Here is a 115343-nt window from a genome sequence, read left to right as displayed (position 1 = left end):
GGGGCCGGCAAGGCTCAAGGGTCAGTCGACGACCTCGCTCTCGCCCTGTCATACGTTGGCCCGCTCGCGGGGTCTGTCGGCTTCTCCCTCAACGAGACGGCGGGCACGATCGCGTACTTCGCGACGCAGGGCATCATCGGCGAGAAGGCGGGTACGTCCCTTCGGGGCGTTCTTGCTTCTTTGCAGGCTCCCTCCGCTGCGGCGGACAAGGAGATGAAAAAGTACAACATCAGCATGTTCGACGGCAACGGCAACATGCTTTCAATGGCTGGCATCGCCGAGCAGCTGCGCACTCGCCTCGGCAACCTCAGCGAACAGGAACGGCTCGCGGCCCTTGGTCGGATCTTCGGCAACGAGTCGCTCAACGCGGCCACCCTGTTGTACGAAGGTGGCGCTGAGCAAGTCAATAAGTGGACTGAGGCAGTCGACGACACAGGTTACGCCGCTCAGCAGGCCGCGATCCGTCAGGACAACCTGGCCGGTGATGTCGAGAAGCTCGGTGGTGCGTTCGATACCGCGTTCATCAAGACCGGGTCCGGCGCGAACGAAGTGCTCCGCACAATGGTGCAGGCAGCGACCGCGCTCGTCGACATATACGGGGAACTCCCCGAGCCGGTGCAGACGACCGCGCTCGTCATCGGGGTCGCGACGACCGCCGTACTCCTCTTCGGTGGTGCCGCCGTCGGTCTTCGCGCGAAGTATCTCGAGTTGAAGACTGCACTCGACACGACAAATGGCAGCTTCAACCGAACCGCGATCCTCGGGGGCGCAGCGGGTCTCGCACTGACCGGTGTCATCACCGTCATCGCATTGCTCGCACAGCAGCAAGCCGAAGCGCGCGCGAAGGCCCAGGCGTACGCTGACACGCTCGAAGACGGCAACAACAAGATCACCGAGTCAACCCGAGACCTCGCCAAGGCTAACCTCGCAACCGACCGGACGCTCCTCTGGGCGAACTTCGGTTCCGCCTTCGACAACGCGCAGAAGCTCGGCATCAGCCTCGACCTGGTCACGGACGCCGCGACCGGCAACGTCTCCGCGATGAAGGAGCTCAGGTCTGTGCTCGACGTCGCCACGGGCGGCGGGCAGGACGCGCAACGGATGGCCGATGAGCTCGGCATCAGCCTCATCGATCTGTCCCAGTCAGCCGGCACACTCGACGAGGCAGTCCGCGGCGAAGCATCGTCGCTCGACGCCGCGATCGAGATCCAGGAGCAGCTGTCGGAGGTCACCGACGAGGGCACAGAGGTCACGAAGACCGCCACCGAGGCTTACGTCGCCGCGGCCTCAAGCGCCGATGATCTCACTTCCTCCCTGGAAGAGCTGATCGAGATAGTGAACGAAGCGAACGGGGTGGGGCAGGACGCGATCACCGCGAACATCGACTACAAAGACGCGCTCTCCGACGTGAATGAGGTGATCCGGAAAGCCAAGGAAGGTCTCGACGAGAACACCGACGGCGTCGCCGACTACACGCTCACCCTCGATGAAAACACGCAGGCCGGTCGAGACAACATGGACATGCTGGTTGAACAGGCGTCCAAGGCCCAGGATGCCGCTGATGCCCAACTGGCGGTCGATCACAACACGGACGCTTACTTTGAGCGGCTGCGGACCGGTCGTCAGACTCTGATCGACAACGCCCAGGCGTTCGGTTACAGCACTGAGCAAGCCGAAGCGCTCGCGGATCAAATCTTCCGGATCCCTTCCGACGTTGAGGTGAAGGCGATCGTCGAAACGTCTGAAGCCGCATCGCGGATCGACCGGTTGCGGTCGGCCATCGATTCCCTCAAAGACAAGACGGTCAAGATCAACCTCACGACCCCGAACGGTGTGGCGCTGTCGGATCGACAAGTCGCCCAACAGTTCGGGTTCGGTTCCGCGAACGGCAACCTCATCGCGGCGTATGCGAACGGCGGGATCGAGCATTACGCGGGCGGCGGCATTCGGGAGAACCATGTCGCACAGATGGCTCGTGGTGGTGCGGTGCGGGTGTGGAACGAACCGGAGACGGGTGGGGAGGCGTACATCCCCCTCGCCCCGTCGAAGCGGGCCCGGTCGGTGCCGATCCTCGCCGAGACAGCCGCAGCGATGGGATACACGATCGTTCCCGCCACCGCCTCACGGTTCGCAGACGGCCGTGTGCGCGGTTCACGCGCAGCAGTAACCACGGCCGGCCGTTCCGGCCCGCTGTTTCAGATCATCGTCAACCCGACGCCGGGCATGAACGAGGACCAGCTCGCACGCAAGGCCGCGAAGGCCGCTGTCGAAGAAATCGAACGCCGAACCGCATAGCGCCCCGACCAACCCAAGGAGAACAGCATGACCGACTACACCGACCGGGCCGATGCCCTCAAAACAGCACTGCAAGACGTCGTCCGAGATCTTGAAGCAGACCTCGGCAAGCTCGCACGACACCGCGGGCGCACAAACGCCACGACGTCCGGACCCAGCTTCCGCGACCCAGGCCCCAACCGGCACACGTACAACCAACAGCGGTCCGAACACCCGGGACGAGTCCAGGCAACCGTCGACTCGTACCGGCCCGCGTTCAGCACCGCACGTGACCTCATCGGCAACGCCCTGCAGGAGGCATCCACTGGCCCCGAACGCACCATCCGCACACAACTGATCGACACGACCACGGCAGCCGCCGCGATCACCACCCACGACGACGCACGCACGCTCGTCGCGACCTTCGAGGAGTAACCATGCCCATCGACCCGTACCTCGTGAACCGTGCCGCGCAGACCTTCCCCCTGCACGTCCCCGACACGCTCACACAGTCCCGCCCCGGCTTGCGAGCCAAGTCCGTCGCTCACGCGGCGTTCAAGGCCGCACAGCAACACCTCACCAACATCAGCACCGCCGCCCGCTACGAACACCCCGAGGTCGCACCCGATGTGACCCCGGAGCTCCGTGCGGGTGTCACGGCGAACCTCCGCTCCCGGGTGGTGGATGCGTTCGAGAGCCCGCTCGGACTCATCCGCCAGGCGGAACGCGCACTCGAGGAAGCCAACAAGGCCGCGGAACCCCACCGCCTCAAGCTGAACCCCGAATCGACGTCGCAGTTGATCCGCACCGACCAGGCGTGGAACAACCACATCAAGCCGATGCTCGACGCCGGCAAGGGTTGGGACGAGATCATTCCCACCCTCGACGCGGATGGGGTCCTCGCCGCACAGCGCTTCGCACCAGCCCACGAATCGAACGCTCGCGACCGGTTCCACCAGCACGAAGTCCCCGCGGTCGTCGATGGGATTCGGGCGATGGCGGAACGACGAGCGGTGGACATCGCCCCGCCCGAGGCGCGCGAGATCCTCCGTGAAGCTCAGGACGTCGCCGCCGTAGTCGAATACACCCGCAACATGGCCCGGTGGACCGCCGAAGCTGACTACCGCAACGCCACGTCGTACACCATCGGCATCACACGCTCCGCGTTCCAGGTCGGCGCGCAGAACCCCGTCGACACGTCCCTCGACGCTCAGGAAGCGTACGCAACGTCTCTCGCCAGCTGACGAGAACGGGACCGGAGCCCCTGCCCACCCTCACCCGGTGGTGCTCCGATCCGGGGCCGTCCCCGACCAACGGTGGGACGGCCCCACCTCAACAGCACCACCAAACAGGAAAGCTGGAAATCATGGGCTCACGAGTCCCAGGAACACAGTCATTCGGCCGGCAGAACGAAGAACGCGACCAGCTTCGGCGCGGCGTCCAAGACGCCCTCCGCGTCGACGGGGCGCAGTACGCGCAGCTGTACGCACGGTTTCAAGAACTCGTCGCCCAATCTGTGCTGCCCGCCGAGGTCTTCGAGGTCGACCACGCGCCCGCGATCACGGCAACGATCGGGGCAGAGTTCGCGACGGTGACCACGCCGGTCCCAGACGGATACACCCGGGCGCTCGTGTCGATCACTGCGACCGTCCGGGTTCGCAACAGCGGGTCCGCGGGCTCATGGGCAGATCTGAACTTGTCCCCACGGATCCAGGGCGTGGTGCAGATCACGAACTGGGGTTCCATCGACGGAACGAGAACTGGCACCGTTTCCGCTTCTTGCACCGAGGTTCTCGAGGGCCTTGCTCCCGGGGACGATGTCTCGGTCAGCGCGTCAGCGTCGTTCCCCGTGGCCTACACGCTCGGACAGGTCAGTGTGGCCGGATCGATCCTCTTCTTGCGCTGATCACCCGCGCTCAGCGCACCCTGCCGGAATGGGGTGAGGAAGTCTGAGCTGACCTTGAGGGTCGCCTGAGCCAGCCCTGAGGCACGCTCCGTAGTGTCATCTGTGTCGCAACGAACGGGGCCGAGAACACAGGCACAACGCAGCGCGACAGGCACGGGAACGAGGCGTGGGGACGCCAAGGACTCGAGTAGCAAGACCACGAACGGGGCGAGAAACCTGGGGTATCTCACCGTTCGCGAATCGGTGCAGACGCCAGCCGTCCGACCGCGTGGATCGCGATAACGCCTGGGGAGGCGGCGACCACGGGCAACGGACGGCGGCGGGCCCGGTCAAAGCTCGGCGATTCGCGTGCGCGACCTGTGGACAGACCTTGCCAACCGGTCGGGTCCACGGCGTACTGTTCACGCATGGATGAGTTGAGGACTCAACCGCACTGCCCAGACGGCTCGACCGTGATGGTTGACGACGGGCCCACGGTGCGATGCCGTGGATGCGGGTGGATAGGTGTCGAGCGCGCGGTCTAGTTGGGGCCGGGGATTTGAGCTTCGAGCACTTCGAACTTGACTTCGTCTATCTGCGTAGCGCCTGCTGTGAGCACGAACTTGTACCGCCCGGACGGCAAGGGCATCCCCTCGAACCGGACCGCGAAGGTGAAATCGAGTTCAGTTCCAGGGGCCAGCCCAGGCGGTCTTCCCACCTCAAAATCACCGCGCATCTCGACAGGATCGGACGACTCGCCAAGCCGAACGTTCTGACCGTCCTCATTGAACAGTTCGACGAGGAGTCGACGCCGTCGGTTGGCGTCGTCCCAGGGCACGAGAATTTGGCCAGCGACATGAATACTCACCGGCGCACCGGGGGGTACTCCAATTCGGCTCCACCCTCCGCCTTGCACATAGAGCTTCCCGTTGATGGCCTCCGCGAAGTCGCAGAGGATGAGAAATCCGTGCACTAGACCGAGACGGTTCCGGCGCGCCACCCGGTCGTCACGCCCGACGAAGACCAACCAGACAACCACTGAAGGCTCTGTTCTCGCCATGTCGTCACGTCCACAGACACGTCGATCAGATCGTCTTCGACAGACACTACTGTGCCTTCGGCCTGGTGTCCCTCGAGATCATCCAGCTGCACTCGGCCGCCGAGCATGACTGCCCCGGCGGGAGCGTCCAGCAGGTCGGCGAACGTCACGGTGAGCGCGTCCTGCTCGTCCATTGATTGAAAATCTGCAGCAAATCGCATTTTTTTCTCCTTGAGCGTCAGCCTAGAGCGGCCGGAACCTCTGCGATAGATCCTCCCACGTCTCGTCCGTGAGGTCGCCGGGAAGGATTAATGAATAATGCGGGTGCGGTCCAGTTGCTGTCAATGAGTACTTTGCGTCTGTCAGATCACTTACGTGGCACCACAAGAACTCACTGAATAAGCGTCGGAGAACGGAGGACGCGGCGATGATCTCCCTACACGACATGCCAGCGCCGGCAGCCACAGAGAGCGCCGGAACACCGTGAGTTGTCACGCACCGCGCAAAGTTCTGATTCGTCGCGTGACGGTCCAATGGGCCGCCACGCACGACGAAGTCGTGCTCGCCCAGTGGCGGAGCGTCTCGGTACTTGAATGGGCGCACCACCTGCATATGGTAGCTCCGCCGACGCGTGGTGATGTGTCCCCGTCTGCGGTTAGCATCGTCATCTGGCGGGCCGGCGCCTGACACGGAGAAGGGGTTCCGGCAGGTGGGCACGAACAAGCGGTACGCCGCGCAGATCGACAAACGCATGGACGACCGCATTGTGCAGACGGTCACCACCGAGCAGCCGCTGCAGTCGCTGACAGAGAAGGAACTGCGCCTCGACGTCTACCCACTGACGACGTCGCCGCATCCGCTCGAGGTGCTTGTGTGGGTGCGGTTCGGGCCTCACGCTGTCCAGGTACGAGCTCGCGCGGTGCGGTGGACGCAGAAGGCCGTCGGCATCGAGTTCACCATCGGCGACCAGCAGCATCGGACATGGGTGTGGGCGAACGCCGTCGACCGGGCAGAATGAGCGGCATGCTCCAGACCGTCGCAGAATTGACCACCGCTGTCGCGACGATCGTTGCAGTCGGCGTGTCGCTATGGGTCGCGGTTCGCGCGGAGCGCCGAGCAGACCGCGCCGACAAGAAGATCCTCGCGGCGGAAAATGTGCGGCGTCGAGCGCAACGGGTAGAGCTGACCGCCGAACGCAACAGCCTCGACGGGCGAATCCCCACCCTCGAGCACTGGCTACAGGTCGAAGGCAGCTACAAGGCGGGCAGCCCCCGCGAGGCACAGCTGCAGGCCGAGTTCCGAAATGCCCGCGATCGCATCACTCTGATAGATGCGATCCTCTCGGAACTCGACGCGGAGGAGGTCGGCTAACGTTCGGCTTGTCCCCGCACTAGCCGAAAGGGTTTCCAGATGCCGCGATCTACCGCAGTGCACCGGGGCGACATTTGGGCGTACGCGACGACACTGACGGGACCGCTCGTTCCCGCGCGAATAGTCGTGCCGCCGTCCTACTACGGGGACGCCATCCGGATACGGCGTCTCGATGACCCGAACCTCGACGAGATGTGGGTGGATCGAAAACGTCTCCCCTGCGAGTGGGAGGACGTCGAGACTTTCCTCGCAACACACCCTCAGATCCGACGGGCTGAACAGCCGACAGACCTGGACGAATCCGAACAACGGTTCCGCGATGCCGCGGACGAGTTGTTCGGAGCTGGCCGCCTTGCCCTCCAGGTGATCATCCGGGACGCCGTCGCGCGCGCGCTGCAGCAGCCTCCGAAGCTCGCGTACACCTACGCAGAAGCAGCCGTCGCGGTCGGCGTGAGCCCGGCCACGCTACGAAACGAAGTCGCGGCCTCCCGCTTGATCCCGTCCTTCGTTGGAAGCAAACCGATCTTCACCGCCGAGGAGCTGACGAGATGGCTCCGCTCTCTTCCCGCCGAACCGCGCTAGTCCGCAGAAAGTCCGCAGAATCTTCCACGCGGCGCAACAATTGCCAACACCGGCCACCACCGAAAGGCGCATGAAATCAACGAATTCAGTCCCCGCCAGCACCCCGCAACGCGCAGGGTGCGATTCGTCAACTACCGCTGAGCGAACCCGGCCACACGGGTGGGGTTCTCACGCGCCGAACTCGAGTCGTTCCGTGATCGCGAGATCCCGGAATTCGTTCCGCCGCATCCACGCCTGCTGTTCGTCGGCATCAATCCGGGCCTGTGGACCGCAGCCACGGGGACTCCCTTCGCACGCCCCGGAAACCGGTTCTATCCGGCACTCGTCGCCGCGGGCATCATCCCGAGACTGCCGCGCATCCCCGACGAAGGGATGCCGGCAGAGGATCGTGCCATGTTCTTCGACGCGGGCATCGGCATCACGAGCATCGTCCACCGCGCCACCGCCCGCGGCGACGAACTGACCGCGCAGGAGCTGCGGGATGGCGCGCTTCGCCTGGAGACGGATGTCGCACGCTGGCGTCCTGTCGCGGTGGCGATCCTCGGTCTCACGGCATACCGGCAAGGGTTCGCTAGACCGCGAGCGCGAGCGGGACGGCAGGACGAGTCGCTCGCGGGCTCGGAGTTGTGGGTCTTGCCGAACCCCAGCGGTCTCAACGCGCACGAGACGCTCGCCTCGCTCGCCGCCGCCTACGCGGCTCCCGCTCGCGCCGCCGGCGTGCTCGCCTGAGAGACGAAGACCCGCCCCTATAGCAAGGCGGCCGCGTGCGCACAACGGGCTACGTCTGTGCTCGGCCGTCGGCGAGACTCATTCCCTCCCAGCCCCCCGGATTGCGAGGACCGAGATGACAGAGCGTGACAACCGCGGCCAGCCGCATGGTCCTGAGCGACTGCCCGACGAACAGCCGCCACCCGACCCGACCGATCTGACGAATCAGACGGCACTCCAGCACGGCGCGCCCAGCCGATGGCTCGTCCCCTCGGCGGTACTCGCGGGTGTAGTGGTCGTGCTCTCGCTCGTGGCGCTTCAGCTCCAGCTGGTGATCCCGATCGTCTCGATCGTCTTCGTCACCGTGATGTGGGTGTTGATGTTCGTCGCGTCGCGACGCACCCCGGACATCCGTCGAAAGAACCGTCTGCTCGCGTGGCTGATGGGGGGAATGGCGGTCGGTGCCGCCATATTGTTCGCGACCCTCTACGCGGTCGAGGCGTCGGGCATAGCGGGCTGATTCACGGGCGACCGCCCGGCAGCGACCTCACCTGCCGACGAACCCGCGCACCCAGCGACCCAGGCGGGCGTAAGCCTCTTCCCGGGCTTCGTGGCGCGAGAGGAAGACGTCGTGGATGGCGCCGTCGATGCGTTCGACGGTGACGGATGATCCGAGGCCCAGGGCCGCTCGAGCGATCTCGTCGACGTTCAGCACACTGTCGACCCGCGTGAGCTCGTCCGACCAGTGGGTCGGCACGGCCGACCGTGCGGACAGCAGAACGCACACCGGCACGTCGATCGCCAGGCCCGCGGCGATGCGCGCGTGCCCCCTGAGCACCGCGTTGAACCATCCGGCGTAGACCGCCATCGTCTGATCCGGTCGCCACTCCGGATTGATGACGACGGGATCGTCGGGGTCCGCGACCGCGCGCTGGGCCCGCGTGTAGAAGCCCAGGTCGACCTGGGGCGCGACATCGAGAGGATGCAGCCGCGCGCGCAGACTCACGACCGGCGCGAGTGCTGCGCGCGTGAGGCCGCTCAGCTGGAACTCCAGCCACGGGCTGTTCAGGATGACAGCGGATGCGACACCCGGATGCCGCGACGCCCACAGGCTCAGCGTCAGGCCGCCCGTCGAGTGACCGAGCAGCACGAGCCGTCGCTCGCCCCGATCCATGACGGTGAGCGCGGCGGCGATGTCTTCGTCGTAGTCGTCGAAATCCGTGATGTAGCCGGGCGTTTGACCCTTCCGCAGACTGCGGCCGTACTTGCGCAGGTCGAGCGCGAAGAAGCGCGCCCCGCGGTCCGCGAAGAAGCGAGCGAGGCGGGTTTGGAAGAAGTAGTCCGACCAGCCGTGCACGTACAGCACGTCGACGTCCGCCAGGGACCGATGATCCCCGAACAGACGCTCACCGAGCGACTCGACCGGCAGGTGGCGGACGAGCGTCGCGACGACGTCGCCCTCGTCGTCGGAACCGAGCGGCAGCGTGCGCTGCTCGAAGCCCGGCCCGAGCACGTCGGGCCGCCAGCCCGCGTCCGCCGCCGTCACGCGATCAGGTTAGCGCGCCGGAGTCGGGACGCCCCGCGCGCGCAGCCGCGAACACACCGATCCCGACGCAGGCCGTGATGATCAGCGCCATCGGCAACGCCGTATGCTCACCCCAGAGACCGACGAGCGGCGATACGGCGGCGCCCGCGACGAACTGGGACGCCCCGATCAGAGCGGACGCTCCGCCGCGCGCGCTCTCGGTGCGCGCGAGTGCGAGCGCGGTCCCGTTCGACATCGTCAGTCCCGTACCCGCGCAGAGCACGAAAGCGCCCGCCACGAACGACCAGACGGCGAGCGAACCGGTGAGGGTGAGCACGACGAGCGCGATGCCGGCCGTGAGCGCCAGCCCTTGGCCGATCGCGAGCATGCGCCTCGGGTGCACGCGCGGCGCCAACCAGGCGTTGACCAGGTTGGCGAGGATGAGGGCCGCGCCCGCGATCGCGAACATCAGCGAGTACCCCACGGGGTCCATGCCGAGCGCGACCTGCGCGACGAAAGGAGACGCCGAGACGTAGGCCAGCATCGCGGCGAACCCGAGCGCGAAGGCCACGAGGTAGCCCCGATAGGCACGGTCGCGCAGGAGCCTTCCGAACGTGCGGACGACGGATGCCGCGCCCCCCGTCGCTCGCCGCTCCGGCGGGAGGGACTCCGGCACGAACACCGCGGCCAGCACGAACATCACGACGGCGAGCACGGCGACGGCCCCCAGCGCCCCGCGCCACCCCCACGCGGCCGCCAGCAGCCCGCCGATCGGCGGCGCGATGATGGGGCCGAGCCCGACGACCGTCATCATCAGGCTCAGGGGCCGGACGGCCTGCCCGCGCTCGCTCAGGTCGACCACGATGGCGCGGGAGATGACCATGCCGGCCGATCCCGCGAAGCCCTGCACGATCCGCAATCCGATGAACACCGCGATGTGCGGCGCGAGCGCGATGCCGACGGATGCCACGGCGAAGACCGCGAGCGCGGCGAGCATCACTCGACGCCGGCCGAACCGGTCCGACGCCGGGCCCAGGACGAGCTGCCCCGCCGCGATGCCGATCAGGAATCCGGTCAGCGTCAGCTGGACCGTCGCGGCGGGCGCATTCAGGTCGCTCGAGATGTCGGTGAACGACGGCAGGTACAGATCGACCGCGAACGGCCCGACCGCGGCGAGATAACCGAGGACGGCGAGCAGACCGGGCGTCAGCCGCCTGGGCAGGCTCACTCCCCGCGCGAGATCGCGACCATCTCGTCGCGCGGCACGACCTTGATGCGCGCACGCTCGTGGGGAGCGCCCAGCGCCACCTCGTGCTCGTCCAGTCGGTGCCAGCCCTCGAGATCCGTCCAGCGCACACCGCGCTCCGCGAGAAGCGCGGGAATCGCGCCTTCCGAGGGATCCTCGGGCTGCCACCACGACGCCTGGTCGTTGATGAGGTGCCGGACGGTCTCCATCGCGTCGGACTTGGTGTGCCCGATCAGTCCGACGGGCCCGCGCTTGATCCACCCCGTGGCGTAAACACCCGAGACGCGCTCGTTCGAGTCCTGGTGGATCGCCTGGCCCTCGTGGTTGGGGATCACGCCGTGCCGGGCGTCGAAGGGCACCCCGGGCAACGGCGATCCGAAGTATCCGACGGCGCGGTAGATCGCCTGGATCGGGACCTCGCGGAACTCCCCGGTACCCACGATGCCGCCCTCGGCGTCGGGACGGGTGCGCTCGTACACGAACGCTGTCGCCCGGCCCGAGGCATCCTTCTTGACCTCCACCGGTCGCGCCCAGAAGTGCAGGTGCAGGCGACGGGATGCCTCACCACCGGCATTGTTCACCGACGGGCGCTTGCGCCACGACTGCAGCACGCGGTCGATGACCATGACCTGCTTGTTGCTCGCGATCGCGGTCTTCGAGGCCTCGTCGTAGTCGAAGTCCTCGTCGTAGACGACCATGTCGACGTCGCGCAGCTCGCCCAGCTCGCGCAGCTCCAGCGGGGTGAACTTCACCTGCGCAGGCCCCCTGCGACCGAAGATGTGCACGTCCGTGACGGGGGATGCCTTCAGCCCCCGGTAGACGTTGTCGGGGACCTCGGTGGGCAGCAGATCTTCGGCGTGCTTCGCGAGCATTCGTGCGATGTCGAGCGCGACGTTGCCGTTGCCGATCACCGCGACCGACTCGGCCTCGAGGGGCCAGGTGCGCGGCACGTCGGGGTGACCGTCGAACCAGCTGACGAAATCGGCTGCGCCGTAGGAGCCCTCTGCGTCGATGCCCGGGATGTCGAGATCGGTGTCGCGGATCGCGCCGGTCGCGAAGATCACGGCGTGATAGTGGTGCTTGAGGTCGTCGAGCGTGATGTCCTCGCCGTAGCGGACGTTGCCGAACAGGCGGATGTCGCCCCGGTCGAGCACCTCGCGGAGCGCCGTGATGATGCCCTTGATGCGCGGGTGATCGGGCGCGACTCCGTATCGCACGAGCCCGTAGGGCGCGGGAAGCTGCTCGAAGAGATCGATCGAGACATCGAACTTGCGCTCGGTCTTGAGCAGGATGTCCGCGGCATAGATGCCCGCGGGCCCCGCTCCGACGATGGCCAGCCTGAGCTTGGTCATGGGGTCCTTCCGGTGGTGCGTTGCGAAGTGGGGGGAGCGCTGCGCGCGCTCAGCTGCTGCGGTCGACGACGGCTTCCGAGAAGCGCGTGAGCGCGTCGCGGACAGGACCGGCGGGGAGCGGATCGAGCGCCTCGACCGCTTCGCGTGCCCAGACGTGGGCCAGGCGCAGCGTGCGAGCGGTGGCGTCGTGGTCGCGCAGATCGGCGAGGGCGGCGTCGAGGATGGCGGGATCGGCGCCGTCGGCGATCCGGGCCACACCGCCGTCGATGCGGACCTTCAGGGCGACCGAGTCCGCATCCGTCTCCTGACCGAGCAGGAGGAACGGCATCGTCGGCACACCCGCGCGCAGGTCGGTGCCGGGAACCTTGCCGGTCTCGTCGGGGTCCGCACTCAGATCGAGCACGTCGTCGAGCAGCTGGAATGCGACGCCGGTCTTCTCGCCGAACGTGCGCAGCGGCATCCCGTACTCTTCGGGCGCACCGGCGAAGACGACGCCCGTCTCGGCGGCGGCGGCGATCAGCGAGCCGGTCTTGTCGGCGAGCACCTGCAGATAGAACGCAACGGGATCGTCGCCCTCTTGCGGTCCGACCGTCTCGTGCATCTGACCGAGCACGAGACGTTCGAACGTGTCGGCCTGCAGCCGGATGGCCCGCTCGCCCTGTCGCGCCATGATCTGGCTCGCGCGCGAGAACAGCAGGTCACCCGTCAGGATCGCGACGTTGTTGCCCCACACGGTCTGCGCGCTCGGCACCCCGCGGCGCACGTCCGCACCATCCATCACGTCGTCGTGGTACAGCGAACCGAGGTGCGTCATCTCGAGGGCGGTGGCACCTTCGATCACGGCCGGGGTGATGCCCTCACCCAGGTGGGCGGAGAGCAGCGCGAGCATCGGACGGATCCGTTTGCCACCGGCCTCGTACAGGTACCGGCTCGTCGCATCGGCGAGCGCGTCGGTCATCTTCAGTTCTTCGGCGAGGCTCGCCTCGACCCGATCGAGACCCGCCTCGACCTGCGCGAGAAGTTTGCGCGAGCGCGGGCCTGCGAAAACGCGCTCGGTCATGCCGAGTCGGCTCGTCAGTCGCGAGCCGCGCGCAGAGGAGCCCGGAGTCACCCCTTCAGCCTACCGGCGGGTTTTCCGCCCGCGGTGCAGAGCGACGATCCCGAACGAGAGGTTCCGGTAGGCGACATCCTGCCATCCCGCCGCGCGGATCCACCCGGCGAGGGTCTGCTGGTCCGGCCAATCGCGGATGGACTCGTTCAGATAGTCGTACGCGTCGGCGTTCGACGACAGCGCCCGTGCGACGAGCGGGAGCACCCGCGAGTTGTAGAACCCGTACAGTCCGGCGAAGGCGCGGGAGGGCGGATGCGAGAACTCGCAGATCACCACGCGGCCGCCCGGCTTCGTGACCCGCAGCAGTTCGGCGAGCGCCTTGCGGGGCTCGACGACGTTGCGCAGGCCGAACGACATCGTGACGGCGTCGAACTCGTCATCGGCGAAGGGCAGGTCGGTCGCGTTCGCCTCCACGAACGAGAGCCCCGCCACCGTGCCGTGTCGGCGGCGACCCTCGGCGATCATGCCGGGTGAGAAGTCCGCGGCGACGACCTCTGCGCCGCTGCGCGCGAGGGCGACCGACGAGGCCCCGGTTCCGGCGGCGAGGTCGAGGATCCGCTCGCCCGGGCGAGGCGCGATGGCTCGGCGCGTCGCGATGCGCCAGAGCTGGTCGTTGCCGAGGCTCAGCGCGGTGTTGGTGCGGTCGTAACGACCCGCGACCTGGTCGAACATGCTGCTGACGCGGGCCGGATCCTTGCCGAGATCGGCACGGTTGTGAGCGGCGGAGGTGGGCTCGCTGCGGTCGTCAGTCGGCGGGTGCGGGGTCACCCGTCGAGTCTACGAGGCGCGCCAGCCACCGGGCCGCCGTCACGGGATCGTACGGGGGCCGGTGCGCGGTGACCGCGGCGAAGAGTTCGGCCGTGACAGCTTCGAGCTTCTCGACCAGATCGAGCGGGTAGCCGTAGCGAACCCGATGCTCTTCCCACTCGTCCTCGTCGTCGATGTAGACGCCGCGCTCTTCCTGGTCGACGACGTCGAGGTCCATGTCGATCCCGGTCGGCACACCGTCGGACCAGCGTGCGTCCCAGGCGATATCGATATACACGCGCGTCGGATGCGGGCGCGCGTTCATCGTCAGAACGTGGTCGCCCGACGGGGGCAGCAGCATCACGTTGTCCTCGACCACGACGACCGAGCGACCCGGTCGGTCGCTGCGCCACCCGCCGCGCTGACCGAACCAGTCGCCCCACTCGTCCGCACCGAGATAGACGCACTCGTGCACCCAGTGGGTCGATCCGTCCCACTTGCGCCAGCGGAACTCGAGCTTCGTCCCTATCGGGGGAGTCCCGACGGCGGGACGATCGGATGCCGCGGCCGGCACATTCGGATCTGGGCTCACGCAGCGAGTCTAGGCTGGAGAGGTGACCGAGTCCGCCCCATCCCGCGTGCGCCGACTCGTCGTCACCACCCGCGAGATCGATCCGATCGAGGACCTTCTCGCGTATGCCGACCCGGCGCATCCGCTCGCGTGGCTGCGGCGCGGCGAGGGCATGGTGGGTTTCGGCTCCGCGGCGATCATCGAGGTGGGTGGGCATCGAGCCAGCCCCTCGCAGGGTTCGCAGGCCGCCGCGCTGGCCGATGGGTGGCGGGCGACCGCCGCCGCGGCGATGATCACCGACGAGGTCGGCCTGCCCGGAACGGGGCTCATCGCGTTCGGCGCGCTGAGCTTCGACCCCGCCTCGGCGACGGCCAGCACCCTGGTCGTGCCGCAGTTCGTCTTCGGCCGGAGGGCCGGGCGGTCGTGGATCACAACGGTCGTTTCGGACGACGCCGAAGCGCCGAATGCTCCCGATCCGAGTGAGTGGGGACCGGCCTGGTCCGCAACCGTCGGGCCCGGCGAACTCGATGCGCCCGGCTACCAGGCCGCGGTCCGCGCCGGCCTCGAGGCTATCGCCGCGGGCGAGGTCAGCAAGGTCGTCCTTGCACGAGATCTCATCGGCTCGGTACCCGCGGGTGCGGATCTGCGGCGACTCGTGCGTGCGCTCGCGACGGGGTATCCGGATGTCTGGACGTATGCCGTCGACGGCATCATCGGCGCGAGCCCCGAGACCCTCGTCACGGTCTCGGGCGGAACCATCACGGCGCGGGTACTCGCCGGTACGGCACCACGCGGTGCCGACGCGGACGGCGACACCGAGGCATCCGTCGCCCTGTCCGCCAGTGGCAAGGATCAGGACGAGCACCGCTTCGCCGTCGAGAGCGTGCTGCGGACTCTTCGCCCCCACACGAGCGTGCTCACCGCGAGCGAGCAGCCCTTCGCGCTCAAGCTGCCGAACGTCTGGCATCTGGCAACGGACGTCGAGGGCATCGTCGCGGACGGCGTCTCGGCCCTCGACCTCGTCGGGGTGCTGCACCCGACGGCCGCCGTCGCGGGCACACCGACCGCCGCGGCGCTCGAGGTCATCCGGCGCATCGAGCCCTTCGACCGTGGCCGGTACGCGGGACCCGTCGGCTGGATCGACGCATCCGGCGACGGCGAGTGGGCGATCGCGCTGCGCAGCGCTCAGTTCGGCGAGGGTGGTCGTATCTCGGCCCACGCGGGTGCGGGCATCGTGCTCGGCAGCGACCCCGAGGCCGAACTGCTCGAGACGCGCATGAAGTTCCGCCCGATCGTCGACGCCCTGGCCTGATCAGCGGTCGAGCGGCACCTCGATCAGCTGACGACCGCCGACGGGCGAGACGAGCAACTGGTCGAGCGCCGACCGCGCCGTCGGGCGGTGGTACTCCCAGCCGTAAGCGAGAGCCAGGTGCTCGAGGCGCACGTTCTGCGGGGTGAAGAGCACCCGGTCCATGTCGTCGGGCGACGCCACCTGCGCGACCTCGAGCCCGTCGAAGATCGTGCCGCCGCCGTCGTTGCCGACGACGACCTGCAGGCGCGGCTCGTGCTCGTTCGGGGGCAGCAGGAGCGCACCGACATCGTGGAGGAATGCCAGGTCACCGAGCAGCACCCGGGTCACGCCCGAGTGGCCACCCGCCTGGCTGGCGAGGGCGATGCCCGTCGCGGTCGCGATCGTCCCGTCGATTCCCGCGACACCGCGATTGGAGTGCACGGGCACCTTCTTGCCCCCCAGCACACCGTCGGCGACGCGCACGAGTCGGGATGACCCGAACACCAGGCGATCGTGGGGCCAGGTCGCGCGCCACAGGGCGTCGACCAGGGCCGTGCGGTCGAGCGGAGCCCGTACGGCGGCGAGCTCTGCATCGACAGCCTTACGCCGCGTCGCGGGATCCGCGGCCGAGAGGCCCTCGAGATCGGGCGCTGGCGTACCGAGGTCGGTCTCGTGCGCCTGCGAAGCACGCAACCAGGCACCCAGCCATTCGCGGTCGGTCTCGCCCGGGTCCACGCGCACGGACTCGACCGCCTCGGTGCGGCCGTTGAGATTCAACCGTTCACCCGGTCCACGGATCGCGATCACCTCGAGGGCGGGATCCGAGAGCAACGCGGCGACCTCACGGCTGAGCGTCGGCCGCCCGAACACGACGACACGCTGGACGGCCCCGCCCAGGGACTCGTCACGAAGCAGCGCCCGATAGCCGTGCACCAGGTTGCGCCCGAAACGCGCACCGCTGACGATCTCGGCGATCAGGGGCCAGCCGCCCTCGTGTGCGATCCGCTCGGCCTCGGGGCCCGCGTCGGCACCGGCGACGATGACCGTTCGGGGGCCGCGGGCCAGGGCGAACGGCACCGTCTGGTCGGCTTCGTGGACGTCGGCCAGCCCGATGCCGCCACCACCCTGATACAGGGCGCCGGACGCGGGCTCGGTGGCGTTCTCGACAGGCCCCGCGGGCGCCGCTTCCGGGGGAAGACGTTCGGTCGCGAACCAGGCCGGAACGGGGCCGGCGAGCGGTTCTCGAACCGGCAGGTTGAGGTGCGCGGGCCCGGCGGGCATGAACGCCGCCCCGGATGCAGCGGCGAAGGCATCCGCGGCGATCGCCCGGAATGTTGCGGTCTGGGCCGACTCGCCCGCGTCGTCGACCTCTTCCGGCACCGGCGCATCCAGCGCGAAGCGAGTCGATGGGCCGAACAAGCCCGGCTGGCGCGTCGTCTGATTCGCGCCGACACCGCGAAGCTCCGGCGGACGATCCGCCGTGAGCAGGAGCAGCGGAACCCCCGCATGATGCGCCTCGAGCGCCGCGGGCAGCAAATTCGCGACGGCGGTACCCGACGTGCAGATCACGGGCACGGGTCGTCGCGATTCCCGAGCGAGCCCCAGCGCCGTGAAGCCGGCGACGCGCTCATCGATCCGCACGTGCAGCGATACCCGGCCCGACCGTTCCAGGGCGGTCGCGGCGAGAGCGAGGGCCTGCGACCGCGATCCCGGGCTGAGCACGATGTCGCGCACGCCGAGATGCACGAGCTCGTCGAGCAGCGCGGCGGCCGCATCCATCGCGGGGCTCGGTGACAGCCGCGGCGTCGCGCCGCCGACGGTAGACACCTCAGCCGATCGAGCCGCGACGTGGGCCGTCGGAGTCCGGGTCTGCGGTGTCCTGGTCTGCGGCGCCCTGGTCTGGATTCTTCGGTTCGACGGGTTTCGGCCCGTCCGCCTCGGAATCCAGCATCGCGAGCTCTTCTTCGAGACGGCGAATGCGTTCGTCCTGATCCGAGAACGAGCCCGACCCGATCCTTCCCAGGAACTCCACGTCATCGTCGGGCGCCGACGCCAGCTTCAGGCGCGAGGGACGCGACCGGCCGACGACGAACCACAGTGCGCCCCCCAGAACGGGAAGCAGGACGACGATCGCGATCCAGGTGGTCTTCGACACCCCGCGGTGGCGGCTCGGAGGCTGCACGGCGACGTCAACGATGCTCACGACGTAGAACGCCAATGCCAGCACCGCCACGATCAGGAGCACGCGGGGCATAAGGACCATCCTAGGCGCGACCTAGGATGAGGGGGTGAAGGTTCCACCAGTCCTCGTCTACAGCGTCCTGCGCCTGTTGGCGTTCCTGGTCCCCCTCGGCCTCATGCTCCTGCTGCCGATCTTCCGTCAGAACTGGCTCCTCGCCGTGGTCTTCGCGGCTCTGATCGGGCTCAGCTTGTCGCTGCTGTTCCTGCGTCAGCCCCGCGCCGCCGTCGCCCAGGGTCTCGCCACGCGTCGCACCAACGCGCGCACGCAGATACGCGACGAGGACGCCGAAGACGACCTGTCAGCCGACGAACGCCCACGCGAGGAGCGCGGCGTAGCCGAGTGACGTCACCGACGTCAGTGCCAGCGCCGTCACGAGTTCACGGGGCGCGCGGTAGGTCCAGACGATCAGGATCGCGGGAAGGCCCGCCAGCAGCGCCAGCAGTGTGAGCCAGGCGATCGGGTAGACGAGCGCCAGGAAGCCCGCGATGCCGAACGGCACGAGCAGGAACAGGGTGAACAGCACCTGGGTCGCGCGCTTGCCGATCAGAACCGTGAGCGTGCGCTTGCCCGCGCTGCGGTCCTGGTCGATGTCGCGCAGGTTGTTCGCCAGCAGCACGGCGCAGGCGAGCAGTCCGATCGCCACGGCCCCGAACCAGGCCTCCTGCGGCACCGCGAGTGCCTGCACCCAGGTCGTGCCGACGGTGGCGACGAGCCCGAAGAAGACGAACACGAAGATCTCGCCCAGGCCGAAGTAGCCGTAGGGTCGGCGACCTCCCGTGTAGAACCACGCCGCGACGATGCACGCGGCGCCCACCGCGATGAGCCACCACTGCTCGGTCCGGATGACGATGGCGAGTCCCGCGATGGCGGCGAGCGCGAAGAAGGTCAGGGCGACGGTGAGAACGGTGCGGGGCTTCGCGCGGCGGGCACCCGTCAGCCGCCCGGGGCCGACGCGGTGGTTGTCGGTGCCGCGGATGCCGTCGCTGTAATCGTTGGCGTAGTTGACCCCGACCTGCAGGCAGACGGACACGGCCAGGCAGGCGAGTGCGATGACCCAGTGGAAGACGCCGGTCGCGAGCACCGCGGCACCCGTGCCCACCACGACGGGCGCGACCGCAAGCGGTAGAGTCCGCGGGCGCGCGGCGCCGATCCAGTCACGGGCCGTCGCGGGCTCCACCCTCACGGCATTCGGCCGACCGCTGCGGCGGGGATCGCCACCGCCGCGGTTCTTCGGGGAGCTGCGCTTACGAGGAGTACGGGCCACGAGGGAACATCCTAGGTCCGCGCTCAGAGCTTCCGCAGGAGGACGCGGTCCACCGTGTGATCGGCGGCCTTCTGCAGGATCAGCTTCGCGCGATGCTTCGTGGGCAGCACATTCTCGAGCAGGTTGGGCAGATTGATGTCGTTCCAGAACCCGCGCGCGACGCGCGCCGCCTCTTCGTCGTCGAGGTCCGCGTAGGTGTTGAAGTACGAGGCGGGCGTGCTGAACGCCCCGCGCTTGAGCGCCATGAATCGCCCGAGATACCACTCGGCGATGTCGTCGACCTCGGCGTCGACATAGATCGAGAAGTCGAACAACTCGCTGATCGAGACGTCTTCGGGGCGCGGGGCGGGCTGGAGCACGTTGAGCCCCTCGACGATCAGGACATCGGGCCTGTCGACCGTGACATGGGCGTCGGGGATCACGTCATAGCGCAGGTGAGAGTAGATCGGCGCAGACACCCGCGCCGCGCCGCTCTTGACGCTCGTCAAGAAGTCGACCAGCGTGCGGCGGTCGTACGACTCGGGAAACCCCTTGCGGCGCATGAGTCCGCGACGCTGCAGTTCCGCGTTCGGGTAGAGGAACCCGTCCGTCGTCACGAGTTCGACGCGGGGGGTGGCGGGCCAATGCGTGAGCAGTTCCCGCAGCAGGCGCGCGATCGTGGACTTTCCGACGGCCACCGATCCTGCTATCCCGATCACGAACGGGGTCGTGGTGTCGGATTCACCCATGAACGCGCTGGTCGATGCCCCGAGGTCTTTCGCCGACTCGACATACAGGCTGAGCAGCCGACTGAGCGGAACGTACACCTCGCGGATCTCGTCCATGTCGAGGTGGTCGCCGAGCCCCCGGATCTGCGCGATCTCGGTCTGCGTGAGCGGCTGCTCCTCGCCCGACGCGAGCCGGGCCCAATCTGCTCGGCCGAACTCGCGGTACATCGTCGAGGGCAGCGCGGCGTGCTCGACGAGGTCGGTCACGGCGTCCCGTCCCCGCGCAGCAGCCGGACGACGCGGTCCAGGACGGCGTCAGCCACGGCGCGTTTGGTGCCCGAGACGTCGGCGACGATGTCGCCCGATGACGCGAGCACGACGGCAACGTTGTCGTCGGCTCCGAAGCCCCGGCCTGCGCCGACGGCGTTCGCGACGAGCAGGTCGGCGGGTTTGCGGGCCACCTTCTCGCGGGCGAGCTCCACGAGTTGTTCGCGGTCGTCCACCGTCTCGGCGGCGAACCCCACGAGGATCCGCCCCGGGACGGGTCGCGACACGAGGGCGGCGAGCACGTCGACGGTGCGCACGAGATGCAGGTCCATCCGCTCGCCGTTGACGGCCTTCTTGATCTTGCGCTCGGCGAACTCCGCGGGGGTGAAGTCGGCGACGGCCGCGGCCATCACGACGACGGCGGCGCTCACGGCCTCACGCGCCACGGCGTCGGCGAGCTCGGCCGCCGTGCCCGCCTCGATCGTGTGGATCTGCGCCTCGGCGAGCGCGGCGGCCGGCTGCGGGTCGAGGTGCGCGGCGATCACGGTGACGACCGCGCCGCGGGCGGCGGCCGCGAGTGCGAACGCGACGCCCTGCTTGCCGCTCGAACGATTCCCGAGGTATCTGACCGGGTCGATGGGCTCTCGGGTGCCACCGGCGGTGACCAGGACGCGGAGTCCGGCCAGGTCCTGCGCCGGGGCATCCTCTCGCGCACGCGCGTCCGCCGCGGCCAGGGTCGCCGCGACGATGTCGGCGGGTTCGCTCATCCGCCCGGGTCCGACATCCGCGCCCGTGAGGCGGCCCGAGTCCGGCCCCACGATGGTCACCCCGCGCGCCCGCAGAGTCTGGACGTTGCGGACCGTCGCGGGATGCTGCCACATCTCGGTGTGCATCGCGGGGGCCACGACGAGCGGCGCACGACTCGCGAGCACGGTCGTGCCGAGCAGATCGTCGGCCAGCCCGGTCGCGAGCTTGGCCAGGCTGTTGGCGGTGGCGGGGGCGACGACGATGACATCGGCCTGCTGCCCCAGGGCGACGTGTCGCACAGCCGAGACATCGTCGAAGACGGAGGTGCTGACGGGGTGGCGGCTGATCGCCTCCCACGTCGGCGCACCGACGAAGCGCAGTGCCGCATCCGTCGGGATCACGTGCACGCTGTGGCCCGCCAGCACGAGATCGCGAACCACCTGAACCGCCTTGTAGGCCGCGATTCCTCCCGTGACGCCGACCACCACCTCGAGCACGCGGGTCATGCGTACATCGCACGGTACGTGGGCACATGGCCCAGCGGCGTCGTGACCGGCTCGGCGGCCAGCACGGCGTGCGCGATCGCGCGGGCCATGACGTCGGCACCCGCCGCCAGCACCTGGTTCACCCGATCGCTGGCGTGCAACGACTCGAGGGGACCCTCGGGCGGCGGCCAGGGGCCCCTGCCGGTGGAGAGCGCGAAGGCGACGTCGCCGTCGGAGAGCGTGTGGATGGGACGGATCGCCCGAGCCATCCCGTCATGGGCGCACCCCGCCAGACGCAGGAGCTGCCCGCGGGAGAGCGGAATGTCGGTCGCCACGACGGCGAGCGTCGTATTGAGCGGCCTCATCGGAAGGCGGCCTCCGGCGAGCGCCGACAGCGCCTCGAACGACCGACGGCGCGCGGAGTCGTCCGGCGGGACGAGCCCGAATTCCGGGACTCCCGCGTCGTCGGAGAGCTCGAACTGCTCACCCCAGGGCAGTCCCGTCCGCTGGTTGACGGTGCTGCCGGCGGAGTTGACGACGACCAGCGCGCCCACGACCCCGCCGCCGGGCAGGACGACGCTCGCCGTGCCGACGCCGCCGCGGATCTCGCCGGCGACGGCCCCGGTCCCCGCCCCGACGGAGCCCTGTGCGACCGGCGCACCGTCATCGCTCGCGAAGGCGGACTCGAACGCCTCGCGGCCGAGAGCGGCGTCCGGCCTGGCGAGGAAGTCTCCCCCGCGCCCGAGGTCGAAGAGCGAGGCGGCCGGCACCACCGGGACGACGTGGGTCGGCTCATTTCCGACGACGAACCCGAGTCCGCGCTCGGCGAGCCCCGCCATGACGCCGCCCGCCGCGTCCAGTCCGTAGGCGCTGCCGCCCCCGAGGTAGACGGCGTGGATGCGCTCCACGACGCCGGTGGGATCGAGCGCGGCGATCTCGCGCGTCGCGGTCCCGCCGCCACGCGCATCGACCGCCGCCGTCACACCCGCGGCGCCGCCGAAGACGACGGTGGAACCCGTGAGCCACCCGTCGCCGACACGGCTCGCATGCCCCACCCGGATGCCGTCCACGTCGGTGATGGCGTTTCGGGGGCCGATGCGCAAGCGTCCGGTGCCGCCCAGGCGCCAGTCGAGGTCCGCGAGATCCACGCCTCCACCCTAGCCCCGGGCGGCGACGCACCCACCGATCAGTGCTTCGAGCCGGTCAGCGCGAGCACCCCGCCGAGCCCGATCATCATCCCGCCACCCGCCGCCGAAAGACGCTCCACGCGGCGCGGGCTGCGGGCGAACCAATCGCGGGCGGAGCCCGCGGCGAGCGCCCACACCGAGTCGCTCGCCCACGCGAGGATCGCGAAGACGATCCCGAGCTCGAGCATCTGCAACGGGATCGTGCCGGCGCCGTAGTCGACGAACTGCGGCAGGACGGCGACGAAGAACGCGATCGTCTTGGGGTTCGTGGCGCCGACGACGAACCCCTCGGCCACGAGGCGCCGGGTCGACGAGGCAGCGGCCCCCGCCGCGACCGCGGCCGCGGCGTCCTTGCGGTGACGGATCGCCTGGATGCCCAGCCAGACCAGGTATGCGGCGCCCGCGAACTTCACGATCGTGAACAGCACCACGGACTGGGCGACGATCACGCCGAGGCCGAGCGCCACCAGCACCACGAGGACGAGCATGCCGAGGGTCGTGCCGACGACCGAGAGGACGCCGCCCCGGCGACCGAGCGCGAGGGACCGACCGATGATGAAGAGCACCGAGGGCCCGGGCATGACGATCAGCACGAGCGACGCGATGAAGAACGCCACGAGCTGGGGCCACGGAACCATGCCGCGATCCTATTCCCGCAGGGCGAGCCGGAGCGCCCCGCGGTCGGGCTTGCCCGACGGCAGCTGCGGCACCGGCCGCCGCACGAGGCGCGCCGGGCGGGCGGCGGGGCCGATCGCGCCGGCGACGGCAGCGCGAGCGGCGTCGAGCAGGCGCGCGTCGTCCGTCGTTGCGGGCGGCTCGACGACGATGACGGATGCCTCGCCCCATCGCTCGTCCGCCACACCGATCACGACGGAGAGCTCGAGCCCGGGCACACCGCGCACGACGGTTTCGACGCGGTCGAGCGAGACGTTCACGCCACCCGAGACGATGACGTTGTCTCGACGCCCGGTGACCCGCACGACGCCGTCCTCGACCGTCCCGGCATCGCCCGTGCGATACCGGCGGATGCCGTCGGTACCGACCGGGAAGACCGAGGCCGTGAGCGCGTCGTCGCCGAGGTATCCGTCGGCCAGGGTCGGGCCCGCGATCAGCAGCTCACCGTCGACGGAGCGCGCCTCGACGCCATCGAGCGGCACGCCGTCGTACACGCAGCCGCCGCTCGTCTCGGTCGAGCCGTACGTGCGGACGACGCGGGCCCCGAGCGCCTCGGCCCGCTCGCGCAGGGGCACGGGGAGCGCCTGCCCCCCGATCAGGATCGCCTCGAACGAGCGCAGGGCATCCCTGGGGCCGTGCTCGCTCTCGGCAGCCGCGACGAGCGTTGCGAGCTGTGCGGGGACGAGCGAGGTGTACCGCGCGGCCGAAACGGGCATCTCGCGCGCGGCTGCGACGAAGGCATCCGGGGTGAAGGGTCCGGCCAGGTATACCGGGCGTGCCCCCGCGAGGTGGGCGCGGATGAGTACCTGCAACCCGGCGACGTAGGTCGCGGGCAGCGCGAGCAGCCAGGCGCCCTCGCCGATGCGCGCGGCCGTTGCCGTGGCCGAAGCCCGCAGCGCGCCCGCGCTCAGCACGACGGTCTTGGGCACACCCGTGGATCCCGACGTCGTGATCAGGATCGGGTCGCCGGAGCTCAGCGCCGCGGGCAGCGCTTCGGCGACGGCGCGCGGATCGCTTCCGTCACACGATGAACCCGGTAACTGCACGCTCACGGGGCCTAGAACTGCCAGGGGTACGGAGCCCAGTCGGGCTCGCGACGCTCGAGGAACGCATCGCGCCCCTCGACGGCCTCGTCCGTTCCGTAGGCGAGCCGCGTCGCCTCGCCCGCGAAGAGCTGCTGCCCGACCAGGCCGTCATCGACAGCGTTCATCGCGAACTTCAGCATGCGGATCGACGTCGGCGACTTGCCGAGGATCGTCCGGGCCATCGCGAGAGCCTCGCGCTCCAGGTCGGCATGCGGCACGACCCTGTTGACCGTGCCCATCTCGCGCCCCCGCTCGGCGGAGTACTCCTCGGCGAGGAAGAAGACCTCGCGGGCGACCTTCTGCCCGACCTGCTTGGCGAAGTAGGCGCTGCCGTAGCCCGCGTCGAACGATCCGACATCCGCGTCGGTCTGCTTGAACTTTCCGTGCTCGGCGCTCGCGATCGTCAGGTCGCAGATGACGTGCAGACTGTGTCCGCCGCCGGCCGCCCACCCGGGCACGACCGCGATGACGACCTTCGGCATGAACCGGATGAGTCGCTGCACCTCGAGGATGTGCAGGCGTCCCACGCGGGCCGGATCGGTGACGGATGTCTCGTCTTCCGAGTACTTGTACCCATCGCGGCCACGGATGCGCTGGTCGCCACCCGAACAGAACGCCCAGCCGCCGTCCTTCGGGCTCGGTCCGTTGCCCGTCAGCAGCACGACGCCGATCTTCGGGTCCTGGCGTGCCGCGTCGAGCGCACGGTAGAGCTCATCGACCGTGCGCGGTCGGAACGCGTTGCGCACCTCGGGCCGGTTGAACGCGACCCGCGCGATGCGTCCGTCGACCGAGACGTGCGCCGTGATGTCCGTGTAGGCGTCCGCGCCGGGCGCGAGGCGCCACTCAGCCGGATCGAAGATCTCCGAGACCATGAGACTCAGCCTAGGCACCCACAGGAGCAAGATGGGGTCATGACGGATGCATCGCCCCTCCCCTCGTTCGACGACCTCCGCGAACGCGCCGTCGTCGTCGCACTCCCCCTGCGCGTCCGCTTCCGTGGCCTGGACGTGCGCGAGGCGATGCTGATCGAGGGAACCGCCGGCTGGGCGGAGTTCTCGCCCTTCGCCGAGTACGACGACGACGAGGCCGCGACCTGGCTCGAGGCGGCGCTCGACTACGGCTGGAACGAGCCGCCCGCCCCGCGTCGGGCCGAGATCTTGGTCAACGCGACGATCCCGGCCGTGCCCGCGGCATCCGTTCCCGAAGTCCTCGCCCGCTTTCCGGGAATCCGCACCGCCAAGATCAAGGTCTCGGAACCCGGGCAGCGGCTCGCCGACGACGTCGAGCGGGTGCGCGCCGTGCGGCACGAGCTCGGTGCCGAGGGGCGCATCCGCGTGGACGCGAACGGCGGCTGGAACGTCGACGAGGCCGAACACGCCGTGCACTCCCTCGCCGAGTTCGATCTCGAATACATCGAGCAACCGTGCGCCTCGATCGACGAGCTCGTGCAACTGCGCGAGCGCATCCGCTATCTCGACATCCCGATCGCGGCGGACGAGAGTGTGCGCAAGGCCGAGGATCCGGTCGCGGTCGCGCGCGCCGGAGCTGCCGACCTCCTGGTCATCAAGGCCCAGCCGCTCGGCGGCATCCGTCGCGCCCTCGACATCGTCGAGCGAGCGGGGCTACCGGTCGTCGTGTCGAGCGCGCTCGACACCGCGATCGGACTGTCCATGGGCGTCGCCCTCGCTGCGGCCCTCCCCGACCTCGATTACGACTGTGGACTGGGCACGTCCGCACTCTTCGAGACGGATGTCGCGACCCTCCCGATGCGCGATGGCGCGATCGCCGTGGGGCGCATCCGTCCCGACGCCGACGCGCTCGAGCGGCTGGCGGCGGCACCCGAGCGGCGCGACTGGTGGCTCGAGCGTCTCGAACGGTGCCTCGCGACGCTCAGGACTCGTCGGGAGCGATGATGAGTTGCGCCACCTTGGCCAGCTCGGCACTCGTGTGTCGGCACAACCGCTCGTAGTCGAGACCGGTCATGACGGAACGCACCGAGGCACTCTCCCACGCCATGAGCATGAGCCGTGCCGCCTCGTCCGCCGGTACCCGCAGCACGAGTCGACGCGCACGCACGATGTCGGCCACGATCTGCGCGACGCTCGCGACCATCTCGGCCTCCTGGGCCAGGTAGGCGTCGGCGAGCGCGCGATTGCGGAGCGCGTGGATGCGGATCTCACTCATGAGCAGCACACCGAGCCGATCGTCGTTCGAGACGTCGAGCACACCCTGGATGATCGAGAAGGCGTCCGTGGAGACCGCAGACGGGGCGTGCGCGCTCTCGAGCTCGCCCACCCGCGCACGTACCGCGGCGACGCGCTCGCGCGCGACGCGTCCCGCGAGCTCGAGGAAGAGCTCCTCCTTGGACTCGAAGTTGGAGTAGAAGGCGCCACGGGTGTAGCCCGCGCGTTCGCAGACGGCCTCGACGGATGCCGCGTCCAGGCCCACTTCGGCGAACACCTGCGCCGCCGCGTCGAGCAGCCGCTGCCGGGTCGCTTCTCTTCGGCGCGTGGTCGCCACCGCATCACCCATGCGCGCTCCCTTCGAGAATCCTCACACCCGCCCCACAGCCTTGCATCCGCGAGAGCAATTACGATACACCTATGTATCGGATACATCGGCGTATCGATATGACCGTTCGAACGCCCTGGAGGCCGTGTGTCCACTCTGCTCTATTCGCTGGGACGCTGGTCGTACCGTCACGGCTGGCGGGTGCTGATCACGTGGCTTCTGCTGCTCGGCATCGGCGGCGCCGGGGCCATCCTGCTCGGCCAGGGCACCGATAACACCTTCTCGATCCCCGGGACCGAGGCGCAAGAGGGCCTCGCGCAACTGAGCCGCACGTTCCCCCAGGCGAGCGGCACGAGCGCGCAGTTCATCGTCGTGGCGGCGGACGGCGACCGCGTCGACCAGGCCCCGTATCTCGACGACATCAAGGCCTCCATCACCCAGCTCGAAGACGTCGACGGCGTGCTCGCCGTCACCGATCCTTTCAACGAGGCCGTTTCGGGACTCGTCACCGAGAACGCGTCGGCGGCGATCGTGCGGCTGCAGTTCAACGGTCAGGCGACGGATGTCTCGGCCCAAACGCGCGAAGAACTCACCAACGTCGTCGCCGATCTGCGCGACGAACTTCCCGCGGGCTCCGAGGCCGAACTGGGCGGGGACCTGTTCTCGACCTCCGTGCCGGGGGTGACGATCACCGAGGCCGTCGGCATCCTGATCGCCCTGCTCGTGCTGATCGTGACGTTCCGGTCATTCCTGGTCGCCGGACTTCCCCTCGTCACCGCCCTGATCGGCGTGGCCCTGTCGATGGCGTTGATCCTGTTCGCCACGGTCTTCACGACCATCTCGTCGACGACCCCTCTCCTCGCCCTGATGCTCGGGCTCGCCGTGGGTATCGACTACGCGCTCTTCATCGTCGCGCGACATCAAGACCAGGTGCGGTCGGGGATCGATCCCGAAGAATCGGTGGCGCGCGCGACGGGCACGGCCGGTTCTGCCGTCGTCTTCGCCGGCATCACGGTGCTCATCGCCCTGATCGGCCTGTCGTTCGCGAACATTCCGTTCCTCACGACGATGGGGATCGCGGCCGCCGTCGCCGTGGCCATCGCGGTGCTCGTCGCCCTGACGCTGACCCCCGCCCTGCTGGGCTTCGTCCGGGGTCGTGTGCGCGGACGGATGCCCCGGGTCCGCGCACCGCGCGCACGCCGGTCGGGCCCGGCCCGCGTGCCCCGTGGATTCGCGCAGCGTTGGGTCGGCGGCGTGACGCGGCATCCGATCATCACGACCGTAGCGCTGATCGTGGGCCTCGGCATCACCGCGATCCCCGCGACGCAGCTCGCGCTCGCGCTCCCGAACGCCGGGATGCTGCCGGAGTCGTCCGAGGCACGCAAGAGCTACGACCTGATCGCCGAGGAGTTCGGGCCGGGGTTCAACGGCCCGCTGATCATGACGGGCACGATCGTCACCTCGACCGACCCCGTCGCCCTGATGAAGGACCTCGCCGCCGAGATCGAGAAGATCCCCGGGGTCGACACGATCGCGCTCGCGACCCCCAACCAAACGGCCGATACGGGCATCATCCAGATCATCCCGACCACGGCACCGGATGACCCGGCAACCGCACAGCTCGTACGCGACCTGCGCGCACAGCACGACCACCTGCTGGAGACGTACGGTGTCGACCTCAAGGTCACCGGGTTCACCGCCGTCGCGATCGACATCTCGGATCGACTCGGTTCGGCGCTGCTCCCCTTCGCGCTCTTCGTCGTCGGGCTCTCGTTCATCCTGCTGATGCTCGTGTTCCGCTCGATCGCCGTGCCGCTCACGGCGGCGCTCGGGTACCTGCTCTCGGTCGCCGCCGCCTTCGGCATCGTCGCGGCCGTGTTCGAGTGGGGCTGGTTCGCCGATCTGCTGCACATCACCCGCACGGGACCCGTGATCAGCTTCATGCCCATCGTGCTGATGGGCGTGCTGTTCGGGCTCGCGATGGACTACCAGGTGTTCCTCGTGACCCGCATGCGCGAAGACTTCGTGCACGCCTCGCGCGAGCGGCGTGGACGCGCCGACCGGGCGACCGCGATCGCCGCCGTCCGCTCGGGATTCACCGCGTCCGCACGAGTCGTGACCGCGGCCGGCCTGATCATGTTCGCCGTCTTCGCCGCGTTCGTGCCCGAGGGTGACACCTCGATCAAGCCGATCGCGCTCGGGCTCGCCGCGGGTATCGCGATCGACGCGTTCCTCGTGCGCATGACGCTGATCCCCGCCGTCATGACACTGCTGGGCGACAAGGCCTGGTGGATTCCGCGCTGGCTCGACCGTGCTCTGCCGCACATCGACATCGAGGGCGACGCCGTGCGTCGCGAGATCGCCTACGCGGACTGGCCCGAGCCCGAGACGACCGCCGTCGCCGTCGCCGAGGACCTCTCGCTCGTCGAGGAGGACCGCGTCCTGTTCGCGGGTGTCGACCTGCGCCTCGAGCCCGGCCAGACCCTCGTGGTGTCGTCGACCGAGCCGATCGCCGCGCGCAGCGTGCTGCTCACGATCGCCGGACGCCTCGCGCCGAGCGACGGGCTCCTCAAGGTGTGCGGGCACCTCCTGCCCGGACGGAGTGCCTGGGTGCGCTCGCACGTGGGCGTCGCGCTCCTCACCGACAGGGATGACCCGCTGGCCGAACTGCGGCGAGCCCTGGCCGGATCGCCGCGCCTCGTCGTGATCGACGGACTCGATGCCGTGATCGGCGATGCCGAACGAGACCAGGCATCCGCCCTCCTGCGTGACGCCGCCGACCGCTCCCCCGACGGACGTCTGACGCTGGTGGTTTCCGCACGGCGCGAACCGGCCGCGCTCGCACTCCTCGCCGAGGCGCGACGCCCCGACGTGACCGGACTGACCCTGACGACGAACGAGGCTCGCACGAGCTCGAACGAGGTGAACGCATGACCCTGCCCATCGAGCGCGCGCGCTCGCGACGCCCCGTGACCTGGCTGACCGTGCTGGGGGTGCTGCTGCTGCCGGCCGTGCTGGGAGGCATCCTCGTCACCGCGCTCTACAACCCGACCGAGCGGCTGAACGAGATGAGCGCCGCCATCGTGAACGACGACGAACCCGTCACCGTCAACGGCCAGTACACGCCCCTCGGACGCCAGCTGTCGGCCGGACTCGTCGAGGGTTCCGATGACCTCGACTCGAACCTCAGCTGGGTGCTCTCGAACGACGAGGATGCGGCGAAGGGCCTCGCCGACGGGACGTACGACGCGGTCGTGACGATCCCGTCCGGGTTCTCGGCCGCGGCGACCTCGTCCGGTCAGGCGCTCGCCGACCCCGCGGCCACCACGCCAGAGAAGGCCGTGATCGAGGTGGCGACGTCATCCGAGTCGCTGCTGGTCGACGACGCGATCACCGCGCAGGTCACGCAGACGGCCGCGACCGTCATGGGCGAGCAGATCTCGACGCTGACGCTCGAGAACGTCTTCCTGAGCTTCACCACGCTGTCCGACCAGATCGGACAGGCGGCGAGCGGCGCCCGGCAGCTCGCCGACGGCGCCACCCAGGCGGCCCAGGGCGGCGCGGCTCTGCCCGGCGGCGCGACCGAGCTCGCCTCGGGCGCCAGCTCGGCATCCACGGGTGCTGCGCAACTCGCGGGTGGCCTCGACACGATCACCGGCGGCATCCGCAGCTCGTCGGGCGGGGCCGCCGGCATCGGCTCGGGGGTGACGCAGATCGCCGACAACCTCGCGGGGACGCAGCTGTCGCAGGCCGCGAACGGGGCCTCGCAGCTCGCCACCGCGGTCGATGGACAGAGCGCCGCGACGACGGCCGCCCTCAGCCAGCTCGTCGCGGACTGCGGGACGTCTGGCGCCTCGGGGGCGTTCTGCACATCGCTGCAGCAGGCTCTCGTGAGCTCGGGCACGACCGACGCGTATGTCGACCAACTCGTGCCCGCAGCCGCCGGCACCGCGGCAGGGGTCGGTCAGATCACCGGCCCGACGTCGCCCGTCGTCCAGGGACTGCGCCAGTCCGCCGCGGGTGCGACGAGCCTGTCGTCCGGACTCAACCAGCTCGCCGACGGCACGACTTCGAGCGCGAACGGTGCGCGCGGGCTCCAGAACGGAACCGCCCAGCTCGCGACCGGGGCCGAACAGCTCGGCGTGGGGGCCCAGTCCCTCGTCGACGGCGTCGGCTCCCTCGCGACCGGAGCGTCATCGCTCGCGGACGGTCTCGACCAGGCGACCGCGGCCCTGCCGACCTACACCGACAGCGAGGCGAAGAGCCTCGCGACCGTCCTGAGCAACCCCGTCGGCACAGAAGGCCTGGGGACGTCGCTGTTCGGCGCATCCGCGATCCCGCTGCTGTCGATGGCGGTGCTGTGGTTCGGCGGTCTCGCGACGTTCGTCGCCCTGCGCGCCGCGACCGGCCGCGCCCTCGCCGCACGCGAGTCCTCGCTGCGTCTGACGCTGCGGGCGTTCCTGCCCGCGGCCCTGCTCGGCGCCGCCCAGGGCCTGCTCGTCGCGATCGTGGTGCAGTTCGCCGCCTCGTACGACGGGGGTCAGTGGTGGACGTTCGCCGCGGTCTCCGTCATCGCGGGCATCGCCTTCGCCGCCGTCAACCAGGCGCTCGTCGCGGTTCTCGGGGGCGCGGGCCGCTGGGTCGCGGCGCTCGTCGGCGTGCTGGCGCTCGCGACCGGCATCGTCTCGACCGTGCCCGGCCCGCTGGCCTCCATCGCAGGGCTGCTCCCGACCGCCCCGGCGTACCACGCGATGGTCGGTGCCCTCACGAGCGCAGGAGGTGTGGCCGCCGGATGCGTCGGCCTCGCCGCGTGGGCCGTGCTGTCGCTGATCGCGAGCATGGTCGTCGTGGCACGCCGTCGATCCACGTCGGCACGAGCCCTGCTGGCGGCGCAGCCGGCCTGACGAGTGCGCGCGCGGCGACCTACGACAGACCGCTGTACGCGTGCAGTCCCTTGAAGAACATGTTCACGATCGTGAAGTTGAACATGACGGCCGCGAAGCCGATGATCGCGAGCCACGCCGAGCGCGTGCCGCGCCAGCCGCGCGTCGCGCGGGCGTGGATGTATCCGGCGTACAGGACCCAGATCACGAAGGTCCAGACTTCCTTCGTGTCGAAGCCCCAGTACCGGCCCCAGGCATCCTGCGCCCAGATCGACCCGGCGATGAGGGTGAACGTCCAGAAGATGAAGCCGACGATCGCGAAGCGGTAGGCGAGGCTCTCGAGGGCATCGGCGGTCGGCAGGGTCCGCAAGAAGCGCGGCGAACGAGCGGATGTCTCGACGGTGCCGTCCGCGACGACCTGGGCCGCCTCGACCGCTCGCCGCTCGCGACGAGCCTGCATGAGCTGCACGACCGACAGCGCGAACGCGAGCGCGAAGAAGGCGGTCCCGAGAGACGCGACGAAGACGTGGATGACGAGCCACACGCTCTTCAGCGGGTCCATCAACGGCACGACCTCGGTGTACAGGCCACCGAGCAGCACACCCGCGAGCAGGATGACGATCAGGCCCGTGATGAAGGTGCCGAGGAATCGCAGGTCGTAGCGGATCAGCACGAGCAGGTACACGGCCACGATCAGCAGGGTTCCCGTCATCGAGAACTCGTACATGTTCGACCACGGCACCCGCTCGGCCGCGATGCCGCGCGTGATGGTGGCACCCAGGTGGAAGAGGAACGCCAGCACGGTCAGGGCCGTGCCGACCCGGGCCCACATCTGGCGGGGCTTCCGCGGGGGCGCCGTCACCGATCCGGTCGGGGCCGAGCCCGCCGGCCGGGCCGGCGCACCGGAACCGAGGCGCGTGCCCGCACCGACCAGCTCGGGCTTCGTCGCGTATTCCGCCACCCCCTGTGCATCGACCGCTGCCGCCGAGCGGCGGGCCAGGTCGAGGGCATAGGCGATGAACGCGAGAGCGTAGATCGCGATGGCCGTCCAGATCAGGAGCACCGAGACGGCGTCCAGTGAGAGCGTTTCGTCGGCGGGCATGGCCTCAGTTTACGTCGGGGGCTGAACACCGAATGCCGCGATGTGCCGATCCGCGACCTGCGTGACGGCACCCCGCAGCGCGGGATCTTCGCCGCGGGCGAGGCCCGCGTACTCGAGGTCGATGAGCGGACCGTCGGCGCTCTCGCGTACGGCCGCTTTCACCCATACGCGTCGACGCGGCACGAACAGCGCCGTGAGCAGACCGAGCAGCGCCAGCACGGCGAACACCAGGACCCACACCGCCGACGGATCGCGGTGCACCTGCAGCGACGCGAAGCGCTTGACCGGGGCATCCGACGCGCTCGTCGCGGACTCGTCCTCGAACGTGACCGTGCCGAGTCCGTTCGGCAGATCGGCCGTCTCGCCCGGACGCAGTTCGATCGAGTCGGTGCCCGTCGATCCGCCCGTGAGTTGGGTCATGTCGCCGACATCGAGCGTGTAGACCGAGCGCGGTGTGCCGTCGTTGATGCCGAGGTCGCCCTGGAAGACGTTGAGGGTGAGCACCGGGTTGATCAGGTCGGGGAAAGTCGACGTGTAGGCCCCCGAGGTGAGCTCGTCCTGCGTCGGGTAGAAGAATCCGATCATGCCGAGCTGCTCGGGGAAGCCATCCGCGACCTTCACCACGCCGAGCGACGTCATGTTCGTGTCCTGGGGCAGGAACGGCTGCGAGTCGCGGTAACGCACGACACCCTCGGCGTCTCGCACGGTGATCGTCGGGGCGTAGCCGTTGCCCAGCAGGTACAGCTTGTCGCCCGCCAGATCGACCGGGTGGTTGACGCGGATGGCGTCCTCGCTCGTCTGGCCGCCGGGCTCGCGCGTCGTGATGACCGCGGCGAAATTGCCAGCCTGACCGACGGCGTTGGTGCCGAAGCCCTGATACGACACCTGGAACTCGTCGAGCGTGACCGCGTAGGGGGCGAGTCCGGTGCCGTCGACGAACCGGCCGGGGTTGAACGACGAGTAGTCGGTCAACGTGTTCACGAACGTCGTCCCCTCGACGACCACGCGCTGCGCCGTGTAGGCGAAGCCGCCGCCGAAACCGACCGCGATCAGCACCCCGACGAGGGCGATGTGGAAGACCAGGTTTCCGGTCTCGCGCAGATATCCACGCTCCGCCGAGACCGACCAGGTGCCCCGGGAATCGTCTCGCTCGACGCGATAGCCGCCGCGCCGCAGCTGGCTGGCGGCGAGCGCGATCGCGTCGGATGCCTGGGCCGAGGCATCCGCTCCGTCCGCGACCTCGACCGTGCGGGTCTCGTAGTCCGCGAGGCGCGAGAGTCGCGCGGGTGTGCGCGGCGGGCGCGACATGAGGGCCTTCGCGTGATGCTTGGCGCGCGGAATGACGCAGCCGATCAGCGACAGGAAGAGCAGCAGGTAGATGGCCGAGAACCAGGGCGACGTGTAGACGTCGAAGAGGCTGAGCCCATCGAGGATGGGCGCGAGATCGGGCTGGTCGGTGTAGTACTGCGTCACACCGTTCGGGTCTGCGCTGCGCTGCGGCACGAGCGACCCGGGGATCGCCGCGACGGCGAGCAGCAGCAGCAGCACCAGCGCCGTGCGCATGCTCGTGACCTGGCGCCACGCCCACCGCAACCATTCGATCGGACCGAGGCGCGGGGCCGAGACATCCGCCGCTCCGTCAGCGTGATCGCTCGGGCGGAGGGGGTCGGATGCCGTCGCTTCCGTTTCAGAGAGGGAGTTCGACACCGCTGATCACCGCCCCGAGTCTCGACATGATCTGACCCCACAGGCCGGTCACCATGAGTACGCCGAGCGCGATGAGCATGATGCCCCCGATGATGTTGACGGCCCGGATGTGCCGGCGCAGGAAGTCGACCGACCGCGTCGCCCATCCCAGGCCGAGCGCGATCAGGATGAACGGGATGCCGAGCCCGGCCGAGTACGCCAGGCCGAGCAGGGCGGCGCGGCCCGGGTCGCCGAGGTTCCACGAGACCGACACGATGGCCGTGAGTGTCGGGCCGATGCACGGGGTCCAGCCGATGCCCATCGCGAGGCCGAGCAGCGGCGCTCCGATCAGCCCGGCGTTTCCGCGCAGCTGCGGACGGAGCGTGCGCTGTGCGACGCCGAACATGCCGATGAACACGAGGCCGAGCAGGATGATGACGACACCCATGATGCGGGTGATGAGGTCGCCGTACTGGATGAAGAATCGGCCGGCCGCGCCGCCGAGGATGGTGACGGTCATGAAGACGACCGTGAACCCCGCGATGAAGAGCAGCACACCGCCGATCAAGCGGCCTCTGCCCGCCCGTGCGCCGCTCGAACCCGCACCGCGCGGTGCGACGGACCCCCCGATGAAGCCCAGGTATCCGGGCACGAGGGGCAGGACGCAGGGCGAGAGGAACGAGACCAGCCCGGCCACCAGGGCGACGGGGATCGCGAGCCACAGGGCGCCATCGACGATCGTGGCCCCGGGATTCACGGGGTCTCCGCATTCATGACGACTCCGCGAGCAGATCCCGCACGAGCGTCGACAGGATCGATTCGCTCTCCAGCTGACCGATGATGCGGGCCGCGACGCGACCCTCCCGGTCGAGAACGAGCGTCGTCGGGGTCGCCTGGATCGGCGTCGCATCGGCGAACGCGAGGCCGACGTTCTTGTCGTTGATGTCGATCACGCTCGGATACGTGACGCCATAGCTGTCGGCGAACGCCAGGGCCGTATCGGCCTGGTCATAGGTGTTGACGCCGAGGAACGAGACATCCTGGCCCTGGTACTCCTGCCAGACGTTCTCGAGCAGCGGCGCCTCGACACGGCACGGGCCGCACGCGGCGTACCAGAAGTTGACGACCAGCACCTCGCCCGCGGAGTCCTTGTTCGAGACCGGATCGCCCAGCTCGGTCACGCCCGCGAACTCGACCGGCTCGCCCCGCTCGGCGGCGGGGATCTCGACGACGTCGTAGTCTCCGGCGATGTAGCCCTTGCCGCTGCCCTCGCGGTACTCGTCGGCGAGGGTGTCACCGCCGCCCGTGCACGCCGCCAGCGTCACCGCGAGCGCGAGCGCCGCAGCCCCGCCCAGTATCCGTCGCACGTTCATACCGCTCCCACATCCACGGCGCCGGCGGTGTTGGCCGGTTCGGCGTAGTACACCTCGCGCCAGACATCGCCGACTCGTTCGAAGCTCGTCACGCTCGACAGCGCGCAGCGCCGACGTCGGGGGTCGTGCCGCAGGGGCAGCCCCGCGACCGAGAGGTGCGTGACCCAGATCGGCAGTTGGTGCGACACGATCACGACGTCGCCCCCCTCCACGGCATCCCACGCCTCGTCCATGGTCGAACGCATCCGCTCGACGACCTCGACATAGGGCTCGCCCCAGCTGGGAATCTCGGGCCGGCGCAGGTACCGCCAGTTGGCGGGGTTGGCGAGCGCCTGCTTCATGCGGCGCCCCTCGAAGACGTTGGTGGGCTCGATCACCCGCTCATCGACGAGCGGGTCGAAGCCGAACAGCTCGGTGAACGGAATCGACGACTCCCGCGCACGCTGCAGCGGCGAGCAGATGAGGGATGCCAGTGGTCGGTCGAGATCCTTGACGTAGCGCGCCGCATCAGCGGCCATCCGGCGACCCTCGGCGCTCAGCCCGAACCCCGGAAGGCGGCCATAGAGCACGCGCGTCGGGTTGTGCACCTCGCCGTGACGCACGAGGTGGAGGCGGTCGGCGGGCACCCGTTCAGTCTACGTGGGGCTGTTCTGTACGGTCTCTGTGCGGATCTTATGAGCGGTACGGAGGGACCGGATCCGGACGTACAGGAACCAGGCGACGCCGATGCCGACCGCCGCGATCACTACGTACTGCAGGATGCCGGTGTACTCCTCGACGATCGGCCACGCCTCGCCGAGATAGAAGCCGGCGAGAACGAAGATCGTGTTCCAGATCAGGCTGCCCGCAGCGGTGAGCAGGCCGAACTTCCAGAGCGGCATGCGCGTGACCCCCGCGGGGATCGAGATCAGGCTCCGGAAGATCGGGATCATCCGTCCGAAGAACACCGCCTTGCCGCCGTGTCGACGGAACCATTCGACGGTGCGGTCGATGTCTTCCGGGTGCAGCAAGGGCACCTTCGCGGCGATCCATCGCAGGCGCGGCAGGCCCAGCACGGCTCCGATGCCGTAGAGCAGGAATGCACCGACGATCGATCCGAGGGTCGTCCAGATCAGCGCCTCGGCGAGGGTGAACGTGCCGCGGCTGGCGGTCAGCCCCGCCATGGGCAGGATGACCTCGCTTGGCAGCGGCGGAAAGACGTTCTCGAGGGCGATGGCGATGCCTGCGCCAACGGGCCCGATGACCTCCATGAGCGACACCGACCAGTCGACGAGGGCGGTGAGCCACGAGCCGTCCGAGACGTGGGCTGCGGGGGTCGTTGCTGCGGCGGTGATTGCGGTCATCGGGTGCCTTCGCGCTCGGTGATCGTGCTCGGTCGGGGGTGGGTCATATTCAGGTTATGGGCCGCGGATGTCTGGATTCTGTGAGCGAGACTCCGCTCGTCGAGCGAGTCGAAGGCGAGTCGAAACGACGACCCCAAATCACTCCTCGAACATGAGAACTATTTCATTTCTGATCAGCCTAAAACACCCTCTCAATGTCGGTGGCCCTCGGCAGGATTGAGGTATGAAAAGCCTCGTCGACACGCTGCGCGAACTGGTCGCGCAGGTCGGCGAGGTCGTTGATGCGGTGCACCGCGAGGGGCTCGTGGCCGCGGCATCCGATGCCGATCAGGCCGTCGCGCTCGAGCTGCTCGGGCGACTCGGACGCCGTGTCGATGCCGTGGCGATCGAAGTCGTATCTGAGGTCACGACGCGCTCCGAATCGGTGGTGCGCGAAGAGCGGTTGACTGCGCGACTCGGGTGCCGGAGCGTGAGCGAGCTCGTGCAACGCACGACGCGGCTGGGCCCGCAGACCGTTGGTCGCCTGGAGCGCGCGGCGCGGGCCACGCGTCGGGGGCGCTCGGTGTTCTCGGGTGAGTTCGAACCCGCCGCTCTTCCCGCGATGCGCGAAGCGCTGCTCGATGGCGAGGTCGGGCTCGATGGAGTCTTGGCCGTGGCCGAACCGCTCTCGTCGCTGGTGTCAGGGGTGTCGCGCGAGGCGCTGCTGGTGGCCGATCAGGTGCTCGCCACCGAGGCGCGCGGCCAGGGGCCCGACGGCGCCCCTCCTCCGTGCGCCGACCTGCTCAAGGTGCAGGCGCGAGTCTGGGCGGTCGTGCTCGACCAGGACGGTGCCGAGCCGCGCGAACGTCAGGCGTTGCTGAAGCGTGCGCTGACACTGGGGCCGGCACGCGACGGGCTCGTCCCGATCCAGGGTCGACTGCTGCCCGAGGTTGCCGCGCAGTTGCAGCGCATCTTCGACGCCTCGCTGTCGCCGAAGGTCGCGGGCGATGGCGTGCGGTTCGTCGAAGCGGATGCCTCGGATGCTCCCGCGCCTCACGATGATCGGCGGCGACCCCAGCAGCAACACGACGCGTTCGCCGGTGCGCTCGCGGCCGCGGCCGTGAGCGGCGAGCTGCCGACGATCGGCGGCGCGGCCCCCACCCTCGTGGTTTCGGTTCGGTCGGAAGACCTCGAGTCCGGCCGCGGCTGGGCGCACACCGAGGGCACCGACGAGCCCCTCTCGCTCACCGCGGCCCGGCACATCGGCTGCGCGGGGGTTGTGCAGCGCGTAACCCTCGGTGACAACGGACGCATCCTGCGACTCGGCACCGAAGAGCGTGTGTTCAACCGCTACCAGCGCCGCGCGATCGCGCTGCGGGACGGCGGATGCATCATCCCCGGCTGCGGCGAACCCGCCGGATGGTGCGAAATCCATCACGTGACGGGTCATGCGCTCGGCGGTCCCGGGCCCTGACCCCAGTTCTTGGACACGCTGAATCCAGCATTTTGCTGGGGAAGCGAGATGATCAGAATCATGGTTAGGAAGAACTACTCCGACGGGTTCCGGCGGCAGGCCGTGGACTTGTACGAGTCCACTCCCGGGGCGACGGTGCGTGGCATCGCCGCTGATCTCGGGATCGAGCGCGGCACGTTGCGGCTGTGGCTGGAGCGGCACGGGACGGGCCGGAAGACGGCTGCGGACGGCACCGCCGCGCGCAGCCCGTTCAAGGCGTCGGCGACCTCGCCGACGGCGGATGCGGGGGCGGATGAGACGCCCGCGCAGCGCATCGCACGCCTGGAGGGGCGGGTCGCGCAGCTGGAGGTCGAGCAGGTCAAGCTCGTCACCGAGCGTGAGATCCTGCGGCAGGCGGCCAAGTATTTCGCGGGGGAGACGAACTGGTGAACCGCTTCCAGTTCGTTGAGGACCTCTCAGCCACCTACCCGGTGAAGCGGTTGTGTCAGCTCGTCGAGATCACGAGGTCCTCGTTCTACGCATGGCGGGCCGGCGCCGCCGCCCGGCGGGCGCGCGCCGCGGAGGACGACGTTCTGGCGGGGCGGATCCGCGCCGTCCACGAAGGCGACAACACGATGGGCGCGCCACGGATCACCGCCGAGCTCAATGACGGCGCCGCGCCGTCCGAGCGGGTCAACCGCAAGCGGGTCGCCCGCGTGATGCGAGACAACGAGATCCACGGGTACCAGCGCAAGCGGCGGGTGCGCACCACCGTCCCCGAGCCGTCGGGACAGGTCGTCCCCGACCTGCTGAAACGGGACTTCACCGCCGAGGCGCCGAACCAGCGGTATGTCGGCGACATCACCTATCTGCCGCTGGCTGACGGGCAGAACCTGTATCTGGCGACCGTGATCGACTGCTGCTCGAGACGGCTGGCCGGGTGGGCGGTCGCGGACCACATGCGCAACGAGCTCGTCGAAGATGCGCTGCGTTCGGCGAGGCTGACCCGCGGCAGGCTGACCGGGTCCGTGTTCCACTCGGACCACGGATCGGTCTACACCTCCAAGGCCTACGCGGGACTGTGCAAGCGGCTCGGCGTGACACAGTCCATGGGCGCGGTGGGCACGAGCGCTGACAATGCCCTCGCGGAGGCGTTCAACGCGACGCTCAAGCGCGAGGTCCTGCAAGACCGGGCCGTGTTCGCCGACGAGGCCTCCTGCCGTCGCGAGGTGTTCCGGTGGCTCGTGCGCTACAACAACACCCGCCGCCACTCCTACCTCGGCTACATCGCGCCCGTCGCATTCGAAGCCGAACTCACCGCCGCTACGCTACCGATAGCGGCATAATCCCACCCCGTGTCCAAGAACCGGGGGCAAGGCCCCCCACTCATACAGATAACGGTGTGCTGCTCTGTTGGTATCACCACAGATTCATCGACCGAAACGGCTGGTCGATCCGCATGAACCGGGGCGTACCCGAAGTCCGCGCACCTTCCTGGATCGATGCCCGGATGCTGTGGCGCCCGGTCACCCGCTCCCCCACAAGGTTGCGCGATCGGATCGTCCGGCAGACATGATGATGCAGTGACCGAGCCCATCGACCTGACGTTCCCCTTTGCGGGTCGTTGGATCGTGCAGAACAGTCCTGCCACGAGGGTGTCCAGTCACGGCACGCCCTTGTTCGCCAGTTCTTACGCGACCGACTTCGTGCCGGTCGACGACACCGGACCGAGCCGGACCACGCGGCCCATCGCGGCCTGCCCTCTCTCGGCTATGCCCTGACGCAGCGGCGTCGGGTCAACGCGGGATGGATCGGACTCGCCGGTAAGACGTCCGCCGCGCCCGCGCCGTGCCGCTGACCTTTCATGGCGCCCTCCCACGTAACGGCCAGGTCGTGACCGCGGGCCACCATGTCACACCCCCGTAGACTGGACCCTCGTGAGTCAACGCGTACTGGTCAACCAGCTTCAGGGTCTGCCCGACGGCACCGTTTCGGTCTCGGGATGGGTCGAGACCGTCCGCGACCAGAAGAAGGTGCAGTTCGTCATCCTGCGTGACGAAACCGGCGCCGTGCAGCTCGTCAACCCGGCGACGCGCGAGCTCGCCGAAGACGCCGCACCCGAGGCATCCGCTGCCCTCGCCCTCACCGAGACGATCTCGGGACTCGCGACGGGCACCTTCCTGACCGTCACCGGCGAACTCAAGCACGACGAGCGCGTCAAGCTCGGCGGCGTCGAGATCAAGGTCGCGACCCTCGACATCGCCGCGGCCGCCAACCCCGAGACCCCGATTGCGGCCGACTCGAGCGTCGACAAGCGCATGGACTGGCGCTTCCTCGACCTGCGCCAGCGGCGCAACAACCTCATCTTCCGCGTGCAGACCACGCTCGAGCACGCGATGCGCACCTACTGGATCGAACGCGACTACATCGAGATCCACTCCCCCAAGCTCATGGCGAGCCCGTCCGAGTCGAACGCCGAGCTGTTCTCGCTCGACTACTTCGAAGACAAGACCGCCTACCTCGCGCAGAGCCCCCAGTTCTTCAAGCAGATGGCGCAGTCCGCCGGCTTCGGCAAGATCTTCGAGATCGCCCCGGCCTTCCGCGCCGACCCGTCGTTCACGAGCCGCCACGCGACCGAGTTCACGTCGATCGACGCCGAGATCAGCTGGATCGACTCGCACGAAGACGTCGCACGGATGCAGGAAGAGCTCCTGCAGTTCGCCTTCCAGGCCGTGAAAGACAAGCACGGCGCCGAGATCGAAGAGCTCTTCGGCGTCGAGGTGCAGGTTCCGGCCATCCCGTTCCCGCGCGTCCCGCTCGCCGAGGCGCTCGAGATCGTCAAGGCGCGTGGCTACGAGGTTCCGCGCACCGACGGCGACCTCGACCCCGAGGGCGAGCGCCAGATCGCCGCCTGGGCCCAGGACACGTTCGGACACCAGTTCGTGTTCGTCACCGACTACCACCCGCAGATCCGCGCTTTCTACCACATGCGCGACGAAGAGACCGGGCTGACCAAGTCGTACGACCTGCTGTTCAACGGGGTTGAGATCACGACGGGTGCACAGCGCGAGCACCGCGTCGACATCCTGATCGAACAGGCGAAGGAGAAGGGTCTCCACCCCGACCACCTCGACTTCTACCTCGACTTCTTCCGCTACGGCGCCCCGCCGCACGGCGGCTTCGGCATGGGCCTCGCCCGCGTCCTGATGCTGCTGCTCGGCGAATCGTCGATCCGCGAGGTCACGTACCTCTTCCGGGGCCCGACGCGCCTCGCGCCGTAGGAGCGCGGGAGGGTTCGTGACCCGACCACCGAGCCGCGTCCGGATCCGGGCGGCCGATCTGACGACGCAAGACGCGTTCACCGTCGGTCGACTCGTGCGCGCCTACCTGGTGCAGACGGAGCAGGAGAAGGCCGAGCGCGGACTCGCCGAGGTGCCCGGCACCCTCGGCCTCCCCGATACCTATCTCCCCGAGGTGGCCGAGACGGCTCGGGCCTATGACGGATACCTTGCGCTGCTGGCGGAGATGGACGGGACCGCCGTCGGAGTGGCCGTTGTGAGGCCCAACGCCCCGACTGCCGAGATCAAGCGCCTGTGGGCCGACCCCGAGATGCGCGGCCTCGGCATCGGCGCTGCGCTCCTGGATGCGGCGATCGCCGCGTGCCCGGAGTCCGTTCGCCTGTCGGTCTGGACTGGCGCCGACCGGCGATCGGGCTGTATGAATCACGTGGATTCGAGCGGGTGGAACCGTGGGACCCGCGCCCACGACTGATCTGCCTGCAGCGCGCGCGCTAGCCACCTTCCCCCGCCATCCAATCCTCACCTGCCGTTCACCTGGAACCGCTCCCTATGTAACCGGCGGTTCCTAGCGTTCCTCCCGTCCCCCCGATTCGGCGCCCTACCCGAGCGCCCGGGAACACCGAGAGGAATACACACGCATGTCATCAATCTCCCCGCGGCGTATGCGCCGCGTGCTCGTCGCAGGAACCGCGGCTCTCAGCGCCGCCCTGCTGCTGTCGTCCTGCGCCGGCGGATCCGGCTCCGGCACCGACTCGTCCGCCGGTGGCGTCGACGCGGCCACGGCGACGAGCCTGGCCGACTTCGGCACGATGGAGGAGCTCGAGGCGGCCGCCATCGCCGAGGGCCAGCTCAACGTCATCGCACTTCCCCGCGACTGGGCGAACTACGGCGAGATCCTCGACCTGTTCGCCGAGAAGTACCCCGAGATCACGATCAACGAGCAGTCGCCGGATGTCTCGAGTGCCGAAGAGATCCAGGCTGCCGAGACCAACAAGGGCCTCGACACCGCGCCCGACGTGTTCGACATCGGCCTGACCGTCGCGCTGCAGAACACGGATGCCTTCGCCCCGTACAAGGTCGAGACGTGGGACGACATCCCCGACGCCCTCAAGGAGTCGACGGGCCTGTTCGTCGGCGACTACGGCGGATACATGTCGGTCGGCTACGACTCGTCCAAGTTCGACGCGCCCGAGCAGATCAGTGACCTGCTGGGCTCGGACTACAAGGGCTCGGTCGCCATCAACGGTGACCCGACGCAGGCGGGCGCGGCATTCGCCGCCGTGGGCCTCGCGACGGTGCAGAACGACGGCACGCTGGACGACTTCCAGCCGGGCATCGACTTCTTCTCCGAGCTGAACGCCGCGGGCAACATGCTCAAGCTCGACGTCACCACCGCCACGATCGCGAGCGGCGAGACCCCGGTCGTCTTCGACTGGGACTACCTCAACGCCTCGCACAAGGCCGACAACCCCGCCTGGGAGGTCGTCATCTTCCCCGGAACGGGCTACGCGGGCTACTACAACCAGGCCATCAACGTCGACGCCCCCAACCCGGCCGCGGCTCGCCTGTGGCAGGAGTTCCTCTACAGCGACGAGGTGCAGAACCTGTGGCTGAAGGGCGGCGCTCGCCCGGTGCGCATGGAGGCCATGATCGAGGCCGGCACGATCGACCAGAAGCTGGCCGACGCGCTGCCCGAGGCACCCGCCGACACGGTCGTCCCGACCGAAGAGCAGAGCACGAAGGCGGGAACCCTGCTCGGCGAGAAGTGGGCCGCGGCGGTCCAGTGACCTCTCTCGAAGCGACCATCGCCCCCGCAACGGGGTTGGCGGACACCGCCGCCGGGTCGGAGCCTCTCGCTCCGGCCCGGCGGCGGGCCGCCCGCGGCAGCTGGGCCTGGCTCGGCCTCACGCCGTTCGCCATCTACGTCCTGATCTTCCTGGCCCTGCCGACCGTGCTCGCGATCGGATCGGGGCTCTTCGACTCAGACGGCGCCTTCACGTTCGACAACCTCGCAGCCCTCGGCGACCCGGTCATCCTGCAGACGTTCTGGAACTCGACCTGGCTGTCGCTCCTCACGGCTGTCATCGGCGCGGTGCTCGGCGCCCTCGTCTGCTACGCGATGCTCGGTCTGAACGAGACCAGCGGCGTGCGTACGACGGTGGATGCGGCATCCGGCGTGCTCGCCCAGTTCGGCGGTGTCATGCTCGCCTTCGCCTTCATCGCGACGATCGGCACGCAGGGCGTCATCACCCAATTCGTGCTGAGCGCGACGGGCGTCAACCTGGCCGAGGGCGGATGGCTGTATGCCCTGCCCGGGCTGATCCTCCCCTACGTCTACTTTCAGGTGCCGCTCATGGTCATCACGTTCATGCCCGCCCTGTCGGCCCTCAAGCCGCAGTGGGCCGAGGCCAACCTCACGCTCGGCGGTACCCGCCTGAGCTTCTGGACCACGATCGGAATCCCCGTGCTCGCCCCCTCGTTCCTCGCGAGCCTGCTGCTGCTGTTCGCCAACGCGTTCTCGTCGTACGCGACGGCCGCGGCCCTCGCCAGCCAGGGGTCGCAGATCGTGCCCCTCGGCATCCGTACCGCGCTCACGAGCGAGACCGTGCTCGGCCGCGAGAACCTCGCCGGGGCGCTCGCCCTCGGCATGATCGTGATCGTCGGGATCGTGATGTGGGCCTACTCCGTCGTCCAGAGTCGCGCCGCGCGGTGGCAAGCATGAGCGGCACGATGAACGGCCTCGCGCCCTCGCGCCTGACGCGCTGGATCATCGGCATCGTCGTCGGCGTTGCCTTCGTGATCCCGCTCGTGTCGACGTTCCTCTACACGCTGCGCGACAACGCAACCGGAGGACTGTCTCTCACCAACTGGGCGGCACTCTTCGACCCCGAGAACGCACGACTCTACGCACCGATCTGGACGGGCCTCGGCAATTCGCTCGTGCTCGCCGTCGTCACGGTCCTCATCGTGCTGCTGTTGCTCGCCCCGACGATGATCCTCGTGTCGCTCCGCTTCCCGCGACTGCGGCCCGCCTTCGAGTTCGGCGTGCTCCTGCCGATCTCGATCCCCGCGATCGTGCTCGTCGTCGGCCTGACCCCGATCTACCTGCAGATCGGACGCACGCTCGGCACGGGCGCCTGGACTCTCGCCTTCGCGTACGGAATCACCGTGCTGCCGTTCGCCTATCGTTCGATCCAGGCCTCGATCGACGCCGTCGACATGAAGACGCTCTCCGAGGCGGCACGTTCGCTCGGTGCTACGTGGCCGACCGTCGTGCTGCGCGTCCTCGCCCCGAACCTGCGGCAGGGTTTGCTCGCCGCATCCCTCATCTCGGTCGCCGTCGTGCTCGGCGAATACACGATCGCGTCGCTGCTCAACCGCCAGGTGCTGCAGACCGCGCTGGTCGTCGTGAACCGGATCGATGCCTACGCCGCATCGATCTTCACGCTGCTGGCGCTGCTGTTCGCCTTCCTCCTCTTGCTCCTCATCGGCCGCGCGGGCAGAGCCCGTACGGGAAGGACCTCATCGTGACCGACACCACTCCCCGCCCCCTGCCCCGCACCTCGGACAACCAGCTGCTGGCCGACGCCGGCGAGGGAACCCACGTCGAGTTCCGCGGGGTCGTGAAGGACTACGGCAGCACCCGCGTGCTGCATGGCGTCGACCTCGACATCAAGCCCGGCGAATTCGTCTCGCTGCTGGGGCCCTCCGGCTGCGGCAAGACCACGGCCCTGCGCGTTCTGGCGGGCCTCGAGAACGCGACCGAGGGATCGGTTCTGCTCGGAGACCGCGATGTCTCGCGCGTCCCGACCAACAAGCGCGACATCGGCATGGTGTTCCAGGCGTACTCGCTCTTCCCGCACCTGCGGATGCGCGAGAACGTCGCGTTCGGGCTACGTCGCCGCGGTGTCGCCCGAGCCACCGCAGAAACCCGCGCGATGGACGCGCTCGACCTGGTCGGCCTCGGACACCTCGGCGACCGCTACACGCACCAGCTCTCGGGGGGTCAGCAGCAGCGCGTGGCGCTCGCCCGGGCCCTCGTCACCGAACCCCGCGTGCTCCTGCTCGACGAGCCGCTCTCGGCGCTCGACGCGAAGGTACGTGTGCAGCTGCGCGACGAGATCCGCCGCATCCAGCTGCGGCTCGGCACGACGACCGTCTTCGTCACGCACGACCAGGAAGAGGCCCTCGCCGTCTCGGACCGGATCGCGGTCATGAACGCGGGACGGATCGAACAGGTCGGAACCCCGGAAGACCTGTATCTGCGCCCCGCGACCCCGTACGTCGCCGCGTTCGTCGGACTCTCGAGCACCGTGCGTGCGGACGTCCGGGGTGGCGTCGTCGAGCTCTGGGGTCAGCGACTGCCGGCGCAGGGGGAGGCCGTGGATGGCGCGGTCGACGTGTTCCTGCGGCCCGAGAACGTGCGCCTCGCCCACGACGGGGACGCGGGCGCGCTGGGCACCGTGCAGGAGAGCACGTTCCTCGGCAGCTTCCGCCGGACACTCGTGCGGACATCCGAGGGTGAGCTCGTGCGTGTCCAGCACTCCGCCGCCGACCGCCTGTCGTATGACGACACGGTTCGCCTGACGGTCGCGCCCGAACCCGTCGTGGTGCGCCCGATAGCGGTCTGATCGGGTCCGATCGCTAGAGCGCGACTTCCTCGGCACTCGCGCGGGCGCCGGCGGCTCTCTTGTCGTCGGCGTCCAGCAGTGCCTCACGCAACCGATCGGGAGCGACGCGCCAGTGCGCGTGCAGGCGATCGTCGATGAGCACCACGGGGATCTTCTCCCACCACTGCTCATACAGTGCCGGATCGTCGAGGATCGACTTCTCGACGACCTCCACCCGATCGGCAACGCGTTCGGGAAGATCGGCGAGCACGCGCTCGACGACCCCTTCTGCGACGTCGCAGAGATGGCAGTCGGGCTTGCCGATCACGGTGATTGTGGGCACGAAATCATCCTAGGCACGGATTCTCATGCCCCGGCGCCGCTGTGGATAGCGTCGGATCAGGTCTTGCTCAGCACGCGCTCACCGCTCGGTGGGATAGCCCGCCGCGATCCACTCGCCCGTGCCGCCCTCGACATTCGTCGGCTCGTAACCACGGGCCTCGAGCGCCTCGACGACGCGCGCCGACCGCCCGCCGGCCTGGCAGATCACATCGAACGGCTCGGCGGGCAGCTGGTCGAGCAGATCACCCAACTTCGACATGGGGAGGTTGACGGCGCCCGGGACGTGCCCCGCGGCGAACTCGTCTTCTTCGCGCACATCGATGAGCGGCACGTCGCCGCGCTCGTGCAGCTGCTGAACGGTGATCGACTTCATGGCCGGTTGTCCTTCGCCTCGAGATGAACGGATGACTGCTGCCGGGGGCGCAAACACGAAGCGCCCGTCCAGGGGACAGGCGCTCGGCGTGTGGGGACCGGAGTCCCCGAGCCGCTTACTTCTTGTTGCGGCGCTGGTGGCGAGTCTTGCGAAGCAGCTTGCGGTGCTTCTTCTTCGCCATGCGCTTGCGGCGCTTCTTGATGACAGAACCCACGGAGGACCTCACTATGTCAGGGGTGGGCGCCGTCCGCGATGCGTGCGGAGGGCCCGGGAACAGGCCCCGCGAACAGAGCCTTCGGAACAGCCTACCAGTCAGCCGACGTCGGCGATGGGACGGCCCAGGTCGAGAGGGCGGCTGAGCGCTTCGGTGACCGCCTGCTCCGGGACCCGATAGGAACGACCGAAACGCACGGCGGGGAGTTCTCCCGCATGCACGAGACGGTAGACCGTCATCTTCGAGACGCGCATGATCTCGGCGACCTCGGCAACGGTCAAGAACCGCATGTCCGGCAATTCGGCCATCTGACCGCCCCACTCTCTCCCCAAACGCGAACGCTCAGCACACTCTAGGGGGGCAGGAGACGTGTGTAAACCCGTGTGACTCGTGAGACGGGTGTGACGAGCGGGTCGGATGCGTCACACGCGCCGCTGATTACGTGCGGCGGCGGAACGCCGACGTCACGGCGTGCTTCGCGGATGCAGCGGCCCGGCCGACGAACTCCGCCGCGTGAGCCGCGGGCTCGGGGAGCCCTCCCGAGCCGATCCGGACGAGGGTCTCGGTGTCGGTCTCGTCCATGAAGAACGGGACGAGCCAGTCGTCGACGGTCTCGAGCGGGGTGCTCTGCAGGCTGTAGTAGCGATGCTGTCCCTCTTCGCGCACGGTGACGAGGTCCGCCTCGCGCAGCACTTTCAAGTGCTTCGACACGGTCGGCTGACTGACGCCGAGCTCATGAACGATCTGCGAGACGCTGGTTCCACCGTCCCCCGAAGAGGAACGAGCGAGCAGGATCTGCAGGATCTCCCGCCGTGTGCCGTCCGCGATCACGTCGAAGATGTCCGCCATCCCCATAGGTTAGCCGCGCGAGGGCCCGAGTACCATGATGGAGGTTCTGCGCGAAGGGGGCGGCTGCATGGCGAGGATGCGGCCCTTGTGGACGAAACAGTCGACCACCCGGGCACTGACGTCCATCGGTCAGGTGCTGCGCGACTTCACCACCTCGTCGCCCGCGCGGTTCGCGATCCTCGTCTTCGCGTCCCTCATCCTGATCTTCACCGCGTTGCTGTCGCTTCCCGCCGCCTCCGCCAGCGGCCGGCAGGCGCCCCTCGTCGACGCGCTCTTCACCGCCGTGTCGACGATCTGCGTGACGGGCCTCACCGTCGTCGACATCGCGACGTACTGGTCGCCGATCGGCAAGGGGATCATCTTCCTCGGCGTCAACATCGGCGGAATGGGCGTCCTGACGCTCGCCTCGATCCTCGGCCTGATCATCTCGAAGCGCCTCGGGCTGCGCGCCAAGCTGATCGCCGCGAGCGACACCAACCCAATGCGCGCGCACGGCGGCCCCGTGAACGAGGGCCAGACGGTCCGGCTCGGCGAGGTCGGTCAGCTGCTCATCACCGTCGCGATCTCGACGCTCGTCATCGAGGCCGTCATCGCGGCCCTGCTCTATCCCTCGCTGCTGCTCGCGAAGGTTCCCCCGCTCGATGCTCTATGGGAGGCGCCCTTCTACGCCGCGATGGCGTTCACGAACACGGGCTTCACCCCCAACCCGGGCGGGCTCACGCCGTTCGCCGACGACTACCTCGTGCTCACCGTGCTGATGATGGGCGTCTTCCTCGGCAGCATCGGCTTTCCCGTCATCTACGCCCTCTCGAAGCACCTCTGGCACGTCAAGAAGTGGTCGCTGCACGTGAAGCTCACGCTCATCACGACCATGTTGCTCTTCGTGGCGGGCGCTCTCGTGTTCCTCGGCCTCGAGTACAACAACGCCAAGACGTTCGGATCGATGGACGCCGGGGACACGGTCTTCCAGGCCTTCTTCCTCTCGGCGATGACGCGATCGGGCGGCTTCTCGGTCGTCGACATCGGCGAGCTCAACGGCTCGTCGCTCGTGGTGGGCTCGATGCTCATGTTCGTCGGCGGCGGCTCGGCGTCCACGGCCGGCGGCATCAAGGTCACGACACTCGCCGTACTCGCCCTCGCGGTCTGGTCCGAGGCGAAGGGGCGCGTCTCGGTCGAGGCGTTCGGCCGACGCATCCCGAGCGACGTCCAGCGGGTTGCGCTGTCGGTCGTCGCGTGGGGGGCGACGATCGTCGCGGTGTCGACCATCACGATCGCCCAGATCACGAAGGCTCCGATCGCCGAGGTGCTCTTCGACGTCATCTCCGGATTCGCGACCGTCGGCCTGTCGACGGGCCTGACGGCGGACCTTCCCGATCCGGCGGCCTACGTGATGGCCCTCACCATCTTCATGGGCCGCATTGGTACAGTGACTCTCGCCGCGGCCGTGGCCGCGACATCCCGTTCGCAGCTCTACTCGCTGCCCGTGGAAAGGCCCATCGTTGGTTGAGCAGATCCGCGGCGACGCGCCCGTCCTGGTCATCGGCCTCGGCCGATTCGGAGCCGCCTGCGCGGGCGAACTCGACCGGCTCGATCGCGAGGTGCTCGCGATCGACGAGAGCCTCGACCTCGTGCAGAAGTGGTCCGAGCGGGTCACCCACACGGTGCAGGCCGACGCGCGCAACATCGACGCGCTCACGCAGATCGGCGCGGCTGACTTCCAGGTCGCGGTCGTCGCCGTCGGCTCGAGCATCGAGGCATCCGTGCTCATCACCGCGAACCTCGTCGACCTGAAGGTTCCCCAGATCTGGGCGAAGGCGGTCTCGCAGTCGCACGGCAAGATCCTCGCGCGGGTCGGCGCGAACCACGTCATCTACCCCGAGCGCGAGGCGGGCGAGCGCGTCGCGCACCTGGTGAGCGGGCGGATGCTCGACTTCATCCGCTTCGACGACGACTTCGTGCTCGCCAAGATGTATCCGCCCCGGTTCATCCGCGGCGTCGGCCTGAACCAGTCGGGCGTGCGGACGAAATACAACGTGACCGTCGTGGGAGTGAAGAGCCCCGGTAAGCCGTTCCGCTACGCCGAGGCCAACACGGTCGTGACGAACCACGACCTGATCATCGTGTCGGGCACCAACAGCGACATCGAGCGCTTCGCGTCACTCGACCGCTGACGAGCCACTCAGCTCCCGGCGGCCAGCTCGCGGGCCCGGGCGAGGGCGGCGTCGGCCGCGCGCGAGAAAAGGGCGCCGAGCTCGCCCTCCTGCAGAACCGCGATCGCCCGCTCGGTCGTGCCCCCGGGGCTGGTGACGCGCCGACGCAGCTCGGCGGGCAGCTCTCCGGATGCGGCGAGCAGAGCGGATGCGCCGATGAACGTCTGCTCGGCGAGCACACGCGCCTCGGCCTCGGCGAACCCCTGGTCGCGGGCCGCGCGGGTGAACTCCTCGACGAGGAGGAAGACGTAGGCGGGGCCCGATCCCGAGATCGTCGACAGCGGATCGATCCGCTCTTCGGGCACCTCGACGACCACGCCGACCGTCTCGAAAAGGCGCCGGACGGCGTCGACCTGTTCGGCGGTCACGGCGGTCCCCGATGCGATGCCCGTGACGGCCTTGCGCACCACCGCGGGGGTGTTCGGCATCGAGCGGATCACGGCGACCTCCGCTCCGAGCACCCCGGCGAAGGTCTCGAGCGTGACACCGGCGGCCAGGCTGACGACGACGGCATCCGGGCGGAGCGCCGGAGCGATCTCGGTCAGCAGAGCGGGCACCATCGCGGGCTTCACGCCGATCAGCACGATGTCCGCATCCCGCACAGCGCGCACGTTGCCATCGGCGTCGTCGGCGAGGGCGATCGAGGTCACCCCGGCCAGGTCCGCGAGCGCGGCGGCCTTCTCGCGCGACCGGTTCGTGACGGTGATCCCGCCGCGCACGGGCGTGCCCGAGGCGAGCAGACCCGACAGGATCGCGCCGCCCATCGATCCCGCGCCGAGAATCGCCACGGGAGGGAGCGGACGGACGGATGCTTCGTGGTCGACCATCAGGTCATCCTACGAGTCACCGGGCTAGGATCGGCTCGGAGTCAGCGTCTGAGTACAGGGCTCCGAGGAGAGGGACATCATGACGATTCTGGACGGGATGACCGCACGTCAGATCGAGACCCCGCGGCTCACGGTGAACGTGCTCGAGCGTACGAAGGACGACGCGGCGACGGCGCCCGAGCGCACCCTCGTGCTCATCCACGGACAGGTGTCGTCGAGCCTGATCTGGCAGGAGTTGATGCAGGATCTGCCGCGCGACCTGCGCGTCATCGCGGTCGACCTGCGCGGGTTCGGCGCGACCGAGAATGCGCCCGTCGATGCCACGCGGGGCGTGCGCGACTTCAGCGATGACCTGCATGCCACGCTGGCGCTGCTCGAGGCGACGCCCGCGCACCTGGTCGGCTGGGCCCTCGGGGCAGCGGTCGCGATGCAGTACGCCCTCGATCATCCGGTGCTCAGCCTGACGCTCGAATCCCCCCTCTCGCCGTTCGGGTTCGGGGGAACGCGGCGCGACGGCACCCGGCTGACCGACGACGACGCCGGAACGGGCGCGGGGGTCGCGAACCCCGATTTCGTCGAGCGACTGATCGCCCGCGACACGTCGACGGATGCCCCGACCTCACCCCGCAGCGTGTTCCGCGCCGCGTACGTCGCACCGGACTACACGTCCGCACACGAAGACATCTGGGTCGAGGCGATGCTCTCGACCTCGACCGCCACCGGCAACTACCCGGGCGAGACCGTCGCGTCGGAGAACTGGCCCGGCTTCGCCCCGGGCGCGATCGGGGTCATGAATGCCGTCGCCCCGAAGTACTTCGATGTCTCGGGAATCGTCCACCTGAACCCGAAACCCCCGATCCTCTGGATCCGTGGCGAAGACGACGCCATCGTGTCCGACACGTCGTTCTTCGAAGCGGGGTATCTCGGCGAGGCCGGCGTGATCGCGGACTGGCCGGGTGCCGATATCGCACCCGCGCAGCAGATGGTCTCGCAGACCCGCGACGTGCTCGCCCGGTACGCCGACAACGGCGGCAGCGTGACCGAGATCGCGCTCGCGGGCGTGGGCCACACCCCGCACCTCGAGCGCCCGGCGGACGTGCGTCGCGCCCTGCTGCGCGTGATCGGCTACGTCGATCAGCCCGCCGATCCCGCCCCGCCCACCGAGGCGATCATCCTGAAGTCCGCGGACTGAGCGGCGGCGCGGCATGAGTGCATCTGGTGGCGGAAAGGCGATCATCGCCGCGTTCCTCGCGAACCTCGGCATCGCCCTCGCGAAGTTCGTCGCGTGGTTCTTCTCGGGATCGGCGTCCATGCTTGCGGAGGGCATCCACTCCCTCGCCGACTCGGGCAATCAGATCCTGCTGCTGCTCGGCGGCCGGAAGGCTCGCAAGAAGGCCGATCAGGAGCATCCGTTCGGCTACGGACGTGAACGCTACGTCTACGCCTTCGTCGTGTCGATCATCCTGTTCTCGGTCGGCGGGCTGTTCTCGATCTACGAGGGCGTCGAGAAGCTGACGCACCCGCACGAGGTGACGAACGTCTGGATCCCGCTCGCGGTGCTGGTCGTCGCGATCGGGCTCGAGTCGTTCTCGCTTCGCACCGCGGTGCGCGAGAGCAACCTCGTTCGAGCCAAGGGCGAGTCCTGGGTGGCGTTCATCCGGCACGCCAAGGCCCCCGAACTGCCTGTCGTGCTGCTCGAGGACGTCGCGGCGCTCATCGGCCTCGTGTTCGCACTTCTCGGTGTGGGCCTCACCGCCATCACGGGCAATCCGCTGTTCGACGCGCTCGGCACCCTGATGATCGGCACGCTCCTGATCGTCGTCGCGATCACCCTCGGCATCGAGACCAAGAGTCTCCTGGTCGGCGAGGGCGCGAACGAGGGCGACCACTCGGCGATTCTGCGCGCGATCGAATCCGGCGCCTCGCCCGTCACCCTCATCCATATGAAGACGCTCTACCTCGGCCCCGACGAACTGATGGTCGCCGCGAAGCTCGGCTTCCCCGCCGATCACACGCTCGATGAGGTTGCGGCCACGATCGACGAGATCGAAGAACGCATCCGCGCGGCCGTGCCCGCGGCGCGGGTGGTCTACCTCGAGCCGGACATCCTGCGTGTCTCGAAGAACGCGCCCAGCAGCGCGGCGGATGCCTCGGCCTCCACTCCCCCGACGACCTCCGCGCGGTAGGGCAACCGCCGATCGCGGACGACGTCGTAGACCGACCCCGCGGCTCCCGCCTTGTCGTCCCAGGAACCGAAGACGAGACGCGAAATCCGGGCCTGCAGGAGCGCACCCGCGCACATCACGCACGGCTCCAGGGTGACGACGAGCGTGTGACCCTCGAGGTTCCACGATCCGGCGATCTCGGCCGCGCGCCGGAGCGCCAGCACCTCGGCGTGGGCGGTCGGATCCCCGGTCAGCGCGCGTTCATTCCGGCCCTCGGCGACGATCGCTCCCGAGCCATCCGTCACGACGGCCCCGACGGGGACATCACCCGCGGCGCCCGCCTCGCCGGCGAGCGCGAGTGCGCGGGCCATCGCCGCGCGGTCGGCGGCGGAGACATCGGTCGGCGAGATGCCCCGGGATTCGACGGTCACGCCCCGAGCATACGACTCGGTAGCCTGTGCTTATGCGTGTGCATGTCGCCGATCATCCCCTCATCACCCACAAGCTGACGGTGTTGCGCGACGAGCGCACCCCGTCGCCCGTGTTCCGCCAACTCACCTCCGAGCTGGTGACGCTGCTCGCCTATGAGGCGACGCGCGCCGTGCGGGTCGAAGAGGTCGAGATCCAGACCCCGGTCACGACGACCACGGGTGTCCGCATCGGCAACCCGCGTCCGCTCGTCGTGCCGATCCTGCGCGCGGGCCTCGGCATGCTCGAGGGCATGGTCACGCTGCTGCCCACCGCCGAGGTCGGCTTTCTGGGCATGGTGCGCAACGAAGAGACGCTCGAGCCCTCGACCTATGCCGAGCGTCTGCCCGACGACCTCAGCGACCGCCAGTGCTTCGTGCTCGACCCGATGCTCGCAACGGGCGGGTCGCTCGGCGCGGCCATCGAGTTCCTGTTCCAGCGCGGCGCGCAGGACGTCACGGCGATCTGCCTGCTCGGCGCCCCCGAGGGCGTCGCGGCGATCGAGCGCCAGGTCGCCGGACGCGATGTGACCCTGGTGCTGGGTGCGCTCGATGAGCGTCTCAACGAGAAGGGCTACATCGTTCCGGGACTCGGCGACGCCGGCGATCGGCTCTACGGAACCGTCTAGTCCTTCGCGACCTACTCCTTCGCGAACTACTCCTTCGCGACCACAGTCACGGTGAATTCGACGGGCTGGATACCACCCTGCTCGTTGGTCAGCGTCACCTCGGTCTCGCCCACGGCCTCGGCCATCAGGCCCGGGTTGAACGTCGCGCCGTCGCGCTCGCCACCCTTCTCGAAGGTCACGATCGACGTGTCGGCGATCTCGGCCGAGTAGCTGTCTTCGGCGAGGTCGCCCGTGGTGATGTCGAGGGCCTGCCCGACGCGAAGCTCGACGCTCGCACCCTGAAGCTCCTCAGCGGACATGATGACGGGGGCTATCACCTCGTTGTCGCCCGAGGACGAGCAGCCCGCGAGGGCGAACGTAGCGAAGACAGCGGCGGCGGCAAGAGCCAGGATGCGGGTTTTCATGCGATCAGTGTGGCGGATCCGCGCCCTCCGGCGCAGCAGGCGTGCGTTTCGGCGTGGCGGGCCCGCGCTAGCGTTGGGGGGATGAACCACCGCATCGTCGTCATGGGGGTCTCGGCCGTCGGCAAGTCGACCGTGGGCGCGGCCCTCGCTGAGCGCCTGGGGATCCCGTTCCTCGATGCCGATGATCTGCACGATGCCGCCGCGGTCGCGTCGATGTCGGCGGGCATCGCACTGACGGACGCCGACCGGATGCCGTGGCTCGGGCGCGTCGGCGACGCCCTGGCCGCGCAGCCCGGCGGCGCCGTCATCGCCTGCTCCGCGCTGGCGCGGCGCTACCGCGATGCCATCCGGGCCGCCGCGCCCGACGCCGTCTTCGTTCATCTCGACGCACCCGCGGACGTGCTCGCCATCCGCGCGGGCGCTCGCGAGGGCCACTTCATGCCGGCCTCGCTGCTCGCCTCTCAGCTGGCGACCCTCGAGCCCCTCGCGGCCACCGAGGCCGGGTTCGCGGTCGATGCGAGTCTGCCCGTCGACGATCTCGTCACGGCCGCGGCACAGCGACTGGATCCGACACCAGCCGAGCGAAACCGCTGAGCCGCGCCACCCCTTCGGGGGTGTGGGGCAGATCGTCGAGCAAACCCGGCGAGTAGACGAGGAAAGCCGCGACCTCGGCACGCGAGATCGCGACGTTCAGCCGGTTGGCGAGCAGCAGGAACTCGAGCCCCCGGGGCGCGTCGCGCCCGGACGACGCCGCGAGCGACACGATCGACACCGCAGCTTCCTGGCCCTGGAACTTGTCGACCGTTCCGACACGCACGGGCGGGAGCTGCGCCGCCGCGAGGGCCGCGAGGACGGTCGCCGCCTGCGCGTTGTAGGGCGTGACGATGATGATGTCGTCGGCCGTCAGCGGTCGTGGAGGCGCGACTCGCGCCTCCCCTCCGGCGCGGTTCAGGTCCGTCCACGTCGATCCGATCAGCCCGCTCACCAGCTCGACGACCGCGGCCGCCTCTTCGACCGACGCCGTCGCGTTGCCGTGATGGGCGATCGGAACGCGGTGCAACCCCGGCTCGACGCCATCGATCGAGCGCAGAGCGGCGGAAGGGTGGGAGGCGAGACGCCCGGCGTACGACAGGTTCGACACCGGCAGGGCGACGCGCGGATGCATGCGGCGACTCTCGGGCAGGAAGTACCCGAGAGCATCGGGCAACACCGCCGAGCCGTCCATGATCCAGCCGAGCGCCGACGTGTCGACGGGTTCCGGATGCGTTCCCTGGCTCACCTGCGGGAGCTGCTGCGGGTCGCCCAGCAGGAGCAGTCGCTGCGCGGCGACCGACACCGCGATCGTCGAGGCGAGCGAGAACTGCCCGGCCTCGTCGATCACGAGCAGGTCGAGCGATCCGCGCGGGAAACGACCGTCGTGGCTGAAGTCCCAGGCGGTCCCGCCGACCACGAACCCCGACATGGCGTGCTCGTGCGCGAATGCCGCGACGCCGTTCTTGGGCAGCGGCGTGAACCGCACCTCGGCGGTGTCGTCCTTGGGCGCCTTGCCGACCCGCGCGGCCGGCACCCCGGCGTCGATCACCCGATCGAGCATGTGCTCGACGACCGCGTGCGACTGGGCCACGACGCCGATCTTCCAGCCGTGTTCGCGCACCAGACGCTCGATCACGTGTGATCCGACATACGTCTTGCCCGTACCCGGGGGGCCCTGCACCGCGAGGTAGCTGCGGTCGAGGTCGCGGAGCGTGGCGACGATCGCCGGAACGGGATCGGCCGCGTCGGCTGGTTCCGGCCGACCCGCGCTCAGCCGCGGCGGACGACGCCGCAGCAGGTCGGTCGCCGGATCGGCGGGGAAAGCGGGGCTCGCCGCGATCACGCTGTCGGCCCACTCGTCGATCGCCACTTGCTGCGACAGGGCGCGCGGCGGCGCGGCGGGGGTGATCGCGATCGGCAGTTCGCCCCAGGTGAACCCGCCCCGGGCGCGTTCTTCCACGAGCGCACCGTCCTCGAGTTCTTCGAGGACGCGACCGCGGTGATCGGCATGCAGCCACCGCGGCGACGCCTCGAAGACGAAAGGCGCCGGGAGTTCGTACAGCAGGAACGGTTCGCTCCCCACCGACAGCCGTGTGCCCGGCGCGAGTTCTCCGCGCAGGCGCAGGATGCGTCGATCCACCCGTTGCCCCTCGGCCCGGTGCCAGTCCTCCACGACCTCGCAGCGCGAAGCGTCCAGCACCGCGACATCGCGGCTCTGCTCCCACACCGACACGGGCTCACGCAACCGCAGGAAGTGGGTCGCCCAGAAGCTCTTCGCCTCGCGCGGGTAGTAGTCGATCGCGGCCGCGCCGAGGCGCAGGGCCCGGGCATCTGGATCGGCGGATTCCGCATCAGCCCCCTCGGCGAGGGCGGTCAGCGCGACGGCACGCGGCGACGGCTCGTACCCGGCGCCATCGGGCTCGGGATCGGCGGCCGAGACGATGCCCACCTCGTCCGCGCGGTCGCGTAACCAGTTGCGCAGACGCCGCGTCGAGACGCAGTCGTAACGGTTGTAGTCGGCGATGTCGTCGAGGATCGCTTCGGCGCCCGCGTCGTCTCCGGCGTCCTGGAGCATCCGCGCCTCGACGTACCGGACGATCGATTCGTCGCCGCGCTGGACATCGCTCTGCCGCGTCTCGTCGCCCATGTAGAGCGGCTCGAGCTTCTTGATGGAGTACGAACGCGACCCGACCCGAAGGGCACGCCGAACGATCGGGTACAGATCGACGAAGACACCGTCGCGCAGCAGCCGATCGACCTGCGCCTCGCCCGTGCCGTGCCGTGCGGCCATCGCCAGCAGATGCGTCGGCTCGTACGGGGCGTAGTGGTAGATGTGCATGCCGGGATGTGCCAGGCGGTGCAGGTCGACGAAGTCGAGGAAGCGTGAGAGGGCGACACGCTCCTCGTCGAACGAGTGCGCCCAGAGGCGTGAGAAGTTCTCGCGCTCGTCGACCCAGCCGAACAGATAGTCGATGCCCCACTCCGTGCCCACACCCTCGGTGTAGAGCGGATCGCCCTCGAAGTCGAAGAACAGGTCGCCGGGATCCGCGGGCGGCAGCGCGGCCAGGGCCGCGGGCTCGACCACGCGGTACACCGGCACGGGAGTCACGCCATCGGGGGCGTCCGCCAGCGCGATCTCGGACGCACGCTGCAACTGCGCCTGCGTGCGGAGCAGGCCGAAGACGTCCGCGTTCATCTTCGCGGGCGGCGCCTGCGCGACCGAGAGTTCGTCCAGGGTGCGGATGCCGGCGTCGCGGAGTTTCGTGCGCTGCAGCGGCCGCATGCCCGCCACCAGCAGCAGGTCGCGGGATGCCTCGACCTCGATCTGGCACGTGGCACATCGACCGCAGGCGAAATACCGGTCGTCGCCCCAGGCGGCGGGCGCATCGGCGGGACCCCGCTCGAGGTGACGGCTCTCGATCAGTTCGACCAGGCGCGCGTAGCGCAGGTGATAGACGGGCAGGATGTCGTCCACGAGATGCGAGCTCGTCGTGCCATCGCCGAGCAACAGCTCGACGCGATCCGACCGCGGCACGCCGAGTTCATCGAGCCGCTGTACGTATGCCGCGAGCTGCATGAGCGCGGTGACGCGAGCACGACGTGCGAGCTTGGTGTCTTGAACCAGCCAGCGCCCGCTCTCGTCCCGAATCAGGAAGTCGGCGAAGCCGACGAAGTCGGCGGTGGCGAACGCCGCCTGATAGATGATGCGCACGGAGGGGTCCGCGAGCGCCGCGTTCGTGAGGCGGACGGCTTCTGCCAGGGCCGGAGCATCGACCGACGACACCTGAGCGATGGTGGCCACGCCATCCGGATCCTCCTCCCGATACCGCTCGAGCACGCGCCGCTCGTGTCGATCGCCGAGTCGTGCCGCGCGCTCCAGTGTGAGATCTTCGGGTTCGACGACCTGCTCGATGCGGCCCAGCCGCGCATCGATCGCACGGACCCACGCGAACTCGCATTCCGACGCGGCTTTGAGGTCGCTCGCGCTCGTCACCAGTCGGCCTTCGTTCTCGATGTATCGCACGGGGTCCCCTCCGTCTGCGACCCTACCCGCGGCCTCGGACAGCCGATCGGACTACGTGGACTTCTTCGTGCGTGCCGTCAGGTCGACCAGCGAGACGACGAATGCGAGAGAGATGCCGACACCGACCGTGACCATCCCGACCGCGTACGCGTCGTGATAGACGACGATCGTGGGGACGGAATCACCTTCGCTGTAGATCGTCGCGTAGAAGAAGGCGAGCGCGATGGCGGTGCCGATGGATGTTCCGATGCGCTGCCCGAGCTGACTCACCGACCCCGCGAGGCCGCCGCGTTTGGGCGGGATGTCGGCGAGCGCGAGCGTCTGGTTGGGCGAGACGACGAGCCCGCCACCCGCTCCGGCGGCGACCATGATCGCCGCCATGACCCAGATCACGGCGCCCGACGGCACGAAGAGGGCCGCCAGAACGAGCCCGGCCGTGCCTGCCAGCAGGATCGCGAGCCCCCACACCACGAGCGGTCGACCGATCCGGTTGACCCACAGACCGCCGAACCACGAGGTCAGGGCGCTCGCGAGGGCGAATCCGATCGTGACCATGCCCGCGAAGACCGGCTCGAGGCCGACCCCTCCCTGCAGATACAGCGTGGTCAGCAAGAACAGCGCGGGAAGCGCGGCGAAGTAGGCCGACGCCAAGATCGTGCCATTGCGGTACGACGAGACCCGGAACAGCCCGAGCGGGACGAGGGGCTGGTGCCCCCGCGCCTGGTATGTCCGCTCCCAGACGATGAAAGTGCCGATGAAGAGCACGGATGGAACGAGCAGCCACCACCGGTTCGGGTCGTCCGTCGGTGAGCCGGTCGTGAAGAGGAAGGGCCAGAGCAGCGAGACGACCGCGAGCCCGAACAGCAGGATGCCGACCGGGTCGAGCGAGAGCTTGCGCCTCGACTTCGTCCGCGTGGCCGGCAGCAGCCAGATCGCCGCGGCGATCGCGATCAGCGCCAGGGGAACGTTCATCCAGAAGATGCCGCGCCATCCGTCGGTCGGACCACCGATCGCGATGGCGAGCCCACCGAGCGTCGGCCCGAAGGCGGTCGCAATCCCGATGCTCGCGCCGAACAGACCGAACGCCTTGCCGCGCTCCGCCCCGCGGAACAACTGCTGGATCAGGCCCAGCACCTGGGGCATCTGGATGCCGGCGGCAACGCCCTGGATCAACCGGGCGACGAGCAGGACGGTGACGTCCTGCGCCAGAGCGCAGACGAGGCTGGTCACCGTGAACAGTGAGAGGCCGACGATGAACAAGGCGCGACGCGAGCGCTGGTCGCCGAGTCGCCCCATCGGGACGAGCGCCAGACCGAACGCCAGCACGTAGCCCGACACGACGAGCTGCAGCTCGGTCGATCCGGCGCCGAACGCCTTCTCGATGGAGGGCAGGGCCACGTTGACCTTGCTGAGGTCGAGGATCGTGAGGGCGGCGACACCGACGCAGACCCAGTAGGCACGCCACCGATGCCGCTCGGTGAGGGCGATCTCACGCGTGCGCGGTGGCTCTTCCGGGGGTGCCGTACTCATCCTGACCACCCTAGGGTGCCAGACTGGGGTGATGACCGACGGCCTTCCGTTCCGCAACGCCTACCGCCACGGCTTTGCGCGCGTTGCGGCGTGCACGATCCCGGTGCGCATCGGTGACCCCGCCTCGAATGCCCGGGCTGTTCTCGAGACCGCCCGCGAATGCCACGACGACGCCGTGGCCGTCGCGGTCTTCCCCGAACTCTGCCTGACCGGGTATGCCATCGACGACCTCGTACTGCAGGATGCCCTCCTGGATGCGACCGAGGCCGCGATCGGGCGTCTGATCGAGGCGTCACGCGATCTCATGACCGTGCTCGTCGTCGGCGCGCCGCTCAGGCACCGCAACCGGCTCTACAACTGCGCCGTCGTCATCCACGGCGGCGAGCTGCTCGGCGTCGTGCCGAAGTCCTACCTGCCCACCTATCGCGAGTTCTACGAGCGCCGCTGGTACGCGGCCGGCGACGAACTGACCGGCGATGAGGCGCGCTGGATCTCGGTTGCGGGCGCGGAGGCACCGTTCGGACCCCACCTGCTCTTCGCCGCCGAGGACCTACCGGGTCTGGTGCTGCACGCGGAGGTCTGCGAGGACGTGTGGGTTCCGATCCCACCGTCGTCCGAGGCCGCGCTCGCCGGTGCCACCGTGATGGTCAACCTGTCGGGCAGCCCCATCACGATCGGCCGGGCAGACGAGCGCGCGATCCTCTGCCGAGCGCAGTCGTTCCGCTGCCTCTCGGCCTACGTCTACGCCGCCGCCGGTCAGGGCGAGTCGACCAACGACCTGTCGTGGGACGGCCAGACGATGATCTACGAGCTCGGCGGGCTGCTCGCCGAGACCGAGCGCTTCCCGGATGGCCCGCGCCGGTCGGTCGCGGACGTCGACCTCGATCGGATCCGCCAGGATCGCGCCAGGCAGGGCACGTTCGACGACAACCGCCGCACGCACGCGGTACGCACCGGCGCATTCGTGACGGTGCCGTTCACGCTCGGCGTCCCCGCGCACGAGACGGGGCTCAGGCGTCCGATCGATCGTTTCCCGTTCGTGCCCGACGACCCCGCGCGCCTGGCCCAGGACTGCTACGAGGCCTTCAACATCCAGGTCACGGGACTCGTCCAACGCCTGACGGCGATCGGCGGCCCGAAGCCGGTCATCGGCGTCAGCGGCGGCATCGACTCGACGCACGCACTGCTCGTGGTGGCGCGCGCGATGGACCGGATGGGTCGTCCCCGCTCCGACATCCTGGCGTACACCATGCCCGGCTTCGCGACGAGCGACCACACGAAATCGAACGCGATCGCCCTCGCCGAGGCCGTCGGCGCCTCGATCGAGACCATCGACATCCGCGACGCGGCCAACGAGATGCTTGAGAAGATCGGGCATCCCTTCAGCGGCGGCGAACCGGTCTACGACGTGACCTTCGAGAACGTCCAGGCGGGCCTGCGCACCGACTACCTCTTCCGTCTCGCCAACCAGAACGGCGGGATCGTGATCGGCACGTCCGACCTGTCGGAGCTCGCGCTGGGGTGGGCGACGTACGGCGTCGGCGACCAGATGAGCCACTACGCGGTCAACACCGGAGTTCCGAAGACGCTCATCCAGCACATCATCCGCTGGGTCATCGCCGCGGGCGAGGGCGTCGACGCCGCGGAAGCCGCCGTTCTGCAATCGGTGCTCGACACCGAGATCAGTCCCGAGCTCGTGCCGGCCGACGCGGACGGCGCGACGCAGTCCACCGAATCGCTCGTCGGCCCGTATGCGCTGCACGACTTCACGCTCTTCCACGTGTTGCGGTACGGCTTCCTGCCGTCCAAGATCGCTTTCCTCGCGCACGAGGCGTGGGCGGACCCGGATGCCGCGGGCTGGCCGCCGGGGTTCCCCGAAGACGCTCGGCTGTCCTACGACCTGGCGACGATCGTGCGGTGGCTCGAGGTGTTCCTGAAGCGCTATTTCGCTTTCGCGCAGTTCAAGCGTTCGGCGCTGCCGAACGGACCGAAGGTCTCGGCCGCGGGCTCGCTCTCGCCGCGCGGCGACTGGCGGGCACCCTCGGATGGGAACGCGCAGGCCTGGCTCGACGAGCTACGGCAGGCCCTGCCCGAGCTCGCCTCCGACTGATGCGCACTCAGGCCGCGGCGTCCGCGTCGGGCGTCCGGTCACGCAGACCCACGCGGTCGGGGATCTCGAACGCCAGGCCGGGCAACCACGTGACGGGCTCGGGCCACGGGCGCGAGGTCGGCAGCGCCGTAAGCAGCCGCCGGAACGCGGTGTCACCCGGTGTCGCCGGGGATGCCGCGGGAAGGACCCGACGCGGAGCCCGGAATCCGAGGGCGCCGCACCACCAGTGCCGCCACGTGTCGTCGGCCGCGTCCGGATCGAGCACGATGTAGTAGTCGGGCATCAGCGCCGTGCCCTCCTCGAAGTGGGCGAGCGCCGCCTCGACCTCGACCTCGAGCGTGCCGAGCGTCGCGCGTTCCTCGTAGAGTTCGACCCACGCGGCCGCGACGTGTTCGAGGGGATCGGCGTCGTGCACGATCCAGGGTGTGCTGCACGCCGAGATTCGGCGAGCGGCGGTGGCGGGATCGGAATCCCGCAGCGAGAGGGTCTCGACTCCCGGGATGCCCTCGAGAGTCGAGATCGCGCTCGCCGATTCAGAACCGACGATTGCGACGATCGTTCCGGTGGCTCCCGCGAAAGGGGAGGTGTCTGAGTGCGCCATGACTCAGCCTACGTCCGCTCGTGTTGCGGGCGGATGTCCCGCACCGGCCGATCACGTAACAGTGGATCGCGCCACCCTCAGTCGCCGGAGCGGGCGTTGTAGACGACGATGCCGCCGCTGTCGACGGCCGCGCGGTAGGCGCGGAAGACCGCGAGGGCCTCGTCGCGCAGCACGTCCTGCACGACCTCGATTCCGCGGGCCTCGAACTGCTCAGCCCAGTCCTCGACCATCGGCCCCTCGTCGAAGGTGCTGATCTCTTCGAGCTCGGGACCAGAACCAGCGACGACGAGGGTGCGCACACCCGACCACATGGTGGCGCCGTAGCACTGCACGCACGGACGCCAGTTGACGACCAGTTCGTGGGGCGACAGTCCCTCGGCCCCGAGGTCCCAGGATCCGACACGGGCCTGCGCCGTGCCGAGCGCGGTGACCTCGGCGTGTGCCGACGAGATGCCGCTGCCGAGGACGACGTTGACCCCGACGGACACGATGCGTCCCGTGTCGGTCTCGGCGACGAGCGCGGCGAACGGTCCGCCGTTCCCCTCCCGCCAGTTGCGATCGGCGAGACGGTGCACGAGCGCCATCCGTTCGGCACGGTCCGGGATGATATCCGGCACGCCGTGCAGTTCTTCGGCGATCCAGTCGGGAAGGTTCACCGAGTACCCGGTGGAGAAATAGGCCATATCCATGGCCTCATCTTGCCGGATGCGTGTGTCGCGCTCGTGACGGGACAGAATGGGTGACCGTGAGACTTCTCGTCGCGGCTCTGGATGCCGAACTCGTGGCCTTCCCCGCTCAGATCGACGGCTTCGACCGCCTGGTGACCGGGCCCGGCAAGCTGAAGGCCGCCGTCGCCCTGACGCGTGCGCTCTCGGCTCGTGACTACACGGAGGTCGTGGTCGTCGGCACCGCAGGTGCGCTGGATCCCGACGTCGAGGCGGCCGTTCACGAGATCGGGGCCGTCCTGCAGCACGATGTGAGCGATTTGGACGGGATCGTCGGTCAGCACGTCTCGCTCCCGGCCCGCATAGAGCTGTCGAACCCGGGCCACGCGATCGCCACGGGCGACATCTTCGTCGACGACGCGGAGGCGGTCGTTCGCATCCGCGCGCTCGATGCCGTGCTGGTCGACATGGAGGCGTACGCCTACGCGTATGTCGCCGGGGAGTTCGGGGTGCCGCTGCGCATCATCAAGGCTGTCTCGGACCGCGCACAAGACGGCGCAACGCAACTCTGGGACGAGGTCGTCGCGGCGTGCAGCGCAGCGCTCTGGCAGAGCTTCCGCTCCGACTACGGGCTCTAGCGGTGGTTCCCTGAGGGGTTGTGAACCCAACGGGACACTCCATCGATCTCAGCGACCGCAAGGCATGGCTCCACCTGCCGATCAGAAGGGTGGTGGGTCGGTGTTGGGGGTGAAGTGGACTGCCGGGGGTGGTTTGTCGATGTAGACGTGCCCACCCGGCGACGTCCATTCCAGGACACCGCCGCCGAGTTGTCGGACGGTCCAGCCTGTTTCGCCTTTCAGGGTGTGGTGTCTCTTGCAGAGGCACGCGAGGTTGCAGGTGCGGGTTTCGCCGCCGAGGGCGTAGTCGTGGGTGTGGTCGCGGTCGCATCGGTGTGCGGGTTGCCGGCACCCGGGGAACCGGCAGCGCTGATCCCGTACGCGCAGGAACCGTTTCATGTCCGCCGACGGCGTGTATCGGTCGACGGCGAGAACGCACCCGGTGATCGGGTCGGCGAGGACCCGTTCCCACCCCGTCGCGTGCCCGGCGAGAGCGCGGGCGGTCGCGGGGTCGATCGGGCACCGCCCGGCGAGCTCGGCCGGTTCATCCGTGACCCCGGCCAGAGCGAGGGCGGGGACGGTGACGTTCACGATCGCCCGGATCGCACCCAACCCACCGAACCCGTCAGAGAGTCCGGCACCGGTTTCGACGGTCGGCGTGGTGGTGAGCAGCATGTCCGCGACCAGGTCCGCACGAATCTGATCCACCGTCCTCACATCACCCGGGTCGGCGTTCTTGATCGCCCGCGCTTGTTGCGTGATCCGGTCGTGCATCGCATGCGCCAGGACGGCGGGCTGCACAGAGGTGAACTCCGCCATCCCGTCCCCGAGGTCCCGCACACACGCACCCCGCGACGCACGCGCTTCCCGGTGGCGCTCCGCCAACGACCGGGGTTGGAGGGATTCCGCGAGCCGCGCCAACGCAGACCCCAAACAGCCGGGCGTGGTTCCCTCTGCCCGGACCAACGCCGCAGCCTCGAACTCCGACCGCGCCTCCGCATCCACAAGCGGCAACCCGTGCTCCATGATCACCGCAACATGCCCCGCACCGACCCGGCCCGCATCCCACGCGTCGAACGTCGCCGGGAACGCCTCGGCCAACACCGCGGCGTCGTTCATGCGGCGTTGCACCGTCCGGTCGGACATGTTCGCCGCGACACCCAACTCCGCCGCCAACGCCCGCACCGGCAACTCCGCCTCACGCGACGAGACCGACACCAACTCGGCAACGCGCCGCATCCCGAGGTCGGCCGCATCCGCCAACACCCGCGCCTGCGCGGCTTGCGCCCGCGCCACCGTCCGGGACGCCTCGGCGAACCGCACCGCGAGATCACGCGCGGCAACATCGACATCGTCATCGGACGCGACACGTGTGTTCGAATGCATGTTCGAAACTCTACGGACGACCACCGACATCCGACGCCCGAAAAACACCGAAATCACGCCACATCAGAGCGCGAAAGATGAGAGTTCCCACATCTTCGCCAACCGGCCGCTCACACAACCAACGCCGCGGCCGAAGCACGCAACGGGAATGCCCGACAACGTGAACGGGTTGCCGGAATCATGCGCTCCATCGTCTACTCCCAGACCGGAAACTCCGACGTCCTCCACGAGGTCGACAGGCCGATCCCCGAACCCGGCAACGGCGAGGTCCGGGTTCGCGTGATCGTTTCTGGCGTCAATCCGACGGACTGGAAGAGCCGGGCGGGCGGCGCACCCGCCCCGGCGCGCTTTCCGGAGCAGGCGCCGAACCAGGATGGTGCGGGCATCATCGACGCCGTCGGAAGCGGTGTCGAAGACTACTCGCCCGGGGACCGCGTCTGGATGTTCCTCTCGGCCTTCGACCGCCCCACCGGTACGGCGCAGGAGTACACCGTCCTCCCGGCAACTCTCGTCGCGCGGCTGCCCGACAACGCCTCGTTCGATGTCGGCGCCTCGCTCGGCGTGCCGGCGCTGACGGCGCATCGAGCGCTCACCGTGCACGACGGAGGACCGACGCGGCTCGCCCCCGGAGCACTCACCGGCCGGACCGTGCTGGTCGCGGGTGGGGCGGGCGCGGTCGGACACGCCGCCATCCAGCTCGCACGCTGGGCCGGCGCGACCGTTGTCACAACGGTCTCTTCCGACGCAAAAGCGGCTCTCGCCACCGCGGCCGGGGCGCACAACGTCGTCAACTATCGGGAGCAGGACGCAGCCGCCGAGATCCGCGCGGTGGCCCCCGACGGGGTGGACATCGTCGTCGAAGTCTCCCCCGCACGCAACGCCGAACTGAACGCCGCCGTCCTGGCCAACCACGGCTCCGTCGCCGTCTACGCGACCGACGGCGGAACCCAGATGAGCATCGACATCCGCACGCACTTCGCTCTCAACATCCGGTACCAGTTCTTGCTGCTCTACACGATGGGGACGGATGCGATCGGCGCGGCTGTCGATGATGTGACGGGCGCGCTCCGCGACGGCGCGCTCCCCGTCGGCCGAGACGCCGGCCTGCCGATCACGCGGTTCGCCCTGGACCAGACCGCCCCTGCCCATGACGCGGTCGAAGGCGGGCTCGTCGGCAAAGCGCTCATCGACGTAGCAACGAGCTGACCCGCCCGGTCCCGGGGCGATCCGCGTCCAGCAGTTGCGCCCGCACGGCGATACGGCGCGCCTCTTCGCGGTTCAGCCTGTGCATGCGCCGAGGTTACTCGGACATGCACCCCCGCGCGGCTGATCGTCGTACGGGATCTTTCCTCCCGCAACACCGCTCGGCATCCGTCCAGGAACCGCCGCGCGGACCGCCATAGGGTGGAACCACCAAGGGGAGTACTCCGACACGGTCGGCTCGTCACTACGGATGCCACGGCATCCCGGGCCACCGGTCCTCGTTCAGAGGATGGAGAAGACCTTGGCGTCGATTCATTCACGCCACGGTTGGGAACCCTCTTGAACATCACGCCGCTCATCTGGATCATCACGATCGCCGTCACGATCGCGTTCTTCGTCTACGAGTTCTTCGCGCACGTCCGCAAACCGCACGAGCCCTCCATCGGCGAATCCGCCCGGTGGTCGGCGTTCTACATCGGCCTCGCACTGCTCTTCGGCGTCGGCATCGGCGTCTTCAGCGACTGGACCTTCGGCGGTGAGTATTTCGCCGGCTACCTGACCGAGAAGGCCCTGTCGATCGACAACCTCTTCGTGTTCCTGATCGTGATGACCGGGTTCGCGGTGCCGAAGATATACCAGCAGAAGGTGCTGATGATCGGCATCGTGATCGCGCTCATCCTGCGCGGGATCTTCATCGCTGTCGGCGCGACCCTCATCGAGAACTTCTCGTGGATCTTCTACCTCTTCGGCGCGCTGCTGCTCTTCCTGGCCTACCGCCAGGCGTTCGCGCACGGCGAGTCCAACCCCGCCGACGGAAGGTTCATGCGTTTCGTCCGCCGCATCCTGCCCGTGACCGACGAGTACCACGGCGACAAGCTGACCGTCCGAAAGGGCGGCCGGCGCTGGGTGACACCGATGATGCTGACGATCATCGCGATCGGATTCGTCGACCTGATCTTCGCGGTGGACTCGATCCCGGCGATCTACGGCCTGACGGAAGAGGCCTACATCGTCTTCACGGCCAACGCGTTCGCGCTGATGGGGCTGCGGCAGCTCTTCTTCCTCGTCGGCGGACTGCTCGAGCGCCTCGTCTACCTCGCGCAGGGACTCGCCGTCATCCTCGCCTTCATCGGCGTCAAGCTCGTGCTGCACGCCATGCACGTCAACGAACTGTCGTTCATCAACGGCGGCGAGCCGATGCTGTGGGCCCCCGAGATCCCGATCTGGTTCTCGCTCGTCTTCATCGCGGCGACGATCGGGGTGGCGACGGTCGCGAGCCTCATCAAGACACGGGGCGACAAGCGGTCGGTCGAGGAGTTGACGCCCGACCGAGGTTCATCCCTGTAGCGCTTGACCCGAGCGCGGACCGTGGCCTAGCGTTGCAAGGCTGTGCCGACGGCACGGCGATCAAGGCAGGCCGAGAGGACGACGCGATGAACCCGCTGCGGGAGCTTCGCAATTCGACGGTGCTGGGACTCAAGCCCCAGTTCCGTTACGAGTCGTACCCTCCGGCGCCGGCCGTGTAGAAGCATCCGCTTCCCTCACGCCCCGCACCGCACAGGTCCGGGGCGTTTCCTTCTCCGCGTGGCGGATTCGGATCGTCCGTACGACCTGGACGACCCGCCTCCGCATCGCGCAGCGTCCTCATATGCAGGAGTTGCGCGCAACCATAGGAAAGGAATCATGGAGAGGCTCACGAACCGCCTGCTGTCGTGGGCGAGCCTGATCGATGAGAAGACCATCGAGCAGGCCCGCACATCCTCACGCATGCCGTTCATCTACCCGCACCTGGCGCTCATGCCCGATGCGCACCTCGGGTTGGGGGCGACGGTCGGATCGGTGATCCCGACACTCGGCGCCATCATGCCCGCGGCTGTCGGCGTCGACATCGGCTGCGGCATGATCGCGGTCAAGACCGCGTTCACCCGCGGCGATCTCGCCGGACGCGACCTCGTCGAGCTGCGCGAGCAGATCGAGCGTGCCATCCCGCTGTCGGCCGGACGCGACAACCGCAAGATCGTCGCGACGGCGGAGCCGCGGGTCGCCGAGCTTGAGGACCTCGCCGCGAAGGCCGGTTTCGATCCGGCCTCGTACGCGGGGCGCTGGCGCAACCAGCTCGGATCGCTCGGCAGCGGAAACCACTTCATCGAGATCTCGGTCGACGAGACCGACGCGGTGTGGATGTTCCTGCACTCCGGGTCACGAGGCGTCGGCAACAAGATCGCCCAGCACCACATCAGGGTCGCGCAGCGGCTGGCCAAGCAGTGGTGGATCGAGCTGCCGCACCCCGACCTCGCCTACCTGGTCGAGGGCACGCCGGAGTTCACGCGATACATCAGCGAGTTGCGGTGGGCTCAGCGATTCGCCCTGCTGAACCGTGAAGAGATGATGGACCGCGTCGCGAATCAGCTCGGCCGCTTCGTCGGCACGGGGCCCGGCGGCACCGGCGTCGACGAGCTCGAGCGGATCAACTGCCATCACAACTTCACCGAGTCCGAGATGCACTTCGGCAAGAGGGTGTGGGTCTCACGAAAGGGCGCCATCATGGCCGATACCGGTCGCCCCGGGCTGATTCCGGGGTCGATGGGCACGGCGTCGTACGTCGTGGAGGGCAGGGGCAACCCCCTGTCGCTCAACTCGTCGCCCCACGGCGCCGGACGGGAGCACTCGCGCACCTCGGCCCGCAAGACCTTCACGCACGAGCAGCTGCGTGAGGCGATGGCGGGCATCGAGTACCGGGACACGGATGCCTTCCTCGACGAGATCCCGCAGGCCTACAAGCCGATCGACCAGGTCATGGCGGACGCCGACGATCTGGTCACGGTGCGGCACGTCCTGCGGCAGATCGTCAACGTGAAGGGCGACTGAGAGACGGGCCCCGACGAGCGGGGGGCGGGCGACACCCGATCCCCCGCTGGCCGGTTCGCCCGTGACGATCAGGGGATGTGCCAGAACTCGCTGCCGAGCCCGTACACGTTCCAGATCCACCACCCCTGCCCGACCAGACAGGCGACGAGGACCCCGATCCTCCAGGCGAGACTGCGCGGCTGGGCCACCGCTCCCCACAAGGGCGAGAGCGGAAACAGAAGCCGGAGGAGGCTCGACTGCGGCAGGAACACGGCCAGCAGGTAGAGGGCGTAGCTGGCGGCCCAAAGACGGATCTCGATCCCCAGCCTCCGGACCTGAGGGACGAAGATGAGGATGCTCGCCACCGCGACGATGATCGCGAAGACGGCGACGGGCCCCCACGCCGGGTTCAGGGACCAGGTCTCGAACCAGTAGCCGGCCGCCTGGAACCAGCCCTCGAAAGGCACGAAACCGCCCTCGTCGTCCATCCAGAGGCGACGCCACGACAGCTCGGTCTGAAGGTACGCGTCTGCTCGGCCCGTCACGGTCGCCACGATGATCGGCCACGAAAGACCGCACATCGTCGCGAGTGCGGCGGCCCCGGAGATGTGGACGATCTCGCCCGGCCGCAGGGCTTCGCGACGGCGAGACATCCATCGCCAGGCGCCGAACAGTCCCAGCAACAGCGCGAAGGCGAGCACCCCCGGACGGAGAAAGGCCATCCCGAGGACGACGGCGTACAGCCAGCCGTATCGCCGCCGCTGCAGACTCAGGATGCCGAGCAAGGTCAGGAGCAGGAAGAGCGTCTCGGGATAGGCGACCTGGAACATCGCGGCGAGCGGAGCGGACGCGAAGAACACCACGGACCACATCGACGCGGAGCGCCCGATCGTGCCCACCAGCATCCGGTACAGAACGAGACAGCAGAGGTATCCGCTGACCAGCGCGATCACCACCGCCCCGGCGCCCCACGATCCGAGGGGTGCACCCACGATCGTGGACAACCACGGGAAGAGCGGCATGAACGCCCACGCGTTGTGGGCCACCTCGCCCGCATCCGTCAGGGGCAGCTGAGATGGGTACCCCTCCACGGCGATCCGCCGATACCAGCGGGCGTCCCACGCGTGCACGTAGGTGGCGATGTCGGCGCCCGGCCCGAATCGGGATCCGGGAGGCGACAGTGCGCCCGCGAGCAGCAGATAGGTCGTCGTGACGAGACGCGACGCGAGGTAGATCGCGGCTATGCGCGCGGCGGTCGAGCCGGAGAGGAGGGGACCTTCGCCGGGATCAGACCGCATGCGGTGACAGACGCGGCGTCGCGTCCGTCCACGTGATCACGAGTCGCGCGGCCGACGTGCGGCTGCCGGCCGCCTGGCGGATCCTGGCCGAGATCGCGTGGCGGACGGCCGCCGGGTCGACGTCCGCGCCTCCCGAGAAGTGCAGGAGGATCTCGCCCGGAGCCTCGGTCACGACGAGCGTGCCGAGTCCCGGCAGCTCCGTCAACGTCTCGTCAGAGGACATCCGGACGTGCTCGATCCCGCGCAGCGCCGTCGCCACCTGCGCCAGCACCGGCCGGGCGGAACGGGATGCGGGATGGATCCTCGCGTGCAGAGACGTCACGACATCAGTCTTCCCACCGAAAACGGCGCGGAAATGAACATTCGGTGACAGAGTTCGACGCGTGACCCGCGCCGGTCGGGCTCAGGCGGCCAGACGGTAGGTCTCGTGCAGACGACGGACCACGTTCCTTTCGACGAGGACCGGAACGTAGTGGCGCAGCCGCACCCCGTCGAACGACTCCAGCTCCTCGGCGATCAGGGCGAACACCGCTTCATCGCTCGATTCGGGAAAACGCCGTCGCAGACGCTCCGCGAGATACACGAGTGCCTCGAACTCGCTCTCGGGGTGGGTGCAACTCATGTACCAATTGTCCCCGAAGTCCCGGCGAACGGTCCCGTTCCACCCATTCTCATGGTCACGACGACGGGGCAGACGCGGTCTCCTCCGCGGCGTAGGCTTCGATCCTCGACATCGAGCAAGGAGACTGACGCCATGGCCATCACCGACAACGGGCCCCACCCGAACGCCTTCGACATCGAGTCCGCCACGCGACAGAACGAGAACTATCGCACCGTCGCCTGGACCGGGAAGTTCCTTCAGGTCACGCTGATGTCGATCCCCGTGGGCGAGTCCATCGGCCTGGAGTCCCACCCCGGGACGGACCAGTTCCTGCGTGTCGACGCTGGTCGCGGCAGAGCAGTCATGGGCCCCGCGAAGGATCAGCTGGATTTCGAGCAGGATGTCTCGGACGGATGGTCCGTTCAGGTCCCCGCGGGCACGTGGCATGACGTCATCAACACCGGCACAGCACCTCTGCGCCTCTACACGATCTACGCCCCGTCGCACCATGCGCTCGGCGCGGTGCAGCCCACGAGCGAAGATGCGGAGCGCGAAGAGGCGGCGGGCATCGATGAGGCGCCGTCCTGGACCGTGCAGCCCGCCGAGGAGGAGCCCGACCGGCACGCGTGATGAGCTGCGGGAGTCGGGAACGCCAGCCGAACGCTCAGCGTTTGCCCTTCAGGCGCGCCTTGGCTTCCTTCTCGATGAGCACCGGCACGAAGTCACGGACCTTCGCATCGGAGAACGTCGTGCGCGCGTACTCGACAGCGTCTGCGACCGACTCGGGTGTGGCATCCGGGAACCGCTCTCGGAGTCTCTCCACGATTTCAGAGATCGCCTTGCTCTCGTCGACAACCTTGTCACCTGACATCGTGCACTCCTCAGCAGCCTGGTGTTCTTCGCCACCCTTTCGCTGACTCTACTCAACCGAGGTGAACCGCCCCGCCTGAGCCGCACCCACGTCAGCGAGGACGAAGCACTGCGCTTTCTGCATCACACCGGCAACTGATCGCCGGGACGGTCGCGTGTCGCGTGATCGGAAGAGGCGACCCAGGTCGGTTGCTGGGGGTGCGGCGTTCGGCCAAGGTGAGAGCTGATCGCACCCGCCTCTTCCCGAGAGGGACCCCGTGTCCTCGCAGACCGCTATATCGCCGATTGCGCACCCCACTCCCCGACGCCTTCAGGGCGGGCGGGTGGGTTCGCTCGAATACGCGCTGCTCTTCATCGCCGTGTTCGCGCTGGTCATCGGGGTCGTCGCGATCGCGGTCGCGGCGCAGCCGCCCGGCAACCTGGTCGCGATCGTGCAGTACGTCGTGCTGTTCTGGATCTGGGTGGCGGCGGGGATCTGCGCCTGGTGGCGACGGCCGATGAACGGAATCGGGGGGCTGCTGCTCGTCGGTTCCCTCGCGCTGATTCTGGGCAGCGCCGGATACTTCGGCGTTCCGGGGCTGTACGCCATCGGGGCGGTCTTCTCGAGCAGCGCCCTCTCGGTCGCCGTGCACCTGCTGCTGGCGTTCCCCTCGGGTCGGATCCGGGACCGCCTGTCGCTGATCACGGTCGTCCTCGGCTACATCACATCGCTCTTCTTCGACCTGATCCGTGCGGTCGTGTTCGGAACGCCCGCATTCGCCCCCGTTTCGTTCGTCCAGAGCACGATCGGCGTGACGGTCATGATCATGACGGCCGTGGTGCTCGTGCGGCGTCTGAAAGCGGCGGATGCGGCTCACCGGCGCATCCTGCTCCCCCTCTTCACCTACGGCATCCTTGCGATCCCCGCGCTGCCGATGATCCCGAACGTGCTGCTCCCGCTCGGCGTCGACCCGGAGCTCGTCACGTGGATGCAGGGTGTCCTGCTCGCGGGGCTTCCGATCGCCTTTCTCCTCGGCGTCCTGCGCGGGGGTTTCACCCGGACGACGCCGCTCGAGGCCCTGAGCGAGTGGCTGGCGCTGCGCGGCGCGAGCCGGCCGGCCGTCGCACGGGCGCTCGCGACGACGCTCGGCGACAGCACCCTGCGTGTCGTGTACTGGGACGCGGCGCACGCTCGCTTCGTCGACGAACGAGGGCTCGAGGTGCGCAACAGAACGGGCGACGCCGGCCGGGGGTGGCTGCAGGTGCTCGTGGACGACGACCTGGTCGGCGCCATCGACTACGACGCGGGGATGATCGCAGAGCCCTCCCCCGTGCGGCGGGCGGCCGAGGTGCTCGCCATCGCCATCGACCGCGAGCGTCTCACGGTCCAGTTGCTGACGAGCAACGAGGCCCTGCTGCTCTCGCGTGCTCGCATCGTCGAGGCGGGCGACCGCGAACGGTTCCGGATCGCGCGCGACCTGCACGACGGCCTGCAGACGCAGCTCGTCCTCCTGGCGATCGAGGCCCAGACGATCGCGAACGCGCCCTCGGGCTCGGACGCTGCAGGTCCGGCTGAGGCCCTCCGACGGGGAATCGACACGGCCGCGGCCGACCTACGCCGCCTCGTGCACGACGTGCTGCCCGCCGCACTCCTCGAGCAAGGCTTCGTCGCGGCGGTCGAGGATCTCGTCGACCGCCTGCCCGTGGCTGCCACGTTCCGGGCCGAAGTCGACGAGCCGACGGTCGCACGACCGACGGCGCACACCGCCTACTTCATCGTCGCCGAGGCGCTCTCCAACACCGTCAAGCACGCGCGCGCGACGACGGTGCGGGTGACGATGACGCAGACCGACGGCCGCCTCGCGCTCGAGATCGAGGACGACGGGATCGGCGGCGCTCGGATCAACGCCGGGATGGGGCTGCGCGGTCTGGCCGATCGTGTGGATGCGCTCGGCGGCAGGATCGAGATCCGCTCCGAGCGGAGTCGAGGAACGAACGTGAGAGTGGAGTTGCCGTGCGCGTTGTAATCGGAGAAGACGAGGTCCTGCTCCGGGAAGGCGTCGCGCACATCCTGGCGAGCGACGGGTTCGAGGTCCTCGCCAGCGTGAGCGACGCGGCGCAGCTCGAGCGCGAAGTCAATCGGCACGTGCCCGATCTGGTCGTCACGGACATCCGGATGCCCCCCACGTACACGGACGAGGGGCTCGAGGCCGCTCTGCGGATCCGACAGGCCCACCCGAGCATCGGGGTCGTCGTGGTGTCGCAGCACGTGCAGCGGCGGTATGCGACCGAGCTGCTCGACGGGGGCGGAGGATTCGGGTACCTGCTGAAGCAGCGGATCGCGGACGTGCGCACCTTCACGTCTGACATCCGGCGCGTCGCGAGAGGCGGAACCGCGCTCGACCCCGAGGTCGTGTCGGTCCTGGTCGCGCGGGCGAGCCGGGGCGCCTCCGCCGTCGGCAGACTGACCCCGCGTCAGCTCGAGGTCCTCGGGCTCATGGCCGAGGGCCGCAGCAATGCCGCGATCGCCGCGCAGCTGGTTCTGAGCGAAAAGGCGATCGTGCAGCACACGTCGAACATCTACGACGCGCTGGGACTGCCGCTCGACGCCGACGACCATCGCCGGGTGCTGGCCGTGATCCGCTACCTGCAGTCCTCACAGCCCCCTGCCCTCTGAGAGTTCCCCGCGCGAAGTCCCTCGCGGGCTTCCGTCTCAACTGCCGTACAGGGTGTCGATCAGCAGGCGTGCCAGGACCGCGGCGGTCGGCAAGCCGTCGGCGCCGGGCGCGAGGTTCGTCCAGACGACCACCGTGACATCGGTTGCGGGGTCGTAGCCCATGAAAGAGTTGTATCCCGGGAGCGAGCCGATATGACCGTAGAACGAGTCCATCCCGGCCATCCCCCAGCCGTACGAACTGCCGTCCTCGTTGGGTTGCACGCTCTCGATCCGTCGCTGTTGCATGTCGTCGCTGAGCAGCCCCCCGCCTCCCAGAGCTTCCACCCACGTCGCCAGATCGGATGCCGTCGAGATTCCGGCGCCCGCGGCCGATGTCCACGACGCGTTGTCGTTCGTGTGATCGGTCGGCACCAACTCACCCGCCGCGGCCGCGGCGAGCTCGTCGTCCGACAACCACTCGCCCTCCATCGTGTCCACGTTGTTCGAGAACATGTAGCCGTGCGCGTACGGTTCCGGGATCGATGTGTCGGTGGCGGAGGGGTAGGACGTCTCGGACAGCCCGAGCGGGTCGAAGAGTCGCTCCTGGAAGATCCGATCGATCGGCTTCCCCTCGAGGTCCTGCGCGATGAGTCCGAGCAGGACGGTATTGGTGTTCGAGTATTCGTATCCCTCGCCCGGTGCGAAGTACGGCTCTTCGGCGAGGCCCATGCGCACCAGCTCTTCCGGATCCCAGACGCGCTCCGGCGTCTCGTCCAGCGCCGTGTTCAGCTCGAGGGTGGTCGTGTAGTTATGCAGACCGCTGCGCATCGTCAGCAACTGCTCGATCGTGATGTTCTCGCCGTTCGGCACGTCGGGGCGGTACATCGACACCGGGTCGTCGAGCGCGATCTCGCCCTCTTCGACGAGCTGCAGGATCACGGTGCCGGTCCAGGTCTTGGTGTTCGAGCCGATGCGGATGTGATCGTCCAGAGTGACGGGCGTCGACCCCGCCCACTCGGTGACTCCGTATGCGTGCTCGACCTCACCCTCCGGTGTGCGCACGATCATCACGGCGCCCGGGACGAGCATCGCGGCGGCCGAGTCGTCGAAGGCCGCGGTGAGCGCCTCGGCGTCGAAGTCGACGGTCGCGCCGCCCGACGCGGACGAGCTCGCCGTGGCACCACCGTTCGCGGTCGTGCCGCCCGCGCAGCCCGCGAGCGCGAGAGTTGTCACGACGATGGCCGCGGTCGCGATCCGTCGTCGGCGCGCGCCCCGGAGCAAGGTGGTCGTCTGGATTCTCGGCATGATTCGCACGTCGTCTCCTCTCGCCCGTGCGAGAGCGCCGGGACGGATCCAGCCTGGCGTCCGACACCGGATGGGGCCATGGACCCAGGTCGCCTACCGCCTGCGGAGCATGGACCCAGGTCCATTGCCATAACCTGTGCGGGAGCGGGAGGGTGGACCCGGGAGCGTGGGGTCAAGGGGGGTGCCCCCGCTCCCGACTGGTCCGATCCCCGCATCCGCATCACGACCGGCACAGCAGACAGAGGAACTTCCATGACGCCGCACGCCCGCCGTCCGCGCATCTCGCTCGCCATCGCGGGACTCGCCTCGCTCGCAGCGCTCGTCGTCGTGACGGGCTGCACATCCACCGCCGCTTCCGACACGACGCCGCCGGGCGCATCGAAGCCAGCCGCGATCCGGCCGGCGGCGCCCGAGGGCGGGCTGCCGGACGACCTGCAGACCGAGCTCCAGCGGATCGTGGATGCGACGATGACCGAGTACGGAGTGCCCGGATCCGCCGTCGGGGTCTGGATCCCCGGCGAAGGATCGTGGACGTCGTTCACCGGCCTCGCCGACATCGCGGCCGACGCTCCCGTGTCGAGCGAGATGACCTGGCCGCTGCGGAGCGTCACGAAGTCCTACACCGTGACGCTCATCCTGCAGCTCGTCGACGAGGGCGAGCTCCGTCTCGACGACACCCTCGACCAGTACGTCGACGGCATCACGAACGGCGATCGGATCACGATCCGCCAGCTCGCCGACATGTCCAGCGGCAACTCCGACTACACGACCGCGGCAGGCTTCGGCGAGGCGTACGGAGCCGACGAGGCCCACATCTTCTCGCTCGCCGAGCTGAACGACTTCCTCGTCGGGGAACCCGCGCAATTCGAGCCGGGCGCGGAGAAGGTCTACACGAACGCGAACACGAACCTGCTCGGTGCCGTGGTCGAGAAGGTGACCGGGCAAGACTTCGCCGAGGTGCTCGAGGAGCGCATCCTCGAGCCACTCGGCCAAACGGGCACGGAATACCTCCTCGATGCCACCGAGTGGGTGGACCACCCGCTGGGCTACGCGATCGAGGACGGCGAGCAGACGGTGCAGAACGACAACCTGTCGATCTACGGCCCGGCGGGCTCGATGGTGAGCACGCTCGACGACGCCCGAGTCTGGGCCGAGGCGCTCGGCGGCGGTCTGCTGCTCGGAGCGCAGACACAGGCCGAACGCGAGCAGGGCGCACCCCTCGACGCCGGCCCGCCCTACGACATCTACGCGCTGGGCATGGGAGAGACCAACGGATGGTGGGGCCACAACGGCGAGGGCCTCGGTTTCACCGCTGCGGTCTTCCACCAGCCGGAATCCGGGGCGAGCATCGTCGTCTTCATGAACGAATCGAACGTGGAACCGAAGGCGCATCCCGCCGATCAGGCCTTCCGCCGAATCGCCGAAGCTCTCGGAAACGAGTCCTGATCATGCGCGCATTCACACGCCGCACAGCGGCCATCGCCACCGTGCTCGGGGTCGCACTCGCCGTCACGGCGTGCACGGCGGAGCAGACCGATCCCTACGCCGTCGACGGTCTGCCCGAGGCCGCGCTGGAGGTCATGAACAAGGCGCCCTACGCGGAGGGAACCTGGTACATCGCCGTGCAAGACATCGACACCGGCGATGTGCTGATCGATCTCAACGCGAACAGGATGGCCGCACCCGGGTCGTTCGTGAAGACGTACAGCGCCGGCGCGGCCTGGCTCGAGTGGGGCCCCGACCACACCATCACGACGCCGGTCAAGCGCAGTGGCGAGGTCACCGCCGGGGCGCTCGACGGCGACCTCGTGCTGGTCGGCATGGGTGACATCACGATGGGCGGACGCACGAAAGCCGACGGAACCGTCGACTTCACGGACCTCGATCACAACGACGCGAACTTCCTCGCGGGATCGACACTCACACCGGAAGATCCGCTGACGGGGCTCGACGAACTCGCTGAGCAGGTCAAGGCCGCGGGTATCGACTCCGTCGCGGGCGACGTCGTGATCGACGACCGCCTCTTCGCCGGCGAGCTCGCGGGGCAGCCCGTCACGCCGATCGTCATCAACCAGAACCTGATCGACATCATGGTCCACCCCGGCAAGGCGGGCGAGCCGGCATCCGTCGACATGATCCCCGTCGTCTCACCGTGGGTCGTGACGTCCACCGTCGAGACGGTCGAGGCCGGCGGACCCACGAACATCACGCTCCCGAAACCGACCCGGGACGGAGAGATCCTGGTGTCGGGCACCATCGCGGCCGACAGCGACCCGCAGCTGAAGGTCTACGCGTTCGCGGATCCCGCGACCTTCGCCCGCACGGCCTTCATCGAGGCGCTCGAACGTGCCGGAGTGAGCGTCGCGGCCGATCCGATCATCGTCAACCCCGACGAGAACCTCGCCGACCGGGCAACCGTCGACGCGCTGCCCTCGGTCGCCGAACTGGAGTCGCTCTCGATCGAGCAAGAGGCGACCTACGTGATGAAGATCAGCTACAACCGCGGGGCGCAGACCTTGATCTGCCGTCTCGCCGCCGAACGCGGCTCGACCGATTGCGATGACGGTATCCCGATCGCCGCGGAGATCTGGGATGCCGCGGGCCTCGACATCCTCGGCGCATCCCTCGTGGACGGCTCAGGGTTGGAGGGCAACTACGTCACCCCGGCGAACGCCCTCCAGATCCAGACGCTCATGGCGACGCGACCCGACGCGGCGCGCTGGCAGGCGACCATGCCGGTTCTCGGCGTCGACGGCTCGCTGGCTGCGGTCGAGGCGGACAGCCCTGCCGCGGGCAAGGTGTTCGCGAAGACCGGCACCCTGATCGGCGGCGACCCGTTCAACGGGCGGATGCGGCTGACCACGAAGACGCTCGGCGGTGTGATGGAGGCCGCGACGGGACGGAACCTCGCCTTCACGATCATGGTCAACCAGGGGTTCTTCCCCGCGCTCGAGGGAGTCTTCGAGGCCAACGACGACGTCGGGGCCGTCGCCGCGATCATCCAGCAGGCCTACTGATGTCTGCTCTCGAACCGGACGGGCAGCAGCCCGTGGCCGCGCGACGATCCCGAGTGCGCGCTCCCTCCGTCAGATCCTGCATCCGATGACATCCGACGAGGTCCGGCTCGCCGGTTCAGGCCGATTCAGACCGGCGCGATCACGAGCTCCGCGATGTGGTCTGCCTGAACGGTGAAGCGGAAGCCGAGTTCGGCGATGCCACCCGGAAAGTCGCCCTCGAGGCGCGCGAGCACGACCCAGCCGGAGTCACCTTCACGCCGTTGACCGATGAGCGTCGTCGTGTAGGTGAACTCGGTGGCCACGGTACCCAACCACCCCAGAATCGCATCACGACCGTCGTACCGGATGCGCTCATCCGTGACGCTGGCATCCGCGGCGAACACGTCGATGATCGACTCCCGGCCGCGGATGTCGTCTTTCGCCGCGAGGTAGCGGACGATGGCGGCGGGGAGGGCGTCGGCGTCGTACGGAGCGAAGCGGTTCGAGTTCGTCATGTCGGGGTTCCGTTCTGCGTGGGGCCCGAAGGTGATTCCATCGGGGCGATCAACCGGGGTCGCACAGCCCAGACTGGGCCTTCCCCTCGGGGAAAGGTCAAACGGCGTCGACGGCCCCCGAGGTCAGCGCGATACGCGGAAGACGGGCCAGCCGATCTCCATGACGACGATCCGATCCACTCCGGGGAACCCCGTGACGTACGTCTCACGCACGGGCGCGTCGATCGCGAGCTCATGACGGGCCACGTATTCACCGAGCGCCGCGTACGCGCGCGGGACGGCCGCGTCGGGACCGTGGTGGGTGGCCACGGCCAGCTCGACCGCGGGCAGGTCGAGAACGGCCGCGTCATCGCCGATCGTGCCGTCGTCGAACCCTGGACCCACGGTCAGATACACCGTGGCGGCGCCGTACTCATCCGTGAACAGCTCGTTGGGCCAGACCCCGCCGTATGCCCCCGTGGATGACGGGTCGTTGTTCTCGGCGATGCTCTGCAGGGTGGCGATCCCTCGGCGGAACCACGCGCCGAGCGAATCGAGCGGGATGTCCTCGCTGATCGCCACGACGCGCGTTTCGGGAACGCTGCGGTGGACGATCTCGATGGGCGGGCCGCCGGCTCGAGTATCGAGCGCAGATTCGCGACCGCGGCGCGCGTTGCGCTGAGCTTCGCCTCCATCCGTTCCAGATGCTCGCTCAGCAGCCTCGCTCGCACATCGATGCTCGGCGCAGCCATGAGGTCGCGAACGGATTCCACGGGCACATCGAGTTCGCGCAGCGTCCGGACGATCTGAGCATCCGCGATCTGCTCTGCCGCGTACAGTCGGTACCCGTTCTGGTCGTCGACGTGGGCGGGAGCGAGCACCCCGCTCTGGTGGTAGAAGCGGAGCGCTTTGGCGCTCATCCGGACCGCGCGCGAGAAGTCGCCGATGGTCATGAGGTCACCCACGGGGCGATTATCCCGCAGGATGCTCACGCGTCTGCGGAATCTTCTCCAGATGCCCCCGCGCCACCGTCATCCGTGTCTCCGCTCGCCGGCAGGCTGTGCCAGATGTCGAAGGACACCGATTCCGCACCCCGCGCATCACCGGCGGCGAGAAGCTCGATGAGCTGCTCGTGCCTCGCGACGGACGCGCGTCCATCACCCGTGAACCGGTGTCGCTCGGCCCGGCGCACCAGCGGACCGAACTGTTCGAGAACCGCCTCGAGGGCACGGTTGCCGAGCGCGGCGACCGGGATCATGTGCAATTCGTCGTCGGCTTCGAGCGCGGCGGCGAGGTCGTTCGCGACGAGCGCGTCGGCGAAGCGGCGATTGGCGTCTCGCATGCGGCCGATGTCGTCGGCGCTCAACCGGCCCGTCGTCTCGCGCACCGCCAGCCCGTGCATGGCGGCGATGACGTCGCGCGCATCGCGGACCGCCCGCGGATCGATCGTGCTCACGGCCGTCGATCGGCCGGGCACGGCGACCACGAGTCCACTGGCCCCGAGGCGCAACAGCGCTTCGCGCACCGGCGTGCGACTGACGCCGAGCCAGGTTGCCAGATCACCGTCCCTCAGCTGCTCCCCCGGTTCGAAGGTGCCGTCGACGATCGCGTCGCGGAGGCGCAGATAGACGTCATCGCGGAGCAAGGAGCGGTCTACGCCAGAGCGGCCAGCGGGAATCGGCATGCAATACATTGCGCACACCTCGGGTGGGGATGCAAATCCCCATCCTTCATCGATCCGTGTATTTCAGTGTTCTGCACCGCGGTGCACAACGCGGTGCACAACGCGGTGCACAACGCGATGCACAACGCGGCGTGACGCAGCGTGCTCGGCGGAGTGACCTCGTCCGCAGCTTGTTGCTGCATTCGACATGTCAGCGAGCGGTCTGTCCGGCGTCGATCGTCACGGCCGACCCGCTGGTGAATGTCGATTCCTCACTCAGAAGAAAGCACACGGTCGCCGCGATCTCCTCCGGCGCGGCGTAGCGGCCGAGGGGGACGTCCGAAAGAAACGCTTCGTGACCGCCTGGGCCGACTTCATCTTCCACGGATGCCATGAGCTGGCCCGCTACCGGGCCAGGACAGATTGCGTTCACCCGAACATTTCTCGCTGCAAGTTCGAGTGCAGCAGTACGGGTGAGACCCACCACAGCGTGCTTCGAAGCTACATAGCCTGCTATTCCGGGGGAACCAACGAGACCTGCGACGCTCGCCGTGTTCACGATCGAAGCCCCCGAGCGCATCACCGCCGCGACGTGCTTCAGTCCCAGGAACACACCTTTCACATTGACTGCCATCACCCGATCGAACTGGAGGGCGTCGTATTCTTCGACGGGGCTGATCGGCCCGACGATGCCAGCGTTATTGAAGAACGCGTCGACGCGACCGTCTCCCAACGTCATCGCGGCGGCAACGTAGCCCGCCACCGACGGCTCGTCCGTGACATCGGCGACGTGTCCAACGGCCTCTGAGCCCGCCGAGCTGAGCGCACGTACGGTGAGCTGCAGCGCAGCCTCGTCTCGATCCACGCAGAGCACCTTGGCACCCTCACGCGCGAGCCGCAGTGCAGTCGCGCGCCCGATTGTCCCGCCTGCGCCCGTGACAATCGCGGTCTTCCCCGTGAATCTCGCTACTGACATTCGCCGTCTCTTTTCTCGTTCGCGCTGGAAAGGCCAAGCGTGCCAAAATCCAGAGCGGTAAACCATGTACGGGATCCCACAAGAAACACGGCCGAGTGTGATCCGGGATATGCCTATTCGGAGCTCGGTACGCCGAGTTCTGCGAAGAGGCGACCGGCCCCAGGCGGCCGCGAGTTGGGACTCGAAGCGGACTAGAACGCCACGTTCTCGCGTCCCTTGAGCTCGAGAATCTCGCGTGCCTCGGCAGGAGTCGCAACTTCGAAACCGAGCCCTTCGAGCACCTGGCGCATCTTCCGCACCTGTGAGGCATTGATGCTCCTATATCTGTCAAGCCGCGATTTGGAGGGGTGGTCGGGCTTCGCGGATGGGGCGCATCGCGGCCCAGAGTTCGCGGGCGAGAAGACGTTTCAGACACCGGATGATCTCGGACTTCGTCTTTCCTTCGGTGATCCGGCGGGCGACGTAGGCCTTAGTGGGTTCGTGGTGCTGCATGCGAACGATGACGACACGGTAGAGTGCGGCGTTTGCTTGCCGGTGACCGCCCCGATTGAGCCGGTGTCGGGTGGTCATCCCTGACGATGCAGGGATCGGGGCGACACCGCAGAGCCGGGCGAACGCGGCCTCCGAACGGATCCGTTCCGGATTGTCGCCGGCAACGATCAGCATCTCGGCCGCGGTGTCAGGACCGACCGCAAAGGCTTTCGCGAGGTCGGGAGCGATCTGCGCGGTCAGCTCTGCCAGGAGCTTCTCATGCCCGGAGATCTCGGCATCCAGTACTTCCCAGCGACGGGCGATCGATCGTAACGTGTGCTTGGTCGACGCGATGATTGTGGTCACCTGGCCCGGACGAAGCGCCGCGCAGCGATGGATGAGCGCCATCTTCGATAGCGGTTGCAGCTCCTGACGCAGATCGTCGGGGGCGTTCACGATGACCTGCTTGAGGCTGATCATCGCGGATGTTCTCGCCTTGACGGCGACGTCCTTGGCGACCTTGATCTGACGGATCATCTCCACTGTTCCATCGGCTGACTTCGGGATGGCCGTCGCCAGGCCCGCGAGGACTGCCCTGGCTGCGTTCTCGGCATCGATGGTGTCGGACTTGCCTCGTAGTCGCCTGTCGCGACGGTCCGTTCTCATCACCTCCAGCGTCCCGATTCCACGACGGCGCACTGCGCCGGCCAGGCCTGCACCATAGGAACCGGTGCCTTCGATCCCGAAGGTGAGTTTCCCGCCGAACGATTCGCCCCAGTCGATCAGCTGGCCGTAGCCACCGGAATCCGCCGCGAAAGATCGGCGATCCAGGACCGCGCCGAGCTCATCGATCGCGACGGCGACGTGGACGTGTTTGTGAGTGTCGACGCCGACAACGACTCGACGGTGAGAGGGGACTTGCTGCATGCTCATAGTGCTCGCTCCAACCAGATCAGGACAGGGTGAGTGACACTGGCCGGTCGGGTGGACGGGACTGTGATGGGACTGTTGCGATCAGGCTCCTATGAGGTCACGCCCGCCCGGCCAGCACCACGAGGGTGATGCGCCTCCTGACGGACGACAGATCAACAGCAAGGACACCCAGACTTCGAGGTCAGTCGTCAGCAAGAGTCAGGCCGCCAGGAGGTACTCGACACTCTCACAGTCGGGGGCAAGCTCACCGGGGCCCAGCCAGAGCGAATCCTCCAGTCCGACTCGCACGTTGCCGCCCATCGCGGCCGACATCGCCGCAATCCGAAACTGCGAAGCACCCGCACCGAGGACCGACCAGCGGTAGTCATCACCGAACAGCCGGTCGGCCGTGCGCTTCATGTGCATGACGTCTTCGGGGTGGGTGCCGATGCCGCCGAGGATGCCGAACACGGACTGGATGAAGAGCGGGGGCTTCACCAGCCCGCGGTCCAGGAAGTGCTTGAGGTTGTAGAGGTGCGCGATGTCGTAGCACTCGAATTCGAACCGAGTGTTGTTCTCGTAGCAGGTCGCCAGGATGTACTCGATGTCCTTGAACGAGTTGCGGAAGACCAGGTCCTTCGTAGCCGCCAGAAATTCCGGTTCCCAGTCGAACTTGAACTCCTTGTACCGATCGAGCAGGTGAAACAGCGCGAAATTGATCGAGCCCATATTCAACGAAGCCACTTCAGGCTTGAGGATCTCCGCCGGCTTCACGCGCTCTTCGACCTTCATGAAGGGGCTTCCACCCGTCGTGAGGTTGATCACCGCGTCGGTCGCATCCTTGATCTGCGGAAGGAATCGCATGAAGCCTTCCGGTGTCTGGTCCGGTTGGCCGGTCTCGGGATTGCGGGCATGCAAATGCAGGATCGACGCGCCCGCGTCTGCCGCCCCGAGGGCGTTTTCGATGATCTCGTCAGGCGTGATTGGCAGATGCGCTGACATCGACGGCGGCGTCATCCGGAGGCCGACCCGCTGCTCGGCTGGTCTTCGATCGCACCTCGCGTGTGTGCATCGGGATCGACTTGGGCGCAACGCACGGATCAGTCGGCGTCATGGACCTGTCTGGAGAGGTGCTGCGTGAGGAGAGCAGGGTTCTCGACATCGCGGACGGACCGGCGCAGATCCTGACCTGGGCGCTCGACACCGCAGAGCGCCTCCTCCGCGCGACCGGGCGGAAGAAGCGCCAACTCCTGGGCATCGGGGTGGGGGTTCCCGGTCCCGTCGAGCACTCGACAGGACGACCGATCCGGCCGCCCATCATGCCGGGATGGGATGGCTTCGACATTCCCTCGTTCGTGCAGCAACGGCTTGAAGCACCGGTCCTCGTCGACAACGACGTGAACCTCTTGGCGCTCGGCGAACGCGCTACCCGCTGGCCGGCGGTCAGCGATCTCCTCTTCATCAAGGTCGCGACCGGCATCGGCGCGGGAATAATCCTCGGAGGTGCGTTGCAGCGCGGCGCCCGCGGTTCGGCCGGCGATATCGGCCACGTCCAGGTGCCGGGCGTCGCGGACGATCGCGACCTCGAGGCCATGGCGAGCGCTCCCGCGATAGCGGCCCAACTTGGTCGCGACGGTGCGACGGTGGCCACCGGTGACGTGATCGACCGTATCCGCACCGGTGACCCAACAGCGATCGCTGCAGCCCGGGAGGCTGGACGTGTCATCGGCAAGGTCACGGCGGCGTGTGTCAGCATCCTGAACCCCTCCGTCGTAGTGATCGGTGGACAACTGGGGGTGAATGTGCAGGAGATCATCGCTGGAGTCAGGGAGGTCGTTTATCAACGATCGATCCCCCTGGCAACGCAGCACCTGAACATCGTGCCCGCGGAGGGAGGCGCCACAGCCGGAATCCGCGGGGCGGGGCTGATGGTTCTGTCCGAACGACTCAGCGCATCGGCCGTTGATGACCTGATCGCACAGACCGTGTGACTTGACGGCCTACGTTCGCGGCTCGCACCACGATAATCGTCCGAGTCTCACCTCACACGCGCCTGGGGCACGAACTCGACGGAGGATGCAGCGCCCCGGCTAACTTCGATGCACTTTCAGGACGAGGGCTGCGCGACCGTGCCTACTCCTGGACGGCGAGCGTATTCCTGACACTCGCATCGCAGTACCGCACGAGCTGAGACGGGAACTCCGTCAGTATGCGAGGTAGGCGGAGTGAGCAATCACGAGGTCCTGCCACCCTTGCCCGACCGACTTGAAGACCGGCACTCCTGAGCGCCGAAAAGCAGGTCCCGAGCCACCCGACGTCACCAAATCCCGCAGCGGAACCAGCGCGTCTGCACTCAAGGCACCATCTGCGATCGCCATGACGACATCGCCTGCCTCGCGCAGCGCGGTAGGGACATCCTCGACGACGACCAGCGCGCGCCCCATCAAGACCGCGTCCAGCTCCCGGCGATCGGGGTGGTGAGACCCCACCGCGACGATCATCGCGTCGTCGCGGACCGACGCCCCGTCGAATAGCGGGCGTGCCGCGCTCGTCGCGGCCACGATGATGTCGGCCCGGGGCACGTCGCCGACGACCCCGACCGTGGCATGGATACCGTGCGCCCCGAGCCGGGCGACGAGGGCCGCCGAGCTCTCGTGCGAACGCGAGACGATCCTGATGTCGTCAAGAGGACGTACGGCAAGCAACGCGTGCACATGCCCCTCGGCCTGCGGTCCCGCGCCGAAGACGACGACTCGATGTCCCGCGGGCGCGGCGAGCGCATCCACAGCCACGGCGGACAAAGCCGGCGTCCGGATCGACGTCAACGCCGCGCCGTCCAGCAGCGCCCGGGGGGTGAGCGTCTCGGAGTCCATGAGGATGTACGTCGCCTGGATGCGGGGACGGCCAAGCGCGTCGTTCCCCGGAGCGACCGACAGGACTTTGACCCCCGCCATCCCGCCGTGCTCCGCCGGCATCAGGAGAAGCTCCCCGTGCTCAGTGGGAACGGCAGTCCGGGCGGGCTGTCCGGCCGGATCCAGGCCGCGCCGCAGCGCCGATCGCAGGGCACTCACCGCGTCATGCCACGGGACGAGCGCGAACACGGCGGCGGCGTCGAGCGTGATCACGTCGGAACCGGTCATTCGCCCTCCCCCGTGGTCGCCATGGTGCGTTGACGCGAAATCTCCGCGCGATCACTGTGCAGGATGCCCGGGGTGCGGCGCGACCCCACTGTTAGCCTCGGCGCGCGGCAACCGAGCGCCGCACGGACACAGGGGCTCATGACATGGATATCGACATCATCGCACCCGACCACGAATCGCTTGAGGAGGGTTCCTTCAGCCCGGCCATGCGTGCCGGCGGTTGGGTCTTCACCTCCGGGCAGGTGGGCGAGAGAACCAACGGGACCGTACCCGAGTCGTTCCCGGACGAGGTCGAACTCGCCCTCGACAACCTGGAATCCGTACTCGCCGCGGCGGGGAGCGATCTCGCGCACGTGATGCGGATCGAGGTCATCCTCGCCGATATGTCCGACTTCGCGGCGATGAACGAGGTCTACCGGAAGCGGATGAGTGCCCCCCGGCCCGCCCGTTATACCCATGGCTCTGCTCTCGCGCCGGGGTATCGGGTCGAGTTCGTGGCCACGGCTGTCGTGGTGGATTGAGATGTGCGCGGCATAGCCCGCCGCAGTCCTGCCGGTCATGACGGCCGGATGAGGTCGGCGATGAGGGCGACTCCGTAGCCGGTGCCGCCCGCGGCGCCCAAAGCGTCAGCCGTGTGCCGAAAGGCCGGTCCCGCCATGTCGACGTGCGCCCACGGGACCTCCGCAACGAATCGACTCAGCAAGAGGGCAGCCGTGGAGACGCGCGCTCGAGGTACACCGGGGAAGTTCTTGTAGTCGGCGATATCTGATGTGATCTGTGCGTTCACGTCGGCCTGGAGAGGCATCCGCCACACGCGATCCCCGGTCCGCTCCCCCGCTGCGAGCAGGCGCGACGCGAGGGCGTCGTCCGTCGCGACGAGCGCCGCGAAGTCATCCCCGAGCGCGTTCCGTGCAGCGTAGGTGAGGGCCGCGAGGTCCACGATCGTGCGCGGCCCCATCTCGACGGCCCGTGCGAACGCATCGACGAGGATGACCCGACCCTCGAAGTCCGTGTCCAGGATCTCGAGAGTCGCGCCGTTCCGGACGCGAACGACGTCACCCGGCCGGACCGCGTGCGCACCGGGCATGTTCTCGACGATCGGGATGACGGCCGAGAAGGAGCGACCCGGTGCAAGCGACGGCAGCAGCGAGAATGCGGCGATGACCGCCGCCGCGCCGGCCATGTCGGACTTCATGTCCATGAGCGCTTCGGGGGATTTCAGGGACATCCCGCCCGAGTCGAAGGTCACGCCCTTCGCGACGAAAGCGTATTCGGGCGGCCCCTCACCGAGGGCGAGTTCCAGCAACAGCGGCGGGTGGGCGGATCCCTTCCCGATGGCGATGATGCCACCGTATCCTCCGTCCTCCAGTTCCGCCGCATCCCGGATGACGACATGAACGCCCAGGGGCTCCAGCAGCTCGCGCGCCCGGCGGGCGAGTTCCGCGGGCGTGAGCGCGGAGGGCGGCAGATTGACGAGATCACGTGCGTGCTGCACGGCCGCGGCGATTCGCGCGCCTCGCTCCCAGGCATCCGGAGAGGATGCGCCCGCGCGTGCGGGCAGCGACCGCGATGTGAAGGTCGTCTCGCCGGTCATGCGGAAGCGGTAGCCGCCCCAGGCGATTCCGCGGGCGATCGCGACGACCGCCTCGTCGTCGGGGGACGCGGCGAACGAGTCGATGTCGACCTCGAGCGTGATCGGGTCGGATGCCTCGGACACCGCGAACGCCGCGGACACCCGGCGTGCGATGGCCGCGGCCGCGCGCGCCAACCGCTCGGGCGACGACGCGTCCCGAGCGCCGACGCCGGTGACTCCGACGATGTGGTCGCCCGACTGCTCGATCCGCGTCTGGCCGATGCGCCCGGTGAAGCCGTCCACGCGGCGCGCGTCGAAGACGTCGGTGTCGATGTCGTCCTCGTAGACCGCTCTGACGACGACCGTGCTCATGGCCCGAATCCAGGTTCGACCGGCACCCCGTCCAGCACGACCCTCGGACGCCGGTCGCTCCAGAGCATCGCGGGGTCGTCGAGGGGATTGCCGTCGAAGATCAGCACGTCACCGAAAGCGCCCGGTCCGATCCTGCCGATGCGGTCGTTCCTCAGCAGCGCCGCATTCACCGACGTGACGCTCCGCAACAGCTCGAGCACGCCCGAGACCTCGCTCTGCAGCCGGAGGCCGTGCAGTTGCTCGCTCTCGAGCCCTCCCATCAGGTCGGATCCGAAGCCCACGGGCACGCCCGCGCCGGACGCGCGCTCGATGGCGGTCTTGCCAAGGTCGAGCACCTCGGCATTCTTGGCGAGCCCGATGGAGGTCATGCCCAGCTCGCCGCCGTGGCGGGACATCGCGTCGTATGTGACCAGGGTGGGTACGAGGTACGCACCGGCATCCGCCATCGCGCGCGCCGTCTCCTCGTCGAGCAGGTTCCCGTGCTCGATCGAGCGGACCCCGCCGCGCAGGGCGTGCTGGATGGCTTCCGATGAGTAAGCGTGCGCCGCCACGTAGCTTCCGCGCCGGGCCGCCTCCTCGGACACGACGCGGATCTCTGCCAGTGAGTACTGCGGGATCTTCAGCGGATCGGTCGGTGAGGTCACACCGCCCGACGCCATGATCTTGATGGCGTGCGCTCCCCCGTGCAGGCGGCTCCGCACGGCGATCCGCAACGCGTCCACCCCGTCGACGATCTCGAGGCCCGGGCCGCCGTGGAAGCAGAGCGTGTCGTCGGGCGAGGTCGGGTCGCCGTGCCCGCCGGTCTGACTCAGGGCCGCGCCGGAGTAGAAGTAGCGCGGCGAGGTGAACAGGCCCTGCTCGATCGCGGTGTGCAGTCCTGCGTCACCGCCTGCGACGTCCCGAACGGTCGTGAATCCGCGTCGCAGAGCCGCGCCCAAGCGCTTGCGCGCGAGCAGGGCGACATAGCTGAGGTGACGGGTCTCGTTGTGCAGGAGGTTGAGCGACACTGCGTACGCGTGCAGGTGGGCGTCGATGAAACCGGGGGTGACGACCCCGCCGCGAGCGTCGATCTCGGCGATACCGTCGAGCGCCGAATCGTCGGCGTCGAGCATGACACCATCGCGGATGACGAGGTCACGCTCAACCAGCGCTGCGGACGATCCATCGAACAGCAGGCCGTTGCGGATGCGCAGGGAACCGCCACGGGTGCGGAAGTGCGTCATCGGGACACCTCCGGAAAGATCTCGGCACGAGCAGCGGCGACGGCGTCGGTCGCCGCCGCCGTGAGTTCCACCGCGACGGCGACCGACTCGTCATCGAGGCTTCCCTCGGGTCCGAGGAAGTTGATCGAGCCGATCGTCTCGCCCGCGTGCACGACGGGCGTGTTCACGATCGCGCCGCAACCGAGCGACTCGATCGTCGCCCAGTCGAAGAAGAACTCCCGCACCGCCTCACGGTCCGCGCCGAGGAACGGCCGCTGGCCCGCGACGACCTGATCGAGCCAGATCGGCGACGTCTGCGTCGGGTCCAGCCTCTTCCGGCCTCCCACGGCGTACACCTCGGGGTGCGTCGAGTACACCCGCGAGATCTCGGCACCGTCCGGCGTGAGCACGGTGACCGTGACGAGGATGCTGCCGAGTCGCCGGGCGGCGGACTCGGCGGTCTGGGAGAGGGACAGTGAGGACATGTGTGAAGCTCCGGTTCGTGGGCGGTCAGCGGTCGACGGACGGGGACGGTGGCTGCGGGAGGGATGTGAGGTCGAGGGCTGCGAGCAGCAGGTGCGTTGACAGCAACTCCGCCGGGCGGTCCAGGTGGATCCCGAGAGCGGCCGCGCGCCGCAGGCGCAACTGAAGAGTGTTGCGGTGGACACCGAGCTGCTCCGCCGCGGCGGTGACGGAGCCCGCAGAGTCCAGGTACGCGACGACCGTGGCGATGATGTCGGCGGCGTTCGGGTCCGCCAGCAGCCGGGGGTAGGCGGTCCGTGTCAGGTCGATCGCTTCCTCGGCGGGAAGAAGTCGTCGCACGAGGGGCAGACCGAAGCGCCGGAAGTCGATGATCGGGCCGCCCGGTTCGGCGAGGCGCGCTGCCAGTCCCGCTCGGCGGAGCAGGTTCGAAACTTGCTCCGTGCCATCCGGGTCAAGCGCGACGCCGACGGCCGTGCCGAGGGGCCCGAGACCCGAGTCCGCGAGCTGCTGAAGCGCGCCGTCGACCTCGGCGGACGGGTGTGCGAGCGGCACCAACGCGAACCACCCGGCATGCATCCGCGCGAGCGGCACACGAGGGAACGCCTCGCGCCAACGACTGTTCACGACAGGGGCGATGCGATCCGCCCGATGATCGATGTCGCCCTCGACCACCCTGAGGACGACGGCCGCGAGCGGCGTGCCCGCGGGCCACCGTCGAAGCGTCGATTGGTCCGGGCGAGCGTCGTCGACGGCGCTGCCCTCGTGCAGGCCGGTGAGGGCGGCGAACGACAGTAATGGCGCGGCGTCGACGAGGTCGTCGAGTTCCTGCGCGAGCAGAAGCGCTCGCAGGGTCATGCCGGCTCGTGCGAGCGCCTGCTCGGCGAACACCTGCTGGGGAAGCGGGACGGCCGCAACCAGCTCCGGACCCCGCCTGCCGCCTGTCAGCACCAACCTGATCGTCACCGGTTCAGGCGGCCGCTCGCCGTGCGAGACGAGCTCGATTCCTTCCACGAGGACCTGAACGTGCGCGTCGCCGATCTCCTGCGAGATCTCCCTCAGTACCTCCGGGATCGTCGTGGCACGGGAGACACGACTGTGAAGCGCGTCGAGGCGGGACAGTATCCCCGCCTCGAGCGCTCCGAGTTCGCGCGCCAGCGTGAGAGCCGTCCGGTCGATACCCACCGCCGTCGTGAAGAGCGCGACGCCGAATCTGCGAGCCAGCTCGATGACCGACTCCGAGAAGGACTGCTCGGACACGACCAGCGCCACGGCACGACGTTCCCACGCATAGCGCAGAGCAACGGAGACCACCCAGCCACCCAGGGCCAGTTCTTCGCCGAGCAGCACGATGCTGTCGGGACCGACCTCCAGGATCTGGTCGACGTGCGTGACGAGGGCGATGTCGCGCACCGACTGCGCAGAGGACGGGACATGGTGAGCGGTAAGCCCCACGCTGTCGTGAGCCAACAGAAGATCGCGCAGGCTCACGCCGCGTCGCATAGCGCTCATCGGACCCGTCCTGCCCGGGCGGGACCCACGACGTGCATCGCCATGGGTTCGACAAGCGCGCGACCCTCGGGCGAGTACCACTGGGCCGCGGCGGGGAAGCTGATGAGATCGAGCTTGTTACCGACCCAGAGATCGTCGAGGCTGGCGACACTGGCATCTTCGGGCCGCACCATCGTGATCACGTCCGGTACGACGGCCTGGATGGCGCCGTCGACGAGCATCATGAGGATCTCGTTCTGGATCTCGAGCCGCACGATGCGCCCTTGGGCTTCGTCGACCAGGGTCGCACTGGAGGGCCGGTCGGGCAGGCCGGGAACGGATGGGCGCGAGAGTCCCTCCACATCGGTGACGCGGGCTCGGATGACCTTTCGCATCCCGAGCAGCGTCGTGAGTTGTGCGTACTTGGCCTGCGTGTGCAGTGCGGAATCGAGGATCTCGCCGATCTCGATGAGCCGGCTGATGCTGCCGATCACCCCGTGCGCCTGCAGCTGGGTCGCGGTCACCGGGTAGGAGGCGGTCGCCGCCCACCCGCCGAGTTCGGACGCGAGCGCGCGGACGATCCGTTCGGCTCGAGCCGGGGCGACGACATCGACCACCGCGGTCTCACCGGTGGGGCCGGTCAGCGCGATGGGCCCGGCGCTCAGGCCGGCTAGCGCGAGGGTCGTCTGGCTGACCAGCGGGAAGACGCGCCCCATGGGATCGGCGTCGACCAGGGGGAGCCCGGTCTGCACGGCCACATTCACCGGGACCATGGCGTTCACGCTGGCCGCCGCGAGCGGGAAGATCCCGCGCAGCGGCACACCCAGCCGTTCCTGCAGCAGCTTCAGCGCCGTCTCGAACTCGTCACCGACGGGGATCATCTCCGAGAACATCAGGCCTCGGTTCACGAATCCGATGGATGTCGTCATGTCCCCGGGATCGAGGCCGTCCGCCGACACCAGAACGGGTCCCTCGCCGCTGCGTTCGATGAGCGACAGCGTCGTATCTCGATACTGCTTGGCGCTCTCGTGATCGATCGTGCAGGCCACGAACATCGCGCCCGTGCAGAGGTGTCGGACGTCGACCGCGGTGAGTCGTCGAGGGGTCATGCGCGCCCGCCCTCGAGGACGCGCTCGGCGGGGATGCCGGAGCCCTGAGTATCGGCAACCCCGCGCACGCGCACGCGGATCATCTGGGCTTCGCCGTATGTCGTCGCCAACACCCGGGATTCCGTGACACGGACGCGCGCGGGGTGCGCCCCCCACGCCACGAGGTTCGCGCGGGCGATCGCCTCGCCGTCGGCGAGCGCCCGTTCGATGTCCTCCGCACCCAGCACCCGGGCGACGCGATTGTGCCAATAGGAGGCCGGCGCAACCGCGGCGCCCACCGCGACCAGATCCTCATCGGTGACGATCAGGGGAGCCAGGCCGAAGACGGCCAGGTCCTGTTCCGCGCCCTCGGCGAGTACCGTCACGGGCGGCTCCACCGACCCCGAGAGGAGCAGGTCCGTAAGCGGGACGACATGCGCGAAGCTCGAGGCGAGCGACATTCCGCCGGGGAGGGACGTCCGGCTGACGACGGACGGAAGACCGTCCACGAACTCCCCGATCCGCACGGCGCCCGGCCGGGCGACGATGATCCGTCCGTCGGTGCGGCCCGCGACGGCGGCACCCCCGAGCATCTCGCCGGCGACATCCGCGCGCATCGAATGGACGGGCGTGATCGGCAGCCGCGACAGGGGGGTACATCCGCCCTCGTTCGTTGCCACGAACGCCCGGACACCCTCGCCGGCGCCAAGCGCGACGGCGTCCGCGAGAGACGCCGCGAGACGTTCGGCGCTGGCGAGCATGACGGCGTTCAGGATGGCGGTGAACTCACGCACCAGGAGCGAGTCGCTGTAGAACGCGCTCGACTCCGTGACGCTGCCGACCGACACGGTCGAGCGAAGGACCTCGGCCGCTCGACGTTCGTGCTCCGGGTTGACCGGAGAGCCCGCGGCGGAGACCACGAGGTGCGACCCCGGCTCGATGTGCCCGGCGAGACCACGCAAAGCCTCCTCGTCCAGCGGCACGAGTTCGTGACCGAGGGCGTTGTGGCCCCCGCCGATGTGCGCGACATCGACCGGGATTCGTTCGGCGGGCCACAGATGACGCCGTGGCTCGCGCGGCTTGCGCGGCTCGATGAGCACCGAGACGACCTTGGTGTCGGCGTCCCGGACGAGCGCCTGGCTCACGTCGAAGACAACGGCCGAGACCGCATCACCGGCGTCGCCGCACAGGCGCCTGAGGATCTCGGCGACAGGCCGCGTCGGATCGCCCTGTGACGATCTCCGCGCGCGCGTCAGCCGCCCGTCCTCATGGACGGCGACGGCCGATATCTCGCGCCGCGTGACGCGCACGCCGATTCGCATAAGATCCTTCCGCGGCCCGGGAGCCGTTGAGGTTGTGTCTCTATCCTGGCCCGCTCGTCACCCTCGCGAGCGTCTGGATCTGCGCGAGAGCCACGCGTCCGCGGCGACGGCCACGAGGATGAGGACGCCCGTCACGACCTGCTGGTACGTCGTGTCCCAGCGCAACAGATTGAATCCGTTCCCGATGACGGTCAGGATGATGACTCCGACGACGGTGCGCCACACGGCTCCGGCCCCGCCGAGGATGCTCGTGCCGCCGATCACGACGGCGGCGATGGCGGTGAGCTCCATCCCGGTACCCATCGACGGTTGAGCCGAACCCGCGCGCGACGCGAGCACCATTCCCGCTGCGGCCGCGCAGATGCCGTTGATCGCGAACACGGAGATGTGGATGAGGGGGGTGCGGACGCCGCTCAGGCGTGCGGCCTCTTCGTTGCCGCCGACCGCGTAGACACGCCGACCGAACGTCGTTCCCCAGAGGACGAACCCGAGGACCAGCGCCGCTACGGCGAACAGTATCGTGCCGCCGGAGAAACCGCCTATGGCGGGGAGAGCCCAGAATCGGAATGCCTCGAGCTGGTCGCTCGGAACCGACAGGATCGCCCCCCCGGTCAGCACGATGGCGAGCCCTCGGTAGATGATGCTGATGGCGAGCGATCCGATGAAGGAGTTGACGCGTGTCAGCACGATCATCGTGCCCGTGATCGTGCCGAGGATCGCGCCGACGCCGAGGGCCAGGACGAATCCCATCGGTACGCCGAATTGCGTCGTGAGGAAGACCCCGGCGATCGCCGAGACGGCGAGGGTCGCCGACGACGAGAGATCGAACACGCCCGAGACGATGCAGAGCGTCGCGCCGACCGCCAGCAAACCGATGACGACCGCCTGGTCGAGCAGGTTGACGATGTTCTGACCGCTGAGGAACGTCGTGGTCGAAAGACTCAGGTAGACGATGATCGCAAGGAGTCCCCCGAGAATGCCGAAGTCCTTGAAGTCGAAGCCCCGGCGGCGCGGACGGGTGGCGATGTCTGTTGTCACGGAGGTCTCCTAGAGGAAGGCGGCGGACATGATGTCCTCGCGGTCGGCGGGGCTCGGGAATTCTGCGACGACCCTCCCGAGACGCATGACGAGGATGCGGTGAGAGAGGGCCATCACCTCCTCGAGCTCGGAGCTCACGACGATCACGGCCGTTCCGGCGGCGGCGAGGTCGAGGATCAGGTTGTGGATGTTGACCTTTGCGCCGATATCGACGCCCCGGGTGGGTTCGTCGATGAGAAAGATCTTCGGCGGCGTGATGAGCCACTTGCCGAACAGGGCCTTCTGCTGGTTGCCCCCCGACAGCGCGGCCAGGGGCACATGCCGGACGCTCCCCCGCACGTCGACCATGGTGACGACACGGTCCACCGCCGCGTGCTCGGAACGTCTGCGGAGGACGCCTGCGACCTGGCGTCTGCCCAGCGACGGGAGCGCGATGTTCTCAGTCGCGTCGCGGCCGAGGACCAGGCCTTCGTCCTTTCGGGACTCGGGCACCAGCGCGAGGCCGCGATCGATCATGCGGCGGATCGTCGCCCGCCGCACAGGCGCACCCGAGACGGACACGCGGCCCGACGTCAGACGGTCGGCGCCGAAAATGGCCCTCAGCGTCTCCGACCGGCCGCTGCCGACGAGGCCCGCCAATCCGAGGATCTCGCCCTCGCGCACGGACAGGCTGACGTCGCGGATGCGGTCGTTCGTCATGCCCTCGGCGCGGAGCACGACGGCGGCGGATCCCGGCAGAGGGCCCGGCGTGCGCGACAGGGCGGCGATCTCGCGACCGACCATGAGGCGCACGAGGGAGTCGGCCGTCTGTCCCGACGCGTCCTCGGTGGCGATCTGCGCCCCGTCACGGAGCACCGTGACGCGATCCGCGATGCCGAGCACCTCTTCGAGGAAGTGCGAGACGATGACGATCGTCGTGCCGCGGGCGGCGAGGGTGCGCAGCACCGCTAGCAATTGCTCGGTCTCCGCCTCGGCGAGCGCGGCCGTCGGTTCGTCGAGGCACAGCACCCGCGAACCGCGGGCGAGCGCCTTCAGGATCTCGACCTGCTGCGCCTTGCCGAGGGGGAGCGAGGCGACCTGGGCGTGCGGGTCGAGATCGAATCCGATCTCGGCGGAAAGCTCGTCGAAACGCCGGCGGTCGACCGCGGGAGTCGCGACCCCTCCCGCGTTCGCCCATCCGCCGAGGAAGACGTTCTCGAGCACCGTCCGGTGCGGGACCAGGGCGAGCTCCTGCGAGATGAGCGACACCCCGTGCGCGATCGAGTCTCGCGGACTCGACAAGCGGGTCGGGATCCCGTCGAACAGGACGCGGCCCGCGTCCGCGGGAATCGCCCCGCCGAGGATCTTCAGCAGAGTCGACTTGCCGGCCCCGTTTTCGCCGAGCAGGCCATGGATCTCGCCGGGTGCGATCTCGAACGAGATGTCGCGAAGGACCGAGATGCCGTTGTACGACTTCCCGACCGACTCGAGACCGATCAGCGGTGTGCTGGTGAGCGTGGTCGGCTTTGCCACCGTCTTCCCTTCGTGATTGTCGATCTCGCGATCGGACCCCGGGCGGGTCGCGTGTCCGCGGCCCACCCGGGTGGGCGATCAGTCGTCGTACGTCGCCTCGAAGCCCTCGAGGTTCGCGGCGGTGCCGATCCCCTTGCTCGGCGTCAGGTCGGCCTCGTTGATGGCCACCTCGACGTCCTCGCCCTGGTGCTTCTTGATGCCGAGCTCCGCCGCCGTGTAGCCGTTGAGGTAGAGATCGAGCGTGTACGTCGCGAACCACTCACCGCTGCGCACTGCCTCGACCGCCTGACGAGACGAGCCGTTGCCGACGAACATGACCGAGCTGTCGGCCCCGGCGGCGAGACGCGCCCCGCCGATGGCCTGCGAGGAGCCGATCACGACGTTCACGTCCGGGTTGGCGGTGATGATGTCCTGGAAGGCTGCCTGACCGGCGTCCGCAGTGTATCCGCCCTCGACCTGTGCGACGACCTCCGCTCCCCCGGCTTCGAGGGTGTCGACCACGGCTTGGGTACGAGCATTGTCGAGCGGGAGCGCCCGGAAGCCCTCCATGTAGGCGACCTGGCACGGGTCCGCCCCCGCCTCTTCGCAGGCCAGCAGGCCCATCTCGCCGAGCTTCTCGCCGTTGACGACGGCGGGGTCCACGATCGAGATCGCACCCTCCACCTGCGGCTCGACGGTCTCGAAGTCGGGACCGACGGCCGTGAACTCGACGACCACGGTGATGCCGGCGGCGACCGCGTCTTCGAGCGGCTTCTGCACGACGAGATTGTCGTTGGCCTGGATGATGATGATGTCGTACTGGCCCGACGTGACGGCATCCGTCACCTGCTGCGCCTGGAGCTGCCCGTCGAAGTTGGAATCGACGAACTCGGATGTGGCGCCCATCTCTTCCGCCGCGGCCTCGACCCCGTCGTACACACCTTGCGCGAACGAGTTCGCCGCGGCGAACCCGAAGAACCCGATGCTCAGCTGGTCGTCACCGCCGCTGGAACCCGAGCCGGGCTCTGTTCCTCCCGTGGCGCAACCGGCCAGGAGTGCGACCGTGGCTAGGGCCAGGCCGGGGACTGCGAAGTGCTTTCTCTTCATTGCAGGTACCGCTTCCTCTCGTGTGGGTGGAACTGTGATCTCATTCGGGGTGGACGTATCCGTAGTCCGCGCGCGCCCGCTCCGCCGATACGTAGCCGTTCTCCACGTCGTATCGGACGGCCTCGTGATCGCGCTCGGCGGGAGCGCCGTAGCCGCCGCCGCCGCCGACGGCGAGGCGGATGATGGTGCCCTTCGACGCGGGTTGGGCGTTGATCTTCAGGGTGCGGAACTCATCCGGGGTGCCAGGATTGATGACGACCTCCGGTCCCACGGCGCCGTTCCCGTCGAAGAGTCCCCAGGCGGGGGTCTGCGACCGCTCGAACCACAGGCCGAAGACGCCGTCCGCGAGGAACTCGTACTCGCGGACGACCCCGTTGCCGCCACGCCACCGGCCGGCTCCTCCGGAGTCCGCGCGGATGGAGTATTCACGGATGCGGAACGGCCACTTGGTCTCGACCATCTCGATCGGGAAGTCCTGGAGCGACCCGTTGACGTTGTTGATCAGTGCTGATTCGCCGTCCTCGCCGTTCCACGCGCCCCACCCGCCGAGCGTGGCCTCCATCGAGACCCAGTTGCGGCCGACCCGGGGATCGAACCCGGCGCTCGTGATGATCATCGAGTCGCCGTGGCTGGCGGCGGCGACGCGGTCGGGCAGTGCCGGCGCCAGGGCGCGCGACACCATATCGATGAGCATGCCCAGGTGCGAGAAGTACCACTGGCATGCGGCCGGCGCGACGGCGCCCAGGACCGACCCCTCGCGGACCTTGACCGTCAATGGACGGAACGACCCCCCATTGGAGTTGGTCTCGGGGCTCACCAGGATCTTGTAGCCGACGCGCAGAGCCGAGATCGCCTGCGCGACACCGCAGTTGACGGGGCCCTGGGTCTGGTCGGCCGACTCCGTGACGTCGAACTCGATCTGGTTGCCCGACACCGTCACGGTCAGCTTGATCGGGATCGGCACGTCGAGGTTGATGCCGTCGTTGTCGAGGAAGCCCTCAGCGGAGTACACGCCGTCCGGGATCTCGCGCACGCGCTCGAGTTCGAGCTCCTCGGTCTGGCGGAAGATCTCGTCGCGCGCCGCCTCGATGACGTCGAGGCCGTACTTGCGCACGAGCTCCTGCATGCGGATCGATCCCATGCGCAGGGCGGCGACCATCGCGTGCATGTCGCCGACCGTCTGGTACGGGAAGCGGGTGTTCGTCTGGATCAGTTCGACGACGTCGGTTTCGACGCCCTGGGAGATGAGCTTGACCGGACCCATCCGGAAGCCCTCCTGGAAGATATCGGTCGAATCCATGGACGCCCCGACGTCCTTGCCGCCCATGTCCATCCAGTGGGCACGCGTCGCCGAGAATCCGACCAGGACACCGTCGACGAAGACCGGTGCGAAGATCGTCACGTCGTTGAGGTGGGTCCCGCCGATGTACGCGTCGTTGAGGATCCAGACGTCGTCCTCTCGCCAGACGTCGCGACCGTACTTCTCCTCGACGGCCTTCGAGCAGGTCTCGATGTTGCCGAGGAACAGCGGCAGGCCGGCGGACTGCCCCAGCACCTGGTGGTTCTGGTCGAGCAGCGCCACGACGCAGTCGCCGCCCTCGTAGATGATCATCGAGTACGCCGACCGGATGAGCGTGGCGTTCATGTCCTCCGCCGCGCTCGTCAGCGCATTGCGCAGGATCTCGACGGTCACGGGATCGACGGTGACGGGAGCGCTCGCGCCCTCGAGGGCGGTGGTGTCGACGGTGGTCGAAGACATGGTTCAGGCCTCACTTTCGAGTTCGAGGTTCGTGATGATGAGCGAGCCGTGCTCGTCGACGGCCACGGAGAAGCCGGGCGGCACGACGGTCGTGGCCGTCGCCTCGATGACGATCGCGGGCCCGGAGAACGTGTGTCCCGCTCGGAGTGCGTCCCGTTCCGTGACGACGGTGTCGAGCTCCTGTCCGTCGAAGATGACCTTGCGGATCTCGTGGTCGAACTCAGCGTTCTCGGCGGGTGCGATCGTGAACGCGCTCGCCGACTCCAGCCGGCCGACCACGCGGGTGCGCAGCGTCACGATCTCGATCGGCGCGCCGAGCGTGGAGTGCCCGTACCGCGCCTCGTACGCGGTTGCGAAGCGCGCGCCGAGGGCCTCGAGGAAGTCGTCCCGCAACGGTTCGTCCGCGTTTTCGAGCGGGACGGTCAGGAAGTACTCCTGACCGAGGTAGCGCACATCCACCGCGTGCTCGGCGTACCGGTCGGCGGCGGGGATCCCCTCGCTCTCGAGGGAGGCGAGCGCCTCGGTCTCGACGGCGCGGAGCACCCGGCTCATGTCGGTCGCATCGATATCTTCGTCGAGGAAGTAGTACGGCTCGGTGAAGTCGCGCCGGATGTCTCCCTGCAGCATGCCCCAGGCCGAGAAGGCACCGGGGAAACGCGGGACGATCGTCTCGCGGATGCCGAGCTCCTTGGCGAGGAAGACGGCGTGCATCGGACCCGCGCCGCCGAACGCGACGAGGGAGAAATCGCGGGGCTCGATGCCGCGCGAGATGGTGATCGTCCGGATCGCCTGCGCCATCTGCGAGTTGGCGACATTGCAGATGCCCTCGGCCATCTGCACCACGTCGAACCCGAGCTTCGCTCCGACGGACTCGAGGGCGCTGACCGCGGCCTCGTGGTCCAGTCGCATCTGCCCGCCGGCGAAGTTCTCGGCGTCGACGCGCCCGAGCACGAAGTTCGCGTCGGTGACCGTCGGTTCGGTGCCGCCGCGGCCGTAGCACGCCGGCCCCGGCTGCGCCCCCGCCGAACGCGGCCCGACCCGCAGGCCTCCCGCCTCGACCCACGCGACAGAGCCGCCGCCGGCCCCGATCGTGTGGATGTTCACGATACTCATGAGCATCGGCAGACCCTCGAGGGTCGCCTCAGTCGACACATCCGGCACGCCGTTCACGACCAGGGAGACATCGAAGGACGTACCACCCATATCGACGCCGATGAGATTGTCGTTGCCGACGATCTTCGTCAGGGCTTCTCCACCGATAGCGCCGCCGACCGGCCCCGACAACAGGGTCTGCAGGGGACGCTCGCGCGCCGACTTGGCCGTGAGTACGCCCCCGGATGACTGCATGATGTGCAACGGTGCGTCCACTCCGCGCGCCGTCAGCTTCTCCTCGAGATCGACGAGATAGCTGCGCACGACCGGGCCCGTGTACGCCTCGATCACGGCTGACGAGGTGCGCTCGTACTCGCGCCACTCCTTGGCAGCCTCGTGCGAGAGCGACACGGTGAAGTCCTCGCCCAGCACCTCGCGCAGGATCTCGCGGGTGCGCAGCTCGTGCGCCGGGTTGCGGTAGCTGAAGAGATAACCCACCGCGACGGCGCCATAGCCCTCGGCCTTCGCCCGGGCCGCCGCGGCGCGCACAGCGTCCTCATCCAGAGGGACCAGCTCGCTGCCGTCGTACTGGAAGCGCCCGGCGATGCCGATCACATCCTTGCGCTCGACGAGGGGCTCGGGCTTGCGGTACTGCGCGTCGTACAGGCGCAGTCGGGGCCCCCGAGCGATGTGGTAGACGTCCTGCACGCCCTCCGTCGCGAGGAGGAGCACCCGCACCCCGCGCCGTTCCAGGAAGGCGTTCAGTCCCTGAGTCGTCCCGTGCACGATGAAGTCGATGTCGGCCAGATCATCGATGATCGACTCGAGCCCCCCGAGAACGCCCGTGCTGAGGTGTCCCGGGGTCGTCGAGGCCTTCGTCGCTCGGAACTCTCCCGTCGACTCATTGAATGTCACGATGTCCGTGAAGGTTCCGCCGATGTCCATCGACACCCTGTAGCTGGTCACTGCATGCCTCCTGCTGGGTCTGATTAGCGTGAATCGTATGAGTGACGCAAAACCGAAAGCCGTGCAGTTCGCCTTGTGCCGAGGCGCACAAGAGGGCATTCTGCCCGGTGTGAGCCGGTGCGGAAGACGGCGAGGTGAAACGACCTCGGCGGAATCCGCGAATTGACGCCGATCTCGGCAGCACCTCGGCGCGTGTTTCGGGCTTGTAAGACCTGTGTGAACCGGATCGTCCGCGGACGAAATCGTCGTCAGCGGGCCCGACGCAGCCTCAGCGCGTCCGCCAGGGCCGCTCGAACGGCCGCGATGGCGGGGCTCCGCCTCGACGCGGATCGGGTCGCCGCGAAGATCTCCCGTTCGGGCGGGCCCGGCAGGTCCACCAGGCGCACGGACGCCGCCTCGTCGGCCCACACGAGATCCGGCAGCATAGCGACGGCGTGACCCGAGGCCACGAGGCGGATGTGGGCGGTCAGGTCCGTCGCCTCGTACCGCACGTCGGGTTCGAAGCCCGCGGCGCGACACTGCTGGACGGCCCAGTCGCGGACGGCGGTGCCCGCTGGCTCGAGGATCCATGCCCGGTCCGCGAGGTCGGCCAGCCGACGAGCGGGATCGTCCCTCGGCAACGCGAGACGGATCGGGTCGGCACCGAGCGCCGTGCGGTCCACCCCCGCGCGCAGCTCGCGGGTGTGGCCGGGGTACTGCTCCGCGACGACCAGGTCGAATGTGCGGGCGGCGAGTTCGAACAGGGCTTCCTCGGGGGGCATCTCCCGATACTCCAGGCGCACGGGGGCACCGCGGGTGGCGAGCAGGTCGAGCGCGGGGGGCACGAGGGACTGCGCGGCGGTGGGCATCACGGCGATGCGGACCCGAGATGCTTCACCCCCGGAGTCCCGCAGCTCGGCGCGTGCGGCTTCGTCGAGCTCGAGCATGCGCGCGGCGTGGCCGGCCAGCCGCACTCCGGCGGGGGTGAGGCGCACTCGCCGGCCGTCCGGCTCGAGCAGAGCCGTTCCCGCCTCGCGTTCGAGCTGACCCAACTGCTGTGAGACCGTCGAAGAGCTGTAGCCCAGCGCCCCGGCGACCTCTGCGATCGTGCCCCGGAGGCTGAGCTCGTGCAGCAGGCGCAGGCGGCGAAGTTCGAGCACGGGCATCCAATCATCGATTTCATCGAAGAGTACACCCCGCGAATATGCGCTTTTCATGATGCTACGGCGGGACCACACTGAAAGTCCCGCACACGGGCCCACGCCGTACTGGAGGAACTCATGTCGCTCTCCCCCTCGATGAATCCCGTCGACGGGAGCCACGCCGCAGCCGAGCTCATCGGACTCGCGGACGATGCTGTCGCGCTCGTACACACCTGGCTCGAAGAAGCGCGCGGGGTGCCCGTTGACAAGGCCGCGCGTCGCCTCGCCGGGGTGCTCGGCGATGAGAACGGACTGGGATTCACCGTCGGGTTCGTCGACGGCGTCGTGCGGCCGGAGGATACGAGGGTGGCGGCACGGAACCTCCGTGTTCTCGCGCCGCTCACGCCCCGGTTCCTTCCGGCTCCGCTCCGCGCGCTCGTGAGGCTGGGGGGAACTCTCGCCCCGATCATCCCGGGCATCGTCGTCCCGATCAGTCGCCGTGTGCTGCGCTCGATGGTCCGGCACCTCATCGTCGATGCAACGGATCGGCGGCTCGGTCCGGCCATCCGGCGCATCCGGTCGGCCGAGGGCATCCGGCTCAACGTGAACCTTCTGGGCGAGGCGATCCTCGGGGAGGACGAGGCTGCGCGCCGCCTCGACGGCACACGCCGCCTGCTCAGCCGGGACGATGTCGACTACGTCTCGATCAAGGTCTCATCCACGGTCGCGCCCCACAGCCCGTGGGCCTTCGACGACGCTGTCGCACACGCCGCCGCCGCACTCATCCCGCTCTTCCGCATCGCGCGAGATGCGCCGTCGGGTCGCAAGTTCATCAACCTCGACATGGAGGAGTACAAGGACCTCGACCTGACGCTCGCCGTCTTCACGTCTATCCTCGAGCGCCCCGAATTCCACACGCTGGAGGCGGGCATCGTCCTGCAGGCCTACCTGCCGGACGCGCTGGGCGCCATGATGCGCCTGCAGGAATGGGCGAGCGCGCGGGTCTCGGAGGGCGGAGCGCCGATCAAGGTCCGCGTCGTCAAGGGCGCCAATCTGCCGATGGAGCGCGTCGACGCCGAGATCCACGACTGGCCCCTCGCCACGTGGTCCACCAAACAGGAATCCGACTCGTCGTACAAGGCCGTACTCGAGTACGCCCTTCGCCCCGAGAACACGCTCGCCGTGCGTGTCGGAGTCGCCGGGCACAACCTGTTCGACATCGCACTCGCCTGGCTGCTGGCGAAGCGACGGGGCGTCACTCACGCCATCGAGTTCGAGATGCTGCTGGGCATGGCATCCGCGCAGGCGACCGTCGTCCGACGGACGGTGGGCTCGCTCCTTCTGTACACACCGGTGGTCCACCCGGCCGAGTTCGACGTCGCCATCGCCTACCTGATCCGACGTCTCGAAGAGGGCGCCTCGAGCGACAACTTCATGTCGGCCGTGTTCGAGCTCGACAGCGACCCCGCTCTCTTCGCCCGCGAGCGCGATCGGTTCATCGCATCGACGAAGGCGCTGCCGCACGACGTCCCCCGGCCTCGACGGCACCAGGACCGTCGACAGGCGCCCGAACCGGCCGTCGTCGACGGCTTCCGCAACACCCCCGACACCGACCCGAGCCTCGCCGCGAACCGCATGTGGGCGGACGCCATCCGGAGCCGGATGCGGGACTCGTCGCTCGGCGAGCGCACGGTGATCGAGAACACACTGTCGGATGTCGCAGCGCTCGACAGGGTCGTCGCCGAGGCCGTCGAGGCGGGATCGGAATGGCGCGCGCTCGGACCCGATGCCCGTGCCCGGATCCTCCACCGGGCGGGCGACATCCTCGAGGCGCGCCGCGCGGATCTTCTCGAGGTGATGGGCGCCGAGTGCGGCAAGGTCATCGAGCAGGGTGATCCCGAGGTGTCGGAGGCCATCGACTTCGCGCACTACTACGCCGAGCGCGGGCGGCACCTCGCCCGCATCCCGGGAGCCGTGCCGGTGCCCGCGCGGCTCACCGTCGTCACGCCGCCCTGGAACTTCCCCGTCGCGATCCCCGCCGGATCGACACTCGCCGCTCTCGCCGCGGGATCGCCCGTCGTCATCAAGCCCGCCCGACGGGCACGGCGCTCCGGTGCCGTGATGGTCGAGGCACTCTGGGAAGCGGGCGTGCCGCGGGACGTCTTGCGCTTCGTGCAGCTCGACGGGCGCGATCTCGGCGACCACCTGATCGGTCACCCGGCCGTCGAACGGGTCATCCTCACGGGTGGGTACGAGACCGCCGAATCGTTCCGCAGTGTGCGCCCCGACCTGCCGCTCCTCGCCGAGACCAGCGGCAAGAACGCGATCATCGTCACTCCCAGCGCGGACCTGGATCTGGCCGCCAAGGACGTCGCGTACTCCGCGTTTGGACACGCGGGCCAGAAATGCTCCGCCGCTTCCCTCGTCATCCTGGTCGGCTCGGTCGCCTCTTCGCAGCGCTTCCGCCGCCAGCTCATCGACGCCGTACGGGCCTTCGACGTCGGCATGCCCTGGGACGGCACAGCACGCATAGGGCCGCTCATCGCCCCCGCCGACGGCAAGCTGCTGCACGCGCTTACCCATCTGGAACCCGGCGAGCGCTGGGCTCTTGCACCCGAGAAGCTCGACGAAGCGGGCGCCCTCTGGCGTCCCGGCATCCGTGACGGTGTCGCGCCCGGATCCCCCTTGCACCTCACCGAGTATTTCGGTCCCGTGCTGGGCATCATGACCGCGCGATCGCTCGACGAGGCCGTGGACCTCGTCAATGCGATCGACTACGGACTGACCTCGGGACTGCACTCGCTCGACGAGGACGAGATCGCCCAGTGGATGGCGTCGGTCGAGGCAGGAAACCTGTATGTCAATCGAGGCACCACCGGCGCCATCGTGCAGCGTCAGCCGTTCGGCGGCTGGAAGAAGGCGTCCGTCGGCACAGGAGCGAAGGCCGGGGGCCCGAACTATCTCATCGGCCTGTCGGACTGGATCGACTCGCCCGGGACGGCATCGAACGCGGCAGATCCGCTCTCAGAAGCGGCCGTGGATGCCGCGCGCGGTGTCGAGGCGGCGGATGTCGAATGGCTGCGCGGCGCCCTCGCGACGGACGAATCGGCGTGGGCCGACGAGTTCGCTGCGGTCCGCGACGTGACGGGACTCGAAACCGAGCAGAACGCGCTGCGCTACCAGGCAGTGCCGGTGACTATCCGAGTCGAGGAGGCGCGCACGGTCGACCTCGTCCGCGTCGTCGCGGCCGGACTTCGCGCAGGGTCTGACATGTCGGTGAGTAGTGCGGGCGAGCTCGCCCCCGCCGTGCGCGACTGGCTGTCCGCGAGCGGGGTGACATCGCGGGTCGAGGCCGAGCAAGCCTGGCTGACACGCGCGTCCGGACTGGCAGCGCGAGGTGGTCGTATCCGCCTGGTCGGCGGCGACGTCGCCGGCCTGGCCGAACACCTCGGCGGCACGCCCGCGGTCGCAATCTACGGCGGCCCGGTCCTGTCCGCCGGGTACGTCGAGATGCTGACGTTCCTGCGCGAGCAAGCCGTCTCGATCTCCGCCCACCGTTTCGGCACGCCGCGTCGGTATGAGATCCCGACCCTGCATCGCGCTTCGCGGAAGCAGGCGTAGGAGGTGCACATTGGAGCGCAGAGGGCCGAGTCTGACTACGGGAGTTAGAACTGGCCCGTCCGACCCGATGGACGGGCCAGATCCCATCCCTTGCTCCGATTACTGCCCATACTGCAACGGCCCAGAAACCGACTGAGTACCCGACGGTGTGCGCAACATTCAGTCAGCACCGCGTTCAGAGGGTTGCCCCCGATCGTCGAGGATTAGACAACCTCATCGACGATGTCCTCGGAGCGGAAACAATCGGGATCCCTGGTCATGTCTTCGCTGGAACAGCCGAGCTCCGGCGCTTCTTGAGAGGACGGTCGTGAACTAGACGGCGCCTAACGGAGTCATGGACTGCAGAACTAGCGGACCACCGTGGCAACAATTCAACCGCAACGAACGAAACTGAGGCCGGCCCCAGCTGATCGAATCAGACTGAAACCGGCCTCAAAGTGGCGGTGACGGTGGGATTTGAACCCAAAAAGCCCCGCTGAAGCCCAGTTCAGTTCGATCAGAAAACCGCGGATTCATGCGGTTCCAAGCCTGATGTGGTCTGTGTTCGGCCCCTTTCGATCCGTCTCGTTCGCGTTCAGATGTGGGCACCGTATGGGCACGAAGCCGGGGCGCGCGCATGGCGTGCACGAGGACATGCGCGAAGACAACAAGCGTCCAGGACCGCAATCTAGCGGAGAGAGCCGTGTGTGCACTAGTCGGGCAATCCGGGCTTGATGAGCGCCGTCGTCCGGCACTCAAGTCCCGGATACACCTGTCACCGCACGACGACGGTTGCGGTCGCTAGCCGGTTGAGAACCTGCTGGCTGGTGGATCCGAGGATGAACCGGGCGATCGGACCACGGCCGTGTGAGCCGATGACCGCGAGCCGCGCGGTCATCGCGAGCCGGTTGATCACCGCATCCGGGCTGTAGCTACTCTCGACGACACTGCGGACGACCAGATCGGGGTAGAGCTGCGCAAGGCCGGCAAGCGATATCGCCAGCGACTCCTCCGTGACGATCTGCATGTTGCGCAGGTACTCATCGGGATACGTTCGCATCCCGAGCGGGATAGCGACGGGCGACCAGGTGCTCACCGCGATAAGCGGCTCACCGGAACGCTCCGCCTCGGCCGCCGCGAACGCGATCGCAGCTTCCGATACCGCCGATCCATCCGCTCCGACGACCACGCCCTCGCGTGCCGCCATATCGAGGTCAGGTACGACGACGACCGGGCAGTGCGCGCCCGCGGTGATGCGGATCCCGTGCGGCCCGCGAGCAGGACCCGAATCGGGGCCCCGGTAGTCACTACCGATGACCAGAAGGGCCGCTCCCGTCGAGGCCTCGATGAGCTGTTCAACGGGATTGCCCCGACCCACGCGCGTCTCGACGGGCACTCCTCGCTCGCGAACGCGCTCGGCTTCTCGATCGAGCAGGTGCTGCGTGAGCTTGAGCGCCTCGTCGATCACTCGATCCTCGCCGACGACCCCGACAGCGCCTCCGACAATGGAAACGAGTTCTACCGCGTCGCCCCGTCCGGCGGCTCGATCGGTGGCCCAGTCGACGGCCCTCCGCGACGCGGCCGCATCCGTCACACCGACAACTACTCTTTCGCGCACTTCGCACTCCTCTGCTCGAGGCGACGCTGTGGCGGTCGCCGCTCTGCTTCCACCTCCGACTATTCCCGATCACGGTGGGCGCGCGCCAGGACATAGGTCCCGCCCCCTCCTCGGCGGGCACAGAGGGACCATGTGCCCTATCGGTCTCGCTCGCGGTGGCGCACTGTGGGAGTACAGCGGCGAGCGATTTGTGTTGCTTCGCCGAGTTCTGAGAGACGACAGGTATTGGGCGTTATGACTGCAGCGAACTCCGGCGAATCTCTCCAGCCCGGCCTGCCATCCGGGCGCCCGCCGGAAGACCTCACGCACCACCCGGGCGCCTCGTCGGGGTCACCGAGCAAGCCGCATGCGCACCACGCCACCGATGTCCTCGAGGGGCTCGACACGAGCCGCTCGGGGCTGCGGTCGAGCGACGTTGATCGGCGTCACGCGCACTTCGGTCCGAACAGCTTTCCCGAGCCAACGCGAACGCACCCCATCGTGCGTTTCCTCGCACAGTTCAACAACGCCATCATCTACGTGCTCCTCGCGGCGGCCGTCATCAAGCTCGCCTACAGCGACTACATCGACGCGTCCGTGATCCTCGCTGTCGCGATCATCAACGCCATCATCGGCTTCGTTCAGGAGGGGCAGGCAGAGAAGGCGTTGCTCGGCATCCGGCGCATGCTCTCGCCGCAGGCGACGGTACGACGGGACGGCGGGTGGCACGACGTCGAAGCCGCCACGCTCGTGCCGGGCGACATCATCAGGGTGGGCGCCGGCGACCGCTCACCCGCCGATGCGAGGCTCGTCGAAGCACGCGACGTGCGCGCCGACGAGGCGGCATTGACCGGCGAGGCGGTGCCCTCCGACAAGCACACGGATCCGGTCGTGCGCGATGCCCCCGTCGGCGACCGCGACAACATGCTGCACGCGGGCTCGGTCGTGGTCGGCGGGCGGGCCGTCGCGGTCGTGACGGCCACGGGCACGCGCACAGAGCTCGGTCGCATTCAGCAGCTGGTGCGCGACGTCGAGCAGACCGACACTCCACTCATCCGCTCGATCAACCAGCTCGGACGCCAGATCACGGCGATCGTGCTCGCGCTGATGGTCATCATGGTTGTGTTGGGGTTCGTCCTGCACGGCGACCCGTTCGACACCCTCATCTCTTCTGCGATCGCCTTCGCCGTGGCCGCCGTCCCCGAAGGACTGCCCGCCGTCGTCACCATCACGCTGGCGCTCGGCGTGCGACAGATGGCCGCTCAGCGCGCGATCACACGCCGACTCGCTGCCGTCGAAACCCTGGGGTCAGTCACCGTCATTTGTTCGGACAAGACGGGAACCCTGACGAAGAACGAGATGACCGTGCGGGCAGCGGCGACCCCGAACCGCCGCTACACGGTCACGGGCGAAGGCTATGACCCCGAGGGCACAGTGCTCGCGGAGGACACCGCCGACGAGTCGGGCCCGGACCATCCGCACTCGGACGATCTCGCCGAGATGGCCACGATTCTCGCGCTCTGCAATGACGCTCGCCTCGATCGCGCCGAGACGGGCGAGTGGCGGGTCGTCGGCGATCCCACCGAGGGCGCCCTGGTGAGCTTCGGGCGCAAGGCGAACGTCGAGCTGACGTCCTTCACGCGTGTCGACGAGATCCCCTTCGACGCCGACGTCAAGTACATGGCTACCCTCGACAGGTCGGCTACCGGCGAGCAGTTCGTCTCGGTCAAGGGTGCGCCCGACCGAGTGATCGCGCTCTGCGCCTTTCAGCGCGCCAGCGACGGGGGTCAGACTCCACTCGATCCCGATGCGTGGCAAGCGCTCATCGACGACTACAGCGCCCGGGGCATGCGCGTCCTCGCTGCGGCGCGCCGCGACCTGCCGACGAATGCCGTGACCGTCGAGCCCGGCGACCTTCGCGAACTCGTCATGCTGGGCGTCGTCGCCATCGCCGACCCGCCTCGCCCCGAGGCGACCGCAGCAATCGCTAAGTGCCAGGATGCCGGCATCCGCGTGAAGATGATCACGGGCGATCATGCGCTCACAGCCCACGCCATCGCGGCCGAGATGGGACTGACTGACGCCGATGCGAGCGTTCTGACCGGCGCGGACGTAGATGGCCTCGACGACGCCCAGCTGGAGGATGTCGTCACCGATGTCGATGTTTACGCGCGCACGAGTCCCGAACACAAACTCCGCATCGTCGAAGCCCTCCAGTCGCGCGGCGGTGTCGTCGCGATGACCGGTGACGGCGTCAACGACGCCCCGGCGCTCACCCGCGCCGATGTCGGGGTCGCGATGGGCATGAAGGGAACCGAGGCGGCGAAGGATGCGTCCGATGTCGTTCTCGCCGACGACAACTTCGCCACGATCGAGCGGGCCGTCAGCGAGGGCCGGCGCGTGTACGACAACCTGCAGAAGTCGGTCGTCTTCATCCTCGCGACGACGCTCGGCCAGGCTCTCGTCGTCTTCACCGCCGTCGTCATCGGCTTTGCGGACCCCCTGCAGCCCACGCAGATTCTCTGGGTGAACCTCGTCACCGCTATCACCCTGTCGCTCGCATTCGCCCATGAACCCGTCGAGCCGGGAACGATGACGCGCCGCCCACGACCGCCCGCCGAGTCGATCCTCTCGCGCAAGCTCTTCCTTCTGGCAGGCATGGGTGTTGTGGTCGCCGCGGCGACCACAACCGCCTTCTTCGCCGAGCTCAACAGGAGCGGGGATCTGGACATCGCACGGACCGCGGCGGTGACCGTGCTGGTCGTCGGTCAGGTCGCGGTTCTGTTCAACGTCCGTCTGCTACACGGTTCGAGCTTCACCCGTCGCGTTTTCACCGGCAATCGCGTGATCTGGATCTCTATCGCCTCGCTTGCCGTCCTGCAGGCGGCGTACACCTACTTGCCTCCCTTCCAGCTGTGGTTCGGGTCGGTGCCCCTCGGTGCCGCGCACTGGACGACCGCGTTCGCCTACGGCCTCGCCGTCTTCCTGGTCATCGAGGCGATCAAGGCGATCGGTCGTCGTGCCGCGCCCGACGGGTGGCGGCGCGCCGATCCGTCCGGTCAAGGAATCGGCGTAGTTCACGGCTAACCGACACCCAGGGCACCCTCCTCGCACTCACCGGATCTTCGTCCGCATTGACCTGAAAGATCCTGGTAGCAGCGGCGCCTTGGCTTCTGGGATGCGTGAATCGCTTTCGACGTGAGCATCACGACGCTGTCGAAGATTTGGCCGTTGTCGGCCTTCCACCGCGACGGTAGCCGGGTCAACCTCGGCCTCGTCGCCAAACCGGACGACGTCGTCCCGCTGCGTCCCGCGCGGGTAGTCCATGCCGCCACGCCACAGAGCGAATCACGTCAGAAGGAGTCGTCCGGCATCTCGTCGATCGCGGCCGCATCGGCTCGAGCCCGTCTGCTGCGGGGCCTGGTCGCTTCTCGGATGCGCCGCACGATGAGGACTGCCACCCCGAGTGCGAGCGCGGTGTAGACGACGTAGTCAAGATATGACAGGTAGCCCTCGAGCCGTTCGTGTTGGGTCCCGAGCGCGGCACCCACCCCGATGAGCAGCGAGTTCCATGCGCCGCTGCCGACGATTGTGTAGATGCTGAACCGGACGAGGTTCATGTGAGATGCGCCCGCGGGGAGTGAAATCAGGCTTCGAACTCCCGGGACCAGCCTGCCGACGAGGACCGTCCAACTGCCACTGCGCAGGAACCAGTGCGCTCCGCGATCGAGGTCTGACCTACTCACGAGCTTCGTCGCCGCGAGAACGGTGACTGCGCGTTCCATACCGATGGCGTAGCCGACCCCGTACAGCAGCAGTGCCCCGATCCACGATGCGAGCGTGCTCCAGAAGATGAGCCATCCCAGGTTGAGGTCGCCGCTCTGGCTGAGGTACCCAGCGAACGGCAAGATGACTTCGCTGGGGATCGGGGGGATGAGAACCTCGATGAAGACCAGCACCCCGACCCCGAAGTCCCCGAACGCTGTTAAGACATCCGCGGCGAAGCCGGTCAGGCCGGTGAAACCGTGATCAGTCGCGGAGCTCGCAGCGGCGCTCATTCAGCCGACCTCCCGCTGTTGGCCGTGAACTTCGGATGGTCATGAAACGGTGGACAGTTCCGCTGGTCCCGGCAGCACTTCGCGCAGCAGGTCATCCATCGTGACGATGCCGAGGAGCGTGCCGCCGTCCACCACGGTCGCGAGCTGCACACGTCCGTACCTCATTCGCGCCAGCGTGTCGTACGCGGATGCATCGGGAGTGGTGACGAGGGCGTCCCGAGCGATATCGGCGGCAGGTGTTGCCAGGTCGATCGCCAAAGTGTCACGGACGTGTGCCACACGGGATCCCGCGCCCGTTCCGACGAGGATGCGAAGGTGGCCGGATGAAGCCGCTACCTCCTGAATGTCGGCCGCGGGCGCGGTCGCCGGCACCGAGGTCGGCACCCTGTCGGTGCGGACGATGTCGCCCACGGCGAGTGTGCCGAGCGCGATCGCCCGCGCAATGGGTGCCGAGAACTGCACGTCCAGCGTCCCGGCGGCACGCGAATGGGCCACGAGTTCACGGATGGTGTCCGCATCCTGTCCGCCCGCGGCCGCTTTCTCGACCGGCTCGACACCCCACGCCCGGACGAGGCGGTTGGCGATCTGGTTGATCCACAGGAGGAACGTCCGCAGCGGCCAGGTGAATGCCCGCGCCGCGATACCGGTCGCCTTCGCAGCCGTTTCCGGATGCGCGATCGCCCACGACTTCGGGGCCATCTCACCGATGACCAGGTGCAGGAAGGTGACGACGATGAGGGCGAGCATGAAGGCGATGACACCCGAGAGAACATCGGGCAGACCCCACTGTTCGAGCACGGGCGCGAGCGCGTAGTCGATAGCGGGCTTCGTGATGGCGCCGAGCAGGAAGGTGCAGGCGGTGATGCCCAACTGGGCGAAGGCGAGCATGACGGTCAGCTCGTTCATCCCGCGGAGAGCCGCTCGCGCCGACGCGCTGTGGTCGGCCTCTTGCTCGAGTCGGTGTCGGCGTGCGGCGAGCAGCGCGAACTCGACGATGACGAAGAACGCGCTCGCCAGGATGAGTGCGGTCGTGATGATCGTGACCACCCACCAGCTCATCGGGTCACCTCCTCATTCGAGGCATCCGCCGGGACGAGCGCAGCGTTACCAGGTGTCCCGCCAGCTGTCTCGGTGGCATCGTGATCGACCTCGCGAAGTCTCACGACGAGCTGCGAGGGCACGTGTCGGTCGACCTCGGTGACCTCGACGTCGAGCCATCGCTCGATGTGCATGCCCTGCACTGTCTCGGCCGGCTTTTCGGGCAGGGTGATCCGAACGGTCACGCCCACGGGCACCAGGTCGCCGTATTCGCTGATGATCAGACCCGCGATGGTCTCGGCGTCGCCGCGGGGCAGATCGTGGCCGATCAGTCGCTCGACCTCGTCCAGGTGCACGTCGCCGGGCAGGGTCCAGTGGTCGTCTCCCACATTGACGACTTCGTGGACATCCATGTCGTGCTCATCCGAGATCTCGCCGATGACTTCTTCGGTGAGGTCCTCGATGGTGAGGATGCCGTCGAAGTTGCCGTACTCGTCGACGACGCACGCGAGTTCGTTGCGGGTCTGGCGCATCCGTTCGAGTGCGACGGGCAACTGCATCGTCGTGGGGATGACGACGGCGTCGCGCATGACGGTCGACACCGGCGCGTCGTTGTCGTGCTTGTTGCGGAGCAGATCGATGAGTTCCACGACGCCCACCGGATCGTCTTCGTCGCCGATCACGGGGTAGCGGGTGTGGCCGGTCGCCATCAGCGCCCGGACCTCGCCGATCGTGGTGTCGGGAGAGATCGAGTCGATGCGCGAACGCGGGACCATCGCGTGCTCCACGTCGCGCTGCGGGAAGTCGAGGATGCGGTCGATGATCATCGACAGATCGTCCGGCAGGTCCCCACTGACGCGTGATTCCTCGATGATCGCCTCGAGGTCGCGTGCCGTCGCGCTCTCGTCTACGTCTTCGAGCGGCTCGATCCGCAGCAGGCGGAGCAGAGCGTTCGCGGCGACGTCGAACACCGTGATGAGCCATCCGAATGCCAGCAGATAGATGCGCGTCGGCATGGCGAGCGCGCGGGCAAGGGGTTCGGGATTCGCGATCGCGAGGTTCTTGGGATAGAGCTCACCGAAGATCATGGTGACGATCGTCGCGAGCAGCAGGGCACCGATCGTGCCCACCAGCACCGATACCGTCGGGTCGATGCCGACCCCGCCCAGCAGGGTGCCCAGCGAAACGCCGATCAGCGGCTCGGCGACGTAACCGATCAACAGGCCCGTCACTGTGATTCCGAGCTGGGCGCCCGAGAGCATGAAGGACGTGCGCTTGGTGATGGTGAGAACGCGCTTCGCTTGCGCGTCGCCCTTCTCTGCCAGCGCCGCCATGCGGGAGCGGTCGACCGACATGTAGGCGAACTCCTGCGCGACGAAGAATCCGCAGGCGGCGATGATCGCCAGCGTGACGAGCACACCCACCAGCAGAGTCAGCGCTGCCTCGAGCATCGAAATTCACCCCCTCGAAGAATGAGGGGGCTCGGTGATC

General features: G+C 68.5%; 109 protein-coding genes and 1 pseudogene (1 of these 110 running past the window's edge). 43 read left to right on the top strand and 67 right to left on the bottom strand.

Translation table 11 applies throughout. The annotated features are described in order from the left end of the window. From C2868_RS01240 to C2868_RS01225, 4 genes are all read left to right on the top strand, one after another. On the top strand, window positions 1-2295 hold the 3' portion of the coding sequence (locus tag C2868_RS01240; protein ID WP_103662788.1) for a phage tail tape measure protein. 705 nt of this gene lie to the left of the window's left edge; 2295 of the gene's 3000 nt are visible here — the last part of the coding sequence; the start codon falls outside the window, past its left edge; it ends in the stop codon at window positions 2293-2295. A gap of 27 nt (window positions 2296-2322) precedes the next feature. Continuing rightward, window positions 2323-2709 (top strand): hypothetical protein, encoded by a 387-nt coding sequence (locus C2868_RS01235; RefSeq protein ID WP_100811966.1) that lies wholly within the window; start codon window positions 2323-2325, stop codon window positions 2707-2709. Between the two features lie 2 nt (window positions 2710-2711). Continuing rightward, the gene (locus C2868_RS01230; RefSeq protein WP_100811967.1) at window positions 2712-3518 is read left to right on the top strand and encodes a hypothetical protein; all 807 of its coding nucleotides are present in this window, start codon (window positions 2712-2714) and stop codon (window positions 3516-3518) included. A 122-nt stretch (window positions 3519-3640) separates the two neighbouring features. Next, window positions 3641-4180, top strand: coding sequence for a hypothetical protein (locus C2868_RS01225; protein WP_100811968.1), 540 nt, complete (start codon window positions 3641-3643; stop codon window positions 4178-4180). 520 nt (window positions 4181-4700) lie between these two features. Here the strand turns inward: C2868_RS01225 and C2868_RS01220 are convergent. After that, the gene (locus C2868_RS01220; RefSeq protein WP_100811969.1) at window positions 4701-5132 is read right to left on the bottom strand and encodes a DUF6941 family protein; all 432 of its coding nucleotides are present in this window, start codon (window positions 5130-5132) and stop codon (window positions 4701-4703) included. Beyond that, the gene (locus tag C2868_RS01215; RefSeq protein WP_146047981.1) at window positions 5132-5419 is read right to left on the bottom strand and encodes a hypothetical protein; all 288 of its coding nucleotides are present in this window, start codon (window positions 5417-5419) and stop codon (window positions 5132-5134) included. The genes C2868_RS01220 and C2868_RS01215 overlap by 1 nt, the downstream gene beginning before the upstream one ends. 488 nt (window positions 5420-5907) lie before the next feature. Here C2868_RS01215 and C2868_RS01210 point away from each other — a divergent pair, with 488 nt between their 5' ends. The 5 genes from C2868_RS01210 (at window position 5908) to C2868_RS01190 (ending at window position 8379) form a co-directional block, all read left to right on the top strand. After that, complete coding sequence (locus C2868_RS01210) at window positions 5908-6216, top strand: hypothetical protein (protein WP_232711300.1); 309 nt, start codon at window positions 5908-5910, stop codon at window positions 6214-6216. Between the two features lie 5 nt (window positions 6217-6221). Next, window positions 6222-6569 (top strand): hypothetical protein, encoded by a 348-nt coding sequence (locus C2868_RS01205; protein WP_146047980.1) that lies wholly within the window; start codon window positions 6222-6224, stop codon window positions 6567-6569. A 39-nt stretch (window positions 6570-6608) separates the two neighbouring features. Continuing rightward, window positions 6609-7151: a helix-turn-helix domain-containing protein gene (locus C2868_RS17555; RefSeq protein WP_198519588.1), complete on the top strand. Its 543-nt coding sequence runs from the start codon at window positions 6609-6611 to the stop codon at window positions 7149-7151. A gap of 159 nt (window positions 7152-7310) precedes the next feature. After that, window positions 7311-7880 (top strand): mismatch-specific DNA-glycosylase, encoded by a 570-nt coding sequence (locus tag C2868_RS01195; protein WP_100811972.1) that lies wholly within the window; start codon window positions 7311-7313, stop codon window positions 7878-7880. Between the two features lie 115 nt (window positions 7881-7995). Then, window positions 7996-8379, top strand: coding sequence for a hypothetical protein (locus C2868_RS01190; RefSeq protein ID WP_100811973.1), 384 nt, complete (start codon window positions 7996-7998; stop codon window positions 8377-8379). Between the two features lie 27 nt (window positions 8380-8406). Here the strand turns inward: C2868_RS01190 and C2868_RS01185 are convergent, their stop codons facing one another. From C2868_RS01185 to C2868_RS01160, 6 genes are all read right to left on the bottom strand, one after another. After that, entirely contained in the window at window positions 8407-9405 is a 999-nt protein-coding gene (locus C2868_RS01185) for an alpha/beta hydrolase (RefSeq protein ID WP_100811974.1), read from the bottom strand. A gap of 4 nt (window positions 9406-9409) precedes the next feature. Continuing rightward, window positions 9410-10612 carry a multidrug effflux MFS transporter gene (locus tag C2868_RS01180; protein WP_100811975.1) on the bottom strand — a complete coding sequence of 401 codons (1203 nt, stop codon included), beginning with the start codon at window positions 10610-10612 and terminating at the stop codon, window positions 9410-9412. Further along, on the bottom strand, window positions 10609-11982 hold the full coding sequence (locus tag C2868_RS01175; RefSeq protein WP_100811976.1) for an FAD-dependent oxidoreductase: 1374 nt from the start codon (window positions 11980-11982) through the stop codon (window positions 10609-10611). The genes C2868_RS01180 and C2868_RS01175 overlap by 4 nt, the downstream gene beginning before the upstream one ends. A gap of 49 nt (window positions 11983-12031) precedes the next feature. Then, a complete protein-coding gene (locus C2868_RS01170) occupies window positions 12032-13093 on the bottom strand; it encodes a polyprenyl synthetase family protein (RefSeq protein ID WP_100811977.1) in 1062 nt (353 codons plus the stop codon). Window positions 13094-13102: 9 nt separating this feature from the next. Continuing rightward, a complete protein-coding gene (locus C2868_RS01165) occupies window positions 13103-13765 on the bottom strand; it encodes a class I SAM-dependent methyltransferase (RefSeq protein ID WP_100812164.1) in 663 nt (220 codons plus the stop codon). Between the two features lie 73 nt (window positions 13766-13838). Beyond that, window positions 13839-14432 (bottom strand): DUF402 domain-containing protein, encoded by a 594-nt coding sequence (locus C2868_RS01160; protein ID WP_232711301.1) that lies wholly within the window; start codon window positions 14430-14432, stop codon window positions 13839-13841. A gap of 22 nt (window positions 14433-14454) precedes the next feature. On the opposite strand from C2868_RS01160, the gene C2868_RS01155 reads away from it, so the two are divergent. Then, window positions 14455-15723, top strand: a complete 1269-nt coding sequence (locus C2868_RS01155) for an isochorismate synthase MenF (protein ID WP_232711302.1) — start codon at window positions 14455-14457, stop codon at window positions 15721-15723. Here the strand turns inward: C2868_RS01155 and menD are convergent, their stop codons facing one another. Together menD and C2868_RS01145 are read right to left on the bottom strand one after the other, a co-directional pair. After that, window positions 15724-17481, bottom strand: coding sequence for a 2-succinyl-5-enolpyruvyl-6-hydroxy-3-cyclohexene-1-carboxylic-acid synthase (gene menD, locus C2868_RS01150; protein ID WP_100812166.1), 1758 nt, complete (start codon window positions 17479-17481; stop codon window positions 15724-15726). Window positions 17482-17530: 49 nt separating this feature from the next. Continuing rightward, window positions 17531-17956 carry a PLD nuclease N-terminal domain-containing protein gene (locus C2868_RS01145; RefSeq protein WP_100811979.1) on the bottom strand — a complete coding sequence of 142 codons (426 nt, stop codon included), beginning with the start codon at window positions 17954-17956 and terminating at the stop codon, window positions 17531-17533. A 34-nt stretch (window positions 17957-17990) separates the two neighbouring features. Here C2868_RS01145 and C2868_RS01140 point away from each other — a divergent pair, with 34 nt between their 5' ends. Beyond that, on the top strand, window positions 17991-18287 hold the full coding sequence (locus C2868_RS01140) for a DUF4229 domain-containing protein (RefSeq protein ID WP_100811980.1): 297 nt from the start codon (window positions 17991-17993) through the stop codon (window positions 18285-18287). Here the strand turns inward: C2868_RS01140 and C2868_RS01135 are convergent. The 7 genes from C2868_RS01135 to C2868_RS01105 are packed head-to-tail and all read right to left on the bottom strand — an operon-like array spanning window position 18243 to window position 25233. Beyond that, the gene (locus C2868_RS01135) at window positions 18243-19208 is read right to left on the bottom strand and encodes a 1,4-dihydroxy-2-naphthoate polyprenyltransferase (RefSeq protein WP_100811981.1); all 966 of its coding nucleotides are present in this window, start codon (window positions 19206-19208) and stop codon (window positions 18243-18245) included. The genes C2868_RS01140 and C2868_RS01135 overlap by 45 nt on opposite strands. 23 nt (window positions 19209-19231) lie before the next feature. Next, the gene (gene coaA, locus C2868_RS01130) at window positions 19232-20143 is read right to left on the bottom strand and encodes a type I pantothenate kinase (protein ID WP_100812167.1); all 912 of its coding nucleotides are present in this window, start codon (window positions 20141-20143) and stop codon (window positions 19232-19234) included. A gap of 35 nt (window positions 20144-20178) precedes the next feature. Beyond that, window positions 20179-21435 (bottom strand): bifunctional phosphopantothenoylcysteine decarboxylase/phosphopantothenate--cysteine ligase CoaBC, encoded by a 1257-nt coding sequence (gene coaBC, locus C2868_RS01125; protein ID WP_100811982.1) that lies wholly within the window; start codon window positions 21433-21435, stop codon window positions 20179-20181. After that, window positions 21432-22562, bottom strand: coding sequence for a P1 family peptidase (locus C2868_RS01120; protein ID WP_232711303.1), 1131 nt, complete (start codon window positions 22560-22562; stop codon window positions 21432-21434). Before C2868_RS01120 ends, coaBC begins: the two co-directional genes overlap by 4 nt. Window positions 22563-22600: 38 nt before the next feature. Beyond that, on the bottom strand, window positions 22601-23239 hold the full coding sequence (locus tag C2868_RS01115) for a LysE family translocator (protein WP_100811983.1): 639 nt from the start codon (window positions 23237-23239) through the stop codon (window positions 22601-22603). A 9-nt stretch (window positions 23240-23248) separates the two neighbouring features. Beyond that, the gene (locus C2868_RS01110) at window positions 23249-24328 is read right to left on the bottom strand and encodes an AMP-binding protein (RefSeq protein ID WP_374935747.1); all 1080 of its coding nucleotides are present in this window, start codon (window positions 24326-24328) and stop codon (window positions 23249-23251) included. A gap of 5 nt (window positions 24329-24333) precedes the next feature. Next, window positions 24334-25233 (bottom strand): 1,4-dihydroxy-2-naphthoyl-CoA synthase, encoded by a 900-nt coding sequence (locus tag C2868_RS01105; RefSeq protein WP_181003313.1) that lies wholly within the window; start codon window positions 25231-25233, stop codon window positions 24334-24336. A gap of 39 nt (window positions 25234-25272) precedes the next feature. Between C2868_RS01105 and C2868_RS01100 the strand changes: the two genes are divergently transcribed. Further along, window positions 25273-26274, top strand: coding sequence for an o-succinylbenzoate synthase (locus C2868_RS01100; protein WP_100811984.1), 1002 nt, complete (start codon window positions 25273-25275; stop codon window positions 26272-26274). Here the strand turns inward: C2868_RS01100 and C2868_RS01095 are convergent. Beyond that, a complete protein-coding gene (locus C2868_RS01095; protein ID WP_100811985.1) occupies window positions 26252-26893 on the bottom strand; it encodes a TetR/AcrR family transcriptional regulator in 642 nt (213 codons plus the stop codon). The genes C2868_RS01100 and C2868_RS01095 overlap by 23 nt on opposite strands. 126 nt (window positions 26894-27019) lie before the next feature. Here C2868_RS01095 and C2868_RS01090 point away from each other — a divergent pair, with 126 nt between their 5' ends. Next, window positions 27020-29806: an efflux RND transporter permease subunit gene (locus tag C2868_RS01090; RefSeq protein ID WP_100811986.1), complete on the top strand. Its 2787-nt coding sequence runs from the start codon at window positions 27020-27022 to the stop codon at window positions 29804-29806. Continuing rightward, the gene (locus C2868_RS01085) at window positions 29803-31776 is read left to right on the top strand and encodes a YhgE/Pip family protein (protein WP_100811987.1); all 1974 of its coding nucleotides are present in this window, start codon (window positions 29803-29805) and stop codon (window positions 31774-31776) included. The genes C2868_RS01090 and C2868_RS01085 overlap by 4 nt, the downstream gene beginning before the upstream one ends. 19 nt (window positions 31777-31795) lie before the next feature. On the opposite strand, the gene ccsB is transcribed toward C2868_RS01085, so the two are convergent. The 6 genes from ccsB to C2868_RS01055 are packed head-to-tail and all read right to left on the bottom strand — an operon-like array spanning window position 31796 to window position 37259. Then, window positions 31796-32857 (bottom strand): c-type cytochrome biogenesis protein CcsB, encoded by a 1062-nt coding sequence (gene ccsB, locus C2868_RS01080; protein WP_100811988.1) that lies wholly within the window; start codon window positions 32855-32857, stop codon window positions 31796-31798. Between the two features lie 9 nt (window positions 32858-32866). Further along, window positions 32867-34564, bottom strand: a complete 1698-nt coding sequence (locus C2868_RS01075; RefSeq protein ID WP_100811989.1) for a cytochrome c biogenesis protein ResB — start codon at window positions 34562-34564, stop codon at window positions 32867-32869. Beyond that, the gene (locus tag C2868_RS01070; protein WP_100811990.1) at window positions 34545-35300 is read right to left on the bottom strand and encodes a cytochrome c biogenesis CcdA family protein; all 756 of its coding nucleotides are present in this window, start codon (window positions 35298-35300) and stop codon (window positions 34545-34547) included. Before C2868_RS01070 ends, C2868_RS01075 begins: the two co-directional genes overlap by 20 nt. A gap of 13 nt (window positions 35301-35313) precedes the next feature. Continuing rightward, window positions 35314-35916 carry a TlpA disulfide reductase family protein gene (locus C2868_RS01065; RefSeq protein ID WP_103662786.1) on the bottom strand — a complete coding sequence of 201 codons (603 nt, stop codon included), beginning with the start codon at window positions 35914-35916 and terminating at the stop codon, window positions 35314-35316. Continuing rightward, window positions 35913-36542, bottom strand: a complete 630-nt coding sequence (locus C2868_RS01060) for a histidine phosphatase family protein (RefSeq protein ID WP_103662785.1) — start codon at window positions 36540-36542, stop codon at window positions 35913-35915. The genes C2868_RS01065 and C2868_RS01060 overlap by 4 nt, the downstream gene beginning before the upstream one ends. 9 nt (window positions 36543-36551) lie before the next feature. Continuing rightward, complete coding sequence (locus tag C2868_RS01055; protein ID WP_103662784.1) at window positions 36552-37259, bottom strand: DedA family protein; 708 nt, start codon at window positions 37257-37259, stop codon at window positions 36552-36554. A 223-nt stretch (window positions 37260-37482) separates the two neighbouring features. On the opposite strand from C2868_RS01055, the gene C2868_RS01050 reads away from it, so the two are divergent. From C2868_RS01050 to C2868_RS01005, 9 genes are all read left to right on the top strand, one after another. Continuing rightward, window positions 37483-38712, top strand: coding sequence for an HNH endonuclease signature motif containing protein (locus tag C2868_RS01050; protein ID WP_103662783.1), 1230 nt, complete (start codon window positions 37483-37485; stop codon window positions 38710-38712). A gap of 60 nt (window positions 38713-38772) precedes the next feature. Continuing rightward, window positions 38773-40037, top strand: a protein-coding gene (locus C2868_RS01045; RefSeq protein ID WP_100813234.1) for an IS3 family transposase whose coding sequence is annotated in 2 segments (ribosomal slippage) — window positions 38773-39124 and window positions 39124-40037 — 1266 coding nt in all. Because the reading frame shifts where the segments join, the coding sequence is not laid out codon by codon here. Between the two features lie 237 nt (window positions 40038-40274). Then, window positions 40275-40472, top strand: coding sequence for a hypothetical protein (locus tag C2868_RS17550; RefSeq protein ID WP_219811447.1), 198 nt, complete (start codon window positions 40275-40277; stop codon window positions 40470-40472). A gap of 156 nt (window positions 40473-40628) precedes the next feature. Further along, complete coding sequence (aspS, locus tag C2868_RS01030) at window positions 40629-41972, top strand: aspartate--tRNA(Asn) ligase (protein WP_103662782.1); 1344 nt, start codon at window positions 40629-40631, stop codon at window positions 41970-41972. Window positions 41973-41988: 16 nt separating this feature from the next. Continuing rightward, window positions 41989-42462, top strand: coding sequence for a GNAT family N-acetyltransferase (locus tag C2868_RS01025; RefSeq protein WP_103662781.1), 474 nt, complete (start codon window positions 41989-41991; stop codon window positions 42460-42462). Between the two features lie 166 nt (window positions 42463-42628). After that, window positions 42629-43777, top strand: coding sequence for an ABC transporter substrate-binding protein (locus C2868_RS01020; RefSeq protein ID WP_100811996.1), 1149 nt, complete (start codon window positions 42629-42631; stop codon window positions 43775-43777). Then, window positions 43774-44712 (top strand): ABC transporter permease, encoded by a 939-nt coding sequence (locus tag C2868_RS01015; protein WP_374935746.1) that lies wholly within the window; start codon window positions 43774-43776, stop codon window positions 44710-44712. The genes C2868_RS01020 and C2868_RS01015 overlap by 4 nt, the downstream gene beginning before the upstream one ends. Then, window positions 44709-45521 carry an ABC transporter permease gene (locus C2868_RS01010; protein ID WP_258034371.1) on the top strand — a complete coding sequence of 271 codons (813 nt, stop codon included), beginning with the start codon at window positions 44709-44711 and terminating at the stop codon, window positions 45519-45521. The genes C2868_RS01015 and C2868_RS01010 overlap by 4 nt, the downstream gene beginning before the upstream one ends. Beyond that, a complete protein-coding gene (locus tag C2868_RS01005; RefSeq protein ID WP_100812173.1) occupies window positions 45515-46621 on the top strand; it encodes an ABC transporter ATP-binding protein in 1107 nt (368 codons plus the stop codon). Before C2868_RS01010 ends, C2868_RS01005 begins: the two co-directional genes overlap by 7 nt. 13 nt (window positions 46622-46634) lie before the next feature. Here C2868_RS01005 and C2868_RS01000 read toward each other — a convergent pair whose 3' ends face one another. The 5 genes from C2868_RS01000 to C2868_RS00980 all read right to left on the bottom strand — a co-directional run bounded on the left by C2868_RS01000 (window position 46635) and on the right by C2868_RS00980 (window position 48378). Beyond that, on the bottom strand, window positions 46635-46943 hold the full coding sequence (locus C2868_RS01000; protein ID WP_103662780.1) for a glutaredoxin family protein: 309 nt from the start codon (window positions 46941-46943) through the stop codon (window positions 46635-46637). A 78-nt stretch (window positions 46944-47021) separates the two neighbouring features. Next, window positions 47022-47315, bottom strand: a complete 294-nt coding sequence (locus C2868_RS00995) for a rhodanese-like domain-containing protein (RefSeq protein ID WP_100811998.1) — start codon at window positions 47313-47315, stop codon at window positions 47022-47024. 115 nt (window positions 47316-47430) lie between these two features. After that, window positions 47431-47529, bottom strand: coding sequence for a 30S ribosomal protein bS22 (locus C2868_RS00990; protein ID WP_003792170.1), 99 nt, complete (start codon window positions 47527-47529; stop codon window positions 47431-47433). A 98-nt stretch (window positions 47530-47627) separates the two neighbouring features. After that, window positions 47628-47837 (bottom strand): helix-turn-helix domain-containing protein, encoded by a 210-nt coding sequence (locus C2868_RS00985; RefSeq protein WP_100811999.1) that lies wholly within the window; start codon window positions 47835-47837, stop codon window positions 47628-47630. Between the two features lie 130 nt (window positions 47838-47967). Further along, window positions 47968-48378, bottom strand: coding sequence for a helix-turn-helix transcriptional regulator (locus tag C2868_RS00980; RefSeq protein ID WP_100812000.1), 411 nt, complete (start codon window positions 48376-48378; stop codon window positions 47968-47970). A gap of 85 nt (window positions 48379-48463) precedes the next feature. Here C2868_RS00980 and C2868_RS00975 point away from each other — a divergent pair, with 85 nt between their 5' ends. Beyond that, on the top strand, window positions 48464-49885 hold the full coding sequence (locus C2868_RS00975) for a TrkH family potassium uptake protein (RefSeq protein WP_232711305.1): 1422 nt from the start codon (window positions 48464-48466) through the stop codon (window positions 49883-49885). Beyond that, entirely contained in the window at window positions 49878-50549 is a 672-nt protein-coding gene (locus tag C2868_RS00970; RefSeq protein WP_100812001.1) for a TrkA family potassium uptake protein, read from the top strand. The genes C2868_RS00975 and C2868_RS00970 overlap by 8 nt, the downstream gene beginning before the upstream one ends. Before the next feature lie 8 nt (window positions 50550-50557). On the opposite strand, the gene proC is transcribed toward C2868_RS00970, so the two are convergent. Continuing rightward, the gene (proC, locus tag C2868_RS00965; RefSeq protein ID WP_100812002.1) at window positions 50558-51415 is read right to left on the bottom strand and encodes a pyrroline-5-carboxylate reductase; all 858 of its coding nucleotides are present in this window, start codon (window positions 51413-51415) and stop codon (window positions 50558-50560) included. A 79-nt stretch (window positions 51416-51494) separates the two neighbouring features. Here proC and C2868_RS00960 point away from each other — a divergent pair, with 79 nt between their 5' ends. Further along, on the top strand, window positions 51495-52607 hold the full coding sequence (locus tag C2868_RS00960) for an alpha/beta hydrolase (RefSeq protein WP_103662779.1): 1113 nt from the start codon (window positions 51495-51497) through the stop codon (window positions 52605-52607). Between the two features lie 13 nt (window positions 52608-52620). Beyond that, a complete protein-coding gene (locus C2868_RS00955) occupies window positions 52621-53601 on the top strand; it encodes a cation diffusion facilitator family transporter (protein WP_103662778.1) in 981 nt (326 codons plus the stop codon). Here the strand turns inward: C2868_RS00955 and C2868_RS00950 are convergent. Continuing rightward, window positions 53505-53951, bottom strand: coding sequence for a nucleoside deaminase (locus C2868_RS00950; RefSeq protein ID WP_103663040.1), 447 nt, complete (start codon window positions 53949-53951; stop codon window positions 53505-53507). The genes C2868_RS00955 and C2868_RS00950 overlap by 97 nt on opposite strands. A 92-nt stretch (window positions 53952-54043) precedes the next feature. On the opposite strand from C2868_RS00950, the gene upp reads away from it, so the two are divergent. Then, a complete protein-coding gene (upp, locus tag C2868_RS00945; protein WP_100812005.1) occupies window positions 54044-54676 on the top strand; it encodes a uracil phosphoribosyltransferase in 633 nt (210 codons plus the stop codon). 26 nt (window positions 54677-54702) lie between these two features. Here the strand turns inward: upp and C2868_RS00940 are convergent, their stop codons facing one another. After that, on the bottom strand, window positions 54703-55080 hold the full coding sequence (locus tag C2868_RS00940) for a hypothetical protein (RefSeq protein WP_103662777.1): 378 nt from the start codon (window positions 55078-55080) through the stop codon (window positions 54703-54705). Between the two features lie 81 nt (window positions 55081-55161). Between C2868_RS00940 and C2868_RS00935 the strand changes: the two genes are divergently transcribed. Then, the gene (locus C2868_RS00935; protein WP_103662776.1) at window positions 55162-55674 is read left to right on the top strand and encodes a gluconokinase; all 513 of its coding nucleotides are present in this window, start codon (window positions 55162-55164) and stop codon (window positions 55672-55674) included. On the opposite strand, the gene C2868_RS00930 is transcribed toward C2868_RS00935, so the two are convergent. Then, window positions 55622-59137 carry a bifunctional RecB family nuclease/DEAD/DEAH box helicase gene (locus C2868_RS00930; protein ID WP_103662775.1) on the bottom strand — a complete coding sequence of 1172 codons (3516 nt, stop codon included), beginning with the start codon at window positions 59135-59137 and terminating at the stop codon, window positions 55622-55624. The genes C2868_RS00935 and C2868_RS00930 overlap by 53 nt on opposite strands. Before the next feature lie 51 nt (window positions 59138-59188). Next, window positions 59189-60667: an MFS transporter gene (locus C2868_RS00925; RefSeq protein WP_100812177.1), complete on the bottom strand. Its 1479-nt coding sequence runs from the start codon at window positions 60665-60667 to the stop codon at window positions 59189-59191. 31 nt (window positions 60668-60698) lie between these two features. Here C2868_RS00925 and C2868_RS00920 point away from each other — a divergent pair, with 31 nt between their 5' ends. Further along, window positions 60699-62777, top strand: coding sequence for an NAD(+) synthase (locus tag C2868_RS00920; RefSeq protein WP_100812009.1), 2079 nt, complete (start codon window positions 60699-60701; stop codon window positions 62775-62777). A gap of 7 nt (window positions 62778-62784) precedes the next feature. Here the strand turns inward: C2868_RS00920 and C2868_RS00915 are convergent, their stop codons facing one another. Further along, window positions 62785-63378 carry a hypothetical protein gene (locus C2868_RS00915; protein WP_100812010.1) on the bottom strand — a complete coding sequence of 198 codons (594 nt, stop codon included), beginning with the start codon at window positions 63376-63378 and terminating at the stop codon, window positions 62785-62787. Between the two features lie 77 nt (window positions 63379-63455). Then, window positions 63456-64067 (bottom strand): nucleoside deaminase, encoded by a 612-nt coding sequence (locus tag C2868_RS00910; RefSeq protein WP_181003312.1) that lies wholly within the window; start codon window positions 64065-64067, stop codon window positions 63456-63458. 56 nt (window positions 64068-64123) lie between these two features. Here C2868_RS00910 and C2868_RS00905 point away from each other — a divergent pair, with 56 nt between their 5' ends. Continuing rightward, window positions 64124-64681: a nucleosidase gene (locus C2868_RS00905; protein ID WP_100812179.1), complete on the top strand. Its 558-nt coding sequence runs from the start codon at window positions 64124-64126 to the stop codon at window positions 64679-64681. Window positions 64682-64762: 81 nt separating this feature from the next. On the opposite strand, the gene C2868_RS00900 is transcribed toward C2868_RS00905, so the two are convergent. Next, the gene (locus C2868_RS00900) at window positions 64763-66046 is read right to left on the bottom strand and encodes an HNH endonuclease signature motif containing protein (RefSeq protein ID WP_157813980.1); all 1284 of its coding nucleotides are present in this window, start codon (window positions 66044-66046) and stop codon (window positions 64763-64765) included. Window positions 66047-66226: 180 nt separating this feature from the next. Here C2868_RS00900 and C2868_RS00895 point away from each other — a divergent pair, with 180 nt between their 5' ends. The 3 genes from C2868_RS00895 to C2868_RS00885 all read left to right on the top strand — a co-directional run bounded on the left by C2868_RS00895 (window position 66227) and on the right by C2868_RS00885 (window position 70117). Beyond that, complete coding sequence (locus tag C2868_RS00895) at window positions 66227-67252, top strand: NADPH:quinone reductase (RefSeq protein ID WP_100812012.1); 1026 nt, start codon at window positions 66227-66229, stop codon at window positions 67250-67252. Between the two features lie 336 nt (window positions 67253-67588). Continuing rightward, complete coding sequence (locus C2868_RS00890; protein WP_100812013.1) at window positions 67589-68596, top strand: TerC family protein; 1008 nt, start codon at window positions 67589-67591, stop codon at window positions 68594-68596. 336 nt (window positions 68597-68932) lie between these two features. Beyond that, window positions 68933-70117: an RtcB family protein gene (locus C2868_RS00885; RefSeq protein ID WP_100812014.1), complete on the top strand. Its 1185-nt coding sequence runs from the start codon at window positions 68933-68935 to the stop codon at window positions 70115-70117. Window positions 70118-70185: 68 nt separating this feature from the next. On the opposite strand, the gene C2868_RS00880 is transcribed toward C2868_RS00885, so the two are convergent. From C2868_RS00880 to C2868_RS00870, 3 genes are all read right to left on the bottom strand, one after another. Beyond that, window positions 70186-71394 (bottom strand): hypothetical protein, encoded by a 1209-nt coding sequence (locus tag C2868_RS00880; RefSeq protein WP_100812015.1) that lies wholly within the window; start codon window positions 71392-71394, stop codon window positions 70186-70188. Beyond that, window positions 71384-71716 (bottom strand): hypothetical protein, encoded by a 333-nt coding sequence (locus tag C2868_RS00875; RefSeq protein WP_146047978.1) that lies wholly within the window; start codon window positions 71714-71716, stop codon window positions 71384-71386. The genes C2868_RS00880 and C2868_RS00875 overlap by 11 nt, the downstream gene beginning before the upstream one ends. 81 nt (window positions 71717-71797) lie before the next feature. Continuing rightward, the gene (locus tag C2868_RS00870) at window positions 71798-72016 is read right to left on the bottom strand and encodes a three-helix bundle dimerization domain-containing protein (protein WP_100812017.1); all 219 of its coding nucleotides are present in this window, start codon (window positions 72014-72016) and stop codon (window positions 71798-71800) included. A gap of 132 nt (window positions 72017-72148) precedes the next feature. On the opposite strand from C2868_RS00870, the gene C2868_RS00865 reads away from it, so the two are divergent. Next, complete coding sequence (locus C2868_RS00865) at window positions 72149-72625, top strand: cupin domain-containing protein (protein WP_100812018.1); 477 nt, start codon at window positions 72149-72151, stop codon at window positions 72623-72625. A gap of 34 nt (window positions 72626-72659) precedes the next feature. Here C2868_RS00865 and C2868_RS00860 read toward each other — a convergent pair whose 3' ends face one another. Then, window positions 72660-72866 (bottom strand): three-helix bundle dimerization domain-containing protein, encoded by a 207-nt coding sequence (locus tag C2868_RS00860; protein ID WP_100812019.1) that lies wholly within the window; start codon window positions 72864-72866, stop codon window positions 72660-72662. Window positions 72867-73188: 322 nt separating this feature from the next. Here C2868_RS00860 and C2868_RS00855 point away from each other — a divergent pair, with 322 nt between their 5' ends. Next, window positions 73189-74871, top strand: a complete 1683-nt coding sequence (locus C2868_RS00855; protein ID WP_232711306.1) for an ATP-binding protein — start codon at window positions 73189-73191, stop codon at window positions 74869-74871. Continuing rightward, window positions 74859-75521, top strand: coding sequence for a response regulator transcription factor (locus C2868_RS00850; RefSeq protein WP_100812020.1), 663 nt, complete (start codon window positions 74859-74861; stop codon window positions 75519-75521). The genes C2868_RS00855 and C2868_RS00850 overlap by 13 nt, the downstream gene beginning before the upstream one ends. Before the next feature lie 36 nt (window positions 75522-75557). Here the strand turns inward: C2868_RS00850 and C2868_RS00845 are convergent, their stop codons facing one another. Then, a complete protein-coding gene (locus C2868_RS00845) occupies window positions 75558-76805 on the bottom strand; it encodes a serine hydrolase (protein ID WP_100812181.1) in 1248 nt (415 codons plus the stop codon). A gap of 252 nt (window positions 76806-77057) precedes the next feature. Between C2868_RS00845 and C2868_RS00840 the strand changes: the two genes are divergently transcribed. Together C2868_RS00840 and dacB are read left to right on the top strand one after the other, a co-directional pair. Continuing rightward, a complete protein-coding gene (locus C2868_RS00840; protein ID WP_157813981.1) occupies window positions 77058-78251 on the top strand; it encodes a serine hydrolase in 1194 nt (397 codons plus the stop codon). 2 nt (window positions 78252-78253) lie between these two features. Then, window positions 78254-79822 (top strand): D-alanyl-D-alanine carboxypeptidase/D-alanyl-D-alanine-endopeptidase, encoded by a 1569-nt coding sequence (dacB, locus tag C2868_RS00835; protein ID WP_100812022.1) that lies wholly within the window; start codon window positions 78254-78256, stop codon window positions 79820-79822. Between the two features lie 125 nt (window positions 79823-79947). Here the strand turns inward: dacB and C2868_RS00830 are convergent, their stop codons facing one another. The 8 genes and pseudogenes from C2868_RS00830 to C2868_RS00795 form a co-directional block, all read right to left on the bottom strand. Next, window positions 79948-80316, bottom strand: coding sequence for a DUF4440 domain-containing protein (locus C2868_RS00830; RefSeq protein WP_100812023.1), 369 nt, complete (start codon window positions 80314-80316; stop codon window positions 79948-79950). Window positions 80317-80439: 123 nt separating this feature from the next. Continuing rightward, a complete protein-coding gene (locus C2868_RS17610) occupies window positions 80440-80910 on the bottom strand; it encodes a GyrI-like domain-containing protein (RefSeq protein ID WP_258034404.1) in 471 nt (156 codons plus the stop codon). A gap of 143 nt (window positions 80911-81053) precedes the next feature. Continuing rightward, window positions 81054-81248, bottom strand: a pseudogene (locus tag C2868_RS17805) (MerR family transcriptional regulator); the annotation flags it as partial. A 35-nt stretch (window positions 81249-81283) separates the two neighbouring features. Next, window positions 81284-81940 carry a GntR family transcriptional regulator gene (locus C2868_RS00815; protein ID WP_308455388.1) on the bottom strand — a complete coding sequence of 219 codons (657 nt, stop codon included), beginning with the start codon at window positions 81938-81940 and terminating at the stop codon, window positions 81284-81286. A 229-nt stretch (window positions 81941-82169) separates the two neighbouring features. Next, entirely contained in the window at window positions 82170-82934 is a 765-nt protein-coding gene (locus C2868_RS00810; protein WP_100812027.1) for an SDR family NAD(P)-dependent oxidoreductase, read from the bottom strand. Window positions 82935-83125: 191 nt separating this feature from the next. After that, window positions 83126-83248, bottom strand: a complete 123-nt coding sequence (locus tag C2868_RS00805; protein WP_258034403.1) for a 3-keto-5-aminohexanoate cleavage protein — start codon at window positions 83246-83248, stop codon at window positions 83126-83128. Window positions 83249-83261: 13 nt separating this feature from the next. Then, window positions 83262-84338 (bottom strand): IS110 family transposase, encoded by a 1077-nt coding sequence (locus C2868_RS00800; RefSeq protein WP_100812876.1) that lies wholly within the window; start codon window positions 84336-84338, stop codon window positions 83262-83264. A gap of 198 nt (window positions 84339-84536) precedes the next feature. Beyond that, on the bottom strand, window positions 84537-85334 hold the full coding sequence (locus tag C2868_RS00795) for a 3-keto-5-aminohexanoate cleavage protein (RefSeq protein WP_103662774.1): 798 nt from the start codon (window positions 85332-85334) through the stop codon (window positions 84537-84539). A gap of 47 nt (window positions 85335-85381) precedes the next feature. On the opposite strand from C2868_RS00795, the gene C2868_RS00790 reads away from it, so the two are divergent. Then, on the top strand, window positions 85382-86308 hold the full coding sequence (locus tag C2868_RS00790) for an ROK family protein (protein ID WP_100812029.1): 927 nt from the start codon (window positions 85382-85384) through the stop codon (window positions 86306-86308). Between the two features lie 213 nt (window positions 86309-86521). Here C2868_RS00790 and C2868_RS00785 read toward each other — a convergent pair whose 3' ends face one another. After that, the gene (locus C2868_RS00785) at window positions 86522-87457 is read right to left on the bottom strand and encodes an ornithine cyclodeaminase family protein (protein ID WP_100812030.1); all 936 of its coding nucleotides are present in this window, start codon (window positions 87455-87457) and stop codon (window positions 86522-86524) included. A 143-nt stretch (window positions 87458-87600) separates the two neighbouring features. On the opposite strand from C2868_RS00785, the gene C2868_RS00780 reads away from it, so the two are divergent. Then, the gene (locus tag C2868_RS00780; RefSeq protein ID WP_100812031.1) at window positions 87601-87978 is read left to right on the top strand and encodes a RidA family protein; all 378 of its coding nucleotides are present in this window, start codon (window positions 87601-87603) and stop codon (window positions 87976-87978) included. A 35-nt stretch (window positions 87979-88013) separates the two neighbouring features. Here the strand turns inward: C2868_RS00780 and C2868_RS00775 are convergent, their stop codons facing one another. From C2868_RS00775 to C2868_RS00720, 12 genes are all read right to left on the bottom strand, one after another. After that, window positions 88014-89402 (bottom strand): leucyl aminopeptidase, encoded by a 1389-nt coding sequence (locus C2868_RS00775; RefSeq protein WP_100812032.1) that lies wholly within the window; start codon window positions 89400-89402, stop codon window positions 88014-88016. Beyond that, window positions 89399-90625 (bottom strand): amidohydrolase family protein, encoded by a 1227-nt coding sequence (locus tag C2868_RS00770; protein WP_100812033.1) that lies wholly within the window; start codon window positions 90623-90625, stop codon window positions 89399-89401. Before C2868_RS00770 ends, C2868_RS00775 begins: the two co-directional genes overlap by 4 nt. Next, the gene (locus C2868_RS00765) at window positions 90622-91089 is read right to left on the bottom strand and encodes a GAF domain-containing protein (RefSeq protein ID WP_181003311.1); all 468 of its coding nucleotides are present in this window, start codon (window positions 91087-91089) and stop codon (window positions 90622-90624) included. Before C2868_RS00765 ends, C2868_RS00770 begins: the two co-directional genes overlap by 4 nt. A gap of 25 nt (window positions 91090-91114) precedes the next feature. Beyond that, window positions 91115-92596, bottom strand: a complete 1482-nt coding sequence (locus tag C2868_RS00760; RefSeq protein ID WP_100812034.1) for a CdaR family transcriptional regulator — start codon at window positions 92594-92596, stop codon at window positions 91115-91117. Further along, window positions 92593-93684 carry a DUF917 domain-containing protein gene (locus C2868_RS00755; protein WP_100812035.1) on the bottom strand — a complete coding sequence of 364 codons (1092 nt, stop codon included), beginning with the start codon at window positions 93682-93684 and terminating at the stop codon, window positions 92593-92595. Before C2868_RS00755 ends, C2868_RS00760 begins: the two co-directional genes overlap by 4 nt. Continuing rightward, window positions 93681-94985 carry a hypothetical protein gene (locus C2868_RS00750; RefSeq protein WP_100812036.1) on the bottom strand — a complete coding sequence of 435 codons (1305 nt, stop codon included), beginning with the start codon at window positions 94983-94985 and terminating at the stop codon, window positions 93681-93683. The genes C2868_RS00755 and C2868_RS00750 overlap by 4 nt, the downstream gene beginning before the upstream one ends. 57 nt (window positions 94986-95042) lie before the next feature. Next, on the bottom strand, window positions 95043-96023 hold the full coding sequence (locus C2868_RS00745; RefSeq protein ID WP_100812037.1) for an ABC transporter permease: 981 nt from the start codon (window positions 96021-96023) through the stop codon (window positions 95043-95045). Window positions 96024-96032: 9 nt separating this feature from the next. Next, on the bottom strand, window positions 96033-97535 hold the full coding sequence (locus tag C2868_RS00740; protein ID WP_198519591.1) for a sugar ABC transporter ATP-binding protein: 1503 nt from the start codon (window positions 97533-97535) through the stop codon (window positions 96033-96035). A gap of 78 nt (window positions 97536-97613) precedes the next feature. Then, a complete protein-coding gene (locus C2868_RS00735) occupies window positions 97614-98621 on the bottom strand; it encodes a sugar ABC transporter substrate-binding protein (RefSeq protein WP_103662773.1) in 1008 nt (335 codons plus the stop codon). Window positions 98622-98661: 40 nt separating this feature from the next. Then, window positions 98662-100380 carry a hydantoinase B/oxoprolinase family protein gene (locus tag C2868_RS00730; protein ID WP_100812039.1) on the bottom strand — a complete coding sequence of 573 codons (1719 nt, stop codon included), beginning with the start codon at window positions 100378-100380 and terminating at the stop codon, window positions 98662-98664. Between the two features lie 3 nt (window positions 100381-100383). Continuing rightward, complete coding sequence (locus C2868_RS00725) at window positions 100384-102438, bottom strand: hydantoinase/oxoprolinase family protein (RefSeq protein WP_232711308.1); 2055 nt, start codon at window positions 102436-102438, stop codon at window positions 100384-100386. A gap of 248 nt (window positions 102439-102686) precedes the next feature. After that, entirely contained in the window at window positions 102687-103577 is an 891-nt protein-coding gene (locus C2868_RS00720; RefSeq protein ID WP_100812183.1) for a LysR family transcriptional regulator, read from the bottom strand. Between the two features lie 138 nt (window positions 103578-103715). Between C2868_RS00720 and C2868_RS00715 the strand changes: the two genes are divergently transcribed. Then, window positions 103716-107180 carry a proline dehydrogenase family protein gene (locus C2868_RS00715; protein WP_100812184.1) on the top strand — a complete coding sequence of 1155 codons (3465 nt, stop codon included), beginning with the start codon at window positions 103716-103718 and terminating at the stop codon, window positions 107178-107180. Window positions 107181-107934: 754 nt separating this feature from the next. Here C2868_RS00715 and C2868_RS00710 read toward each other — a convergent pair. Further along, the gene (locus C2868_RS00710; RefSeq protein ID WP_100812041.1) at window positions 107935-108777 is read right to left on the bottom strand and encodes a universal stress protein; all 843 of its coding nucleotides are present in this window, start codon (window positions 108775-108777) and stop codon (window positions 107935-107937) included. Between the two features lie 234 nt (window positions 108778-109011). Here C2868_RS00710 and C2868_RS00705 point away from each other — a divergent pair, with 234 nt between their 5' ends. Beyond that, window positions 109012-111843 carry an HAD-IC family P-type ATPase gene (locus tag C2868_RS00705; protein ID WP_100812042.1) on the top strand — a complete coding sequence of 944 codons (2832 nt, stop codon included), beginning with the start codon at window positions 109012-109014 and terminating at the stop codon, window positions 111841-111843. 266 nt (window positions 111844-112109) lie between these two features. Here the strand turns inward: C2868_RS00705 and C2868_RS00700 are convergent, their stop codons facing one another. The 3 genes from C2868_RS00700 to C2868_RS00690 are packed head-to-tail and all read right to left on the bottom strand — an operon-like array spanning window position 112110 to window position 115303. Further along, complete coding sequence (locus C2868_RS00700) at window positions 112110-112814, bottom strand: DedA family protein (protein WP_100812043.1); 705 nt, start codon at window positions 112812-112814, stop codon at window positions 112110-112112. 39 nt (window positions 112815-112853) lie between these two features. Next, window positions 112854-113873 carry a CNNM domain-containing protein gene (locus tag C2868_RS00695; protein WP_100812044.1) on the bottom strand — a complete coding sequence of 340 codons (1020 nt, stop codon included), beginning with the start codon at window positions 113871-113873 and terminating at the stop codon, window positions 112854-112856. Further along, window positions 113870-115303 carry a hemolysin family protein gene (locus tag C2868_RS00690; protein WP_100812045.1) on the bottom strand — a complete coding sequence of 478 codons (1434 nt, stop codon included), beginning with the start codon at window positions 115301-115303 and terminating at the stop codon, window positions 113870-113872. Before C2868_RS00690 ends, C2868_RS00695 begins: the two co-directional genes overlap by 4 nt. Between the last annotated feature and the right edge of the window lie 40 nt (window positions 115304-115343).

The organism is Microbacterium sp. CJ77, assembly GCF_002911615.1.
Lineage (GTDB): Bacteria > Actinomycetota > Actinomycetes > Actinomycetales > Microbacteriaceae > Microbacterium.
The sequence above is the reverse complement of the archived record's forward strand: the minus strand, read 5'-3'. Positions and strand labels throughout refer to the sequence as shown.

Coding starts and splice junctions, on each gene's coding strand:
- C2868_RS01115 (WP_100811983.1), bottom strand. CDS start 23,239: ATGGTTCCGTGGCCCCAGCTCGTGGCGTTCTTCATCGCGTCGCTCGTG.
- C2868_RS00830 (WP_100812023.1), bottom strand. CDS start 80,316: ATGACGAACTCGAACCGCTTCGCTCCGTACGACGCCGACGCCCTCCCC.
- C2868_RS00895 (WP_100812012.1), top strand. CDS start 66,227: ATGCGCTCCATCGTCTACTCCCAGACCGGAAACTCCGACGTCCTCCAC.
- C2868_RS00920 (WP_100812009.1), top strand. CDS start 60,699: ATGACCGACGGCCTTCCGTTCCGCAACGCCTACCGCCACGGCTTTGCG.
- C2868_RS00785 (WP_100812030.1), bottom strand. CDS start 87,457: ATGACCGGTTCCGACGTGATCACGCTCGACGCCGCCGCCGTGTTCGCG.
- C2868_RS00750 (WP_100812036.1), bottom strand. CDS start 94,985: ATGCGAATCGGCGTGCGCGTCACGCGGCGCGAGATATCGGCCGTCGCC.
- C2868_RS01235 (WP_100811966.1), top strand. CDS start 2,323: ATGACCGACTACACCGACCGGGCCGATGCCCTCAAAACAGCACTGCAA.
- C2868_RS01215 (WP_146047981.1), bottom strand. CDS start 5,419: ATGCGATTTGCTGCAGATTTTCAATCAATGGACGAGCAGGACGCGCTC.
- C2868_RS01055 (WP_103662784.1), bottom strand. CDS start 37,259: ATGACCGCAATCACCGCCGCAGCAACGACCCCCGCAGCCCACGTCTCG.
- C2868_RS01050 (WP_103662783.1), top strand. CDS start 37,483: ATGAAAAGCCTCGTCGACACGCTGCGCGAACTGGTCGCGCAGGTCGGC.
- C2868_RS00780 (WP_100812031.1), top strand. CDS start 87,601: ATGGATATCGACATCATCGCACCCGACCACGAATCGCTTGAGGAGGGT.
- C2868_RS00700 (WP_100812043.1), bottom strand. CDS start 112,814: ATGAGCGCCGCTGCGAGCTCCGCGACTGATCACGGTTTCACCGGCCTG.
- C2868_RS01230 (WP_100811967.1), top strand. CDS start 2,712: ATGCCCATCGACCCGTACCTCGTGAACCGTGCCGCGCAGACCTTCCCC.
- C2868_RS00795 (WP_103662774.1), bottom strand. CDS start 85,334: ATGACGCCGCCGTCGATGTCAGCGCATCTGCCAATCACGCCTGACGAG.
- C2868_RS00865 (WP_100812018.1), top strand. CDS start 72,149: ATGGCCATCACCGACAACGGGCCCCACCCGAACGCCTTCGACATCGAG.
- proC (WP_100812002.1), bottom strand. CDS start 51,415: ATGGTCGACCACGAAGCATCCGTCCGTCCGCTCCCTCCCGTGGCGATT.
- C2868_RS00885 (WP_100812014.1), top strand. CDS start 68,933: ATGGAGAGGCTCACGAACCGCCTGCTGTCGTGGGCGAGCCTGATCGAT.
- C2868_RS00900 (WP_157813980.1), bottom strand. CDS start 66,046: ATGCATTCGAACACACGTGTCGCGTCCGATGACGATGTCGATGTTGCC.
- C2868_RS00765 (WP_181003311.1), bottom strand. CDS start 91,089: ATGTCCTCACTGTCCCTCTCCCAGACCGCCGAGTCCGCCGCCCGGCGA.
- ccsB (WP_100811988.1), bottom strand. CDS start 32,857: ATGCCCGCCGACGAAACGCTCTCACTGGACGCCGTCTCGGTGCTCCTG.
- C2868_RS01165 (WP_100812164.1), bottom strand. CDS start 13,765: ATGTTCGACCAGGTCGCGGGTCGTTACGACCGCACCAACACCGCGCTG.
- C2868_RS00915 (WP_100812010.1), bottom strand. CDS start 63,378: ATGGCGCACTCAGACACCTCCCCTTTCGCGGGAGCCACCGGAACGATC.
- C2868_RS00960 (WP_103662779.1), top strand. CDS start 51,495: ATGACGATTCTGGACGGGATGACCGCACGTCAGATCGAGACCCCGCGG.
- C2868_RS00715 (WP_100812184.1), top strand. CDS start 103,716: ATGAATCCCGTCGACGGGAGCCACGCCGCAGCCGAGCTCATCGGACTC.
- C2868_RS01190 (WP_100811973.1), top strand. CDS start 7,996: ATGACAGAGCGTGACAACCGCGGCCAGCCGCATGGTCCTGAGCGACTG.
- C2868_RS00705 (WP_100812042.1), top strand. CDS start 109,012: ATGACTGCAGCGAACTCCGGCGAATCTCTCCAGCCCGGCCTGCCATCC.
- C2868_RS00730 (WP_100812039.1), bottom strand. CDS start 100,380: ATGTCTTCGACCACCGTCGACACCACCGCCCTCGAGGGCGCGAGCGCT.
- C2868_RS00810 (WP_100812027.1), bottom strand. CDS start 82,934: ATGTCAGTAGCGAGATTCACGGGGAAGACCGCGATTGTCACGGGCGCA.
- C2868_RS00755 (WP_100812035.1), bottom strand. CDS start 93,684: ATGACCCCTCGACGACTCACCGCGGTCGACGTCCGACACCTCTGCACG.
- C2868_RS00695 (WP_100812044.1), bottom strand. CDS start 113,873: ATGAGCTGGTGGGTGGTCACGATCATCACGACCGCACTCATCCTGGCG.
- C2868_RS00995 (WP_100811998.1), bottom strand. CDS start 47,315: ATGAAGTCGATCACCGTTCAGCAGCTGCACGAGCGCGGCGACGTGCCG.
- C2868_RS00910 (WP_181003312.1), bottom strand. CDS start 64,067: ATGGATATGGCCTATTTCTCCACCGGGTACTCGGTGAACCTTCCCGAC.
- C2868_RS00935 (WP_103662776.1), top strand. CDS start 55,162: ATGAACCACCGCATCGTCGTCATGGGGGTCTCGGCCGTCGGCAAGTCG.
- C2868_RS00800 (WP_100812876.1), bottom strand. CDS start 84,338: ATGAGCATGCAGCAAGTCCCCTCTCACCGTCGAGTCGTTGTCGGCGTC.
- C2868_RS00690 (WP_100812045.1), bottom strand. CDS start 115,303: ATGCTCGAGGCAGCGCTGACTCTGCTGGTGGGTGTGCTCGTCACGCTG.
- C2868_RS17555 (WP_198519588.1), top strand. CDS start 6,609: ATGCCGCGATCTACCGCAGTGCACCGGGGCGACATTTGGGCGTACGCG.
- C2868_RS01010 (WP_258034371.1), top strand. CDS start 44,709: ATGAGCGGCACGATGAACGGCCTCGCGCCCTCGCGCCTGACGCGCTGG.
- C2868_RS00955 (WP_103662778.1), top strand. CDS start 52,621: ATGAGTGCATCTGGTGGCGGAAAGGCGATCATCGCCGCGTTCCTCGCG.
- coaA (WP_100812167.1), bottom strand. CDS start 20,143: ATGTACCGCGAGTTCGGCCGAGCAGATTGGGCCCGGCTCGCGTCGGGC.
- C2868_RS01225 (WP_100811968.1), top strand. CDS start 3,641: ATGGGCTCACGAGTCCCAGGAACACAGTCATTCGGCCGGCAGAACGAA.
- C2868_RS01085 (WP_100811987.1), top strand. CDS start 29,803: ATGACCCTGCCCATCGAGCGCGCGCGCTCGCGACGCCCCGTGACCTGG.
- coaBC (WP_100811982.1), bottom strand. CDS start 21,435: ATGACCCGCGTGCTCGAGGTGGTGGTCGGCGTCACGGGAGGAATCGCG.
- C2868_RS00760 (WP_100812034.1), bottom strand. CDS start 92,596: ATGAGCGCTATGCGACGCGGCGTGAGCCTGCGCGATCTTCTGTTGGCT.
- menD (WP_100812166.1), bottom strand. CDS start 17,481: ATGGATGCGGCCGCCGCGCTGCTCGACGAGCTCGTGCATCTCGGCGTG.
- C2868_RS00985 (WP_100811999.1), bottom strand. CDS start 47,837: ATGGCCGAATTGCCGGACATGCGGTTCTTGACCGTTGCCGAGGTCGCC.
- C2868_RS00880 (WP_100812015.1), bottom strand. CDS start 71,394: ATGCGGTCTGATCCCGGCGAAGGTCCCCTCCTCTCCGGCTCGACCGCC.
- dacB (WP_100812022.1), top strand. CDS start 78,254: ATGCGCGCATTCACACGCCGCACAGCGGCCATCGCCACCGTGCTCGGG.
- C2868_RS00950 (WP_103663040.1), bottom strand. CDS start 53,951: ATGGCCCGCGCACTCGCGCTCGCCGGCGAGGCGGGCGCCGCGGGTGAT.
- C2868_RS01065 (WP_103662786.1), bottom strand. CDS start 35,916: ATGAACGTGCGACGGATACTGGGCGGGGCTGCGGCGCTCGCGCTCGCG.
- C2868_RS01105 (WP_181003313.1), bottom strand. CDS start 25,233: ATGGTCTCGGAGATCTTCGATCCGGCTGAGTGGCGCCTCGCGCCCGGC.
- C2868_RS00925 (WP_100812177.1), bottom strand. CDS start 60,667: ATGAGTACGGCACCCCCGGAAGAGCCACCGCGCACGCGTGAGATCGCC.
- C2868_RS00840 (WP_157813981.1), top strand. CDS start 77,058: ATGACGCCGCACGCCCGCCGTCCGCGCATCTCGCTCGCCATCGCGGGA.
- C2868_RS00770 (WP_100812033.1), bottom strand. CDS start 90,625: ATGACGCACTTCCGCACCCGTGGCGGTTCCCTGCGCATCCGCAACGGC.
- C2868_RS00940 (WP_103662777.1), bottom strand. CDS start 55,080: ATGAAAACCCGCATCCTGGCTCTTGCCGCCGCCGCTGTCTTCGCTACG.
- C2868_RS00735 (WP_103662773.1), bottom strand. CDS start 98,621: ATGAAGAGAAAGCACTTCGCAGTCCCCGGCCTGGCCCTAGCCACGGTC.
- C2868_RS00845 (WP_100812181.1), bottom strand. CDS start 76,805: ATGCCGAGAATCCAGACGACCACCTTGCTCCGGGGCGCGCGCCGACGA.
- C2868_RS01095 (WP_100811985.1), bottom strand. CDS start 26,893: ATGGGTGATGCGGTGGCGACCACGCGCCGAAGAGAAGCGACCCGGCAG.
- C2868_RS00980 (WP_100812000.1), bottom strand. CDS start 48,378: ATGGCGGACATCTTCGACGTGATCGCGGACGGCACACGGCGGGAGATC.
- upp (WP_100812005.1), top strand. CDS start 54,044: ATGCGTGTGCATGTCGCCGATCATCCCCTCATCACCCACAAGCTGACG.
- C2868_RS01020 (WP_100811996.1), top strand. CDS start 42,629: ATGTCATCAATCTCCCCGCGGCGTATGCGCCGCGTGCTCGTCGCAGGA.
- C2868_RS01205 (WP_146047980.1), top strand. CDS start 6,222: ATGCTCCAGACCGTCGCAGAATTGACCACCGCTGTCGCGACGATCGTT.
- C2868_RS01145 (WP_100811979.1), bottom strand. CDS start 17,956: ATGCCCCGCGTGCTCCTGATCGTGGCGGTGCTGGCATTGGCGTTCTAC.
- C2868_RS00775 (WP_100812032.1), bottom strand. CDS start 89,402: ATGAGCACGGTCGTCGTCAGAGCGGTCTACGAGGACGACATCGACACC.
- C2868_RS00860 (WP_100812019.1), bottom strand. CDS start 72,866: ATGTCAGGTGACAAGGTTGTCGACGAGAGCAAGGCGATCTCTGAAATC.
- C2868_RS01100 (WP_100811984.1), top strand. CDS start 25,273: ATGACGGATGCATCGCCCCTCCCCTCGTTCGACGACCTCCGCGAACGC.
- C2868_RS00870 (WP_100812017.1), bottom strand. CDS start 72,016: ATGAGTTGCACCCACCCCGAGAGCGAGTTCGAGGCACTCGTGTATCTC.
- C2868_RS01175 (WP_100811976.1), bottom strand. CDS start 11,982: ATGACCAAGCTCAGGCTGGCCATCGTCGGAGCGGGGCCCGCGGGCATC.